This window comes from Pseudomonas sp. ASL4, assembly GCF_056680395.1.
This window is the reverse complement of the sequence record NZ_CM155280.1, coordinates 3,085,172-3,200,514: the sequence shown is the minus strand read 5'-3', so window position 1 is coordinate 3,200,514 and position 115,343 is coordinate 3,085,172. Positions and strand designations below refer to the sequence as shown.

The window sequence follows — 115,343 nt, the reverse complement described above, 5'->3', positions numbered from 1 at the left end:
TCCAGCGTAGAGGCACCGGCCACGGTCAACGCGCCGCTGCTCAAAGCGTTCGCGTTGCCGACAGTCAGGCCACCCGCGTTCAACGTGGTGCCACCGAGGAAGGTGTTGGCGCCATTGAGAATCAGGTTGGCCGCGCCGTTTTTGGTCAGGCCGCCGCTGCCGCCCACCACGCCGCCGAGGGTCAGGTCGGCAGTGCCGCCGATATTCAGGTTGCCGGTGGCGTTCACTGCATTGATCAGGGTCACCCCGGTGCTGGCATCCAGCGTGGTGCCGTCAGCCGTGTTCAACGTGCCGCCAACGCCAAGCGCGGTGTTGGAGCCGACAATCAGCGAGCCTGCGTTGAGCGAGGTGTTGCCGGTGTAGGTGTTGACACCGCCGAGGGTCAGCGCCGCCGTACCGTTCTTGATGATCCCGGCGGCGCCGTTGATCACGCCCGTCAGGCCAAGTGCCTGGGTGCCGCCAATGGTCAAATCGGCAGCCATAAACACCGAGTTGTTCAGGGTCACGGCCGTGGTGGCATCCAAGGTGGTGCTGGCTGCGGTATTCAGCGCGCCAGTGCCCAGCGCATTGTTGTTGCCCACCAGCAGCGTGCCAGCATTGAGCGTGGTTGGCCCGCTCTGGCTGTTGTTACCGGTCACCGTCAGGGTCGACGCGCCGTTCTTGGTGATCCCGCCCACACCCGATATCGCCCCGGCAAGGGTCAGGTTATTGGTGCCGACGTTAGTCAGGTTGGCGTTGAGGATTACAGCGTTGTTCAGGGTGACATTGGTGCTGCTATCGAGGTTTGCGCCGCCATTGACGTTCATGACGCCCGTGCCCAGCGCATTGCTGTTGCCCAGCACCAGGGTGCCGGTATTCAGGTTGATGGGGCCACTGAAGGCGGTGTTGTTGCCGTTGATAGTCAGAGTGCCGCTGCCGCTCTTGCTGAGCCCACCCGCACCGTTGATCACGCCGCCCAGGGTTAGGGAGCCGGCGCCGGTGGCGGTCATGGCGCCGTTAATGGTGATGAGGTTGTTCAGGTTGATCGTGCCCGGCGCAGACAGCGACGCCGACCCGGCGAACGTCACGCTGCCGCTGCTGAAGGCCTGGTTATTGAGTACCTGAACAGAGCCACCATTGATGGTGGTGTTGCCGGTGTAGGTGTTGGTGCCACTGATACTCAACTGCCCGGTGCCGGCCTTGGTCAAACCGCCCGTTCCGGAAATCACCCCGCCCAGGGTCATACCGTTGCTGCCCTGAACGGTGAGGCCACCGCTGCCCAGGGTGACCAGGTTATTGAGGGTCAAACCGGCGTTGCTGGCCTGGATCGTCCCGCCATTGGAGGTCAGCACCCCGGTGCCAAACGACTGGGCGTTGTTGAACGACGCGACGCCACCGTTGAGGGTGGCGCTGCCGCTGACGAGCGGACCTTGCAGGACCCAGGTGCCGCTGTTGACCGTCAGGTTATTGAAGTTGACGTAGTTGGCGCTGGACGCCGTGCCGGCGCCGCTGGTGCCACCGCCGACACCGATGGTGTTTTGCAGGATCAACGAGTTGTTGCCCCCGGCCCCGCCATCGATTTGCCCGGTGGGTGCGAAGGTCAGGTTAACGCCGATCAATCCGCCGAGGCTGAGCCCCGCGCCGCCACCGTTGGTGATGGTCGAACCGGTGACCGCGGTAAAGGTGTTGTTGCTGGCGACGCCCATCGACACGCCGCCGCTGATGGCCCCGGTGTTGATGAAGGTGTTGCCGGTGGACGAGGTTTCGAACGCTACTCGCCCGGTTAACGTGCCATTGTTGACCATGTTGATCTGCGATCCGCCCTGCACGGCCACGATCGGCGTGTCGGCGGCGAACAGCGTCAGGTTCAGCAACGCGGTGGAGCCGAGGGTGCCGTTGTTGGTGATGTTGGTGACGCCGCCAGCGCCGTTGACCACGTCCATCGCCATGCCGGCGATAGTCGTCAGGTTCACGCCCAGCAAGTCGCCGGTGCCGCGCATGATCCCGGTCAACGTGTTGTTGATATTCACTGTCGAGGCGCTGCCGTTGCCTATCATCAAGGCGGTACCCAGACCAGTCACCGCCCCCAGCAAAGCCGGGTCGATCGTCCCGGAGTTGTTGAAGGTGAGGTTGTTACCGGTGAGGTTGAGCGACTGTCCGCCCAGCGTCGCGTTCATCTGCGCGCCCGAGTTGACGTTGACCGTCAGGTTGTTCACCGCACTGGCAAATGTGTTGAGGAACAGCGGCAACGACGGCACACCGGTACAGGTCACCGTGGCGCCCGCTGTCGGGCTGGCCGGCGAACAGGCCGCCAACGCTTGTGGGCTGACGAGGCCGACAACCGCACCGACGATAGCGAGACGAACAGCGTGAGAAAGAGGGGAAACACGCAAAATCGGGGCGATAACGGAGCTCAAGTCCACGGGCAATTCCTTTACGTGGTTAACCATTCTTCCTTGAAGGGCGTGCTACAGCGGCCACCCTGGCCGTGAATCCAACGACACGCGAATCAAGACTGCGACGGTGTAAAAAACCGTTTCATTCCCGACACAAGCTAGTCGACGCACAGCGATGGGGCACATCTCTACGCGGGTTAATTAGCATTAATACTTTGGTGCACGAGTTCATTGTGGGAGCGGGCTTGCTCGCGAATGCGGCATAACATTCAGCACATCGGTTGACTGGTAGACCGCCTTCGCGAGCAAGCCCGCTCCCACAAGGGATTTGTGTTGGATGGCGCTTTGAATACTTGATCGAAAGGACAGTAAAACCGGCTATTTCTTCGGTTTTTCATGCAATTGAAACAATTGGTATGGGTTGTGCAAACGTTTGCGAGTCGCCGATAACGGCTTTTTCGCAACCTAACCGCGCAAGCCCGAAAAATCGGGCCTTCGATCTGCACGAAAAGGGACTTTTAATGCACCGCACGTCCAGCCGCGTGACTTGCTCGCGCACATTTGCTGTTTCTTTGGCGCTGGCCAGCGTTACAGGACTACTCAGCAGCACTGTTTTGGCGCAACCCGCCCTCCCCGAAGAATCCGCTCAGGGCGAAACCCTCAGCACCGAGGCCAGCCCGCCAAAAAAAGGCGCGTACCTGTCGGACTGGTTCAACCAGGACTTGACCGTCATCGGCAGCAAGGACATCAGCTTCGGCCCGCAACCGTCTGACGATGTGTATCTGGAATACGAGTATTTCGGGCGCAAGGGGCCGTTCGAGTTGTACGGCTACGTCGATATCCCGAAAATCTTCGACATCGGCAACAGCCATGACAAAGGCGCGTGGGACCACGGCTCGCCGCTGTTCATGGAGCACGAACCGCGAATCTCCATCGACTACCTGGCCGGCCGCAGCCTGGCCGTCGGGCCGTTCAAGGAATGGTATGTGGCGTTCGACTGGATCTACGACCACGGCAGCAGCACCGCCAACCGCGCCAACACCTTGTACAGCGGCCTGGGCACCGACATCGACACCCACTCGCGGGTCAACCTGTCGGCCAACTTCTACGGTCGCTATCAATGGGAAAACTACGGCGCCAGCAACGAGTATTCCTGGGACGGCTACCGCGCCCAGCTGAAATACATCGTGCCCATCGATAGCTACAGCAATGGCGCGTCGCTGACCTACATTGGTTTCACCAACTTCGACTTCGGCTCCGACTTGCACAAAGACAACCCGGCCCGCACCACCAACGCCACCGTGGCCACCAACGTCTTGCTCTACTCGTTTACCCACCTGCGCTTCACCCTGGTCGGCCGTTACTTCCACAACGGTGGCAACTGGGAGGATGGCAGCGTGTTGAATTTCGGTGATGGCGACTTCCGTGCCCGTTCCAACGGCTGGGGTTACTACGCTGGCATCGGTTATCAGTTTTAAGAATCTGGAGGTTGTATGAAAGCAATGACGCGTCTTTCCCTGTCCGTGGCGCTGGCCTGCGGCACCCTGCTCGCTTCCACCGCGTGGGCAAATGAAGCACCGATCCAGCCAAAAGTGATGCTAATCACCATGTTCGCCCCCGAGGCACAGAACTGGATCGAGCGCCTGGAACTCAAGCAGGAAGTTCGCGTACCGGGCCTGTCCGCCGAGTACCCGAGTATTCGCTGCAACACCCAGCAGGTGTGCCTGATGGTCACCGGCATGGGGCAAACCAACGCCGCCGCGTCGACCCTGGCCCTGGCGCTGTCGCCGAAGTTCGACCTGCGTAAAAGCTACTTCCTGATCGCCGGGATTGCCGGCATCAGCCCGAAACACGGGACCATCGGCACCGCTGCCTGGGCGCATTACCTGGTGGAATTCGGAACCCAGTGGGAAATCGATTCTAGGGATGTACCGAAAGACTGGCCGACCGGTTACATCGGCATCAACACCAAAGGCCCGAACGAAAAACCGCCGCTGGACTACAAGACCGAAGTCTTCGAGCTCAACCCGAAGTTGCAGGCCAAGGCGTTTGCCCTGTCGCATAAAGTCGAGCTGAGCGAGAGCAAGGAATCGGCTGCGTGGCGTTTGAAATACCCGTCGGCCCCGGCCAATCAGGCGCCCGTGGTGACCAAGTGCGATACGGCGGCGGGCAATACCTGGTTTTCCGGGACGCGTTTGAGCGAGCGGGCCGAAGTCTGGACCAAGTTGCTCACGGATAATAAAGGCGAGTACTGCACGACCCAACAGGAAGACAACTCCACCTACGAAGCGCTGCTGCGGGCCAGCCGTGAAGGTTTGGTGGATGTGCAGCGTCTGGCAGTGGTGCGCGCCGGTTCCGACTTCGACCGGCCGGCGCCGGGGCAGAGCGAGGTGGATAACCTGCTCAAATATGCAGATCAGGGCGGGTTTGTGCCGGCGCTTGAGAATCTGTACCGCACCGGAAATCCGCTGGTGCAGGAGATTTTGAAGAACTGGTCGGCTTGGGAGAAAGGTGTTCCCGAAGCCTGAGTCCGGCTCAACGACGCGATCGCGAGCAAGCTCGCTCCCACAGGTGATTTGCATTGTTCACGTTATATGTGATCGACACAGAACCCTGTGGGAGCGAGCCTGCTCGCGATGGGGTCAGGACATACAACATCGATATCGGTTATGGCAACAAAATCACTTTGTCACCACTGCCTTGATTCACCTCGGCATAGCGCTCCAGCCCTTGCGCCAACGGCGACTCAACCAACCCTTCCGGCAACGGCAACAACCCCTGATCGAAGAACGTGCCGAACTGATCCAGCATCGCCGCACACGCCTGCACGCCGTAGAGCAGCGAGTTGATCCCGACCACCGAACCACCCTTGCGATACAACGCCAGCGCCGGCAATTGCACGTGACCGTCGACCGGCGCGGCAATGATCGCGATGCGACCGAACGCCGCCAGCGCCGGGACTGAAGCCGGTAGCCAGAAACCCGTGGTGTCGAAGATCACGTCCGCGCCACCGGCGTACACCGCATTCACCTGAGCGCCGAGGTCTTCGGGCTTGTCCAGTTGCAGGGTCTGATAACCCTGAGCCTGCAATTCCTTGACCTGCTCTACCCGCCGCGCCGCCGCCAACACCTTGGCACCACGGACTTTGGCCAACGCCAGCGCCGCGCTGCCGACCGCCCCGCCACCAATCACCAACAAACGCGTACCCGCGGTTACCAGACTGCGCTCCAGCGCATCCCACGCCGTGGTGTACGGCACACCGAGGCTGGCGGCTTGGGAGAAGCTCAAGTGAGTCGGTTTCAGCGCCACGCCATTGGCCGGCAATTTGACGAATTGCGCGTGGGAACCGTCGGCGAAAAAGCCCAGTTCACGACCGGTGCCCCAGACTTCCTGACCGATCAGCGCCTGCGGGCCTTCCACCACGACGCCTGCGAAATCCCGACCGGGAATCCGTGGCAACGTGGTGTAGGGAAAACGCCCCAGCACGTTCTTCACGTCGCTGGGGTTGAGGCCGGCGGCCTTGATCTGCACCAGCACTTCATCGGCGCCGGCCACCGGGGTTGGGACTTCAACATAGCGCAGGGCCGAGAGGTCGCCGGTTTTGTCGAATTGCAAAGCTTTCATGAGGAGCTTCCGTTAAAGGGGTTAAGGGTTTTCAGGAGATCCAGCCAGCCAGCAATTGCCGACCCATGGGCCACAACTTCTCGCCGGCGAGCATGCCCAACAGCCCCACCAGCGCAATGGCTGGCGGTGCCGGGGAGCGAAAATCCAGCGCGCCGTAAAGCAGACCAACGCCCAGGCCGATGCCCAGCGAGATGAAGTAGTTCATGACAGACTCCGTGGCATAAGGGGGATGCGCAGAGTCTAGAGAACGGCGACGAAACCCGTCGGCCAAGTGCTTCTGAATATCGGCCAAAGACCAGCCAAACACCGCAACTCCCCTGTGGGAGCGAGCCTGCTCGCGAAGAGGCCGTGTCAGTCGAAAGCCCTGTTGGCTGACACACCGCTTTCGCGAGCAGGCTCGCTCCCACAGGGACGGAGTCCGGCTTCAGCGACTCGCCATGAATTGCGATGGCGCAACACCGAGTTCGCGGCGAAACATGTCGCTGAAGCTGCTCGGCGAATACCCCAACTCCCGGGCGATGACACTGACCGGCACACCCTGGATCAACTCCGCCACCGCCGTCGCCAGTTGCACCTGTCGCCGCCATTCGGCGAAGCCCATGCCCAAGCCGTCCTTGAACAGCCGCGCCAGGGTGCGCACGCTGGCCCCGGCGTTTTCGGCGTGCTGCTCGAACGCAATGTCCAGGGACGGCGCGGCCATGACGGCCTGACACAGGTTCAGTAAACGCCGGTCGGAATCATCCGGCAGCGGGATTTTCAGCATCGAGCGTTTGGCCCGTTTGAGCTCCAGCAACGCCAGACCGACCAGCGCCTCGTAATACTCCGGCGCACCGTCGTCGCCCTGCTCCACCAGCCCGACGATCAATTCCCGCAGCAGCCCCCCAACCTCGATGACCTGAACACTGTCATCCAGGGTTGCCGCCAACGCCGGTCGCAGGTAGATATTGCGCATTTGCAAGTCCGACACCACGCGAATCCCATGGGGCACGCCCGGCGGCAACCACACCGCCCGTTGCGGCGGAACGACTAGAGCCTCGTGCGGTGTTTCAACCCACATCACGCCGCTCATGGCATACAACAACTGACCCCAGACATGCTCGTGCGGCTCGATAAACAAGCCGCGCGGGTAAGTGCGCGCCAGAGGTTGCACCGGCACGTCGGTATCAGTCAGGTCGGGCGGTGCGGCGAGGGCCATGGGCTAGGATCATAGGGATTCGAGGAATCGTCATGGTAACGAGGCGCCCGGTTTGTCGCCAGTAAGCGGCACCGTCTGCCAATTCGACTGAATTTTTATCGGCGCCAACGATCCTTGTATTACCACAGGGAGGAATACGGGCTTTATGAACAGCGCAAAACTTTTCGTCATTGAATACACCCTTCATGGCGCCCCCAAGTCTTTCATTATCCGCCTGGACAAAATGGACAACGCGGAGGCCTGGCACTGGGCGAGTTGCGATGCCGGCGTGGGACGCATCCCGCGCTTTGGCCGTGAGAAGGTGCAGAAGACCAGCAAACCGCTGGCAGAGAAATTCGGCGTCGAGAACGTTACTTGGCGACCGGCGCACTAAATGTCATAAGGACAGGGAATGTCAGAAACAAAAAGTGGAGCCCCGGTGGCTCCACTTTTTTTGAACTGCGATCAGCTTTTGGCGCATTTGCAGCCTTTGCTGGTACACGCTTCACCGTGTTCATGATGCTTGGCGCAGCCTTCGCAGCAATAGTGCTTACCGTGGCGCGCGATCGGATGATCGCCTAGCTTGCAGGAGCATTTGGGGCAGTCGCAGGTACTTTCACTGTTGATCATGAGCCTGACTCCATTTTTATGGTCGTCCGGTGCGACGGATGCGCACCCGTTTCACAAGTGTAGGAGCTGCCGAGTGAAACGAGGCTGCGATCTTTTGATCTTGATCTTGAAAATCAACATCAAAAGATCGCAGCCTCGTTTCACTCGGCAGCTCCTACAATGGACCGCGTTATGCGCTTCGGGTGCTGCTGCGATACATAAACACCAGCGCCAGCGCCAGGCACACCATCGCCAGCATCCGGCTCCCGGACAACTCGATCGCCGGGTTGCCGAGCCAGCCGAAGTTATCGATCAACATGCCCATGCCCAGTTGCCCGACGATCACCGCCACCGTCGCCACCGCCGTGCCAACCCGCGGCACTGCGCCCACCATGACCATCATGTACACCACGCCAAACAGCGCCCCGCTGAGCTGCCATTTCGGCACGTCCAGCAAGCTAACGGCATGCGCAGGTTCGAAAAACAGGATGAGCAACCCGGTAACCACCGCGCCGACCGCAAAGGTCAGCAAACTGCTGCGCAACACACCGACCGTTTCCCCCAGGCGCCCGTTGATCGCTGCCTGAACACTCAGCACCGCACCAGCCGCCACCACCACCGCCAACAAAATAACCAGATTCATCATCAACCCCGAGCGATCAAAACAAGTGCCGCGACAATCAGCAGCAACGCCAGCCAACGTTCGCCGTTGACCTTTTTACGCGTGGCGCCGAACCAGCCGAAGTGGTCGATCAACACGCTCTTGCCGACCTGCCCGGAGAGGATCGCAATCATCGTCATGGCAATGCCGATGTGCGGTGTGGCCAGGGTCAGCACCACCACATAGATCGGGCCGAGAAAACCGCCGATCAACTGCCACTGCGGCAACGTGTTCAGCGCCGGCCCCTGTTGCGGGCCGCTGAACAGCAGCAACAGGAACAGAATCGCCGAGCCGACGCCGAAGATGCTCAACGTCGCCCACAAGTGCCCGACCTGAACGCCGAGCGGCCCGAGTAACCCGGCCTCCACGGACAGGCCCATGCCGGCCAGGATGACCAGCGGCAATAGCAATAGGCGTAGTCCGGGTTTGGTAGTTGGTGTTGCGACAACAGCAGCGTTGTCGATTGAAGGAGATTGCATAGAGAGAACCTACCAATTAGTTAGGGCGCGCATCCTGCGAGAGTGGATTCGACCTGAACCTGTGGCGAGGGAGCTTGCTCCCGCTGGGCTGCGCAGCGGCCCCACATTTCTGTGAGCGCTGCGCACTCAAGCGGGAGCAAGCTCCCTCGCCACAAAAGCCCACTCTCAGGATTTTCAGTGGCGCGCATTATCGGCTGGCGATCCTTTGCGATAAATGGGAGCATCCTGACAACACTTTTGCGCAACTCGCACAGCAGGACTCACCATGCACGGCCTCAACGAGCTGGGATTCAAGGCACTTCGGCTATTCGTCGCGGTGCTCGACCACGGCAGCTTTTCCGAAGTCGCCCGCCGTGAGGGCTTGGCGCCCTCTTCGATTTCTCGGCAAATCCAGTTGATGGAACACGCCCTGAACCAGCAATTGCTTTACCGCCACACCCGCGCCGTCACGCCGACCGAAGCCGGGCGCATGCTCGGGCATCACGCGCGGCTGGTGCTTGTGCAACTGGAAGAAGCCGAACAAGCCCTGCAAGAACAGCAAAGCGAACCCAGCGGCCTGGTGCGGATCAACGCCCCGGTGGTGTTTGGCCAGCGGCACCTGACGCCGTGGCTGGGGCAACTCTGCGAGCGCTACCCGAAGCTGCAACTGGATATCCAGCAGACTGACAGCTACGTCGACCCGTTGCAGGAAGGCGCCGACCTGTTGTTCCGTATCGGCCCGCTGCACGATTCAAGCATGCAAGCGCGGATTCTGGCGCCGCATCGGTTTCAAGTCGCAGCGAGCCCGGCGTACTTAAAACGCCACGGCGTCCCGCAACACCCGGAAGACCTCGCCGCCCATCATTGCCTGGCCTACAAAGGCGTGGCCGGCTTGCAACGCTGGTTTTTCCGGCGGGATCAGCAGGATTGGACGCCCTACTCGGTCAAAGGACCGATCACCGGCAACCACGCCGACACCCTGACCCAAGCCGCCGAACAGGGGCTGGGGCTGGTGATGTTTCCGTCATGGCTGATCGGCGAAGCCGTGCGCGCGGGGACGCTGGTGCCGGTGCTTGAGGAGTATCAAGTATCCAACAGCCTTGAACCGCAACAGATTGCGGTGTTGTGGCCAGGTAGCCGAAGGCTATCGGTGAAGGTCAGGACGGTGATTGATTTCTATGTGGAGTGTTTCGGGGCTGTGCCGTATTGGGACAGGCCCTGAAATGCCCGAGTTGTCACTGATAAATGCAATCCCTGTAGGAGCGAGGCTTGCCCGCGAAGGCGTCGGCACAGCCAGCATTGATGTCGCCTGACACTCCGCAATCGCGAGCAAGCTCGCTCCCACAGGTTTCTCAGTGCCAGATATGGCCTGCGCCCCAGGAACGTGATTAATCCGGCATGGATCGGATGATGTCAGCCAAATCGTCCTTGGTAATTCCATTGGCCTTTATGGCAGCAGCGACGTCTTCCTTGGATAGAGGAAAGCGCTTAAACATCTTCTTTAGTGCATCTGCATCAACATTTGACATCCAAAGAGGCGAAACAAAGCTCCCCTTGTACTCTGGCTTCATCGGGACCTCTTCATGAGCGATTACACCCTTATGATTGAAGTAGACAATGTAGCGATCATGTCCTTCAGGGAAGCTCTTGTCGTAGTAAAGAGTTACACCGGTCGGTAGCACGTAGTAGTTTTCATCACCTTCAGGACCTTCAATCAGCATCGGTTCTTTAGTTTTGATCATTTTCATACTTTGAGCCCTCGATGAATCATTAAACAAAACGCATGCCAAAAAAACCACATTAAGCAGCAGTACTGCAACTAGCCAAAGGCCCGTTCTATTACTAATAGACATTTTTCTTGTCATAGCGCGCCTCCGTGTTCCCCTCTAGCATCGCTTGAACATCCATAGGCATGAAAATTCCGTCCGCAGTCCTCGCTTGAGTTTTGGATGCTATTTTCTTTTCCCATGAAAGCCCTCTCAATTCCATATACTTGGAAGGTTCCGATACGATCTTCTTTCCTGTGACCTTTGCCCCTTCCAGTGAAACAGTCGTGCAATTGTTAGTTGTTGGAAGATAAGAACCGGGTAGCAAATACCGTACGTAGTTATCGGTTGTTTTTTGATCTTTACTTTTGTTGACACCAACTGATCATAGTGAGCAATTACGGCTTCTGCCTTTGAATTCTCCAAAAAATAGACGAAACCTGTAGTTGTTCGACCAAGGCTCTTCTCTGAAGCCACATAAGCCTTGAAGTTTGACCACACGTTTAAAACAGCCTCGCCTTCACTATCAAAAGGCCCCCAAACATCTCCGTACCGGCCAAAGTCATATGTGATATTTTTGTTGCCCACCACAACATGAATGGCCGCATGTCCGAAGGGTTGATCAACTCCATTATGGGTATATGGACCGCCGATCAGTATCTCCATATAGGCGCCAGACACTACTAATGTATTAGTTTTTGTGGTTTTGCCTGAAGCTCCCGTGTCTTTTGCTGCCTGTTTTGTACTTGACGTTTTAGTAGGCTGAACCATTAAAGATGTTCCGTATCTTCAAGTTTTGGGAATTTTATGCTGCAACTTCCCCTGGGGACGTTCGCTACGTGCACAAACCCGTTGCCATCAAGAACGCCAGTGATGACGGCGCCGTCAGGAAGTGTCAGTACATATTCCTCGTTGGCAATTGGTTCCTCTCTCTCGTTGAGCAGTTGAAACTCAACGAAGGTTTTTTCTTTCAAGAATTGAGAGAAAAAGCTGCTAGCACCGCTTGAACCAGAATTACCCACAAATGTATCGGGGGAACCGGCTGTGATGGTGGCCCCACAAGCGGTTAGCGATCCAACGTGCGCCACATCCTTACCGAGCCCAAAAACGTGAGGGGCTCCCGTCGTTATCGGATTGCTGCCATGAATGGGACAGGAGTAGACGTCCCCTACCAGGGCCACCGGAAGAGTATTAATAAAAATAGGGCTTGAGCCAGTCGTGATGTTTCCGCCGTGACTGCCTGGGTCTCCAAGTCACGCTACTGGCTTTCCTGCCATGATTTCTCTCCTTTAAACATCAAGAATCGCGAATGGTACATGATCCTCGCATCAGATCTCGCATTGTTGTCAGTTCGGAACATACCTACAAGCACAGTCCGGGTTTCAGACTTTTCGCCGGTTGACTGCCCTGCCCTCACTCCCTATCCTCGCGCCTGTCACGACTCATTCGTGATCGGGTTTGACGGCTCGGCTGTTTTAAGGTGCGCATTGTCTTCCAACTTTGCTCGTGTACTCGTGTGCTCGACACAAAGCTTAATGGTGACTGTGCGCGGGGCACTTTCGAGTGCGCCGGGTACCTTAGACCGGTCCGTCAACCTGCGCACAGTTGCCACCCATTCGTTTGACGGCGATCTAGTGGCAGCTCTTGATGACTAGGGAGCTACACCGATGACCAACGCAACCACAAACTCTACCCCTTTCGCCCCGTGCGACCACGTCGACCACCACCTCTTCGCCGTACAACCCGATATCCCGCTAATCGATGCACTCGAACACGCTACGGTCTACCTCAACTGCGCCGAAGCCCTCGCCCATCAAGCCCCCACCGCCACCCGCCCGGAACACAGCGCCTCGTTGCGCTGGGCCAGCCAGCAAATGCTCGTTACCGCGCGGTCATTGGTGCAGGCCTCGGTCGACGGTTTGCATGCGGCGCAAGCAGGAGATGAAGCATGAACCCGCATATTCCGATGACCAACAATGATTCCGACATTCCGGTGTTGATGATTGCTACGCAGGCGCCGCTGGATGTGTTGCACAGCAGTGCCGCGACACGGTTTTTGGCGGTGACGCAGATGATGGAGAGTTTGGCCAGCCTCGACATTACGCGGGCCAAAGGTGCGGATGTGCAACAACTGGCGCATGCGGCGGCGATGTTGTTACGCGACGGGTGTGATGTGATGGATGTGTTGGGGCGGCAGATTCGGGCTGCTGTGGTTTAGCAGCTTTTCTGTAGAAGCCAGGCTTGCCGGCGATAGCGTTCTTGAGACCGCTATCGCGAGCAAGCCCGCTCCCACAGGTTTAGTGTCTGCCCGACATCTTGAGTGAACAGCTCAGATCCGGAACTGACCAACCAATTTACCGAGACGCTGCCCCAGATCCGCCAGGCTCCGAGAAGTCTGCGCACCCAGCTGAGTTTCATCCGCCACGCTGTCCACCGCCACCGCAATTTGATGCACGCTGCGGTTGATCTCTTCCGCCACCGCCGTCTGTTCTTCAGCGGCGCTGGCGATCTGGGCGTTCATCGAGTTGATGGTGCCGATCAACTGGGCCATGGTGTCCAGCGAAGCACCGGCCTCGTTGGCCTGGGCCGAGGTGCCGTCGCCGGCCTCGCTGGAACGGCGCATCGCTTCCACCGCCGACTGGGTGCCGGCCTGCAAGCGGTCGATCATGCCCTGGATTTCCTGGGTGCTGATTTGCGTACGACTGGCCAGCGCCCGCACTTCGTCCGCCACCACCGCAAAGCCACGACCGGCCTCACCGGCGCGGGCGGCTTCGATGGCGGCGTTGAGGGCCAGCAGGTTGGTCTGTTCGGCAATCGAGCGGATTACTCCGAGCACGCTGACAATCGACGACACGTCTTTTTGCAGGCTGTCGAGGGACACGCCACTGCTGCGGATGTCATCCACCAATGCATGAATTTTCACGATGCTGCCGGCCACGACCCGCTTGGCGGCCTGGCCTTCGGCGTCGGTCTGCTGGGCGGCGACCGCCGCGTTTTGTGCACTTTTCGCCACTTCTTGCGCGGCAGCGGACATTTCGTTGATTGCCGTCGCGACTTGGTCAGTCTCGTGACGCTGACGCTCCATAGCCTGATCCGAGCGCTGGGCCTGATCGGAGACCTGATTCACCAGCCCGGTCAGTTGCGAGGTCATTTCGGTGATCTGACGCACCAGGCTGTGGATTTTGTCGACGAAACGGTTGAACGAGCCGGCCAGTTGACCGAGTTCGTCGTCGCTGGTGATGGTCAGGCGGCGAGTCAGGTCGCCCTCACCCGCCGCGATGTCATCGAGGTTGGCTTTCATCAGGTTCAGTGGGCGCAGAATCGCGTTGGCCAACAACATCCCGGCAGCAGCGATGACCAACAGCACGATGACCGCAATCCCGACGATGCTCAGCACCACGCCTTCCATTCGTTCGGTAACTTTAGCCTGGACCAGTGCAACCTGGGCTTCGATGCCGTCCAGGTTAACCGAGGTGCCGACCGCCATGTCCCACTTGGGCAGGTATTCGGTGTAGCCAAGTTTGGGCACCAGCACCTGGCTGTTGCCGGGCAGCGGCGAACTGTATTCGAGGTAGTGGGTGCCGTCCTTCGCGACCTTCACCAGGTCGCGGTTGACGTAGACGCCGTTCGGGTCGCGGTTGTCCTTGAAGCTCTGGCCCACGCCTTCAGAGCTGTTGGCCTTGAACAGGCGCACGGTGTTGGAGTCGTAGCCAAAGAAGTAGCCTTCCTTGCCGTAGCTGATGCTCGACAGCAATTTGACCACCTGGGCTCGCGCCGCGTCATCGCCGGGGGCCGCAGCGTCGTAAAGCGGTTTGATCGCGGTCATGGCCACGGCCACGTAACTTTGCAGGGTGGCTTTGGCGTCGTTGAGCAGGCTTTGGCGAGTCTCCTCGACTTCCTTGCGCGCCTGTTCCTGAAGAATGAACAGCGTGGTCAGGCTGATGACCAATGCAAAGAGCAATACCGGGAGAACGGCAAGGGACAGGACTTTAGCCTTCAGGCTCATGCGCATGACGGTTCGCTCTTTTGATTTTATTGGCGTGGTTAAAGGCTTTAACGGCACACCGGAGCAAAAGTTGAGTGAAGCACACGCCGATCAATGTGGGAGCGGGCTTGCTCGCGAAGGCGGCGGCACATCCAACATCAATGTGACTGATAGATCGCCTTCGCGAGCAAGCCCGCTCCCACATTTGATCTCGGGGGTTACAGAACCATCGCCGCCACCCAGCCAAACGCCAGCAACGGCAGGTTGTAATGCAGGAACGTCGGGACCACGGTGTCCCAGATGTGGTGATGCTGGCCGTCGATGTTCAAACCGGAGGTCGGGCCCAACGTCGAGTCCGAGGCCGGCGAACCGGTGTCGCCCAAGGCGCCGGCAGTGCCGACGATGCAAACGATCGCCATCGGGCTGAAGCCCAATTGCACGCACAGCGGCACGAAGATCGCCGCCAGGATAGGCACGGTGGAGAACGACGAACCGATGCCGATGGTGACCATCAACCCCACCAACAGCATCAGCAACGCACCGATGGCCTTGCTGTGGTCGATCCACGCCGCCGCGCTTTCCACTAGCGTGCGCACTTGCCCCGTGGCCTTGAGCACTTCGGCAAACCCTGAGGCGGCGATCATGATGAAGCCGATCATCGCCATCATCTTCATGCCTTCGGTGAACAGGTCGTCGGTTTCACGCCACTTTACAATCCCCGACGCCGAGAAAATCAGAAACCCTGCCAGTGCGCCGATGATCATCGAATCCAGCAGCAACTGAATGATGAACGCTGCGGCAATCGCCAGCCCCGCGATGCCCAGGGTCATCGGGTTGTACGCGACGGTTACCTGCTCGACCTGCTCGATCTTCGCCAGGTCGTAGACGCGTTTTTTGCGGTAGCTGAAAAACACCGCCACCAACAGGCCGAAGACCATGCCCATCGCCGGGATCGCCATGGCGTGCATGACGTTGATCTGGCTGATGTCGACGCCACTTTTGCTGACGTTGGCCAGCAGAATCTGGTTCAGGAAGATATTGCCGAAACCCACCGGAAACACCATGTATGGCGTGATCAGGCCGAAGGTCATGACGCAGGCGATCAAGCGGCGGTCCAGTTGCAGTTTGGTCAGCACATATAAAAGCGGCGGCACCAGCAACGGAATAAAGGCGATATGTATCGGCAGAATGTTTTGGGAAGCAATGGCCACCACCCACAGCAAGCCGATCAGCAGCCACTTGACCTGCCGGCCACCGCTGGCGTGCTGGCGGTCGACCATCAGCAAGGCCTTGTCCGCCAGCGCATGAGCCAGGCCGGACTTGGCAATCGCCACCGCGAACGCGCCGAGCAAGGCGTAAGACAAGGCCACCGTCGCCCCATTGCCCAGGCCACTGTTGAACGCTTTAAGTGTCGCGTCGATGCCCAGACCACCGGTCAAACCACCCACCAGTGCGCCGACGATCAGCGCGATCACTACGTGCACGCGGGACAGGCTGAGCACCAGCATGACGCCAACCGCGGCAATTACAGCATTAATCATCGTTACCTCAAGGCAAGCGGAATGAGCTCAGCCGGCAGTCTGCGAAGAGCCGCCAGCGGAGTAAGGGATGGGTTTTATTAGAGGGCGCGCACTGTGCCGCAGAGTGGCGTCGGTGTCAAAGCGCGGGGCAAGCCGATGTGTAAGGTCTTGTGATGACCTCTGTGGCGAGGGAGCTTGCTCCCGCTCGGCTGCGCAGCAGACGCAAAACCTGCTGACACGGTTTGTCTGAAGGAATGCTGGGGGCCGCTTCGCGACCCAACGGGGGCAAGCCCCCTCGCCACAGGGAAGAGTTACTGCCACAAAAAGGCTTAAGTCAGCGAGATTGGAAATTCGGAAACCGCCATAAAGAAAGCCAATCCGCGGCCGTTACAGTGCAAAGTCTCAGATAAATATCGAATAAAAGGACGTTCCCATGTCGCTCAGACAACTCTCCATCCAATGGAAAATCACCCTGCTGGCCGGGTTGTGCCTGGCCGGCGTCGTGACCCTGTTGGTGGGTCTTTCGCTGTATCGCATGGAGCACAGCACTGCGCTGGTGAAAGCGTCGAGCATGGAGATGCTCACCGAATCCGCCCAGGCGCGGATCGAGTCCCAGGGTGAAAACCAGGCGCTGAACATTCGTCAGCAGTTCATGGACGCCTATCAATACGGCCACGGTTTTTCGCGCCAAGTGCTGTTCCTGCGCGAGCAGGCCGAGAAGCGCTTTCTCGATGCCTTCGACCTGCGCGAAGACCTGACCCGCCAGGTCAAATCGGCACTGCAAGCCAACCCGGAACTGCTCGGCCTATCCCTGGTATTCGAAGCCAATGCGCTGGACGGTAAGGACGAACTGTTCGCCGGCCAAGCTGAGTTGGGCAGTAACGACAAGGGCCGTTTTGCCCTGTACTGGTCGCAACCGACGCCAGGCAAGCTGACGTCGATGTCGCTGCCCGAAAGCGACATGGCCGACACCAGCACCGGCCCCAGCGGCGAGGCGGCCAACGCTTGGTTCACCTGCCCGCGCACCACGCTCAAGCCGTGCGTGATCGAACCCTACTTCTATGTGATCGACGGCCAGAACGTGCTGATGACCAGCATCGTTTTCCCGCTGATGGTCAACGGCAAAGTCATCGCCTCGTTGTCGGTGGACATCAACCTTAATAGCCTGCAAGCGATCAGCCTGGGCGCGAGTAAAAAGCTCTATGACGGCCAGACCAGCGTCAGCATCCTCAGCCCTGTCGGTTTGCTCGCCGGCTACAGCCCTGACGCCAGCAAACTCAGCCAACGCCTGGACGCCGTCGACAAGACCAACGGCGCCGAGCTGATTCGCCTGCTGGGCACCAGCAACAAAACCACCAGCCTGCACAGCAATGAGCAACTGAAAGTGCTGTCGCCGTTCCTGCCGATTCCCGGCGGTAAACCGTGGGGCGTGTTGCTCGACGTGCCGGAGAAAGTCTTGGTGGGCCCGGCCGAGGCGCTGAAAAAACAACTCGATGAAAGCAACACGCGCGGCACGCTGGTCGAACTCAGCCTCGGCGTACTGGCCGCGCTGATCGGTCTGTTGCTGGTGTGGTTGATGGCCCGCAGCGTAACCAAGCCGATCCTCGGCGTGGCTCATATGCTCGAAGACATCGCTAGCGGCGAAGGTGATTTGACCCGGCGCCTGGCCTACGACAAGAAGGATGAACTGGGGCAGTTGGCTGGTTGGTTCAACCGCTTCCTCGACAAGCTGCAACCCATCATCGCCGAAGTGAAACGCTCGGTGCAGGACGCGCGCAGCACGGCGGATCAATCGTCTGCCATCGCTACCCAGACCAGCGCCGGCATGGAGCAGCAATACCGCCAGGTCGATCAGGTGGCGACCGCCTCTCACGAAATGAGCGCCACCGCCCAGGACGTTGCCCGCAGCGCCGCCCAGGCCGCTCACGCAGCACGCGATGCCGATCAGGCAACCCGTCAGGGCTTGACCGTGATCGACCGCACCACCACCAGCATCGATAACCTTGCCGCTGACATGAGCACGGCGATGGTGCAAGTCGAAGGCCTGGCGGCGAACAGCGAGAAAATCGGTTCGGTGCTGGAAGTGATTCGTGCCATCGCCGAGCAAACCAACCTGCTGGCCCTCAACGCCGCGATCGAAGCGGCCCGTGCCGGTGAAGCCGGACGCGGCTTTGCCGTGGTGGCCGATGAAGTGCGCAACCTGGCGCGGCGCACTCAGGAATCGGTCGAGGAAACCCGTCAGGTGATCGAGCAATTGCAGAGCGGCACCCAGGACGTGGTGGGCTCGATGAACAACAGTCATCGCCAGGCTCAGAGCAGCGTCGAGCAAGTCAGCCAGGCGGTGACCGCGCTGCGCCAGATTGGCGACGCGGTGACGGTGATTACCGACATGAACCTGCAAATCGCCAGCGCGGCGGAAGAACAGAGCGCGGTGGCCGAGGAGATCAACAACAACGTGGCGACCATTCGTGACGTGACCGAGTCGTTGTCGGGGCAGGCGAATGAATCGGCGCGGGTGAGTCAGTCACTCAATAGCCTGGCGAACCAGCAGCAGAGCTTGATGGATCAGTTTCGCGTCTGACGCGAATTCTGCATCCACCGGAAATCAAAATGTGGGAGCGGGCTTGCTCCCACATTAGATCTTCAGCAGGCTTTAGAGCGGTGTCAGCGTTTAGGGAGTTCGATGGCGACCTTCAACCCGCCCCACTCACTCTCCTGCAACAGCAACTTCCCGCCCCAGGTGTCGACGATGTCGCGCACAATCCCCAACCCCAAGCCATGCCCGTCAGTCTGTTCATCCAGCCGCATCCCGCGACTGAACACCTGAGCGCGCTGGTCTTCGGGAATCCCCGGCCCATCGTCTTCCACGCTCAGCTCAAACCCTTCAGCCGTCTCGACCACGCTCAAGCGAACCTCGGCATCCGCCCATTTGCAGGCGTTATCCAATAGATTGCCAAGCAGTTCCAGCAAGTCTTCACGATCCCACGGCAACTGCAAACCGGCCGGTGCCCGGTAGCTCAGGTCGAGGTGTTCGCCGTGAATCATGTTCAACGTGGCCAATAACCCCGGCAACTCGGCATCGCAATCAAACAACGCCCCCGGTAGCGCATCGCCGGACAATCGAGCGCGGTTGAGTTCGCGATTCAAGCGTTGCTGGACCTGCTCAAGCTGTTGCTGGAAGACCTTGCGCAGTTCCGGATGGTCGTCGAGTTTTTCGCTGGAGGCCAGGCTGAGCAACACCGCCAACGGGGTTTTCAAGGCGTGGCCGAGGTTGCCCAGAGCATTACGCGAGCGCTTGAGGCTGTCTTCGGTATGGGCCAGTAGATGGTTGATCTGCGCCACCAGCGGCTCCAGCTCTACCGGCACCTGATCATCGAGTTGCGAGCGCTGGCCCTGTTGCAACTGGGCGATTTGTTCGCGGGCCTTTTCCAGTGGACGCAAGGCGCGGCGCACAGTGATCCGTTGCAGCAGCAAAATCAGCAGCAACCCCGCCAACCCGAGCCCGAGCCCGACCTGTTGCATGCGCAAAAAGCTCTCGCGCACCGGCGTGTAATCCTGCGCGACGCTGATGGAAATCGACAGACCCAACCGCCGATAGTCCGAGCGCAGCACCAGCAACTGCTGCCCCTCCGGGCCCAATTGCAGGTTACTTTCCAGCCCGGGACTCTCCAGGCGAGGCAGTTCCTGATCCCACAATGAGCGGGAGCGCCAATGGCTGTCGGCGAAATCGATACGGAAGTAATGCCCGGAAAAAGGCCGCTGGTAGGCCGGCGCCAGGTGTCGCTCATCCAGTTGCAGCCCCTGAGGGCCGCGCACCAACGCGGCCAACAGGTTTTCACTGTCGTTGCGCAGCCCGGCTTCGAGGTAGCTCTGCAAGCCCAGTTCGAAACACCACAAACTGGTTTGCGCCAGCACCAGGCCGACGATCACCATTACGCTGATCAGCCCCAGGCTCAAGCGGCGCTGGATCGACCTCACTGGGCTTGCCCGCCGAACAGATAACCCTGGCCGCGACGGGTTTCGATCACGCTGCGCCCAAGCTTGCGCCGCAGGTGGTTGACGTGGACTTCGAGCACATTGGAGTCGCGCTCGGTTTCACCGTCGTAGAGGTGTTCGGCGAGGTGGCTTTTGGAAAGGATCTGCTCCGGGTGCAGCATGAAATAGCGCAGCAGTCGGAATTCAGCGGCGGTGAGCTGAATGTCGGCGCCGTCGCGGGTTACGCACTGGCGACCTTCATCCAGGTGCAGCCCGGCAGCCTTGAGTGTCGGCTGGTTGGCCTGGCCGTGGGAACGCCGCAGCAAGGCCTGGACTCGCAGGTGCAGCTCTTCCGGGTGAAAGGGTTTGCTCAGGTAATCGTCGGCACCAGCCTTGAGGCCTTCAATCCGCTCGGCCCAGGAATCGCGTGCGGTGAGGATCAGCACTGGCGTCGACAAGCTGCCGGCCCGCCATTGGCTCAGCACTTCAAGCCCGGGCATCCCCGGCAGGCCGAGGTCAAGAATGATCAGGTCATAGGGTTCGCTGCTGCCCTGGTAGACCGCGTCGCGTCCGTCGGCCAGCCAGTCGACGGCGTAACCCTGGCGGTTGAGGCCGGCCATCAATTCGTCGGCCAGGGGCACGTGATCTTCCACCAGGAGCAAACGCATCGATCAATCTTCCTTGTCTTTCAGTAAACGGCCTGTGGCGGCCTCGATGTCCAGCTCGCGAACCACGCCGTCGGCGGTCAGCAACTCGACTTCATAAATGTAGACGTCGTGTTTTTCTTCCAGCTCGGCTTCCAGCAGTCTGGAACCGGGATAGCGGTCCAGCGCCTGCTGCAGCAGTTGCTCCAGCGGCAGGATCACGCCCTGCTGACGCAAGCGCAGGGCTTCGTCCTGATCCAGGTCGCGGGCCATGACGACCGAGCAAAACGCCAGAAGCAGCAGCGCCATGCATGAAAATGAAAGCACCTTCATTACGTATCCTGATGATCCTTGAGAACCTGCCCGCTGACAGCGTCTAATTCCAGGTCCCACTCAATGCCCTGCGGGTCGCGCAGCTCCACTTGGTAGACGTACTTGCCGTACTCTTCTTCCAGCTCGGTTTGGGTGATGGTGGAACCCGGGTGTTTGGTCAGTGCGGTGGCGTTGAGCTTCTCGAAAGACACAATGGTACCAGCGTCGCGCAGCCTCAGGGCTTCGTCGGGACCGAGGTCACGGGCGTGAGCGAGGCTGGCGGTCATGCCGATGATGGATGCGATGGACAGGGCAGTCAGGGTTTTCATGGGTGTCTCCGTATTTTTTTATGTGTTGCCTACGGGGCGCACCTTAGCGGGGTGAACTTAACTGAAACTGAATTGCCATCATTGGTCATGACAACGCGACACCAGTGCCTTGCACAAAACCTGTGGGAGCGGGCTTGCTCGCGAATGCGGTGTGTCAGCCACATAAACACCGACTGATACACCGCATTCGCGAGCAAGCCCGCTCCCACAATGACTGTGCATGTCTATAATTCTTGGCTTGCCCGATATCGAGACCGGTATGACCGCTATCCACATCAAGTTCCCCTCCCTGACCCTCAAGGCCGGCCCGCGGGCCTTTGCACGCATTCGTGAAAACGGGTTGAGCGCCGCCGACGTGGGCACGTTGCCGGGGGCGGCCGGTGGTCCCAAGGCATTGGGGATTCAAGGTCTGGACCTGGCGTTGTTCGGCGAATGGCTACCGGCGGCACCGCGAGAGCGTTCGCTGATCGGTGCCTCGGTGGGTTCCTGGCGGTTCGCCAGCGCCTGTCTGCCAGACGCCGCCGAAGGCATTCGGCGTCTCGGTCAACTGTACACCGAGCAGAATTTCGACAAGGGCGTGACCATGGCGCAGATCAGCCAGAGCTCGCGGCGCATGCTCGATGACCTGTTGGATGGTCGCGATGCCGCGATTCTGGACAACACCCATTACCGACTGAACATCATGGTGGTCAAAAGCCACGGCCTGCTCGCCCACGATCATCGTGGCCGCCTGGGGCTGGGGCTGTCGTCGGTGATCGCCGACAACTTACGGGGTCGCGCGCGGTTGTCGCGGCATTTCGAACGGCTGATCATCCACGACCCGCGCCTCGCACCGCCGGTCAATGCGCTGACTGATTTCCCGTCGCGCTTCGTCGCGCTGAATGCCGGCAACCTGCGCCAGGCTTTGCTCGCGTCGGGCTCGATACCGATGGTCATGGAAGGCGTGCGCGACTTGCCGGGTGCCGGCGCCGGAACCTTCCGCGACGGCGGTCTGCTGGACTATCACCTCGACCTGCCCTACAGCGGCAACGACATCGTGCTTTATCCGCACTTCACTGATCGGGTCATTCCCGGTTGGTTCGACAAGACCCTGCCGTGGCGCCGTGGCTGCTCGTTGCGCTTGCAAGATGTTCTGCTGCTGGCGCCATCGAAGGATTACCTGGCGCGCTTGCCTTACGGCAAACTGCCGGACCGCAATGACTTCAAGCGCTTCATGGGCGATGCCCCGAGCCGGCAGAAATACTGGCGTGCAGCAATGGATGAAAGCCGCCGGATGGGCGATGAGTTCCTGGAGTTGGCCGCCAGCGGTCGCCTTGGCGAGCGCTTGCTGACCCTTTAGTCAGTTAGTCAGTGTTTTGCCCAGAGCTCTGGTAAACTCGCCGCCTGCCCACATCGCCGCGGCGATCGCCACCTGACAGAGCTGAAAATCACTGTGGAAATCTTCAAAGAGTTTACTTTCGAATCCGCCCACCGCCTGCCCCACGTGCCGGACGGCCACAAGTGCGGTCGCCTGCACGGTCACTCATTCAAAGTGGCGATCCACTTGAGCGGCGACCTCGATCCGCACACTGGCTGGATCCGCGACTTCTCGGAAATCAAGGCGATCTTCAAGCCGCTCTACGAGCGCCTGGATCACAACTACCTGAACGATATTCCCGGTCTGGAAAACCCGACCAGTGAAGTGCTGGCCAAGTGGATCTGGACTGAGTTGAAGCCACTGCTGCCGGAACTCAGCGCGATTCGCATCCACGAGACGTGCACCAGCGGTTGCATCTATCACGGCGAGTAAAAACAGCTGATTCAGAAGAACCACCGGCGACGGTGGTTTTTTTATGCCTGTCGTTTCACCCTCACGCCGAGTACAGTCATGCCCCATCCTTGGCCCAAAGGAACCCGTCTCATGTCACCGCTTATTCGTCCTGCAACGCTTGAGGACATCGCGCAGATCGAGGCCATCGTCGAGGCGGCTTATTCGCCTTACATCGAGCGCATCGGCCGCAAACCCGCGCCGATGCTGGATGACTACGCCAGCCAGGTGCTGGCCCGGCGCGTTCACGTACTCGCCCACGAACAGACACTCAGCGGCTTTGTGGTGCTGATCGACACCGAAGAATACTTGCTGCTGGACAACATCGCGGTCAGCCCGACGGTCAAGGGCCAAGGCTTTGGTCGCCAATTGCTGGAATTCGCCGAACGCCACGCACTCGAGGCGGGCTACCCGTCGATCCGGCTGTACACCAACGAAGCGATGAGCGAAAACATTGCGCTGTACACCCGCCGAGGGTTCGTCGAAACCCATCGTGTCGAAGAAAACGGCCTGCGCCGGGTTCACATGAGCAAGAAGCTGGGCTGAAGCCCACAGTGGAATGCGTTTCGTCAGTTGCTGCATAAGCCACCTTCAGAGGTGGTTTTTTATGCCTATGCTTTTTGGCTTGTTACCGCCAAGAGGACACTGGCATGGCTGACTGGTCGCTGGCTCAGACCTATCGCTTCAACAGGCACTCCGTTCGATACGCCGTACGGGGTGACGGCCCGCCGTTGGTGTTCGTGCATGGCACGCCCTTCTCCTCTTACGTGTGGCACCGGATCGCGCCGCACTTCATCGCCACGCATCGGGTGTATTACTTTGATCTGTTGGGCTACGGGCAATCCGAACAGCCTGACAGCGACGTGTCTCTCGGCGTGCAAAACGAGCTATTGGCGCAATTGCTCGCGCATTGGGGCCTGGATAGCCCGGACGTGGTGGCCCACGATTTCGGTGGCGCCACGGCCCTGCGCGCCCATCTGCTCAACGGCAAAAACTACCGCAGCCTGACCCTGATCGACCCGGTGGCGCTGACGCCATGGGGTTCGCCGTTTGTGCAGCATGTGCGTCAGCATGAGGCGGCATTCAGCGGGCTGCCTGATTACATCCAGCGAGCCATCGTGCCGACTTACATTCGTGGGGCGATCAAGCGCGAGATTCCCGACCATGAACTGGCGCCGTATGTGCAGCCATGGCTTGGGGAACCGGGGCAAGCGGCGTTCTACCGGCAGATTGCGCAGATGGACGAGCATTACACCCGTGAGGCTGAAGGGCTGTACCCGACGATTCGGTGCCCGGTACAGATTTTGTGGGGTGAGGATGATCAGTGGATTCCCATTGAGCGCGGGCGGGCGTTGCACCGGATGATTCCGGGGGCACGGTTTCAGGCGATTCCAAATGCAGGGCATTTGGTGCAAGAAGATGCGCCGGAAGCGATCGTCGCGGCGCTGCTGCGGTTTTTGCCTCTACACGATTCCCCCTGAGTAAACCGAATCCCCTGTGGGAGCGGGCTTGCTCGCGAAGAGGCTCGCACATTCAACATCAATGTTGACTGACACGCCGCTTTCGCGAGCAAGCCCGCTCCCACATGGGTCTTGTGTTCCGTCAGGCGCACCGCTTTCGCGCCCGCAACGGGCCAATTGCGCAACCTCGTCTATACATAACAACGCCATCCCCCGCTTGGCACGACCACTGCAACCCGCTGCGCGTCTCTCTCATTCAGCAAGGAACGCCACATGACGCAGAACGATCCGGGTAACGATTACCCCCTCAGCGAAGTCCCGATGCACGCCCGCAAAGGCTTCGCCTCCACGGCGATGGTGTTGCTGGGTTTCACCTTTTTCACCGCGACCATGTTTGCCGGCGGCAAGCTCGGCGTGGCGTTCAGTTTCGGCGAGATGATGGCGGTGATTGTCGTCGGCAATCTGTTGCTGGGGATCTACGCCGCCGGCCTCGGCTACATCGCCTTCAAGAGCGGCCTCAACTCGGCACTGATGGGGCGTTTCTGCTTCGGCGAAGTCGGCAGCAAGCTCAGCGATCTGATTCTCGGGTTCACCCAGATCGGCTGGTACGCCTGGGGTACGGCCACTGCCGCGGTGGTGCTGGGCAAATATTTCGAACTGGACCAAGGCACGGTGCTCGGGCTGATGGTGCTGTTCGGCTTGCTGTTCTGCGCCACGGCCTATGTCGGTTATCGCGGGCTGGAGATTCTGTCGTATATCGCGGTGCCGGCGATGATGTTGCTGCTGATGCTTTCAATGTGGGTCGCCACGCTGAAGGTCGGTGGGCTAGACGGTTTACTCGCCGTGGTGCCGACCGAAACGCTGGACTGGTCGACGGCCATTACGCTGGTGTTCGGCACCTTTGTCAGTGGCGCCACCCAAGCGACGAACTGGACGCGGTTCTCGCGCTCAGCCCGGGTCGCGGTGCTGGCAAGCCTGATCGGTTTCTTCGTTGGCAACGGCTTGATGGTGCTGATCGGCGCCTACGGGGCGATCGTCTATCAGCAACCGGACGTGGTCGAAGTGCTGTTGCTGCAAGGTTTCGCCATGGCGGCGATGGCGATGTTGCTGCTCAATATCTGGAGCACCCAGGACAACACCATCTACAACTTCGCCGTCGCCGGGTGCAATTTGCTGCGCACCGGTCGGCGCAAAACCGTAACCCTGGCCGGCGCGGTGATCGGCACACTGCTCGCGCTGCTGGGCATGTACGACATGCTGGTGCCTTACCTGATTCTGCTGGGCACTGTGATTCCACCGATTGGCGGGGTGATCATGGCGGACTTTTTCTTCCGTTATCGCGGCCAGTATCCACGGCTGGCCGACGCCCGGCTGCCGGCGTTCAACTGGCCCGGACTGAGCGCTTATGCGGTCGGGACGGTGGCCGCGTTCAGCTCGCCGTGGGTCGCACCGCTGGTAGGCATTGCCGCTGGCGCGCTAACGTATGTGATATTGACCGGCGTGCTGGGTGTCCGCACTGCCGATGCACCACTCCAAGATCTCTAAAAGGATTTGCCTGATGCACATCATCAACGCCCGCCTGCGCAACCAAGAAGGCCTGCATGAATTGCACCTGGAAAACGGCCTGATCAGCAACATCGCCCGTCAGACCGAAGCCCCGACCCTGGGGCCCGGCGACCTCGACGCCGGTGGCAACCTGGTGGTGCCGCCCTTCGTCGAGCCACACATTCACCTCGACGCGACCCTAACCGCCGGCGAGCCGCGCTGGAACATGAGCGGCACGCTGTTCGAAGGCATCGAGTGCTGGGGCGAGCGCAAAGCCACCATCACCCTGGAAGACACCAAGACCCGCGCCAAGAAAACCATCCAGACCCTGGCCGCCCACGGCATCCAGCATGTGCGCACCCACGTCGATGTCACCGACCCGACCTTGACCGCGCTCAAGGCGATGCTCGAAGTGCGTGAGGAAAGCCGTCACCTGATCGACCTGCAAATCGTTGCGTTCCCCCAGGAAGGCATCGAGTCGTACCGCAACGGCCGGGAGCTGATGGAAGAAGCCATCCGCATGGGCGCCGATGTGGTCGGCGGCATTCCGCATTTCGAGTACACCCGGGACCAGGGCGTCAGTTCGGTGAAGTTTCTGATGGACCTGGCCGAGCGCACCGGTTGCCTGGTGGACGTGCATTGCGATGAAACCGACGACCCGCACTCACGCTTCCTCGAAGTGCTGGCCGAAGAAGCCCGCAGTCGCGACATGGGTTCGCGGGTTACCGCCAGTCACACCACGGCGATGGGCTCTTACGACAACGCTTACTGCGCCAAGCTGTTCCGCTTGCTCGGCCACTCGGGGATCAGTTTCGTGTCGTGCCCCACTGAAAGCATTCACCTGCAAGGACGCTTCGACAACTTCCCGAAACGCCGTGGCGTGACCCGAGTGAATGAGTTGCTCGAAGCGGGGATGAACGTGTGTTTCGGTCAGGATTCGATCGTTGACCCGTGGTATCCGCTGGGCAATGGCAACATCCTGCGGGTGCTCGAAGCGGGACTGCACATTTGCCATATGCTCGGTTATCGCAATCTGCAAAGTGCGCTGGACCTGGTGACTGATAACAGTGCCAAGGCCATGGCCCTGGGCGATCGTTATGGACTGGAGGCTGGGCGGCCGGCGAATTTGTTGATTCTGTCAGCGGACAGTGATTACGAGGTTATTCGTAGCCAGGGCTTGCCGCTGTATTCGATTCGCGGGGGTGAGGTGTTGATGAAGCGGCAGATGCCGGTGGTGGAATGGCCACAACAGGTCTGAATTCTCGCTGACTTGGCGGGCCTCTTCGCGGGCAAGCCTCGCTCCTACAGGTCATGTTTTGTACCGAAATCCTGTAGGAGCGAGGCTTGCCCGCGAAGGCAATCTAACAATCACCCCATCAACCGCGCCGTGCCAAACAACCTCACCCGACTCAACTCGCCCTGCTCTTCTTCCAACAAAATCGGCGCCGTCCCGCCGGGCATGACCACTTTCACCGCTCCCGCCTTCACCCAGCCAGCCCGCCAACCCGCGCAAGCCACCGCGCTGGCGCTGGTCCCCGACGACGCCGTCGGCCCTTCCCCGCGCTCAAACACCCGCGCCACGATTCGCCCCTCGGACTCCAACATCGCCCATTGCAGGTTCACTCCCGCCGCACAAGGCTGCCCGGCCCCGGTCGGCATGGCATAAGCAATACGCGTCAGCCCTTCGGACAACCCCGGTTCGCGCATCCGTTCATTGCTCGGCAAGGCATCGGCGTCAGTCACCAACGTCACGCAATGGGGATTGCCGATCCGTACAAACTGGCTCCGGCCCCACGCAGAATTGAGCGCCGATAACGGCTGCACATGGCTGACGTCGCGACCGTTTAGCATCACTTTTTCAACGCCTTGCGCGCCCACCGCCGCTGGTCCAAACAAGGGTTTGCCCAAGTCCAGCCAGAAGCCTTGCACGCCATCGATTTCGGCTGGTTTCACCGACGTTTCCACGGGCGACAACGTATCGGTCTTGTCGTGATGAACCCTGAGCAAGCAGGCTTCCTCGCTCGGCAGCAGCCCTTGCTCACTGAGCGCCTGAGAGAAAATCGTCAGCCCGTTGCCACTGCGCTCGGCCAGTGTGCCGTCGGTGTTGACGATCAACAGGTCAAACGGTGGCGCGGCTTGAAACGGACCAACCAGCAGGCCATCGCAGCGATGCTCTTTGGCACCGATTGGACGTGTACCCTGCGGCCACTCACAAAACCCATCCACGGCTGCTCGACTCCAGAGGTCTCGGGCGAGCGCCGACGCCTGGGCCGTCGCCGGCAAATGGATGCCCGCGCTGCGCACCGCCTCGGGCGCAACCACTGCATAAATATTGCCCCGAGCGTCGTAGAACTGCGCCATGAACCTGCCCCGTCAACCCGCTGAAAAATGAAGACCACTGTAGTCGCCCCGACGGTTTCAAGGCAAAAAGTGATAGCACTTCGCCAAGACACATCTTGCATCAAAACTGACGAGCGTAGACGGGCAGCGGCTCTAAGCCTATGTGCGCAACTTCTTGCGCAACTTTTAACCTTTATCATCCAGCGCAATTCTGGATCTCGCACTCTGAGCAGTGCGCGGATCAGCAATTTATGGAGCACCCGCGACACCTCAAGGAGCCAGAGATGTTCAGCCCAGCCAACCAGACCCATTTCAGCCTGACCATCGAAGGGCTTGAGCACGACCTGCAAGTGCTGTCGTTCAGCGGCACCGAAGGCATCAGCCAACCCTATGCCTTCGATGTGGAACTGGTCAGCGAAAACCCTGACCTGGATCTGGAAACCCTGCTGCACAAACAGGCATTTTTGGCGCTGGACACCAACGGCAGCGGCATCCACGGGCAGATCCATCGCATCGCCCAGGGTGACTCCGGAAAACGCCTGACTCGCTACAGCCTGACGATGGTGCCGCAGTTGAGCTACTTGAAGCACCGCATCAACCAGCGCATCTACCAGCAGATGTCGGTGCCAAAAATCATCGCGCTGATCCTCGACGAGCACGGCATCCAGAGCAATGCCTACAGCTTCCAGCTCAGCCAGCCGTGCCCGGACCGCGATTACTGCGTGCAGTACGACGAAACCGACCTGCACTTTATCCAGCGCCTGTGCGAGGAAGAAGGCATTCACTACCACTTCCAGCACAGCGAAAAAGCCCATCTGCTGGTGTTCGGCGACGACCAGACCGTGTTCCCGAAACTCGGCCAGCCAACTGCTTACGTGCAAGGCAGCGGAATGGTTGCGGATGAACCGGTAATCAAAGGCTTCAAAATGCGCCTGGAAACCCGCACCAGCCGCACCACCCGTCGCGACTACGACTTTGAAAAGCCGCGCCTGCAACTCGAAGCCGCCTACAAACCTGAAGGCGAAAGCACCGAGCCGGATCTGGAAGACTACGACTATCCGGGTCGTTTCATTGACCGCGCGCGGGGCAAATTTCTTAGCCAGAGAGCGTTGGAACGTCATCGCGCGGATTATCAACAAGCCGAAGGCTGGGGCGACCAAACCACGCTCAACAGCGGCCACTTCCTGGAAATCTCCGACCACCCGCGCACCGCGTGGAACGACCTCTGGCTGCTCACCGAAATCTTCCACGAAGGCAAACAACCGCAAGTCCTCGAAGAGTCAGTGACCAGCGACACCACCGACAACAAAGATGACTTCCACCAGGGCTACCGCAACCGCTTCCTGGCAACGCCATGGAACGTGTTCTACCGCCCAGCCCTTGAACACCCGAAACCCCGCGTCCTCGGCAGTCAGACCGCCATGGTCACCGGCCCCAAAGGTGAAGAAATCCACTGCGACCAATACGGCCGCATCAAAGTCCAATTCCACTGGGACCGCGAAGGTCTGGCGGACGACAAAACCAGCTGCTGGATGCGCGTCTCAAGCTCCTGGGCCGGCGACCGCTACGGTGCCATCGCCATTCCGCGCATCGGCATGGAAGTGCTGGTGACCTTCCTCGAAGGCGATCCTGACCAGCCACTGGTGACCGGTTGTCTGTACCACAAGGAAAACCAGGTTCCCTACGACCTGCCGGCGAACAAAACCCGCACCGTATTCAAAACCCTCAGCTCACCGGGTGGCGGCGGGTACAACGAACTGCGGATCGAAGACAAGAAAGGCGCGGAACAGATCTACCTCCATGCCCAGCGGGATTGGGATGAAAACATTGAGCATGATCAGAAAATTCGAGTGGGTAACGAACGCCACGACACCGTCGAAAAGAACACCTACACCGAGCTGAAGTCCGAGGAACATCGCACCACGATTGCGGATCGCAAGGTCGAAGTGAAAGCTGACGACCACTTGACCGTCGGCCAGAACCAGCACATCAAACTCGGCACCGCGCAGTTGATGGCCGCAGGCAAAGAGATCCACCTCAAGGCCGGGCAAAAGATGGTTATCGAAGCAGGCATGGAACTCACCGTGAAAGCCGGCGGTAGCTTCATCAAGCTGGATGCGGGAGGCATCACCGTAGTGGGGCCGGTCATCAAGCTGAATGCCGGAGGTGCAGCGGGTGTCGGGACCGGAAATGCCGCGCTCCTGCCGCTGGTGCCCCTACCCGCCGCCTCTGACAAGGCCGGTGAAGTCCCTGAGCGTGGCGAGTCGCAACCAGCACCGGAAGTCATTCACAAACTCAGCGCAACCATCAGTGCGGTGCCCGGTCATCCCGGTTACGAAGATGAACCCTATACGCTGTTCGCCGATGGCGCCGTGATTCAGGAAGGCCTGACCGGCGAAGACGGCGTGATCAAGTTTGATCACGTCCCAGGCACCCAGACTTATGCAGTTGAACTGGTGAACGGTCATCGCTTCGAGATTGAGCCTAAGGAAGTCAGCGGCGAAGCAGGCTCACAAAATCAGCAATTGGCGCGCCAGGGGTATCGCGACTACCACGCGCAAGCCGATCAACTTGAGCCTTTGGGCTCAACGGATGATTATCGCGGCGCCGCCCTGAACCCGGCAAACAAGCCGACGAGCCTTTGAGTGCAGGAAGCAATCGAATGACGACTGATTACAGCAAAGAAGTGATCCAGCTGACGCCGAAAGAGCACAAGTCCACCGCCTTGACCATGGACTGGTTTGCGGCCAAAGCGATGTACCCACCGAGAGCCGGCATCAAGGTCACTCCGCTGATCAACGGTGACAAGGCGTTTGGTGCTGTCTACGATGCCATTCAGGCCGCGACAAAGAGTGTCGAAATCATCAGCTGGGGATTCGACCCGGCGATGCGTTTCAAGCCCGGCAGTGATCGAATCGGTGAGCTACTGGATGTTCGAGGTCGCAATGGCGTAAAGACCCGTGTGCTGATCTGGAAGAACCCGCTGGCCAACTTTGTTGAAAACACTATCATTGGCGATGGTCTGGCGGGCTCGGGAGGTACTGCTGCGGGGTCGGGTATGGTTAGAGGGAGCGCAGCGTCTGATAGCTCTGTGGAGGCTCGCCAGCAGCTCGAATACCGTAGAACTGTTAACCAGCATGAATTGGCCAAATTGCGTTCGGGTCAATTGCCTGCTTACGGCACGGGATATCGCTATCAGCAACGCGAAAGTGAGTTGCAGAGCATTCTTGCCGACATCGAAGCACAACTGAACGGCCAAGGTGGCTACAACAAACTCAAAGGATCTGGTGCGCCCAAATATTCCCCCAAAGATGAGGAATACACGCGGGAGTGGTTCAGCCGCATCCACGATGGGCGAATGCAGAACGTCGAGTTTCGTACCCGAGACTTCTCCACGGAAATTCCGCTGAATGCCGCCATACGCGGGCCACAGATGCGCAATGAAAAAGGACGTCTGGCGACCCTTTATCGATTGATGAAAGGGGAAGCACCCGATACCAACTTTGCGCATATGTTGCTGTTGACCCTGTTTGCCAGCCACCACCAGAAGATGGTGTTAGTGGACTATGAAGACACTGCGAACGCGGTTGGCTTCGTCATGGGTCACAACATGCATCGCAATTACTGGGATACCAGCGCGCACCTGTATGACGACAAAGCCGCGCGGCGTAGCCCAGGCTTCGGTCCTTGGCAGGACTTGTCGATGAAAGTGCAAGGTCCTGCTCTGCATGACCTGAACCACAACTTCAGCACCGCTTGGGATCGGGAAACCTTTTGGGTCAAAAAATGGTTTGTCGATGGCCTGCGCGATCAGCGCCAGGCCATCAAGCCGGACAATTTCAAAGCCGCCGGCTCAACCATGGCGCAGATTTGCCGCACACAACCGCAAGAAGGTGCCGAGACCTCTATTCTGGAGCTGTACCACAAGGCTTTAGGCAACGTGCGCAACTACGCCTATTTTGAAAACCAGTATTTCCGCTACCCGCCGTTTGCAAAACAGTTACGTGAACTGGCGGCTGCTTATATCGCAAAGGGTAGAGACAAGGAGTTGTACTTGTTCGTCGTCACCAACAACCCGAACGACAAGGGCTTTTCCAGCACCACCTATGCCACCTTGCAGGAACTGGGGCAGGAGCAACTGATGCCTCAGGCTCAGCGCAGCCTAGTCGAAGAAACGCTCCGAAAGCGCAGCCAGGTGGCGTATCTGGACGCAAATCCACAGAACGATCCCTACGTGCAGCGGGCTCAGCTCAACCGAGCCGAGGTACTGAAGCGCGAGATTACCGAGTTGGAAAAAAAAGGCGTCACCCCTGAAGTAGAAGAGCGTCTGGGCGGTCTCAAACCAAAAGATATTCCTGAACTCAGCAAGCCGAAATCGGATGACAGTGAAGATCCAAAACCTTACACCCTCAAGGATTTACCGGGACTCAAGGTCGTCATTGCGACGCTAACGGCGTGTAGCCCCGAGCCGGGCAGCATGTTGTCCGAAGGGGAGCAGGCGTTTTTCCGTGGGATCTACGTACACTCAAAACTGTTGGTGGTGGACGATGTCTTTAGTCTGCTCAGTTCGGCGAATATCAACACCCGCAGTCTGCATACCGACTCTGAATTAGGACTGGCTGCACCGGATGCTGAGCTGGCCAAGCATTGGCGGGAAGAGTTGTGGAAGTTGCATGTCGGTGAGTCACTTAACGATGACAAGGGACGCTGTGATGGGTTAGAGAATTTCGCTAAATGGAATGATGTGATGGATAAGAATTGGGAAAACAAAGGCAGAAATAAACCATTAATTGCCCATTTAACTCGTTTTTGGGATGTGGAGACGCCTTATGCCAAAGCCATTGACTAAAACCATTTCTATTTGTGCCCTCATTCTTTCATTTTTGCTGAGTGGAGCCCCGGCCATGGCCTATCCAACCTTTACCTGTGCCTACGAAAAAGACCACAACCCACCACTGGATGCGGAAGCCGAGCGCTGGTTTCAACAGGCCCGCGCCTTGGAGAAGGTCCGAGGTGTCAAAGACTGGAAAACCATCGTCGGGCTCTACGAAAAAGCCATCGCCAAAGATCATTGGAAGGCGATGCACAACCTGGCGGGACTCTATCGCACGGGCTGGCCAGGGCAACCCGGCGTTGAACAAGACACCAGCAAGATGCTCGACCTCTATGAACGCATGGTGAAACTCAAAGTCCCGCTGGGTTATTACAACTGGGCCGTGGTTGCCGAAAATGGACGAGGGGTTTTGAAGTCGGACCGGATGGCCAGTTCTTATATGTTCCAGGCAGCGCAATTAGGCAGTCCATTGGCCCAGGTTCAAATCGGCCAATACTTCGCTTTTGCTCTCCCCAGGGATAAGCAGGACGATGACATGGCTGAGCGCTATTACCGATGTGCGGGGGCTCAGGACAATCCCGACGCCATAGAGAAAACCGCAAGTTTTTATGATACAGCTAAAGAAAACAAACCTAGGGCTCTATTCTATTATCAGCGCGCCGCATCGCTGGGTAGTTCCACGGGATTTAGTTATCTCAGTGGAGTATTTGAGTCTGAACCTGAACCCATATATAACTTTGGGTATCAGCCAGACCCTAAGATTCATGAGCTTTATTCCGGTCTTTGGAAACAGCTCCGGGCTGACCGTAATCTACGCTTCCCTAATCTCATGAAAGACCACCCCCTCCCTCCCCACCCCAAACAAGGCTTTGACGCCGAACACCCGGACCAACGCCCAGAGCTATAGCCGGAATACCCAAGGAAGATTCATTCAATAAAGGAGCAACACCATGCGTAAAACCCTCGCCATTCTCGCCGCCATACTGCTGGCGATTTCCCTCTTCAGCGCATTGATCGGATTAGGTGGTGTAGCCGGCGCGGCGTCTGGAGGAGGACGGGTTTCCGGTGAAGTTGATGTCGCGTTCATGGCCGCCAAGGTGTTGTTTTTCTTGAGCCTGGCCGGTGGGGTCATTGCGATTTGCTGGCCGAAAGCTAACGCCGAGTAAGCCCTTCAAGGCCCGGTGAAATACCGCCCCGGCGTCACCCCAAACGAGCGCCGAAACATCGCAATAAACGCGCTGACATTGTCATACCCCAACTCCAGCGCAATCGTTGTCACAGCCTCCCCCGCCGCCAGCAACTCCAGCGCCCGCAACAATCGCGCGCGTTGGCGCCATTGGCTGAAGGTGAAGCCGGTTTCGCTGACGAAACGCCGGGCCAGGGTTCGTACCGACACACCGCCCCACTGCGCCCATTGCACCAGCGAACGGTTGTCGGCGAGGTCATCGACCAGCGCCTGGGTGATCCGCCGCACTCGCGGATCCTGGGGCAGCGGCAGGCCGAAGGGTTCGGCGGGCAATGCGGCGATTTCGTCGAGGATGAGTTGGGCGATCCGATCCTGGCGCTGATCCCGTGCGCCCCCGTCCCAAGTCGCCGCTCGATCAACGGCCTCTCGCAGCAGACCCGAGGTGGCGATGATGCACGGCTGCTGCGGCAACCCGACACACGCGGCCGCCGCCACATAGACGCTCCAGCCATGGAACGGACCGTGAGAGCGCAAGCCGTGCGGGCAATCCGGTGGAATCCACACCGTATGAGTCGCCGGCACCACCCAATGATGATCCGCCGCGTCCACCGACAACAACCCGCGCCGCGCCCCGAGCAATTGACCGCGGGCATGCTGGTGCAGAGCACTTTGGCGCTCAACCGGGCTGTCCAGCGTAACGGCAAGCACCGATGCAGCGGTGGACGACTGCGCCAGCTCTGTGGATATCAGCGGTTTAACCATTGGCAGTTTCACGTTATCGAATGACTTGGATGAGGCAGTTTAGCCACGAACAACGCTTTAGGCTGGACTCTCATTCAACCGGAGACACCGTTATGCGCGCCGAAGACCTGCTTCCCGACCCTCTCGACCAAGGCCAATTCAACGGCATGACTGTGCGCAAAGGCACGGTCGGGGCTTTTCTGATCAATGCGCGAATGCTGGCCGACCCAGGCGCCAGCGACGAGCAGCGGCGTGTGGCCGAGCAGGACATCGTCGAGGCCTTGCCGGCACTGAGGGCGTTGGGTTTGTTCGAGATCCTGCAAGTGCGTGACCAACACTTGCGCATTTTGTGCGAACGCCACTGACGCTCGCGATGGAGGGTCAGGCTGTGCAAGGATGTCACCCTGCCTGACCGTGAACCGCAGCGGACGCTGATCGAACCTCACTGGTGAGTCACTGTCCCTTGGGTACGCGACGTTTTTTGCCAAGGATCGATATGACCAACCTCAACGCCCAATTCTCATTTGTTCCCGGACGCCTGGAACAGATGTCCACCCGTGTCGCTTTTTTCATCGCCGGTCTCGGCATCGCTGCGTGGGCGCCGCTGGTGCCTTACGCCAAGGCTCGTGCCGGGATGGATGAAGGGACGCTCGGTTTGCTGCTGTTGTGCCTGGGGGTAGGGTCGATCCTGGCGATGCCGATAGCGGGGATGCTGGCCACGCGTTTCGGCTGCCGCCGCGTGGTAAGCGCCGGGGTGTTGCTGATCTGCGCGGCGCTGCCGCTGTTGGCGACGGTGTCGTCGATTCCAGCGTTGATTGCCACGCTGTTCATGTTTGGCGCGGGGTTGGGCACGGTGGACTCGACGGTGAACCTGCAAGCGGTGATCGTCGAGCGGGCCAGCGGCAAGAACATGATGTCGGGTTTCCATGGCCTGTTCAGCCTGGGTGGGATTGTCGGGGCGGCGGGCGTCAGCGCCCTGCTTGGCCTCGGGATTTCGCCATTGGGCGCGACGCTGGTGGTGATCGCGGTGCTGATCGCGGCGTTGCTTAAAGCCGCGCCGCATCTGCTGCCTTACGGCAGTGAAAGCTCCGGCCCGGCGTTTGCAGTGCCTCATGGCATCGTGCTGTTTATCGGCATGATGTGCTTCATCGTGTTCCTCACCGAAGGCGCGGTGCTCGACTGGAGCGCGGTCTTCCTGACCTCCGAGCGCGCAATCGACACGGCGTACGCCGGGCTGGGTTATGCGGCGTTTGCACTGACCATGACCGCCGGGCGGTTGACAGGGGATGCGATTGTCCGGCGTTTGGGCGCGACAAAAGTGATTGTGTTTGGTGGGCTGACGGCTGCGGTGGGCCTGTCGCTGGCGACATTCGCACCGACCTGGGAGGCGGCGCTGGTGGGTTATGCGCTGGTCGGCGCGGGTTGTTCGAACATTGTGCCGGTGCTGTACACCGCAGTGGGCAAACAGACCGTCATGCCGCAAAGCATTGCTGTGCCAGCCATCACCACCCTCGGTTATGCAGGGATACTCGCCGGCCCGGCAGTGATCGGGTTCGTCGCCCATGGCAGCAGTTTGAGCTTTGCCTTTGGGTTGATGGCGGTATTGCTGGTGGCGGTGGCCATTGGCGGAAAAGTGCTGAAGGTCTGAAAAGCATCGCGAGCAGGCTCGCTCCCACAGGGGATCTTTGCCGGGCACAATTTATGTGTACGGCGCAGATCAATGTAGGAGCAAGGCTTGCCCGCGATGAAGCCGCCGCGGTCTATCAGAACCCGACGCTGGCCTGCACGAAGAACGTGCGCGGTGCCCCGACGTAGATCCCCGAGTTGTTGTCGCTGGAACGGGTGAAGTACTGGTGATCGAACACGTTTTTCACCCCGGCGCCGAGTTTCAGGTTCGACAGTTGCGAGCCGAAGTCATAGCCGCCGCGCACGTTCCAGGTCACGTAACCCGGCATGTCGCCGTACTGCCCGTCAGCGCTGCCGTCGGTGATGTAGTTGCCGGTGAAGCTGCCATCCGCATTCACGCCAGTACCCGGCGAGCGCTGCTTGGACTGGGCGAAACCGTCGATGTTGTAGGTCCAGCGATTCACGTCGTAACGCAAGCCAACCGTGGCCACCTGACGTGAATAGAATGGCAAATCACGGCCCTTGAAGCCCGGAATCTCGCCTTCGTAGGTGGCACGGGTGTAGGTGAAACCGGCGTTGGCAGTCAGGCCGTCGAGCCGTGGGTCGAGCGCGGACAGGTCGTAATGCACCGACGCTTCAAGGCCTTGGTGCTTGGTCGCGCCAAGGTTGGTCCAGCCCACGTCGTTGCTGATGTATTGCAGTTCGTCATCGAAGTCGATGTAGAACAGCGTCACTTCCCCGCCCCACACGTCATCGTTGTAGCGCGTGCCGAGCTCGTAAGTCTTGGCCTTCTCCGGGTTCAGGCCGTTGGCCGTGCTGTCACCCGAACCGCCCTGGCCGAGCTGGAAATATTGCAGGCTGCCGAACGACGTCTCGTAGTTGGCAAACAGCTTCCAGGCGTCGGACAGGTGATACATCACGCTCAGCGCTGGCAGCGGTTCGTTGCTTTCGATGCTGCGGTTTTTCTCCGGAACGCGTTTGCCAGCGGTGTCGAGGACGGCGCGGTCGTGCCAGTCAGTGCTGATGTGTTCGAAGCGAACGCCCGGGGTCACGGTCCAGTTGCCGACGTCGATTTTGTTATCGATGTACACCGAGTTGGCTTCAGTGCCGCCGGTACGGTCCTGGAACACATGGCCGTCGGACGTCGGGGTGATCACCGGTTGGTTGTTCACCAGCGCCACGCGGCTCGACTGCTCGTGCATCGCTTCCTTGAGGTAGCGATAACCGACGCTGACTTCCTGAGTGGTCGGGCCTACATCAAACACATGCGACACCCGCGGCTCGATGCCCAAGGTGTAGTAGGACCGCGGATAAGAGCTGAGGGTTTGCTGATCACGAGCGGCGATGTTGCTGCCACGAAAGCTGTCGGTGTAGTAGGTCAGCACTTCAGCCTGAGTACGGTCGTCGATCTGCCGCGCCCACTTGAACGAGACATCCTTGCGCCGCCCGGTGAAGTTGTCGTAGTCGCGCACGGACTGGAACGGGCTGGCGTCGTACTGCTTCTGCGTCAGGCCGCCGGGCATGTCGGCGCTGGCGTCGTAGTAGTGGAAATTCAGGCTGAAATCGTCAACATCGGTCGGCGCCCAGTGGGTCTTGAGGATCACGTCGTCGATGTCGTTGCCGTTGTTGCTTTCGCGGTAACCGTTGCCGTTCACCCCGGTGTACAACAGCGCGACGCCCATGCCGTTGTCCGCTGTACCACCGACAAACGCGGTGTCGACGTGCTTCCAGCCACCGTGCTCGGAGGTTTCGAGGGTGGTGCCGATTTCACCGGTGGCTTTCTCCGGGATCGCGCGGGTGACAAAGTTGATTACGCCGCCGACGTTCTGCGGCCCGTAACGTACGGAACCAGCGCCGCGCACTACGTCGATGCTGTCGAGGTTGCCGGCGGAAATCGGTGCCATCGACAGTTGCGGCTGGCCATACGGAGCGAACGCGGCCGGTACGCCATCGATCAACACGGTGGAGCGCGGCGACAAGCGCGAGGTCAGGCCACGCACGCCGACGTTCAGGGCGATATCACTGCCGCCGGTGCCGTTGGCATCTTGCACTTGCACACCCGGCACGCGACGCAGCACGTCGCCGACATTCATGGCACCCTGCTCGACCATCGCTTCGCGGCGGATCACGGTCCGGGCGCCAGGGTGGTTCTGCACCACGGCGGCATCGGCGTCACCGAGCCAGTCGCCAACCACTTTGATGTCGGTCACGCCCAGTTCCAGCGGTCCGTTGGTGGCGGCAGTTGGCGCTGGTGTCAGGGTCACCGAGCCTTCATCAATCTGATATTCCAGACCGCTGCCTTGCAGCAATTGGCGCAGGGCCTGTTCCGGGGACAGGTTGCCGTCCACCGCCGGGGCCTGTTTGCCGGCGACCAGTGCCGGGCTGAAAAAAACCTGCAACGACGTTTGCTGGCCCAACTGGCTCAAGGCCTGACCCAGCGGCTGCGCCTGAATATGAATGGCGTCGGCGGCAAACGCCTGAGGCAGCGCGGCACTGACGGCCAACGCGAGGGCGAGTCGCAGCCAAGTGGATTTTTTGTTGTTAGCGGTGGTTTTCTTCACGTCGAACAATGTCCTGTGGATCGCAAGAGTATGCGTCTGTTAATGCAAACCAGTTGCAGTTGGACAAGAAGACGAAGAACTCGAAAAAAACCTGAATCTATCGCGAAATTATTTCCTGACTGCCGTCAGACAACGTGCGCACCGCCACCGGCAAGATGCTCGGCAAGGCCTTGAGCAACGCGTCAGTGTTGTCGGATTTGAACACGCTGGTCAGGCGCAGATTGCCCACTTTGTCGTTGCCAACCGTCAGCGGCTTCTCGCGATAGCGGGACACTTCGGCAGCGACTTCAGCCAGGCTGGCGTTGTTGAACACCAGTTTGCCGCTGCGCCAGGCCGTCAGTTCGTGCGGGTTGACCGCGTAGGCGGCGGCCACCTTGCCCTGGGCATCAATGTGCGTGCCGAGGCCGGCGGTGAGGCTGATGAAATCGGCGCCCTGCCCTTGAACCTTGACCGTGCCCTGCTCCACCGCGACCCTGGTTTGCGTCAGGTCCCGGCGCACATCGAACCGGGTGCCGGTGACCGTGACCTGGCCATTGCCGGTCTCGACCACAAACGGTCGACGGGTGTCGTGCTCAACGCTGAACATCGCCTCGCCTTCCTTCAGCTCGATGCCGCGACGATCCTTTTCAAACCGCACCTGCACCCGGCTGCGGCTGTTCAGGTCGATGATCGAACCGTCCGGCAACGCTACATGCTGACGCTCGCCCAGGGCCGTGGAAAATTCAGCGGTATAGGTCGCCGGGTGATTCAAGCCACTGAACAAGCCCAAGCCGAGCGCCACCGTCAACACGCTGGCGGCCACCGCGTAACGCCCCAGTGGACGACGCTTGCGCCGCTGCGGCGGGGTTTCGCACAAGGCTTGCAGGCGTTTGGCGGGCAACAGATCGGCCGCCGTCCACAGGCCCTGAAGCAATTGAAACTCATCGACATGCTGAGGGTGTTCAGCCAGCCAGGCCTCAAAGCGTCGATGTTCCAAGGCGTCCACGGCAGGCTCCTGCAAACGCACAAACCAGCGTGCCGCCTCGTCGCGAACCGCTGTTTGCCCGCACGCACAATCACGAGTATCCATCATGGAAATTCCTGTTTGGCCGGGGTTGGAAATAGGACGTCACGACACGTCTCCCTGTAGGAGCTGCCGAAGGCTGCGATCTTTCCCGGGGCACCGAGAATCATGACTGCGCCCCATCCAGGCGATCGCGCAGATGCCGCAGGGTGCGGATCATATACTTTTCCACCATGTTCTTGGACAGCCCCAACCGCTCGGCGATTTCCGCCTGGGTCAGGCCTTCGATCTTCTGCCAGACAAACACCTTGCGGCAGTTGATCGGCAACTCCGTCAGGGCCTGTTCGATGGAATCCGCCAACTGGATCGCATGCATGAAATGCTCCGGGTCGCCGGACGACGACACACTGTGATCAACCGCCTCGGATTCCATGGCGCCCCGCCGATCCTCACGCCGATAGCCATCCACCGCAATGTTGCGCGCGGTCTGGTGCAAATACGCCCGAGGCTGCTCCACCGCCGCCGAATCGGACTCAAGCACCCGCACGAAGGTGTCATGGGCCAGATCCTCGGCCTGCTGACGATTTCTCAGGCGACGGGTCCAGGTGCCGATCAACTCTTCGTAATGCTCGAAAAAGCCGTGGGTGCGAGGCAGCTTGGGGGTCATTGCAGTGTGCTGTGGGGAGGAGGCGCGAATAGTAATGCTTCCTATTAACTCGAAGCAATGTATTCCACTTCACCGGCTGTTTTCGATGAAGCTCTGGGCGTTGTGCGGCACAACATGGCAAAAAGCAGCAGTTTCGTTGACTCGTTTCGTCATAGATCAACGCTGTTCGGGCGCTTAGAGTGCCCACGCATCGACAAGCTCGATGCGCTGGACAACCACATGAACACGCAGCGGGCCGACCTGCTGCTGGCTCTGCCCCGCAATTCCCTGCCATGAAACACAAGCGGCGTTGACCGCCCTGTTCAATCGCAGTGCAGAAAAGAACTCACCAATAGGAAAGACGTGATGAACACTCCAGAAGTTTTTGTTGTCAGCGCCGCACGCACGGCCATCGGGACCTTCGGTGGTTCGCTCAAGGACGTCCCACTGGCCGATCTGGCGACCACGGCGGTCAAGGCAGCCTTGCAACGCTCCGGTGTGGACCCGGCGCAGATCGGTCATCTGGTGATGGGCAACGTGATCCCGACCGAAACCCGCGATGCGTACATTTCCAGGGTCGCGGCGATGAACGCCGGCCTTGCGAAAGAGACGCCCGCTTACAACGTCAATCGCCTCTGCGGCTCCGGCCTGCAAGCCATTATCAGTGCGGCCCAGACCTTGTTGCTGGGCGACGCCGAAATCGCCATCGGCGCCGGTGCCGAGTCCATGAGCCGCGGACCGTACCTGATGCCTTCCGCACGCTGGGGCGCACGCATGGGCAACGTCCAGGCCATCGACTACATGCTCGGCATCCTGCATGACCCGTTCCACGGTATCCACATGGGCATCACCGCCGAGAACGTCGCCGAGCGCAACGGCATTACCCGCCAGATGCAGGACGCGCTCGCACTGGAAGATCAAAAACGCGCGGCGTTCGCGATTGCCAATGGCTACTTCAGCGAGCAAATCGCCGCCGTCGAAGTTCGTGATCGCAAGGAAACCAGGCTGTTTAGCGTCGACGAGCATCCTCGCACTACCTCCCTCGAACAGCTGTCGCAGATGAAGCCCGCGTTCAAGAAGGACGGCTCGGTGACTGCCGGCAATGCTTCAGGCCTGAACGATGGTGCCGCTGCGCTGGTCATGGCCACCGGCAGCGCGGTTCGAGCCAACAACCTGCGGCCTCTGGCGCGCCTGGTCAGCTATGCCCACGCAGGTGTTGAACCGGAGCTGATGGGCCTGGGACCGATTCCAGCCACGCGCCTGGCACTCAAACGCGCGGGTTTGACCGTGGCGGATCTGGACGTGATCGAAGCAAACATCGCCTTCGCCGCTCAAGCGTGTGCGGTCAGTCAGGAACTGGAACTGGACCCGGCCAAAGTCAACCCGAACGGCTCGGGCATTTCCCTCGGGCACCCGGTGGGCGCGACAGGGGCAATCATTGCGACCAAAGCCATCCATGAACTTCACCGCATCAACGGCCGTTACGCACTGGTGACCATGTGCATTGGTGGCGGTCAGGGAATTGCGGCGATATTCGAACGGGTTTAAATCATTGAGCAATGCCCGGTGGATCACCGGGCATCGTGGCTGCTTGATGATTTCCTTCGGCAACTGGTCGCAATCCATCAATCCCCACCCTCCCTCGCCCCCTAAATTAGCTCCCAGAACAAGCCGCCGTGCCGTGCGGCCAGCCACTGTGGAGAACGTCCCATGCAAAATTTCCAGACCCGCAAACAGCAAAGCCCCGTAGAGGGTTGGGATCATCAGGATCCGGAAGAAGCCTTCACGCTGCCCTCGCGTTATTTTTTCGACGAGACGCTGTTCAAGGCTGAGCGCGACAACATTTTCATGCACGCCTGGCACGTGGCCGGGCATGTCAGCGAATTCGCCGAGCCGGGTCAGTATGTGGTGAAGAGGCTTTCTGTGGCGAGGGAGCTTGTCGGAATGCCGCACCACCCCGTTCGGCTGCGAAGCAGTCGTAGATTCAAACAACTCGGTCTGTCTGAAAGGACGCAGAGGGGCCGCTTCGCAGCCCAGCGCGAGCAAGCCACAGAAAGCCCACTCGCCACAGCTTTTTTTGCACCCACCATAAAAACAACACCACCACACCCCAAACCGCTGCCGATGTTTACCTTCGAGGAGTTGACCCCATGAAAGCCTTGCTCTTGCTTGCAACCCTTACCCTGCCGTTGATGGTGCACGCAGCGGAACCTGAATCCTGCGCCACAGTGCGGTTTTCCGACGTCGGCTGGACCGATATCACCGTCACCACCGCCATCACCAGCGAAGTACTGGAGTCCCTCGGCTACACCACCAAAACCACCCTGCTGTCGATCCCGGTAACCTACCGCGCCCTGGCCGCGGGCAAGGACCTGGACGTGCTCCTCGGCAACTGGATGCCCACCACCGAAAACGACATCAAACCCTTCCGTGACGCCGGCACCGTAGAAACCGTTCGTGCCAACCTGCACGGCGCCAAATACACCCTGGCCGTGCCAGATTACGTGTACGACGCCGGGCTGCATGATTTTGCCGACATCGCCAAATTCAAGGACAAACTCAACGGCCAGATCTATGGCATCGAACCGGGCAACGACGGCAATCGCCTGATCCAGAGCATGATCGACAAGGACGCCTTCGGCCTCAAGGACTTCAAAGTTGTCGAATCCAGCGAAGCGGCCATGCTCTCGCAACTCAAGCGCGCTACCCGCAAAAACGAATGGATGGTGTTCCTCGGCTGGGAACCGCACCCGATGAACACCCGCAACAAGATGAAGTACCTCAGCGGTGGCGATGAGTACTTCGGGCCGAATTTTGGTCAGGCAACGGTCTACACCAACGTGCGCAAGGACTACCTCACGCAATGCAGCAATGTCGGCAAGTTGCTGCAGAACATGGAGTTCAGTCTGGCCATGGAGAACCAGTTGATGGACGCGGTGTTGAATCAGAACCAGAAGCCGCGGGAGGCGGCGAAGGCGTGGTTGAAGGCCAATCCGCAAGTGCTGGAATCGTGGTTGGTGGGGGTGAGTAGTCGGGATGGGCGCGATGGGGTGAAAGTGGCGAGTGACCGGTTGGCCGCTCAATAACGCGGAACGGGAACCCCTTCAGGAGCACGGTTTGCTGGCGATGGCGTCCTTGAAAAAGCCATTGCCAGCCAGCGCCTGCAGAGACCGTCACCCGTTGACGGCCGCTTCATTCCCGAGCATTTACAAAGCTAACTAAATATTCATCTGGAAATCGTCTGCTTTTGGTCGCTTTGCGCGTTGTGCCAGCCACGGAGGTCTATTCTGCTTTGAGCAGAGCCGGGGCACTGAAGTCATGACGCGCCCTAACGCACGCACCAGTGCGGCCATCGTGTTTCGTATCCAGTCGCCGACCGGGCTCACTCAAGTCTCCATGGACAGGCAGTCGATCCAGCGGTCGCGTCCAGGCCTGCGTCGGGTTTGCTGCCGGGTCCACAGCCCGGATAACTGCAATGCATGCACTTGTACGTATCGCGCTGGGAAGGCCCTATACCTTTGTCGTGCTGGCAATCCTGATCCTGATCGCCGGTCCGTTGGCGGCATTGCGCACACCCACGGACATCTTTCCCGAGATCCGCATCCCGGTCATTGCCGTCATCTGGCAGTTCACCGGTTTGTCACCGGACCAGATGGCCGGGCGGATCACCTCGCCGTTCCAGCGGGTACTGACCACCACGGTCAACGACATACGGCACATCGAGGCACAGTCGTTGAATGGCTACGGGATCGTGAAGATTTTCTTTCAGCCCAACGTCAATATCACCAACGCCAACGCGCAAGTGACCTCGGTGTCGCAAGCGATTTTGCGTCAATTGCCACCGGCCACGACGCCGCCACTGATCCTCAACTACAGCGCCTCGACGGTGCCGATCATTCAACTGGCCTTGTCCGGCAAAGGCTTGAGCGAGCAAAAACTCGGAGACATCGGACTCAACACCGTGCGCCTGATGCTGACGACCGTCGCCGGGGCGGCCATCCCCTACCCGTTCGGCGGTAAATCCCGGCAGATTCAGATCGATCTCGACTCGGCGGCGTTGCAGGCCCGTGGGCTCTCGGGTCAGGACGTGGCGAATGCGCTGGCCACACAGAATCTGATCACCCCGATCGGCACCGAAAAAATCGGCGACTACGAATACCCGCTACTGCTGAACAACGCGCCGACGGACTTCAAGGACCTCGAAGACCTGCCGATCAAGACCGCCAATGGCACCACGGTGCTGATGCGCGATGTGGCGACAGTGCGCGATGGCAACCCGCCGCAAACCAACATCGTGCACGTCAATGGCAGCCGTTCACTGTTGCTGACCATCCTGAAGACCGGCTCGGCCTCGACCCTGGGCGTGATCACCGGGATCCGCGACAAACTCGCCGACTCCAAGGCTGCCCTGCCCGACAACCTGCAAATCGAGTTTATTGAAGACCAATCGGTGTTTGTCCGGGCCGCGATCAGCAGCGTGGCCAAGGAAGGGATCATCGCTGCCGCGCTGACCAGCCTGATGATTCTGCTGTTTCTTGGCAGCTGGCGCTCGACGGTGATCATTGCCGTGTCCATTCCGCTGTCGATCCTGGCCTCCATAGCCACCCTCGCCGCCCTCGGCGAAACCCTAAACATCATGACGCTTGGCGGCCTGGCGCTGGCGGTGGGGATTCTGGTGGACGAGGCGACCGTCACCATCGAGAACATCAACTGGCACCTGGAACAAGGCAAAGAGGTAAAAACCGCGATCCTCGACGGTGCCGCGCAGATCGTCACCCCGGCGTTTGTCTCTCTGCTGTGTATTTGCATCGTGTTCGTGCCAATGTTTTTCCTCGAAGGCATCGCCCGGTTTTTGTTCGTGCCGATGGCCGAGGCCGTGGTGTTCGCCATGATCGCCTCGTTCCTGCTGTCGCGGACGCTGGTGCCGACCATGGCCAATTACCTGCTCAAACCCCACACCAAGGACGAAGAAACCGAGCACAACAAACGCTCGGGCAATCCGCTGGTGCGTTTTCAACGGGGCTTCGAAAAGCGTTTCGAAGCCGCCCGCGACCGTTATCACGCGCTGCTCGAAACCACCCTGCATCACCGGGGGATTTTCGTGGTGTGCTTTTTCGGCTTTGTCCTGCTGTCGTTCACCCTCGTGCCATTTCTGGGACGCAACTTTTTTCCGGCCGTCGATGCCGGGCAGATCCTATTGCACGTGCGCGCACCGGTCGGCACGCGGGTAGAGAAGACCGCCGAATTCATTTTCAACGTCGAAGACTCGATCCGCCGCATCATCCCGCCGGCGGACCTCGGCTCAGTGGTCGATAACATCGGCCTGTCGATCAGCGGCATCAATATCACCTACAACAACACCGGGACCGTGGGCTCCCAGGACAGTGACATCCATATCAAGCTCAACGACGGCCATCGCCCCAGCGCCGAATACATGCGGCAAATGCGCGAACAACTGCCGCGACAATTTCCCAGCCTGGTGTTTTCATTTCCACCGGCGGACATCGTCGGGCAGATTCTGAATTTCGGCGCTTCAGCACCGATTGACCTGCAAATCCAGGGGAGCAACCAGACCGCCAATTTCACCTATGCCAACACCTTGCTGCGCGAAATCCGTCGCGTGCCGGGGGTCGCCGATGCGCGGATCCAGCAGTCCCAACAACTGCCGACCTTCAAGGTCAACGTCGACCGCACCCGTGCGCAACTGGTCGGTATAACCGAACGCGATGTCACCAATAGTCTGGTGGTCAACCTCGCGGGGTCCAGTCAGGTGGCGCCGACTTACTGGCTGAACAATACCAATGGCATCTCCTACCCGATCGTGATGCAGACGCCGCAGTACAACCTCGACTCCCTGTCCGCCTTAAACAACTTGCCGCTCAGCCCGACCGGCGCGGGCAACGACGAACAGATTCTCGGCGGCCTGGCGACCCTTGAACGGACCAACAGCCACTCGGTGTTCAGCCAGTCGGAGCTGCAGCCGGTGGTGGAGATTTACGCTTCTACCCAGGACCGCGACCTCGGCGCCGTGGCTGCGGACATTCAGGACATCATCAACGCCCACGCCAAGGACGTGCCCAAGGGCTCGAAAGTGGCGTTGCTCGGTCAGGTGCAAACCATGAACAGTGCGTTCAACGGCATGCTGTTCGGCTTGCTCGGGGCCGTGGTGCTGATCTATCTGGTGATCGTGGTCAACTTCCAGTCGTGGCTGGACCCGTTTGTCATTCTCATGGCCCTGCCCGCGGCGTTGGCGGGTATCGTCTGGATGTTGTTCCTCACTCACACGCCATTGTCGGTGCCGGCGCTGACCGGCGCGATCATGTGTATCGGCGTGGCGACGGCCAACGCGATTCTGGTGGTCAGTTTCTGCCGTGAACGCCTGGACGCCCACGGCGACTCCATTGCCTCGGCGCTGGAGGCCGGTTTTACCCGGTTCCGCCCAGTGCTGATGACCGCACTGGCAATGATCATCGGCATGACGCCCATGGCCCTGAGCCTGGGTGAAGGCGCCGAGCAGAATGCCCCGCTGGGCCGAGCGGTGATCGGCGGGTTGGCCTTTGCCACAGTGGCGACGCTGTTTCTGGTGCCGGTGATTTTCAGCATCGTCCACGCCCGCGACGACAGCGAGTCTGTCCCGGCCACCGCGACTCAAGAGGCCTGACATGTCCGACGACAAGACCCAAGCCAGCACGGCACACCACAGGACCAGCCATTGGCGAATCATGCTGGCCGTGTTGATGCTGGTGCTGATCGTGATCGCGTGCGTCATCTGGCGCGTGAGTGAGTCACGCACCCTCAAGGACTGGACCGACAAACAGGCGCTGCCCAACGTGGTGCTGATTTCCCCGAGCGTGGCCCCGCAAGGTCCGGTGCTTAATTTGCCGGGGCGGTTGGAGGCCTATTCCAGAGCCTCGATCTTCGCCCGCGTCAGCGGCTATCTGAAGTCTTGGAAATTCGACATCGGCGCACCGGTCAAGGCCGGGCAGTTGCTCGCTGAAATCGACGCTCCCGAACTCGATCAGCAACTGCTTCAGGCTCGCGCCGACCTGGCCAGCGCCCAGGCAAACGAGTCACTGGCGTCCACCACTGCGAAACGCTGGCAAGCGATGCTGGCTTCCGATTCCGTATCGCGCCAGGACGTCGACCAGCGCACCGGTGACCTGAGCGCCAAACAGGCGCAGGTGATGGCGGCCAAAGCCAATGTCGATCGGCTGGTGGCGACCAAGGGCTTCCAGCGCCTGGTCGCGCCGTTCGATGGCGTGGTGACGGCGCGCGAGACCGATGTCGGGGCATTGATCAATGCCGGCAGCGGCGCGAACGGGCCGGAGTTGTTCGTCGTGTCAGACGTCAGCCGCCTGCGGGTTTACGTGCAGGTGCCACAGACGTTTTCGCCGCTGGTGCGAGCCGGCACCAGTGCCAGCCTGACGGTGCCCGAGTATCAGAAGGAGCAGTTTGCCGCGCGGGTCATCGCCACCGCTGACTCGGTCAACGCCACGTCGGGCACCACACTGGTTCAACTGCTCGTCGATAACCCTGGCGGGCGCCTGATACCGGGCGGGTTCACCAATGTCGAGTTCAAGTTACCGGTACAGGTCAACGCCTTGCGGTTACCGGCCAGCGCGTTGATCTTCGACGAACATGGCCTGCGGGTGGCGACCCTCGATGCGAACGATAAGGTGCGCTTCAAAACCATCACCATTGCCCGTGAGCTGGGTGATTCGGTGGAAGTCGGCTCGGGGTTGTCGGCCAGTGACCGGGTGATCGACACGCCACCTGACGGCCTCGCCGATGATGACAGCGTGCAAGTCGTGCAGCCCGACAAGGGAGCCAAAGGCAATGGCTGACCGGAAGACGTTTTGCGCATTGGGCGCGTTGTTGGGGCTCAGCGCCTGCTCGCTTGCCCCCGCTTACCATGTGCCGACAACCCCCGTGGCCGCGCAGTTTCGCAGCGTCGCACCCTGGACCACGGCGCAGCCGTCGGACCAGTTGAGTCGCGATGGCTGGTGGCAGATGTATAACGATCCGCAACTCGACGCGCTGCAACAGCAATTGCGGCACAACAACCCGGACCTGAGCGCCGCACTGGCGCACTACGCCCAGGCTCAGGCGTTCGTCAGGCAAGTGGCGTCGGGATTGTTCCCCACGATCACCGGCAACGCCAACCCGCAACGCATTCGTCAGTCGGACAATAAACCGCTGCGCTCCGGCGGGCCCGACGAGTACAACTCGGTCACCTTGGGCGCCGAGGTCGATTACGAAGTGGATTTGTGGGGCCGCGTGCGCGATACGGTCGCCGCGGGCAAGGACGAGGCCCAGGCGCAGAAAGCCGACCTGGCCTCGGCGCGCCTGAGCCTGCAAACGCAACTGGCCGACACCTACATTCGCCTGCGAGGCCTGGATCAGCAGACCCGGCTGCTGACGGCGACTGGGGCGGCGTTCGAGAAAGCGTTGAACCTGACGCAGGGCCTGCATGACGGCGGCATTGTCTCGGGGCTGGACGTGGCGCGTGCTCGCACGCAGCTGTCTTCGACCAAGTCGCAGTTGACCCAGAACATCGCGCAACGTGCCCTGCTGGAACATGCCATTGCAGCGCTGGTGGGGGCGTCGGCCTCGGACTTTTCCATCGCTCAAAGCACCCGCGTCGTGACCCTGCCTGTGGTACCCGTCGGGTTGCCATCGACCCTGTTGCAGCGCCGCCCCGACATCGCTGCCGCCGAACGCCGGACCGCCGAAGCCAACGCAAAAATCGGCGTCGCCCGCGCGGCGTTTTATCCCAGCCTGACCCTGAGTGCCCAGGCCGGTTTTCAAAGCGCCGAGTACGCCAAATTGCTCTCGGCACCCAATCTGTTCTGGGTCATCGGACCGTCACTGCTGGGGACCATTTTTGACGGAGGCGCGCATCAAGCCGAACTGGACGCCGCCAGAGCCGCCACCGAAGAGGCCGGCGCGCACTATCGCAGCGTGGTGCTCGCGGCGTTTGCCCAGGTCGAAGACAACCTGTCGCTGGTGTCCGGATTGGGTTCCGCCCTCAAGGACCAGCGCGACGCAGCGGACGCCGCACAACAATCGGAGAACCTGGCCATGGACCAATACCGCCAGGGTGCGATCGGTTACCTGGATGTCGTGACTGCGCAGACCACGGCGTTACAGGCACAAAGCAGCGTTCTGGATTTACAGACCCGCCAGTTGAGCGCCAATGTGGGGTTGATCAAAGCGTTGGGTGGTGGGTGGTCGAGCGAGGAATTGGCGAGCATTTCGGCGCAGAAGAACTGAGCCAGACTCCCGGCTGATAGCGATTTAAATGTGGGAGCAGGCTTGCTCGCGATGGCGGTGTGTCAGGCAACTGTGTTGTCGACTGGACGACCGCTTTCGCGAGCAAGCCCGCTCCCACAGGGGGACGTGGTGCTTAGATGTTTTTCTCGTCAATCCCGGCCTGCAGCGACTGGCTGTCGTAATGGCCGCCAATGGTTACAGGACCTAGTTTGACGCTGTGTTCACCCGCAGCCGAAACCTCAGGTTTGCTGCCCTCGGCTTTCGGTTTCTCAGGCAGATCGAGACCTGCGTTGATGCCGTAGTCGCGGTTGCTCAGGTCCGTGGTGCTGACTTTCGAGCCGCCCAGATCCACCCGGGCTTCGGTCGAGGCAATCCGTGCGCCGGTCAGTTGCGTGGCGCCGCCAACCTTCAGATCCACACCTTGTGTGCCGCTGATACCCGAGGCCTGGCCGACGCTGTCCTTGTGCGCATAACCGCCGTCGGCTTTCAGGGTCGGTTTGTAGTCAGTGCCGCCGAGTTTGGCATTGTCGGCGACTTTATCCTTCTCGGCTGGTTTTGCTTTTGTCGCGGTCAGGCCCAAGTCAACGTCGACCTTAGCGCTGGTCTGGCTGTCCTGACGGCTTTCCACGGTCAGATCACCGCCCACCTTGCCGCTGACGGTCCCGGCATCGATCCGCGCACCGGCCAGATGCACATCCCCGGAAGAATTGACGATGACGCTGTCAGCCTTGATCTGACTGTTCTGCTGCGTCGTGCCTTTCAGGTGATCAACCCCAACCTTGGCCCCGGCATTGAAGCCGTGGTCACTGCTGGCAACGTTCTTTTCATCCACAACAACCGGTGTGCTGTTGCTCAGGTTGCCGCCCGCATTCAGCGCGACATTCCAGTTAGTGCGGTTCTGCGTGGACTGGGCCGATTCCTGATTGATCCCACCCTGCTGCGCATCAAGGCTGACGCTCGGGGCGCTGACCTGGGTGCCTTGCAGGTGGATAGCCTCACCGCTGAGAGCGATGTTGCCCTGACTGTTGAGCTGGCCACCGGTCAAGGTTTGGGTGTTTTCGTTGACCCGACCGATGTTGAAATTGCCGCTCAAATTGCCGCCCTGATCAGCGCTTTTCTCAGTACTGGTTTTACTACCACCCACCTTCAGACCACCGCCAAGGTTGCTGCCCGAGGCGCTGTGCGTGTCGGTCGCCGCTTGCAGATCGAGTTTGCCGTCAGCCTTCAAGTCGATGCCGCCTGCCGTATCAACCTTCGTCCCTTGGAGGATTTGATCGCCACCACTGCTCAACACCACTGGGCCTTTGCCCTGAATACTCGCGACCTGAGCCTGGCTGTCTTGCGTCTGTTTGCCGGTGTGATCGAGCTGGAAGCCGGCGCCCAGATCAACATTGGTGCCGTTAGTGCCTGGCGCCGTGCCGACGTTCAGCGAGCCATTGCCGCGCAGACTGGAGGTGTCACTGCTCTGACGGTCGTTGGCCTGATTCAGCGCCAGCTCACCGCCGGTCTTGATCGAAACCCCGCCCTGCCCGCCATCGAAATGGCTGCCTTCAAACTGACCCTTTTCGCGCAGGTTGATGTTCACCCCGTCGCTGCCGGCATAGTTGCCAGCCACCGCGGTGGAGCTGTCTTTGCGCGTCTGGCTGCTGCCGCCCGCACCGCTGCCGGCAACGTTCACGTCTTCACCGGTTTTGGTGTAGACCCGCACGTCAGCCTTGGCGTCCAGCGCCTGATCGGTGCGGCTGTGGGTGTTGCTCGCGGCGCTCGCCACCAACGCGTCGGCGCTGATGTTCACCTTGCCCGAACTCGCCTGGTATTGGGTACCCTGGTCCTGCAAGGTACCGGCGACCTTGACGTCCACGGTGCCGCCCTTGAACTGGCTGACCACGGCGTTGCCGGTTTGCTCGGTATGGCTGGCATCCTGGTGACCGATAGCCACGTCGATGCCGACATTCGGCTGACCGAGATTGGCCAACGCGTCCTTGTCCGGCACCTTGCCGTTCAACACGTCCTTGACTGCCCCGGCGATGGGTCGGGCGATGTCTTTGTATTCGACGTTGGCGCCAATATCCGCCGACCAGTTGCTCTCGTGATGAGTGCTGCTGTCGGTGTTGCTTGCAGCGCGATTGTCGACCTCGTCCGCCGCGACATCCAGACCTTTGCCGGCATCAAGATGCGCGCCTTCGGTGGTGAGCTTTCCGGTATTGATGTTCAGGTTGCCGCTGCTTTGGACGCTGGTGGTTTGCGCCGTGGTTTTGCTGGCGGTGTCTTGCGAGGTGTTGTGGGCGAAATCGACACCACTTCCGGCGCGGTCGAGGCCGCCGGTGTAGTAGAAACCGCCGCTGGTGCTGGTTTTATCGGTCGAAGTGCTGTGGCTATCCTGCTCGGCCAGCAGCGAGACGTTTTTGCCGGTCAGGGTCGCGTCACCGTTGGTGGCTTTGACCTCGGCGCCCTTGAGCATCAGGTCGCCGCCCGCCGCCAGTTGCACGTTGCCGCCGCTGAGGCTGGAGCCCTGCTGCTTGACGTCGTTGCTGGTCACGGTTTGTTGCTTGTCTTCGTAATGCACACCGGCGCGGTACTGGCCGGCGTCCGGGGCGTTTTCCTTGGCGTAGGCGTCGAAGCCACGGGTCTCGGTGGTTTTGCTGCTGTCGCTGGTGTTTTGCGCAGAATGTACGTTCACATCCCCCGCCGCATCAACGCTCAGGGTGCCATCGGCCTTGACCGTCGCGCCGGCCACTTCAATGTCCTTGGCGCTCTTGAGCTTGAGGTTGCTGTCGGAGGTCAGCTCGCTGCGCACCGTGGTGCTGTCCTTGGCGTTCTGCCGGGTTTCGTCCTTGGTGATGCCGAAGAACTTGCTGTCCTTGTCGTGGCTGTTGGCGTGGGAGGTGTCCTGCACGCCATCGATGATCAGCGAACCCTTGTCGCTGACAACACTGGCCTCAGTGCCGCCGCGCACCTGGCTACCGCTGATGCGCACGTCGTCAGCCTTGACGATCAGTTTGCCGGTAGCGTTGACCTTGCTGCCCTGGTTTTGGGTTTTGCCTTGATCGGCGTCGCCGGTCTTGCCGAAGAAACCGCCACCGACCAAATCGCCCGAGTAGCTGTTGTCGCTCTTGCGCTGGGTGCGGCTGGCGCTGGTGATTTCGACCTGTTTGCCGGCGAGGTTGATGTCGCCCTTGCTAGACAATTGCGCACCTTCGGAACGCAGCAATGCCGCCGTGGCCAGGGCGATATTTCCGCCCTTCAACTGACTGGTGATGCTGCGTTGTTCTTCGCTGCTGGTGTCCCAGTTGGCTTTCCACAGGTGTTTGCGGTGGTTGCCCTGGTCGGTTTGGGTGTGGCTTTCGGTGGCGGCGGTCAGGCGCAGGTCGCCGCCGCTTTGGAGGTTCAAATTGTTTGCCGCATCGACTTTGGCCGCCTTGAGTTCGGTGTCGCCACCGGAGGAAAGCTGCGCGTCACGGCTGGCAAGAATCTGGCTGCCGTGCTGGCGCGAGTCGCTGTCGGTCTGGGTCCGGTCGTAGGTTTCCCAGGTGATGCCGATGGTGCTGTTGTTCCAGTTTTCGCGAGTCTGCTGGAGCTTGCGGCTTTCGACGGTGGTCAGGGTCAGGTTGCGTTTGGCGTCGAGTTTGACGTCGCGGCCACTCACGTCGGCAGCGGCCAGGGTCAAGTCTTTGCCGCTGTGCAGGCCGACATCACCCTGGTTGCTGCGCACGCCGGCACGGGTGACGTCGAGGCTGTCGGCAACGGCTTGACCGCTGATGCTCAGGTCGCCAGCGGAACGAATCTGCACGCCATCGCGGCCCGCCACTTGCACCGGGCCAACCCGCACGCCCGCGCCTTCGGCAGTGCTGACGATGTTGATGCGCCCAGCCTGCATCGCGCCGAACAGGCTGGCATCGATGCGTTGGTCGGTGGTGTTCCCCGCCGGATCGACGGCTTTCACCTGGCCGCTGGCGTAGTCCACCTGATTGCGGCCGACCGTGAGGTTCAGTTGATCCCGCGCACTGAGGCTGCCCTGGCTATCGATACGCGGTGCGATCAGGTTGATCGAGCCTTCGCGGTTTTGCAGGCCCGCGCCTTGAATCTGCAAGCTGCCCTTGGCGTCACGGGTGCTCAGGGCTTGCAGCTTGCCGTCGTTCAATTCGGGGCGACCGACCACTAGGTTGGCGTTCGGCGTGTTGATGAAACTGCCGCCGTTCACCGAGATACCGTTGGGGTTGGCCAACACGTAATCGGCGGATTTGCCGAAGATTTCCTGGGCGCCGTTGAGGGTCGAGGCGTTGCGGCTGATCACTTCGTTGAGGATCACGCTCGCGGCGTGGCCCTGGAACTGCGGGTTGGCCGCCAGTTGCCCGGCGAGCTGGGATTGCCCGGCCTGCAAGGCGTTGTTCAGCACCAAGCCCTGGCGGTCGACGTTGTAGTCCAGAAACTGGTTATGCGACAGGCCGGAACCATTGGGCGCAACGATGTTGACGATGGGCACGCCGCCCTGGGTTTGCAGTTGTGCGGTGCCGCCGGGCCCCGGCGCGACCACCACACCACCCGCGAAGGCGCTGGGCAGATGGGCAATCAGGAACAGGCTGGCAATCGCCCAGCGCAGTTTGCCCCGTGGGGAAAGATGGAACGCAAATGTCTGTGCAGGCATAAAAACCTCTCAATTAAAGTGCGGCATCACGTTGCGCGCCGAGTTGTTGGCCGTGGCTGTGGCGCTCAGGTCCGACGGCTGTTGTTGGGTGTTCATAGCGTTAGCCCCACGCGCATCAGCCAGGTTTCTGGCTCCTGATGAAAACCGCTGGGAGTGTCGAGGCTGCGTTGGTAATCGATGTCCACTTGCAGTTTTTTCCAGCTCAGGTTGACCCCGGCGCTGGCCCCGCTCAGGCGTTGGCCCTGGGCGCCGTGGTCGGCCTTGATCCAGCCGTTGTCCAGACCCAGGCGCGGGGTGACTTGCATTGGCAAATTGCTTTTTAAAGGCAGGCGCAGGGTATTGCGCCAGATCGCTCCGCTGGCGCCGGAGGCACTGTTGACCCGGTAACCGCGCACGGCGGAATCGTCGGTGCCCAGCAGTTGTTCGACGGCCGGCAGCGGATCGGGGCTGTATTGCACGTTGAACTGGCTCTGCCATTGCCAGGCCTGCTGGCCAAATTGACCGTTGCGCCACTGGCTGAGGCCGGCGCGGTATTTGCGGAACTGCGCTTTCGGCTGGTTGCTGACCTGGCGATTGGCATCGTCATCGGCGCCGAGCCAGCGCAGGCCCTGGGCATAATTGATGTCCAGGTTCCAGACCGCGCTGTTGAGCCAGAACAGGTTCAGCCCGGCTTCGGCCACGGTCAGCGTCGGGCTCTGGATACCGAGGCGAACGTTCTCCAGGTAGCTGTCGACGTCCTTGTGCGCCAGTTGCAGATTGGCGCTGAGCTGATGACTTTGATCGCGCCACAGCACGCGGTCGGCACGCAAGCTGAGCTGGTCGGTGATACCGGTACTGTGAAACGTCACGCTGGGGAGTTTGAACGGCGCACGGTATTCGGCATGACTGGCGAAGACGCTGTAGGTCCAGTAGCCGTAAGGAATCGCGTAATAAAGGCTGGCGTTGCGGCTGTAGCGATCGCCGTGATTGAGGGTGTCGCTGGCGCTGAGATTGAGTGAGTCGTTGAGCTCCAGCGGGCTGTCGAGACTCAGGCTCAGGGTGTCGCGATCCCGTCCGGTGCTAGCGCTGCCGAGGTTGTCCGCGCCCAGGCCCAACGCCCAACGCGACTGACCGCTGGTGCGCGAACGCAGAATGATCCGCGAGGCGCCGGGCTCGGTGCCGGGGGAGACGTCAGCGGTCAAGTCCACCGAACGCAGACGGTTCAACTGGTCCAGGCCTTGTTCGAGATCGCGCAGGTTCAGCGGCTTGCCAAGCATCCCGGGAAACGCACCGCCGAGGGACACCGGCAGGCTCTGGTCGGCCAGTTCGATGGACTCGACATAACCTTCATCGACCACGATATCCAGCGACTGCCCCGCCGCTGGTGCGCTGCTGAGGTACGGCCGACTGGCGATGTAACCGGCGTCCACGTACAGCGCGGTGATGGTCGCCAGCAGATGGTTGATCTGGCCGACGCCCATGCACGCCGACAGCTGCGGCTTGATTCGCTCGTTGAGTTTTTGGCTGTTGATCAGAGTAACGCCGCCGATGCGCGTACCGCTCAGCGGCCAGCAGCGTTCATCCGGGGTGACTTGGGCGGGCAACGCGGGCGTGACCGGCGGCGCACCGAAACTGCCGCGTTCCAGTTGCCGACGACGTTCTTCCAGTTGCAGTTGTTGCAGGTCGCGCTGTTGCTGTTGCTGCTGGCGCAGTACTTCCTGGCCTGGAGCGGAAGGGTCAGCGGCCTGAAGGGATGAAACACTCAGGCTCAACAACAAAACCAACAACAGCGTGCGAGGTGTGGGACTGCGACGAGGAACAGCGCGAAGCGAATACGGCACTCAACATCCTTGCGATCATCAAATGGCTCAATGCCATCCCATCAATTTTCGTGATAGTCAGATCGTTCCAACGCAAATGCAAGACGCGTCCTACAACGCTTACATTTCTTAAACAATTGGTCAGCTTTCATTTTCTCAATCACCCATCTGACGACCGGCAGTAAAAATCAATTGTCAGAATATATTACCTACGTCATATTACATCCGTAATAAACAGCCGTTTCCCACAGGTATTTCCCATGACCAGCATGCCCAACGTTGAACCCGACCTGGCTGTCCCGGTAGCCGCCCACAAGCCGCCCGTGCTCAAACGTCTGCTTCTGCTGGCTGTGGCCATCGCGGCGTTAGTGGGCATTGGTCTGTACGGCGCCCATTGGTGGACCGCCGGGCGTTTCCTCGAAGAAACCGACGATGCCTACATTGGCGGCGACGTCACGGTGATCGGGCCGAAAGTCGCGGGTTATATCGAAGAAGTGCTGGTGACCGACAACCAGAAGGTCAAGGCCGGCGATGTGCTGGTTCGGCTTGATTCGCGCGACTACCGCGCCAACCTGGCCAAGGCTGAAGGCGCGGTCGCCGCAGAAGAAGCCCTGCTCGCCAACCTCGACGCCACCGAACAACTGCAACACGCGGTGATCGGCCAGGCCCGCGCCGGGATCGATGCCGCTGGTGCCGAAACCTCCCGCTCACGGGATGACGATGCGCGCTACAAAAAACTGGTCGGCAGCAACGCTGTCTCGGTGGAAAGCGCCCAACGCGCCAACGCCACCTTCAAGACTGCGCAGGCAATCAGTGCCCGGGCTCAGGCCGAACTGCTGGCCACCCAACGTCAACTCGATGTGATCGAAACCCAGAAACAACAAGCCCGCGCGGCGTTGATGCAAGCCAAAGCCGAGCGTGACCTGGCGCAATTGAACGTCGGCTACACCGAACTGAAAGCCCCGGTGGACGGTGTGGTCGGCAATCGTCGGGCGCGGGTTGGCGCTTATGCGCAGGCCGGTTCGCAACTGCTGTCGGTGGTGCCATCCAGCGGGTTGTGGGTCGATGCCAATTTCAAGGAAGACCAACTGGCGCGGATGACGTCGGGCCAGCGTGTCGTCATCCGCGCTGATGTGCTTTCGGGTCAGGTGTTCCATGGTCATCTGGACAGCCTTGCCCCGGCCAGCGGCGCTCAGTTCAGCGTGTTGCCGCCGGAGAACGCCACCGGCAACTTCACCAAAATCGTCCAGCGGGTGCCGGTACGGATCGTCCTCGACCCGGCCGACGGCGTGCTCGGTCATTTGCGCCCCGGCCTGTCGGTGACCGCTGAAGTCGACACCCGCGCCGAGGAGAAAACCCCAGCCGTGGCCAGCGCGCCATGAGCCGCGCCCTCGCCGCTCCGGCGCAACCATTCAATGCCGCGGACATGGCGACGGCGACCAAGGTCTTCGCCTTCGCCAGCATGTGCATCGGCATGTTCATTGCGCTGCTGGATATCCAGATCGTCTCCGCCTCCTTGCGCGACATCGGCGGCGGACTCTCGGCCGGCACCGACGAAACCGCGTGGGTGCAAACCAGTTACCTGATTGCTGAAATCATCGTGATCCCGTTGTCCGGCTGGTTGTCCCGGGTGTTCTCGACCCGTTGGTTGTTTTGCGCCTCGGCGGTTGGTTTCACCCTGGCCAGCCTGCTCTGCGGCGCGGCCTGGAATATCCAGAGCATGATCGCCTTTCGTGCCCTGCAAGGTTTTCTCGGCGGTTCGATGATTCCGCTGGTGTTCACCACGGCGTTCTTTTTCTTCACCGGCAAACAACGGGTGATCGCTGCCGCGACCATTGGCGCGGTAGCCTCGCTTGCACCGACGCTGGGCCCGGTTATCGGTGGCTGGATCACCGACATTTCATCTTGGCACTGGCTGTTCTACATCAACCTGGTGCCGGGGATTTTCGTCGCCGTGGCGGTGCCGATGCTGGTGAAGATCGATCAGCCAGAGTTATCGCTGCTCAAGGGTGCCGACTACCTCAGCATGGTGTTTATGGCGCTGTTTCTCGGCTGCCTGGAATACACCCTCGAAGAAGGCCCGCGCTGGAATTGGTTCAGCGACAGCACGATTCTGATCACTGCATGGATCAGCGGACTCGCCGGACTCGCATTCATCGGCCGCAGCCTGCACGTGGCCAATCCGATCGTTGATTTGCGCGCTTTGAAGGACCGCAACTTTGCCCTCGGCTGCTTCTTTTCCTTCGTCACCGGGATTGGCCTGTTCGCCACCATTTACCTGACGCCGCTGTTTCTCGGCCGGGTCCGTGGCTACAGCGCGCTGGACATTGGCCTGGCGATTTTTTCCACCGGGGTGTTCCAGATCATGGCGATTCCGCTGTACGCCTTTCTGGCCAACCGCGTCGACCTGCGCTGGATCATGATGACCGGCCTTGGGCTGTTCGCGTTGTCGATGTGGGATTTCAGCCCGATCACCCATGACTGGGGCGCGAGAGAATTGATGCTGCCGCAAGCCTTGCGCGGGATTGCCCAGCAACTGGCAGTGCCACCGGCAGTGACCCTGACCTTGGGTGGCCTGGCCCCGTCGCGACTCAAACATGCTTCCGGGTTGTTCAACCTGATGCGCAACCTGGGCGGCGCCATCGGTATCGCCGCTTGCGCGACCATCCTCAACGACCGTACCAACCTGCATTTCACACGTTTGGCTGAACACTTGAACAGCACCAACGAAGCACTCAACCAGTGGCTGTCCCAGGTAGGCAACAACTTCGCCGCCCTCGGCCAAAGCGGTGACGCGGGTGTCACCGCCAGCCTGCACCAACTGTGGCTGCTGACTTACCGCGAAGCACAGACGCAAACCTATGGCGACGCGTTTTTGATGATCATGGTCTGCTTCATTATCGCCACGGCGATGGTGCCCTTGATGCGCAAGGTAAAACCACCGGCCGCGCCGTCAGCAGACGCTCATTGATCAGGCTTGAGGCATTTTGCGGAAACCAATCGCCAGGCGATTCCAGGCGTTAATGGTGGTGATCGCCACAGTCAGATCGACCATTTCCTTGGGGCTGAACTCGGAGACCGCCAGTTCATAGTCTTCGTCCGAGGCGTGGGTCTGGCTCACCAGGGTCAGGGACTCGGTCCAGGCCAGCGCCGCACGTTCACGCGGGGTGAAGAACGGCGTTTCGCGCCAGGCCGACAATGTGTACAGACGACGCTCGTCTTCACCGCCCTTGCGGGCATCGGCGCTGTGCATATCGAGGCAGAAGGCGCAGCCGTTGATTTGCGAGGTTCGCAGCTTGACCAGTTCGATCAGGTTCTTTTCCAGCGGCAGTTTCGAGACGGCGGTTTCCAGGGCGATCATAGCCTTGAGGGCGTCTGGGGAAGCAGTGTAGAAATCGATGCGAGGTTTCATGGTAGGGCTCCGTCACAAGTGGGGGTGGAGCTAAGTTAATCCCGCCCGCGCCGGTGACAAATAGCCAATATTCGAGAAGACGAGGAGGCCATTGGCGGAACGGCCTGAAACGGCTGCCGTCAATCATCAGCGGCTGGGGCTAATACACGATTCAACCCTTCCATTGGAAGTCGAAACGGCCCATATAAATACGCACTCACAAAACAATCCAAATCGGATCCAAACTTTCATTCACTCACAAACCGGCCATTGCGTTAATACTCAATTACTTTTTAAATACCCTCCAACACCTGCATCAAAACAATGTATTCACTCACATCCAAATAATATTTATAAAGAGAATTAGTCATGGGCACACCTATAACCGGCCTCTTTAACCTTGCGCCAACTTCCGATGCCAAGTCTGTTGCCATACAACTGCTTGAAATCGTTTATCGACAACGTCGTCTGATACACGACAACGACAACTGCCTTCACTCGCCCTGCACACTTTGTCTGAAAATGCACTCCGACAAAATCGACACCATGGTCGCCCAGGGCGCCCCGATCACCTTTATCCTGCCAGCATTCCCCGCCAAGTCGCCGAACCTGTCGAAAGTCCTGGGGACTTGTCCCGACCTGGGCGAACAGCTCAGCCTGCGGCAACTCAACGACTTGTGCCTGAAAATAGGCGAGCTGCATGCGCCAGGCGCCCGAATCATTATCTGTTCCGACGGCCGTGCGTTTTCTGATTGTGTTGGCGTAACCGACGAAGAAGTTTCGAACTATGGGCAAGAAATAAAAAACCTTCTGGTCACGCTCGAACTCCAAAACATAGACATTTTCAACCTCGAAGACTATTTCAAAGAGGGCGATTTCGACAACATACGACAAAGACTTGTCAAACAATATGGCCGTAGCCTTGAAGAACTAAAATCGACAATAAAAACCGAAGAACAGACAATGAACATGTTTAACGGCATTCATCGCTTCATGTACACCGATCTGAAATTCCGCAAACCGGAGGCTTCAAGTAACCAATTAAAAGAAGAATCAAAGCACCTCGCCTACCAGGTCATCATTCGAAGTAATGCCTGGAGTGCATTGGTTCAGGAAGTGTTTCCCGAAGCCATCAGGCTGTCCATTCACCCGCAACATCCACACAGCGAAAAAATTGGTATCAAGCTGATGGACTGCGACAACATCTGGCGCACACCCTGGCACGGGGCGGTGCTGGATGATGGGCAAAACTATCGGCTGATGGCGCGCAGCGACATTGAGAAAATGCCGGTCAACCTGGTCTACGAAAATGGTCGCCCGTCCTACTACGTGTTGCGCCGATACGATAGCCGCGAGGCCTCATAACCCCCAGGCCGGGTGATGCGTTATGTTCGACTGCGCAACCATTGCAGGAAGCCTTTTTTCTCCACCACTGTCGGCACTTCCCGGGTCAGCGCCTGTGCGGTGTGCAGACGATAATCGAGCAGCGCCTTCATCGCTTCGCTGATGTCATGCCGAGCATCGAGGCACGGCTTGAGGTATTCCTTCTCGATGCGATACAACGCGCAAAAGGTCTTGGCCGAAAAGTCCGCCGGTACGGATTCGTCCGAAAGGATCCCGGCCTCGCCGATCACCTCCCCCGGCCCCATGCGCCCGGCCTCGAACTTGACCCCGGCGCGGCTCAGGGCCACCGAGACCACGCCGGATTCGATGATGAACAGGTGATCGCTGACCTCGCCGCCCGCCAGGATCATTTCCCCGGCGCGGAAGGTTTGCAGTGTCATGTTCTGGCTGAAGGTTTCTTTCTCTTCCTGGCGCAGGGTGGAGAAAATGCTCGAGCTTTCCAGCAGTGCCCGTGGCCGCGACAGGCTGGCGGGCGCGTTGGGTTCGACGCTCGACAACAGGCTGACGCCCGAGGCCTGCAGGTGCCGGAACGCCAGGTCGAACAGTTGATTGCGGACCATGCGTTTCTGGTCCATGGACACCACAAAACCGCTGATTTCATACTCCACGCCGCTGCTGCTGGAGCTTTTCAACGCCACGCATGGCGCCGGCTTATTGAGCAGAAAGCGACAGCCCTGCATGGCTCGCTCCAGCGCTTCGATCACCGTGTGCGGCCGGGCGTGGGGGCTCAGTTGCAGGCTGATAGACACGCCAAAAATATCGCTCGGGCGGCTGAAGTTGATGATCTTGGCCTTGGCCGCCAGCGAGTTGGGAATCACCGCCATGCTGCCCTGGGAAGTTTGCATCCGCGTGGCGCGCCAGTCGATGTCGGTGACCTTGCCTTCGGTGCCGTCGATGGAAATCCAGTCATCGATTTGATAAGGCTTGGTGGTGTTCAGCACGATGCCGGAGAACACATCGCTGAGGGTGCTTTGCAGCGCCAGGCCGACGATGATCGCCACCGCGCCGGAGGTGGCCAGTACGCCTTTGACCGGCAGGTCGAGCACGTAGGCCATGGCCGCGATGATCGCGATCAGGAAAATCACCGCGCCGAGCAGATCCTGAAGCAAACGCCCGGTGTGCCCGACCCGTTGCATCATCACCGCACCGATCAGCACCGTCAGGGTTCGCGCACCGAACAGCCACCAGCCGATCTGCAAACCGGTGGCGGCCAGGTGCAGCGCTACGTTGTCGGCCCAGGGCGCCGGCTCCATCGGGTTCAGGCCTTCGTTGAACAACAAAACGCTGAACAACGAGAAAATCACCAGGCGCACGACCAGTTTCCAGTTGCTGCCGTTGGTGCTGATCAAACGCCATAGACCCAGATCAATCAGGATCAGGACCAATGCGATGAGCAACGGGTGATCGGTGAGCAGTGACAGCATCAAGCAACTCCAGCAAGGGCCAATGACGTGAAGATCGCACGGATTGGGCACAGTGTAGGAGCAATTGTTGCTGTGAGAACAACGCAAAAACCAATGTGGGAGCGGGACTGTGGCGAGGGGGCTTGCCCCCGTTCGGCTGCGAAGCAGTCGTAAACCCATTGCATGCGGTTGAATTTAGAAGTGCCGGGGCCGCTTCGCGACCCAACGGGGGCAAGCCCCCTCGCCACAGTCCCGCTCCCACAGGGGTGTTGCGTTGTTGCCGAACTCAGCCGCTCATCCGCCCGAACCGGCCCGACTGGTAATCGGCAAAGGCCTGATGAATCTCCTGTTCGCTGTTCATCACAAACGGGCCATGGCCAACGATCGGCTCGTCGATGGGCTCGCCGCTGAGCAACAACACCACCGCGTCATTATTGGCTTCCAGGCTGAGCTGAGCACCGTCGCGTTCGAAGAGTGCCAATTGCCCTTCGCGCACCCATTCCAGGCCATTGACCTGCACCGTGCCGCGCAGCACCACCAGCGCGGTGTTGCGACCCTCATGCAAATCCAGGGTCAGCAACTTGCCGCCATTGAGGCGCAGGTCCCAGACATCGATTGGCGTAAAAGTGCGTGACGGGCCGGTGTGGCCGTCGAACTCACCGGCGATCAAGCGCAGGCTGCCGGCGTTGTCCTTGAGCGGGATGCTCGGGATGTCGCTATCGAGAATCGTCTGGTAACCGGCATCGGCCATTTTGTCCTTGGCCGGCAAGTTAACCCACAGCTGAACCATTTCCAGGGTGCCGCCGCTTTTGGCGAAACCTTCGGAATGGAACTCCTCATGGATAATCCCCGAAGCGGCGGTCATCCATTGCACGTCGCCAGCGCCGATTTTACCGCCGCCGCCGCTGGAGTCGCGGTGTTCCAGCTCGCCGTTATAGACAATGGTCACGGTTTCAAAACCGCGGTGCGGGTGCTGGCCGACGCCACGACGCTCGGTAGTCGGGGTGAATTCAGCCGGACCTGCGTGATCAAGCAGCAGAAACGGGCTGATGTGCTTGCCCAGGGTGTCGTAGGAAAACAGCGTACGCACCGGAAAACCGTCGCCGACCCAATGCGCCCGCGGGCTGGTGTAGATACCGATGATGTTTTTCATGGTGCCTCCGAAAAAGGGTGGGTGAAGCCATGCACCCAGCTTAAATCTGATACCAATCGCGCACTAGACGGCAAAAATCAGCTTTAGCGTTCTATCAGCAGGACGACAGTGGAATTGTCCTGACAGAACAGGGGTAGCATGATTTTTATTTCGGACATAATATCCAACAAAATTACAGCCATAATATCCGACCGAGGTATTCGTGATGCAAAGCCCAACCCGTGAAGCCACTCTCGCCCAATGGATCGCTCAGGAGCAAGCCATGCGCGATCGCCTCGCCGGCCCTGGCAGCCTGTCGATGGCCGAAGTCAGCGCGCTCTCCCCCGCCGAATTCTTTGAAGGCATCGGCAACGGTGAACTGCCCTCGCCGCCCATTGGCACGTTGATGGATTTCATTCCAATCGAATGGTCGGCCGGGCTGTTTGTCTTTCAGGGCACGCCGGATTCGCGTCATTACAACCCGCTGGGCAGCGTACATGGCGGCTATGCGGCGACCTTGCTGGATTCGTGCATGGGCTGCGCGATTCACACGCAATTGAAAAAAGGCCAGGGCTACACGACGCTCGATTTGCGCATCAGTTATGTCCGGGCGTTGACCGGCGCCAGTGGACCGGTGCGAGCCGAAGGCAAGATTGTGCATCTGGGGCGTTCGACGGCGTTGGCCGAGGGGCGGATTTATGATGTGGACGGGCGGTTGTATGCGACGGGGTCGACGACTTGCATGATTCTTGAGGCGCGGAGGTAATAAAGCAAAGATCAAAAGATCGCAGCCTTCGGCAGCTCCTACATGGCATCGGTGTAGGAGCTGCCGAAGGCTGCGATCTTTTGATTTTGATTCTCGATTCATGACTTGCGGTAAACATTGCTTTGTCTCATCAGCGGTTTTTCTCAAGGACATCGGCGCGGATACTCGTGCTCATTCCCACTGCAACCCTGGAGTCATCAATGTCTGTTCCCGCATTCGGTCTTGGTACCTTTCGCCTGCAAGGTCAGGTGGTCATCGATTCGGTGAGCACCGGTCTTGAACTGGGCTACCGGGTCGTCGATACCGCGCAGATCTACGAAAACGAAGCCGACGTCGGCCAAGCCATCGCCGACAGCGGCATCCCGCGTCATGAGTTGTTCATCACCAGCAAGATCTGGGTCGCCAACTTCGCCAAGGATCGACTGATCGACAGCCTCAAACAAAGCCTGCGTAACTTGCAGACTGATTACCTGGACCTGACGCTGATTCACTGGCCATCGCCGGAAAACCAGGTGCCGGTGGCAGAATTCATGGGCGCACTGCTCGAAGCCAAGAAGCTGGGCCTGACCCGCCAGATCGGTGTGTCCAACTTCACTGTGGATCTGATGAAGCAGGCCATCGCGGCGGTCGGCGCTGAAAACATCGCCACCAACCAGATCGAGCTGCACCCGTACCTGCAAAACCGCAAGGTCGTCGAATTCGCCCAAAGCCAAGGCATCCAGATCACTTCCTACATGACCCTGGCCTACGGCGAAGTGCTCAAGGACCCGGTGATCCAGCAGATCGCCGAGCGCCTGCAAGCCACACCGGCACAGGTCACCCTGGCCTGGGCCATGCAATTGGGCTACGCGGTGATCCCGTCGTCGACCAAACGCGCCAACCTGGAAAGCAACCTGCAAGCCTGCGCACTGACCCTGAGTGAGGCCGACATGGCGCTGATCGCCGGCCTCGATCGCGGCCATCGATTGACCAGCCCCAAAGGCATTGCCCCGCACTGGGATTGATCTCCAGCGCTAACGAAAACTTTTGTCCAGGCGCGCCATCGTCTGCTGCAAGCGTTCGACGGCTTCGTCGATCATTGCCGCACGACCTTCAGCGCAAGCCTGTTCCAATTGCTCGCAACACTCGATCAGTTGCAACGCCCGGACCATGCGCGCACTGCCCTTGATGCGGTGTGCCAGATCTCGCAGTTCCTGGCGATTATCGGCTGCGTGGGCCTGAAGCAGGTGCTCGCGATCCTCGCGGTTGGTTTGCGCCAGATCGTGTACCAGGCGATTGATCAACGTGCGGTCACTGCCGACATATTGCTCAAGGCCACTCAAATCGATCTCTGAAACCGGTTGTTCTTCGACAGATATTTTTGATTCCCCCACAAACCTGGTCGCCAGCCATCCACTCAAATCGTCCAGACGGATCGGTTTGAACAGGCAATCATCCATGCCTGCTTCCAGGCAACGCAGTTTTTCCTCGGGCTGGGCGTTGGCGGTAAACCCCAGGATCAACGTCGCCGGCAAGCCTTGAGCCTGTTCTTCATCACGAATTGCCATTGTCAGTTCATAACCACTGAGCACCGGCATGTTGCAGTCAGTGATCAGTACGTCGGGCGCTTGCTTGCGCCATAGTTCCAGCCCTTGCCCACCATCCTCGGCCTCGAGCACCCGGTGGCCCAGGTAATTCAGTTGACGCGACAGCAACAGTCGATTGGCCGGGTAATCGTCGACCACCAGAATCGTCAATGAACGTGTCGGCAGTGGTACCGCGTTCTGTGACACCTCGCTGGATGGCAACGGTCGCAGGGCGGGCAAATCCAGAGTGACCTCAACCTGTGTGCCCCAACCTAAGTCGCTTTGAAGTCGCAACCGGCCGCCCATCATTTCGCACAACGAGCGGCTGATCACCAACCCCAGTCCCGAACCGCTGCGGCCGGATTGCGGGCTGTTGCTCGCCTGGATGAACGGACTGAACAGCCGCTGCTGATCGGCGGCGCTGATACCGATGCCGCTGTCTTCAATCGCCACGCTCACCGTCAGATAACCGGATCGCCCAGGCGTCACGCGCAGGGTCAGGCTCACCTCGCCCTCATCGGTGAACTTAATGGCGTTGCTCAACAGATTGGACAGCACTTGTTTGAAGCGCAGAGGGTCGATCAACACATCCTGGTCGCTGTGCTCATCCAGTTCGACCCGCCAATCCAGCGCTTTCTGCAACGCCAGGCCTTCGAAAACCCGGCACACCGATTCCGCCAGCCCACGTAAATTGGCCCGCTCCGGTGCCAGAGACAAATGCCCGGACTCGATGCGGGCGATGTCGAGGATATCGCCGATCAACACCAGTAATTGCTGCGCGGAACTGGACGCCACCTCAATGGCAAAACGGTCGGTGACGCCCTCTTCGGAGCGTTTGAGCGCGAGTTCGAGCATGCCGATCAGGGCGTTCATCGGCGTGCGGATTTCATGGCTCATGGTCGCCAGAAACGTGGTTTTTGCCCGATTGGCATCGTCGGCGGCGTCCTTGGCCTCCTGTAATTGCTGCAACCACAACTGGCGTTGGCGAATCTGCCAACGTTGCCAGCCGATCCAGGCCAGCGCCAGTAACAGCAAGGCACCGGCGGCGGCAAAGCCTTGAAGCAGGGCTTGGCGATGACGCAGCCAATAGCTGTCATCCACTACCTCGTTGTTGCTCCAGCGGGCGACTAATTCGTCCATCTCCTGGGGCGAGATGCTCAGCAGGGCCTTGTTCAGGATCGACTGCAATTCCAGCCCGCCGCGTTCGGTGGCCAGGGTGATCCGCGCCGGTTCACTGCCTACCGTACTGTTGATTCGCAGACGGTCGCGGTAATGCCGGGCAATCAGGTAACGGGTCAAGATCAAAGAGCTGAGTGCCGCATCGACCTGCCCATTGATCACTGCCTCCAGGCCGTCGGCCGGGCTTTGTACGTCCACCAACCGAATGCCCGGCACTCGCGCTTCGATGAACCCGCGCAATGGATGACTGTGATAGATCGCCAAGCGTTTACCGGCCAGATCATCCAGGGTCTTGGGGCTGCCCGGGGTAGTGGCGCTGACCAACACAAACGGGGTGCTCAGATAAGCGCGGGTGAAGCGCAACTCGTCCTCCTGTTCGCGGCCGGGAATGATCGCCGGCACCAGGTCAATCTCACTCGTCTTGAGTTGCTGGATCTGCTGGTCCAGCGAACGGCTGCGTTGCACCTTGAAGGTCAAGCCGCTGCGCTGGCTGATCAAGGTCAGTAACTGCGCGGTCAACCCGCTGAAGCGGCCCTGAGCATCGAAAAAAGTCAGTGGCGCAAAATCCTCGACAACGCCCACGGTCAACACCGGATGCTGAGCCAGCCAACGTTGTTCGCTGGGGCTCAACCGGACACTTTGCTGACCTGAAACATTGCCCTGGCCGGCACTCCAGCGCCGCTCGATCGCCTCGCGCTGATCCATGGGAATCGTCGCCAGTGCCTGATCGACAATGCCTGTAAGACGCGAATTGCTGCGCGCTAGCGCGAAGCCGAACGGGTTGGCATCCAGAGCGGATGGCCCGGCCAGGTGAACGTTGTTGAGGTAGTTGTTGTTGATCAGGTAATTGGCGCTGATGAAGTCGCCCAGGTACACGTCATCTTGACCGAACGCGACGGCCCCGATTGCCTCGAGCGTCGAGGCATACAGGTGCAGGCTCGCCTCGGGATACAACGCCTCGACACTCGAAGCCGGCAGATAATCATCGACCATGGCAATGCGCATACCCGCCAGGTTGCCAGGCAATTGTTCGTCCTCGCGGGTGACCAGCATCGGCTGATCGTCAGCGTAGGCGCGGGACCTCGTCAGCTCGGGGTCGGCCGCCTCGAAGTTGTTCGACGTCCCGAGCAGGTCCAGCTCATCGCGTTTGAGCGCCTGCATGGCCGCCTCGCGGGTACCGTAGCGCAACACCTCGACCTTGACGTGCAGCAGTTGCGCCAGCAGATCGGCATAGTCGGCGGTAATGCCTTCCAGTTCATCGTGGTTACGCGTCACCTCGAACGGCGGGTAGTCCGGGCCCGTGACACCGAGGCGCAACACCCGCTTGCTGCGCAGCCATTGCCAGTCCTGGTCATCGAGGCGAACTTCGTAGCCCTCCACCGTCGAGCGTCCCAGCAGATGCAGGACCAAAGGCTCTTCAGCCTGCACCGCCCCGGCTTGCACAAGGGTGAACAGCAACAAGACAAACAGACAGGCACGCACGGTCTGGCTCGTTCAAATCAGATGATTGCGCTTGGCGAAATCCCGGCAGTGAACCGCCGAGGTCAACCCGAGCTTTTCGTTGCAGCGTGTCTTGTAAGTACTGACGGTCTTGTGACTCAAGTGCATGGCCTCGGCGATGGCCTTGTTGCTCAGTCCCCGTGCCAGATGCTGAAAAATCATCAGTTCACGATCAGAAAGCTTGTCGATCAGTTCCTTTTCGCTGCTTTGCAGGTTATTAAGCGCCACCGAGCCTGAAGCGAGCTGAATAAAATAAGTGTAACCGGCCATCAGGGCGTGCACCGCTTTGTGCAAATGGCTCAAATCATTGGTCTTGGCCACATACGCCATGGCGCCGGCCCGCATGCAGCGTTCTTGATAAAACTGCGGCTCCTGGGAGGTGAAGACCAGTACTCTGGAGGGCACGTTAGCAATCTTCAGCCGCCCCAGCACATCCAGCCCATCGAGTGAAGGCATCACCAAATCCAGCACCACCAAATCAGGTGAATGCTCACGGACCATTGCCATGACCTCACTCCCGATAGCCACCTCGTAAATCCGTTTGAACCCCTCTTGCTCAAGTACGATTTTGACTGCGGCGCGTACAACCGGATGATCGTCCACAATCAGCGCTGACTTCATAGCAACTCCCTATGCAAAAACATGACGATTGCGCCGCGAATACTCGCGGGCCTGACCCGGCGTAGACGCAACGGCTGCGCAACGACTTTTGCATGGCAGGCAAGGCAAAACTACCTGTCAGATCTGACAGTAGCGACGAATGGTCAACCCAGTTTTTGCTTGTATGACGGGGTGAACCAGGGTTGATCGTCCTCTTGCACAGGAGGATCAATGATCGACATCAGCCGCGTGAGGGTGCTCAGATCGGGCAGCGCCACATGGCTGACCTGGATCTTTTGCTGCGTACAGGCCGGGATCGGCGGCAACTGCGCCCGCTCGCCGTTGTAGATCAAGGCGTAACGCATCTGAGGGTTATCGCGCAGGAACCCCAGCAGATCCAGCGCCCCGGACGCCAGCGCAGCATTGATCACCACCAGGTCAAACGGCTCGCAACCGTATTCCACCAGGGTCAGCAATTCTTCAAGGTTTTGTACCGGCGCCACTCGGTAGTAATCGAGCTGATTGAACAGCCGTTCGACTTTCATCCGATGGAAATGCTGCTCATCGGCGATCAGGATTCGTAAGGCTTTGTTCGGCATCGTGGCCCCCATGAGAGTGAAAATCGTGAGGGCGCAAGGCTACGGAACACTGACGGATGTATCTGTAGGACTTTTCCTAAAGATCACTTTTCGCCTTAAATCATTGAGTGGCTCAAAGATCAAAAGATCGCAGCCTTCGGCAGCTCCTTGTATCTCGACTATTGCTCCGTCAGGAGCGATAGTTCTCGACTGATCATCGAGGGAGGGACCTGGAAGCCGTGCAGCTCCTTAGGCTTTTTGCCTGTGACGTAGATCGTGCTCCAACCCTCCGCACTCACTCGTATAGTTCGAACGGTATCTTGGGCCCGCCTCTGGCTAGAGCCCGCATTCGCAAGGTCGGACAGAGTGCAGTGATGATCGCAATTGATCTGATTGGGAGAGTGTTATGTCCAGTTTCGTCGGCGTCGATGTCGCTAAAAACACCTTTGATATCGCTACACATCTGCCAAATGGCAAGCATAAAACCAAGGCCAAACTGGCTAACAATTCCAAGGGTTTCAAAGAGTTTGAAGTTTGGTTGCAGAAGCAGGCCGAGCCTTCGACCCTGATCGTGATGGAAGCGACCAGTGTCTATCATCTGGAGCTCGCCGAGTTCGTCTACAACAAGGGTTATCGGGTCTGCGTGGTGAATCCGGCCACGACTCACGCGTATGCGGGCAGCGAGTTACGTCGGATCAAAACCGACAAGAGTGATGCCAAGCTGATCGCCGACTTCGCTAAAGAAAAAAATGAAAAGCTCAAGCTTTGGGCTCCGGAACCGCTGAAGTTCCGCCAACTGAAGGCCATGGTTCGTCGCCTGGATGACCTTCAAGAGATGGAGCAAATGGAGCGTAATCGTCTGGACGTGTCCGACGAAAAGGTCAAAGAGTCGATCAACTCGGTGATTGGCCACATCGAAAAAGAAATCGTTGAAACCCACAAGGCGATCAAAAAACATATCGATGACGACCCCGACATGCGCCAGATGCGCGACTTGGTCGTGACCATCGACGGCATTGGCGAGAAAACGCTTGAGCGGTTGCTGGCTGAGCTGGGCGACCTGCGCAAGTACGACGACCCTCGAAAACTTGTCGCGGCTGCTGGCCTGAATCCAGAACTCCAGGAATCAGGGCTCCTCAAGGGCCGCAGCCCGATCTCGAAGATCGGCTCAGCGCGCTTGCGCGCAGGCCTATACATGCCGGGCTTGGTCGCGTTGCAACACAACAAAGCAATAATCGCCATGAAAGATCGCCTGAAGGCCAACGGCAAGGCCCCCAAGCAGATCATCTGTGCTGCCATGCGCAAGCTGCTGCATTACGTTTACGCAGTGCTCAAATCGGGCCAGCCATATGACCCTGAATTTGCGCTTGCTCGGTGAGATTCAAGACGGTATCTACAGGGTGTACGCCGTCCCTATGTGGAGCTGCCGAAGGCTGCGATCTTTTGATGTTAGCTTTATTGCCAGCCAAACCGGCGGATATAGAAGCCCTTCACCGCCTGGGTCAGGCCCATGTACGCCAGCAAAATCACCGGCAGGAACACGAAGTACAGCGACGGCAGTGCCTGCAGTTTGAAGTAGTGTGCCAGCGGCCCCATCGGCAGGAAGATCCCGACCGCCATGATGATCCCGGTCATGACCATCAACGGCGTAGCCGCACGGCTTTGCAGGAACGGGATCTTCGGCGTACGGATCATGTGCACGATCAGCGTCTGGGTCAGCAACCCCACCACGAACCAGCCGGACTGGAACAGCGTCTGGTGGTCCGGGGTATTGGCGTCGAACACGTACCACATCAAAGCAAACGTGGTGATGTCGAAGATCGAACTGATCGGGCCGAAGAACAGCATGAAGCGCCCGACATCGGCCGGCTGCCAGCGCTGGGGCTTTTTCAGCATCTCGGCATCGACGTTATCGAACGGGATGGCGATCTGCGAAATGTCATAGAGCAGGTTCTGCACCAGCAGGTGCATCGGCAGCATCGGCAGGAACGGGATAAACGCACTGGCCACCAGCACCGAGAACACGTTGCCGAAGTTCGAACTGGCGGTCATTTTGATGTACTTGAGCATGTTGGCGAAGGTCCTGCGTCCTTCCAGCACACCCTCCTCCAGCACCATCAGGCTCTTTTCCAGCAGGATGATGTCGGCCGCCTCCTTGGCAATGTCCACCGCGCTGTCCACCGAAATACCAATGTCGGCCGCCCGCAGCGCCGGGGCGTCGTTGATGCCGTCGCCCATGAAACCGACCACGTGGCCGTTGCCTTTGAGCAAGCGGACGATGCGTTCCTTGTGTGACGGCGTCAGTTTGGCAAAGACGTTGGTGGTCTCCACGGCCAGCGCCAGTTCGGCGTCGCTCATGCGCTCGACGTCGCTGCCCATCAACAGGCCTTGCTGCTCCAGGCCGACTTCGCGGCAGATCTTGGCGGTCACCAGCTCGTTGTCGCCGGTCAGCACTTTTACCGCAATGCCGTGTTCGGCCAATGCGCGCAGGGCCGGCGCGGTGCTTTCCTTGGGCGGATCGAGGAATGCGACGTAGCCGATCAGGGTCATTTGCTGCTCGTCGGCGAGGCTGTAAACCGACTGTTCCTTGGGCGTGTGCCGCGCCGCCACGGCCACCACGCGCAGACCTTCCTCGTTGAAGGAGGCGGTCACTTCGCGAATCCGCGTCAGCAGTTCTTCAGTCAGCGGTTCGTCGTTTTCACCATGACGAACCCGGGTGCACACCGCGAGGATTTCCTCCACGGCGCCTTTGCACACCAGCAAGTGATGCTGTTGATCATGCTCGGCGACCACCACCGACATGCGTCGGCGGTTGAAGTCGAACGGCACTTCATCGACCTTGGCGAACGCGGTGGCCACTTCCAGTTCACGGTGAACCTCGACGTGTTGCAGCACCGCAACGTCCAGCAGGTTTTTCAGGCCGGTCTGGTAGTAGCTGTTGAGGTAGGCCATTTCCAGCACGTCATCGGACTCTTCGCCCCAGACGTCCACATGCCGGGCGAGGAAGATTTTGTCCTGGGTCAGGGTGCCGGTCTTGTCGGTGCACAGCACGTCCATCGCGCCGAAGTTCTGGATCGCATCCAGGCGCTTGACGATGACTTTCTTGCGCGAGAGGAACACCGCACCCTTGGCCAGGGTCGAGGTGACAATCATCGGCAGCATTTCAGGGGTCAGGCCCACGGCGATGGACAGCGCGAACAGCAGCGCCTGCATCCAGTCACCCTTGGTGAAACCGTTGATAAACAGCACCAGCGGCGCCATCACGAACATGAAGCGAATCAGCAGCCAACTGACCTTGTTGACCCCGGTTTGAAACGAGGTCGGCGTGCGGTCAGTGGCGCTGACCCGCTGCGCCAAGGCACCGAAATAGGTGCTGTTACCGGTGGTCAGGATCACCGCGATGGCCGCACCCGAGACCACATTGGTGCCCATGAACAGGATGTTGTCCAGGTCCAGCGGGTTACTGGTGTCGCTGTCTTGCTGACGGGGGAATTTTTCCACCGGCATCGATTCGCCGGTCATGGCAGCCTGGCTGACGAACAGGTCCTTGGCGCTGAGTACCCGGCAATCGGCCGGAATCATGTCGCCGGCCGAGAGCACGATCAGGTCGCCAGGCACCAGTTGCTTGATCGGCAGTTCGATGCGCTGCGCCCCCTGGCGCATGACCGTCGCGGTGTTGCTCACCATCGCCTTTAGCGCGTCAGCGGCCTGGTTGGACTTGGCTTCCTGCCAGAACCGCAGCAAGGTCGAGAGCACCACCATGGAGAAAATCACCACGGCGGCTTTCACGTCCTCGGTCAGCCAGGAGATAAACGCCAACAAGGTCAGCAACAGGTTGAACGGGTTTTTGTAGCAGTGCCACAAGTGAACCCACCACGGCAGCGGCTGCTCGTGCTCGACCTCGTTAAGGCCGTATTGCTCGCGCAGGGCCTCGGCTTCAAGCTCGCTCAAACCATCGGTGTGGCTGCCGAGTTTGTCCAGCAATGGACCGGTGTCACTGTTGGCGGCAGACACCAGGGTTTGCGCCAGGGTGGGCGGTACTTCACGGCTGACCGTGGTGTCTGTGAAGCTTTCCAGCAAGGCCAGGCGACGAAAGTGCCGGGCGATGTGGCGGGTGCGCAGGAATCCGGCGAAGAATTCCTTGAGCAAGGTCAGGTTCATGGCAGTTGCCCCCCAGGGTCGGCCAGGAAACCGTCGAGCAGGCGTGTCGAGTCGCCGCGATGACGACGGGCACGTCGAACATCACACGATTCAGTGTCGATGAGAGGACATCAGGACGGGCCAGCACTGGCCGCGATAGAGAATGCCGCTACTCGCTTTTCAGCAAGAAAACGGCACAAAAAGACTGCGCGTTATCTTGCCGAGAAAATGCCGGTTACTGAAACCGGCCGACTACTGTCACTCGAACAAGTACCCACTGTGGGTCTCCGCTATTGAAGAAATCGCGCGAAGCTTACGCGCCGATGTAAGGAGAGTAAACGACGCTGGGGCGTGTGCCGGGGGAATCTCGGGGTTCTTCAGGAAGGGTTCAGGATTGAAGATTTGCGGTGTTCTTTTTGGCCCCTTCGCGAGCAAGCCCGCTCCCACATTTGTCCTGCGAACACAGGTCCATTGTGGGAGCGGGCTTGCTCGCGAAGGCGGCCTGACAGCCGCCACAAATCTTAACTGGCAGTGGCCAGCAACAAGTCCATCACCGAACGGCTGTGCCCACGGCTTTTGCCATGGTCATACAGGGAGCCGGCAATCTCATCAGCCCGAATCGGCAGGATCGACAGCAAGGTGTCGCTCAAGCCGTGGCTGGCCTGGCAGAAGCCCTGCATGTAGATGCCAGCCTTGCAGCGCTCGTCGGTGATCAGTTTGTAGTTGCGATCGACTTCGAAATCACCGAGGTACTGTTCCAGCGGCGCCAGCAGTTTGCGGTGCATCTGACGCTCGTAACCGGTGGCGAGTACCACGGCGTCGTAATGACGAACCGTGACTTCACCGGTGGCGTTGTTGCGCACGATCAGTTCGATACCGTGCTCGGTGGCGGCGGCTTTTTCGATGGTGGTCAGGGTGCGGAACGCATGACGGGCAACCCCCGAAACCTTCTGGCGATAGAAGATGCCGTAGATGCGTTCGATCAGGTCGATGTCCACCACCGAGTAATTGGTGTTGTGGTACTCGTTGACCAGACGCTCGCGCTCGCTGCTCGCTTGCTGGAACACCAGGTCGGTGAACTCCGGCGAAAACACTTCGTTGACGAACGGGCTGTCATCCGCCGGTTTCAGGGCCGAGCCGCGCAGGATCATGTCCACTTGCACCGACGGGAAGCTGTCGTTCAAATCGATAAAGGCTTCCGCCGCGCTCTGCCCGCCGCCGATGATCGCGATGCTCATCGGTTGATTGTTCACGCACGGCTGCTGGGCCATTTGCGCCAGGTATTGGGAATGGTGGAAGACTCGGCTGTCGTCCTTCAGCGCTTTGAACGCTTCAGGAATACGCGGTGTACCGCCGGCGCTGACGACCACCGAGCGAGTGGTGCGGACGTGCTGATGACCCTGTGTATCTCGGGAAATCACCCGCAACGCCTCGATCTGCTGCTGGTGCAGCACCGGCTCGATAGTCAGCACTTCTTCGCCGTAACGGCTCTGTTCGGTGAACTGCCCGGCGACCCAGCGCAGGTAGTCGTTGTACTCCATGCGGCACGGATAGAACGTGCCCAGGTTGATGAAGTCCACCAGGCGGCCGTGATGCTTGAGGTAATTGACGAACGAGTACGGGCTGGTCGGGTTGCGCAGGGTCACCAGGTCCTTGAGGAAGGAAATCTGCAACTCGCTCTGGGTCACCAAGGTATTGCCGTGCCAGCGGTAGTCGGCCTGCTTGTCGAGAAACAGTACATCCAGCTCACCCTGATTCGCCGAGCGCTCTTGCAGAGCGATGGCCAGCGCCAGGTTCGACGGGCCGAAACCAATGCCGATCAGGTCGTGAACGATGGGCGATGCAATTGCCTGTGTCATTTCCAGTGTCCTCTGGATGAACCCCTCAACCGTGGGGATAAAGCCTGGGTGACCTGACCGGCCTTAGGCAGGACAGCAGATCGTCTGTTGAGTAGGAACGAGGACAATGAAAAAAAATTTAATCGGATGGGATCAATGGGCGTCCCACTGCTTGATTCGCACCCGGCAGTGTTTCATGGCATTGACGATGTGCTTCTCCACCAGCGCCCGGGAAATGCCCAGCCGTTCGGCGATTTCAGGATGCGACAGACCATCGATCTTGCGCAGCAGGAAGCTCTCACGGCACAACCGTGGCAGTTCGGCCAAGGCACGCTGGAGCATTTCCAGGCGCTGGCCGTGGTCAAGGCAATTGTGTGGCGAGGGGATGAAGTAGCGTTCTTCGGTATCGAGCACTTCCAGGGATTCGACCTGACGCAGGGCATTGCGCCGATGGTCGTCGATCACCAGATTGAGTGCAGTGCGATAGAGAAACGCCCGGGGCTGCTCGATCGGCGTGTCGCTGGAACGCTCCAGTACCCGCACATAGGCGTCATGCACCACATCTTCGGCCACCTGACGGTTGCCCAGCTTGGCGTTCAGGAAACACACCAGCTCGCGATAGTAGTTTTCCAACATGACTCCCGACCGCAGGGAGTGCGGCTTCTGTCCTTGAGCCAGATCCGCGACCGCCGAATGGGCAATGGCACGATGATGGCGATTTGAGCCGCGTAATTTATAGTAATTCTCATATAGATTTAAAGTACTGATTCGGTTTGCCCGACAAATAGTGCGGCGCTATACCTGTAACTCTGTGTGTCCGCGCTTAAATTCCGCCCTTATCTCCTCGTTTACAGGACAGCTCCCCGTGTCTGTCGCTCTGCGACAGCGTTCGGCTGTCGCCCAGATGGGCGCGCCGCCTGAACGACGGGCCGATTTCCTTTGGCCGGAACCCTGCATGAAACGTCCCCGACACACCCGACGCGCCCTGCTTGTAGCCCTGTGTCTGATCCCCGTTATCGCCGTCGCCGCCTGGCAAATCATCCCGCCCGGCCGCGATCAGCTCGCTACGGTTCAAGTCAGTCGCGGCGACATTGAAAGCAGCGTCACCGCCCTGGGCACCCTGCAACCGCGGCGTTACGTCGACGTCGGCGCCCAAGCGTCGGGGCAGATCCACAAGATTCATGTGGAGGTTGGCGACGTGGTCAAGGAAGGCGATCTGCTGGTGGAGATCGACCCGTCGACCCAGCAAGCCAAACTCGACGCCGGGCGTTTTTCCATCGACAACCTCAAGGCCCAGCTCCAGGAGCAACGAGCGCAGCACGAACTGGCCCGGCAGAAATTCCAGCGCCAACAACATCTGGCTGCCGGCGGCGCCACCCGCGACGAAGACGTGCAAACCGCTCAAGCCGAACTGCGCGCCACCCAAGCTCGCGTTGATATGTTCCAGGCGCAGATCCGCCAAGCCCAAGCCAGCCTGCGCAGTGATCAGGCAGAACTCGGCTACACGCGAATTTATGCACCAATGAACGGAACGGTCGTAGCCCTCGACGCCCGGGAAGGCCAAACGCTCAACGCTCAGCAGCAGACACCGTTGATTTTGCGCATTGCCAAACTGTCGCCGATGACGGTTTGGGCCGAGGTCTCGGAAGCCGACATCGGCCATGTCAAACCCGGCATGAACGCCTGGTTCACCACCCTCAGTGGCGGCAACCGCCGCTGGAACAGCACGGTGCGGCAGATCCTGCCGATCCCGCCCAAACCGCTGGACCAGACCAGCCAGGGCGGCGGCAGCCCCGCCAGTTCGAGTAAAAGCGGCACCGGTCGCGTGGTGCTCTACACCGTATTGCTCGACGTCGACAACGCCGACAACGCCTTGATGGCGGAAATGACCACCCAGGTTTTCTTCGTCTCCAACCAGGCGAAAAACGTCCTCACCGCACCGATTGCCGCATTGCAGGGCGGCTCGCAGCCCGACAGCCAGACCGCCCGGGTCGTCGCCAAGAACGGTGACATCCAGCGACGGACCGTGCTCACCGGCATCAGTGATCGCCTCAAAGTGCAGATCCTCGATGGCCTCGACGAAGGCGATCACCTGTTGATCGGCCCGGCTGACGGGAGTGGCGGCTAAATGCTGACGCCTCTGATCGACCTGCAAGACATCCGCAAGGCCTATGGCGGCGGCGACGCTCCGGAAGTTCACGTGTTGCGCGGCATCGACCTGTCGATTCATGCCGGCGAGTTCGTCGCGATTGTCGGCGCTTCCGGTTCCGGCAAATCGACGCTGATGAACATTCTCGGCTGCCTCGACCGACCGACCTCGGGCGAATACCGCTTCGCCGGGGAAAACGTCGCCGGGCTCGACAGCGATGAACTGGCCTGGCTGCGCCGCGAGGCGTTTGGCTTTGTGTTCCAGGGTTATCACCTGATCCCGTCCGGCTCGGCCCAGGAAAACGTCGAGATGCCGGCAATCTACGCCGGCATCCCGGCGGCCGAACGCCACGCCCGCGCCGCCGCCCTGCTCGACCGCCTCGGATTGGCCTCGCGAACCGGCAACCGTCCGCATCAGCTCTCCGGCGGCCAGCAGCAACGGGTGTCGATTGCTCGCGCCTTGATGAACGGCGGCCACATCATCCTCGCCGACGAACCCACCGGCGCCCTCGACAGCCATAGCGGCGCCGAGGTCATGACCTTGCTCGACGAACTGGCGAGCCAGGGCCACGTGGTGATCCTCATTACCCACGACCGCGAAGTCGCGGCGCGGGCCAAGCGCATCATCGAAATCCGCGATGGCCTGATCATCAGCGACAGCGCCCACGACGACCCGACGGTGCAAACCTCGGCCAACCCCGGCGCGTTGCAAGCGGTGGATTTGCGCAAGCGCCTCAGCGAAGGCGCCGAGGCCACCGGGGCCTGGAAAGGCGAGCTGGTGGATGCGGTGCACGCGGCATGGCGGGTGATGTGGATCAACCGTTTCCGCACCGCCCTGACGTTGCTCGGGATCATCATCGGCGTGGCATCGGTGGTGGTGATGTTGGCGGTCGGCGAAGGCAGCAAGCGCCAGGTCATGGCGCAAATGGGCGCTTTCGGCTCGAACATCATTTACCTCAGCGGCTCGGCGCCGAACCCGCGCACCCCGCCCGGAGTCGTCACCCTGGCGGACGTCGCCGCGCTGGCCAGCCTGCCGCAAGTGAAGCGGATCATGCCGGTCAACGGCGCCGAGGCCGGCGTGCGTTACGGCAACGTCGACCACATGAGTTACGTCGGCGGCAATGACACCAATTTCCCGGCGATCTTCAACTGGCCGGTGGTTCAGGGCAGCTACTTCACCGAGGCCGATGAAAGAAACGCCGCGGCAGTTGCAGTGATCGGGCACAAGGTTCGGAGCAAATTGCTCAAGGACGTGCCCAACCCCATCGGCCAATACATCCTGATCGAAAACGTACCGTTCCAAGTGATCGGCGTGCTCGCCGAAAAAGGCGCCAGTTCCGGCGACTCCGACAGCGACAACCGGATCGCCATTCCGTATTCGGCGGCCAGTGTCCGGCTGTTCGGCACCCACAACCCTGAATACGTGGCCATCGCCACGGCCGACGCGCGCAAGGTCAAGGAAGCGGAAATCGCCATCCGCGAGTTGATGCTGCGCCTGCACGACGGCAAGCAGGATTTCGAACTGACCAACAACGCGGCGATGATCCAGGCCGAAGCCCGGACCCAGAACACCCTGTCGCTGATGCTTGGCTCGATTGCCGCGATCTCGCTGCTGGTGGGCGGCATCGGCGTGATGAACATCATGCTCATGACCGTGCGCGAGCGGACCCGCGAGATCGGTATTCGCATGGCCACTGGCGCCCGTCAGCGCGACATCCTGCGCCAGTTCCTCACCGAAGCGGTGATGCTCTCGGTGGTCGGCGGTATTGCCGGGATTGGTCTGGCGCTGCTCGTCGGCGGCGTGCTGGTGCTCAGCGAAGTGGCCGTCGCGTTTTCCTTGATGGCGGTGCTCGGCGCTTTCGGCTGCGCCCTCGTTACCGGTGTTGTCTTCGGCTTCATGCCGGCCCGCAAAGCTGCCCGGCTCGACCCGGTCACGGCCCTTACCAGTGAATGATCGATCTATGAAGCCGCAATTGAGTCTGTTGACCCTCTGCCTGCTGCTCGGTGCGTGCGGCAGCCCTGCCCCGCGCCCGGACAGCGGCCTGACAACCCCCGCCACCTGGCAATCACTCCACAGCGAAAGCGCCGTGCACAGCAATGCACAATGGTGGACCCGGTTTGGCAGCCCGCCACTGGATCGTTTGATCGAACAGGCGCGGGTCGGCAGTTTCGACCTCGCGGCCGCTGTCGCTCGCGTGCGTCAGGCCCAGGCCGGCACGGTGATTGCCGGCGGCTCGTTGCTGCCGGAGGTGACGGCCGGAGCGAACGCCAATCGTCAGAAACTGATACGCGGCAAGGGCTACAGTCAGCTCGATGCCGACAGCAGCAACAACGCGGTGGATTACTTCGACGCCAATCTCAGCGCCACCTATGAAATCGACTTCTGGGGCGGTAAACGCGCGTCCCGCGACAGCGCGCAGTTCGGGCTAAAGGCCAGCGAGTTCGACCAAGCCACGGTGGAACTGACCTTGCTCAGCAGCGTGGCCAACAGCTACGCGCAAACCCTATCGCTGCGGGAACAAGGGCGAATTGCCGAACTCAACCTGGCCAATGCCCAGAGCGTTTTGAAACTGGTGCAAACGCGCTTCGATTCAGGTTCTGCCACTGCTCTGGAACTGGCCCAGCAGAAAAGCCTGGTCGCGGCGCAGCAACGGCAATTGCCGGCGGTGCAGCAACAAGCCCAGGACGCGCAGATCAGCCTCGCCGCCCTCCTCGGCCAGCCGATTCAGCAACTGACACCCATCGACGAATCCTTCGATCACTTGCAGTGGCCGGTCATCGGCACCGGCGTGCCCAGTGAGTTGCTGACCCGCCGTCCGGACATTGCCCGCGCCGAAGCGCAACTGGCCGCCGCCCAGGCCGACGTCACTGTCGCCCGCGCCGCCATGCTGCCGGCTGTAACCCTGAGCGCCAGCCTCGGTTCGGGCGCCAACAGTGCCGGCGATATCATGCGCAGCCCGTTTTACAACCTCACAGCTGGCCTGCTGGCGCCGATCTTCAACAACGGCCGCCTCGGCGCCGAACGCGACAAAGCCACGGCGCGCCAGCAAGAACTGTTGGAGATCTATCGTGGGGCAATCATCAACGGCTTTGCCGACACCGAAAAAGCCCTGAACAACATTCGCGGGTTGGATGAACAACGCCAGTGGCAAAGCGAAGAACTGAGCCAGGCCCAGACCGCGTTCAGCATTGCCCAAAGCCGTTATCAGGCGGGTGCCGAGGACTTGCTGACGGTGCTGGAGACCCAGCGCACGTTGTATGCGGCGCAGGATCTGAATGTGCAACTGAAACTGGCGCGGGTGCAGGCCAGTGTGGCGTTGTACAAGGCGTTGGGTGGCGGCTGGCAGGCGATGTGAGGCGGTGAATGTTCGGACGCCTTCGCGAGCAAGCCCGCTCCCACAGTTGATCTCCGGTATTCACAAATTATGTGTTTGCCTTAGATCCAGTGTGGGAGCGGGCTTGCTCGCGAATGAAGGGTAACGCGGTGTCAGGCCTGGTTTTCTTTGGCCTTCAAATTCCGCGCATACCACGGTCGTTTCGGCACGCGGCGGAACAGGTCGGCGAGTTTCTTTTCGTCGCTGCCGAAGGTAATGCGCAGCGCCAGTTTCATGGTTTCCGGGTCCATTTCCACTGACTTGCCGACCTGCAATCCCGGCGTGGTGCTGCAACCGTGGGTCACCGGACCGAGCCAAGGGTCATCGACTTCAACCCAGCGCCCCGGGGCAAACCAATGCACGCCGTTGACTTCCAACCGGCTGACTTCACCCGGATGGAAACGCTCGTGCGCACGGAACCAGTCTTCAATCCGATCATCGATCCAGCCATGGAAATGCCAGAACACCGGATTCACGTGGGACGAAAACGGATCACCCAAGAAATCGTTTTCCGGGGCAAACCAGCGCGCCGCAAAGTCGTCCAGGTCGCGGGCGAGCGGCACTGGTTGACCGTTCGAAGGGTCGCGCGGCACTGACGCCCAGCGCATGTGCAACCAGTCGTGCAGCCCCAGCTCCACTTCGGAACCGAATTGGCCAAGGGTCAGCTTCGACAGGTATTGCGGATCGCGGTACTGCGATTCCCAGACCTGGAAATTGCTCTGGTACGTCTCGGCCGTCTTGAGGTCGGCGACCCATTGCGTGTATTCGTCATCGCCTTCGGCCAGCCAGGTCGGCGGCAGCGATGTACCGTCGTGGTTGTCGAAGTACCGGGCGAAACCGGGGCGATCACGCAGCAGTTCTGGCTGCGGTAACGGAAAGTATTGCCAGGACGGCAAGTCCTGCATCGAGCGCGCAGTGCCGAGCATGTGCCGGTGCATGAAAAAGAAGTCGACCCCGGAACCGTTGCGATCCTTGCGCGCGCCGCGAGCATCGCGTTCGTTATCCCGAGGGCCGGGCTGCCAGCCGATGCCGCGCAGGGCATCGCGCTTGTCGTCGGACAGTGTGTGCCATTTGTCCCGGGACGCATGCCAGAGCTGGTGAAACAACCGATGCTCCGGCGACACCAGCCAGGCCAATAACGTCGGGTTCAACCCCGTTCGCTCGCGGGCTTCGGGGAAAATTCGTTTGACCGCGAGGAAGCGATTGTCCTGCATCGGCAGGGCCAACGGACGATCCAGTCGCAACACCCGGCCACTGAGGCTACCGCTGCCGGCATTACCAAACGCGGCCCAGACTTCATCGAGGTCCATGTTGAATTCGTAATCGGTGGTGCCATTGGCGCCGACCAGTCGCCAGCTCAACTGCGAGGCATTGGCGTCGGCCAGGTCGCCGACAATCCGATAACGCGGCACCTCACTGCTGCGCAAACGCTCGGCAGTGTCAAGAAAACCGCTGACTCCGCGCCCCTTGTGGCCAATGTCGATCAACACTTCGAGCCCGTCCCGTGGCACGCCGTCGAGGCCGGCATCGCGACCGTCGAAACGAATCGTCCAGACCCCGCGCAAGGAGTCGGCCAGGCGCTGACCGGCGACGTCCGCCACATCGAACGACGCCTCACCGGGGGTGATCGTCGGGTCCGGCCTCGTCCATTCGCGATGCCCATAAAAAGCTGCAGGCACGGCTGCGCCGGTCAGCGCCAGGCCCGCCATGAACCATCGTCGAGAAATCGTCATTGCCCTACCTGTGTCAGCCATGGAAGCAGGCTTTATCCAAGCTAGAACGTTCATCCCCCCGAAAAATTTAAGAGCATCGCGAGCAAGCTCGCTCCCACATTTGATTTGTGTTCACCGCGGTCCAATGTGGGAGCGAGCTTGCTCGCGATGAGGCCCGAACAAATACCTAAATTCTTGCGTTAGCCACTCGTTCTTCCCAGATAGCAAAGGCCCCTGCGCCTGCACCGGGGCGGCGAACCTGACTGAGATGGCAATGACAACACCACGTTCGAAAAAGGCTCTTTACATCGGCCTGCCGCTGGCCCTGGCGATCAGCGCCGGTGCAGGTTTTGCGGTTTGGGATCACTGGTTCAAAGACAACCCCGGATACCCGCTCAAGGTGCTTCAGCAGGCCGATGAGTTGCACGAACGGATGCTCTCGTTCGACAGCCACATCACCGTGCCCCAGGAGTTCGGGACCACTGGCAACGAAATCGACAAGGACGGCAGCGGCCAGTTCGACCTGGTCAAGGCCAATCGCGGACGCCTGTCCGGTGCAGCCCTGACGATTTTCGGCTGGCCGGAACTGTGGAACGGCCCCAACGCGCCGCACAAACCCACCGCCGGGTTCGTCGCCGAAGCGCGTAACCAGCAAGAAGTCCGCTACAAAATCATCTCCGGCATGGTTCGCGACTTCCCCAATCAAGTCGCCATCGCCTACACCCCGGCCGACTTCCGGCGCCTGCACGGCGAAGGCAAGTTTGCGATTTTCATCAGCATGCTCAACGCCTATCCGCTGGGACATGACCTGAACCTGCTGGACTTGTGGGCCGCTCGCGGCATGCGCATGTTCGGCTTCAGTTACGTAGGCAACAACGACTGGGCCGACTCCTCGCGCCCGCTGCCGTTCTTCAATGATTCGCCGGATGCCCTGGACGGTTTGTCAGACATTGGCAAGCAAGCTGTGCAGCGCTTGAATGACCTCGGCGTGATCATCGACGTGTCGCAGATGTCGACCAAAGCCTTGGAGCAAGTCGCGCAATTGAGCCGCACACCACTGGTGGCCTCACACTCGGCGCCACGGGCGATGGTCGATATTCCGCGCAACCTCAGCGACAAGGAATTGCAGCTGATCAAGAACAGCGGCGGCGTGGTGCAAATCGTCGGCTTCTCCCAGTACCTGCGACCGCTGAGCCAACCGACCCAGGACAAACTCAACGCCCTGCGCGCCCGCTTCGATCTGCCGCCGCTGCCTAACATGGCCTACGCCTTGATGCCGGGCGACCCGATTATTGCCGCGTGGTCCGAGCAGAAGTTCGGCGAGTACGCCGGTCAGCTCTACGCGATCCTCGACGAAGAACCGAAAGCCAGCCTCAAGGACCTGGGCGACGCCATCGAATACACCGTGCGCAAGATCGGCATCGATCACGTCGGCATCAGCTCCGACTTCAACGAAGGCGGCGGCGTCAAAGGCTGGGAGAACGTCGGCGAAATCCGCAACGTCACCGCCGAGCTGCTGTCGCGCGGTTACTCCGAGGCCGACATCGCCAAGCTCTGGGGCGGCAACTTTCTGCGGGTCTGGGATCAGGTGGAAAAAGCCGCCAAACCCGCCCTGATTTCTGCTCGGGAAGCCAGCAAGCCATGAGTAATCGTCGAGACTTTCTCAAACAGGCCGGGATCCTCGCCGCCGCGCTGCCATTGGGCGCCGGCCTGCAAAATGTCGCCAGCGCCGCCACCCTCGCGCCGCTACCTCGGGACAAATGGGCGCAGTTGCGCCAGTTGTTCAACCAGGACCCGAACTACCTGCACTTCTCCAATTTCCTGATCACCACCCACCCAAAACCGGTGCGTGAGGCGATCGAGATGCACCGCGCCGCGCTGGATAAAAATCCGGGGCTGGCAATGGATTGGGATCTGGGCGTTATCGAACAGCGCGAAGAAGACGTGCGGGTCTGGGCCGGCAAATACCTGCAAGCCGATGCCAGGCAAATCGCCCTGACCGGCAGCACCACCGAAGGCCTGGCGATGATTTACGGCGGCGTGCACGTGCGCCTGGATCAGGAAATCCTCACCACCGTCCACGAACACTACGCGACCCACACCATCCTCCAATTGCGCACGCAACGAGACGGCACCAAGGTGCGCAAGATCGCGCTGTTCAAGGACCCGCAAACCGTCACCCAGGAAGAAATCCTCGCCTCCATAGACCGCAGCATCAAACCCGAAACCCGGGTGCTCGGCATGACCTGGGTGCAATCCGGCAGCGGCGTGAAAACCCCGATCAGCGAGATCGGCGCCCTGGTGGACAAGCACAACCGCCATCGCAAGGACGAGGATCGGATCATCTACCTGGTCGACGGCGTGCACGGTTTTGGCGTCGATGACCTGAGCTTCCCGGCGATGAACTGCGACTTCTTTATTGCCGGCACCCACAAATGGATGTTTGGCCCCCGTGGCACCGGCATCGTGTGCAGCCGCAGCACCGAGGTCAAGTACGTCACGCCGATCATCCCGACCTTCTCCGAAGCCGAGCATTTCTCCACCACCATGACCCCCGGTGGGTATCACGCCTTCGAGCATCGCTGGGCACTGAGCGAAGCCTTCAAGTTGCACCTGCAACTCGGCAAGGCCGAGGTTCAGGCGCGCATCCATGAACTGAACAGCTACCTGAAAAAACGCCTGCAAGAACGCCCGCAGATCGAACTGGTCACGCCGCTCAGTCCCGAACTGTCCGCCGGTTTCACCTTCTTCCGGGTCAAGGGCAAGGACAGTGGCAAAGTCGCCGCCTACCTGATGGCCAACCGCGTGGTCTCGGACGCCGTCGAACGCGACGTCGGGCCGGTGATTCGCACCGCACCGGGCCTGCTCAACACCGAAGCGCAAATCGACCAGATGCTGGCCGTGCTCGACAAAACCCTTTAACCCCAGACGCTGCCTTTTACCCTTTATCGAGATCAATGATGAACAGTGACCTGCGTAGTTTTTCCTTGAAGGCACTCCCGGCCCTGCTGTTGGCCGCTTTGGCCGCTTTGGCCGCCAGCCTGATGCCGGGCGCGGCCCAGGCCGCCGCCCCGGCGCAACCGGGCAAGGTGTTCAAGGATTGCAAGGACTGCCCGGAAATGGTCGTGCTGCCCACCGGCACTTTCACCATGGGCACCCCGGAAGATGAAGTCGGTCGCGAACCCGATGAAGGCCCGCTGCACCCGGTGACCTTCGCCACGCCGGTGGCGATCAGCCGCTTCCAGGTATTGAAAGGCGAATGGGACGCCTACATCCACGACAGCGGTTACGTGATGCCCGACGGCGACACCCGCCCGGGCCGTGAATGCAAGGCTGGCATCCCGCGCTACGAATACACCGCCAAACACCCGGCCGTGTGCATGGACTTCCCCGAGGCCAACGCCTACGTGGCGTGGCTGTCGAAGAAAACCGGGCAGAATTATCGACTGGTCAGCGAGTCCCTGCGCGAGTACGCGGCCCGTGGCGGCACCAGCGGTCCGTTCCCCTTCCCGTTCGATGAAGGCAAGGAATACAGCATCGCCAAACACGCCAATACCTACGGCGCGGCAGACGGCTACAACTTCACCTCGCCGGCCGGCAGCTTCCCGCCCAACGCCTTTGGCGTGTACGACATGCACGGCAACGTCTACGAATGGACCGCCGATTGCTTCAACGATGACTACGTCGGCGCCCCGAGCGACGGCAGTGCCTGGCTGACCGGCAAGTGCGAATACCGGCGCATGCGCGGCAACGACTGGAGCGAAGCCCCGGTGTTCTCGCGCTCCGGCAACCGCAACGCCACCTCCCCGGATGACCGTGGCGACTGGCTAGGCTTTCGCGTAGCCCGAGACCTGTAAGGTCTAAATGTGGGAGCGAGCTTGCTCGCGATAGCGGTGGGTCAGGCGAGATTTTTTTCGCAGGAAGACCGCTTTCGCGAGCAAGCCCGCTCCCACAGGGGATCTGTGTCGTGCGCAAATTCTGCGACCACTGGAGATCTAATATGGGAGCGGGCTTGCTCGCGAAGGCGGATGGTCAGCCAACAGGATGCGGACTGACACACCCACTTCGCGAGCAGGCTCGTCCCCACCCATCGCCAGACCTGTAAGAAACCCGTGCGCGGCTAAATCGCCGCTCACGGGTTTCGTCTTTTAAGCAGCCAAACTCTTGAACCATTGCCCTTAGCGGCACCAGAAGCGGAAACCTCCATGACCTCAAATTCCCGCGGAGCCATCAGTGAAGTCCTCGGCCTGCTCAAGCCATTCCGGGTCATCGTTGTGGTGTCGATCGCGCTCGGCATGCTCGGCGGCCTCAGCATCACCGCGTTGCTGGCGACCATCAATGACGCCTTGAACGCCGACGGCAGCCCGACACCCCGGGTACTGCTGACGTTTGTCGGCCTGTGCGTGGTGGCGTTGCTGACGTCGATCCTGTCGGACATCGGCACCAACCACGTCGGGCAGAACATCATTGCCGGGCTGCGCAAAAACCTGGGCGAAAAAGTCCTGCGCGCGCCGATTGAACAGATCGAACGCTTTCGCAGCTATCGGCTGATTCCGGTGCTGACCCACGACGTCGATACCGTCAGTGATTTCGCGTTTTCCTTTGCGCCGCTGGCGATTGCGATCACCGTCACCCTCGGTTGCCTGGGCTACCTGGCCTGGCTGTCGCTGCCGATGTTCGCCTTGCTGATGGTGGCGCTGGTGATCGGCACACTGGTTCAACTGGTTGCACGGACCAAGGGCATTCAGGGTTTCGAGGCCGCTCGCGCCGCCGAAGACGAACTGCAAAAACACTACAGCGCGATTGCCGATGGTGCCAAAGAACTGCGCATCCATCGTCCGCGCCGCCAGCGCATGTTCAGCCAACGCATCGAAGCCACGGCCGACTACATCTGCAACACGCACATCCGCGCAGTGAACACCTTTGTGGTGGCCAAGACCCTCGGCTCAATGTTGTTTTTCGTGGTGATTGGCCTGGCGCTGGTGCTGCAATCGTTCTGGCTGGGCACCGATAAAGCCGTGCTCAGTGGCTTCGTGCTGGTGCTGCTGTACATGAAAGGCCCGCTGGAATACCTGGTGACCACCCTGCCCGTCGTGAGCCGCGCCAACGTCGCGTTCAAGCGCATCGCCGATCTGGCGGAACAGTTTTCCTCGCCGGAGCCACACCTGCTGCTCAGCGACAAAGCCGCGCCGAAACCGCTGGTCGAACACCTGGAGTTGCGCGACGTGCACTACGCCTTCCCAGCCGTCGACGGCAGCAAGCCCTTTGCCCTCGGCCCGGTCAACCTGTCAATCGCACAAGGCGAAATCGTCTTTATCGTCGGCGAAAATGGCGGCGGCAAGACCACACTGATCAAGTTGCTGCTGGGGCTCTACGCGCCACAGGGTGGCGAAATCATCCTCAACGGCGCGCCGGTCATGGCCGAAAATCGTGACGACTATCGCCAGTTGTTCACCACGATTTTTGCCGACTACTACCTGTTCGATGAACTGGTGCAGGGCGATCAGGAAATTCCGGAAGACGCCAACCGCTACCTGGAACGCCTGGAAATCGCCCACAAAGTCACGATCCGCGACGGCGCCTTCAGCACCACCGACCTGTCCACCGGCCAGCGCAAACGCTTGGCCCTGCTGAACGCCTGGCTGGAAGAGCGCCCGGTACTGGTGTTCGACGAATGGGCCGCCGACCAGGACCCGGCCTTCCGCCGCATCTTCTACACCGAACTGCTGCCGGAACTGAAATACCTGGGCAAGACCATCATCGTTATTTCCCACGACGACCGTTACTTCGATGTCGCAGACCAATTGGTGCGGATGGAAGCGGGTCGGGTCATCAGCGAAAAAGCGCCGGTCGCGACCGCCTGAGCCCTTTGCGAGAACCTTCATGAACGAATTGCTTGATGATGATCTGCTGGCGCTGCTGATGTCCGATGCCGCAGACGATGAACCCTGCGCGATGACGCAGCGACTGGACCGGGCGCCGCTGTCGTTTGCCCAGCAACGCCTGTGGCTGGAGCAACAACGGGCGCCGGACAGCTCCGCCTATAACTTGCCTCGCGCGTTGCGCCTGACTGGCGAACTGAATATCGAAGCGTTGGAAGTGGCGCTGAATCGCGTGATTGATCGGCATGACATTCTGCGCACAGCTTTCACTGAGCTTGATGGCGTGCCGACGCAAGTGGTCGAGCGTCAGGCTCGGCTGACGTTGCATCGTCAGGACCTCACGGCGCTCGATATTCAGGCCCGTGCCGATGAACTGGCGCAGCGTATCCAGAGCCAGGCCACGCAAGCCTTCGACCTGAGCCAGGCACCGCTGATTCGCGCGACGCTGCTCAAGACCGACACGCGTGAATATGTGCTGCTGCTGAACATGCATCACATCGTTTCCGACGCCTGGTCCAACGGGATTCTCATGCAGGACCTGTCCCGCGCTTACGCCCAGGCCTGCGTCGGCGATGATTCAACCCTGCCGCCGCTGACAATGCAGTACGCCGACCACGCCGATTGGCAGCGTGGCGAATACCTCGACAGTGCCGCGTGCACCCGCAGCGGCGAGTATTGGCGTGAGTACCTGGGCAGCGAATTGCCGGTGCTCGAATTGCCTCAAGACATCGCCCGCGCCACCGGTCAGCAGCATTTGGCCGGCCGTTTTCAATGGACGCTAGAGCCGGCCCTGAGCCAGGCCTTCAACGCCTTCTGCCAGCGACAAGGTTTGACCCCGTTTGTGGTGGCGCTGGGTGTCTGGCAGTTGTTGCTCGGGCGCTACAGTAATCAAAACGACTTCACCGTCGGCGTGCCCAACGCCAACCGCAATCGTGGCGAAACCCAGGAACTGGTCGGGTTTTTCGTCAGCAGCCAGGTCTACCGCGCGCGCCTCGATTCGACTCAACCGGTTGCTGATTTACTCCAGGACCTGCGCGGGCAATCCCTCGCAGCGCTGGAGCATGCCGATTACCCGCTGGAGCTGATGCTCGATCAACTGCAACGACCGGGCGGCCAGAGCGCCAATCCGTTGTTCCAGGTGCTGTTCAACTGGCGCACCGGCGGCACCGAGACGCAGCCCGTTGAATGGGACGGCTTGGCGCTGGAGTTTCTCGACGCCGGTGAGAACCAGGCGAAATTCGACCTGTCGCTGGACATCGACTATTCGCACCAAGGCCTGACCGGGACCTTCGAATTCAGCCGCGACCTCTACCATCCGGCGACCATCGAACGGATGGCCGGGCATTGGCAGAACCTGTTGCGCGGGATCATCCAGGCACCGGAGCGTAGCCTCGGCGAACTGCAACTGCTGAGCGCGGACGAACAGCAACTGACCTTGGCTGACTGGAATCGCCAGCCAACCGTGCTGCCGCGCGAACAGTGCCTACATCAGTTGATCGAGGCCCACGCCGAGCACTCCGGTGATGCCATCGCCCTGAGCTTCGGCGAGCAACACATGAGTTACGCCGAGCTCAATCGCCAGGCTAATCGACTGGCGCATCAACTGATCGGCGAAGGCGTCGGCCCGGATGTGCTGGTCGGCATCGCCGTGGAGCGCACGCCGCAAATGATCGTCGGCCTGCTGGCGATCCTCAAGGCTGGCGGCGCCTACGTGCCGCTGGACCCGGCCTACCCCGCCGACCGTTTGGCCTACATGATCGAGGACAGCGGCGTCGCACTCGTCCTGACCCAGACGCACCTGCGCGAACAGTTGACGCTGCCGGCCGACGTTCGCTGCCTGCTGCTTGAGCCATCGTCCACCGGCCCCGAGCACAACCCCGACGTCACAGTGCACCCGGACAACCTCGCCTATGTGATTTACACCTCGGGCTCCACCGGCAAACCGAAAGGCGCGCTGCTGCCCCATCACAACGTGGTGCGGCTGTTCCAGGCCACCGCCGGTTGGTTTGATTTCAATCACCGCGACGTCTGGAGCCTGTTCCACTCCTACGCCTTCGATTTCTCGGTGTGGGAGATTTTCGGCGCGCTGCTGCACGGCGGCCGGTTGGTCATCGTGCCGCACGCGGTCAGCCGCTCTCCGCAAGAGGTGTATGCGCTGCTGTGCGCGGAAAAAGTCAGCGTACTCAACCAGACGCCGTCAGCTTTCAAGCAGTTGATGCAGATCGCCTGCGAGCCGGGGCAACCGCTGACCCAACACCTGCGCTATGTGATTTTTGGCGGCGAAGCGATTGACGTGCAGAGCCTGCGCCCGTGGTTCGAACGCTTCGGTGATCGCGCGCCGCAACTGATCAACATGTACGGCATCACCGAAACCACCGTGCACGTGACCTACCGACCATTGTCGTTGAATGACCTGGATTCGAACGCCGCCAGCCCGTTGGGCGTGCCGATTGTCGACCTGTCGTGGTACGTGCTCGACCCGCACCTGAACCCGGTGCCCAAGGGTTGTGTCGGCGAGTTGTACGTTGGCCGCGCCGGTCTGGCGCGGGGTTACCTCAAACGCACCGACCTGACCGCGACCCGCTTCATTCCCGATCCGTTCGACCCGCTGCCCGGTGGGCGTCTGTACCGCACCGGCGACCTCGCCCGTTATGGCGCCGACGGCAGCATTGAGTACATGGGCCGCATCGATCATCAGGTGAAGATTCGCGGTTTCCGCATCGAGCTGGGGGAAATCCAGGCGCGCCTGCAAAGTTTACCGGCGGTGCAAGACTGCGTGGTGCTGACCCACGAAGGCCCGAGTGGTCTGCAACCGGTCGGCTATGTGATCGCCATTGAAGAGGCCAACTCAGAATTGCGCGAAGAGTTGTTGGACGCACTGAAGTTGAAGTTGCCGGACTATATGGTCCCGGCGCACTTGCTGTTCATCGAGCACTTCCCGCTCAACGCCAACGGCAAACTCGACCGCAAGGCATTGCCCGAACCAGACGCCAGTTTGTGGCAGCAAAACTACGTGGCGCCGAGCAATCATCTGGAAGAAGCGCTAGCCGGGTTGTGGCAGCAAACCCTGGGACTGGAACGGGTCGGCGTCACCGACAACTTCTTTGAACTGGGCGGCCATTCGATTCTGGCGATTCAATTCATCTCGACCCTCAAGTCCCGGCTCAATATCGAACTGCGCCTGCAAGAACTGCTGGCCCAGCCGAGCATTGGCGAGTTGGCGGCGTTCATTTCGCGCAAGCACCATGATCAGACTCAGTGCGTGGTCGAACTCAACAGCGCACCGGCCGGCGCACCGACGTTGTTCTGCGTGCACCCGAGCGGCGGCATCGTGTTTTGTTACCAACCACTGGCGAAAAAACTCAAGGCGCATGCCGGGGTTAGCGGTGTGATGCACCGTGGATTCGGTAAGCAGCACAACGACCGGCAAACCTGGGACGAGATGATTGACGACTACAGTCGCGAAATCATCAAGGCCCAACCTCAGGGGCCTTACCACTTGATGGGTTGGTCCCTGGGCGGCGCGATTGCGCTGGACATCACCGCGACCCTCGAAGGTCTGGGGCACGAAGTGCGCTTCCTCGGACTGGTCGACAGCACCATCCCGGAACACGCCTACCCCGCCGACATGCCGCGTTATCGACAACTGAACCCGCACGAAACCAGCGATGAAGCGTCGGAAGAATTCCTCGACGCCATTCACTACTTCGACCTGCTGTTCCCTACGCTCTCGGACCGCACCGCGGCTTACCTGAAAGACTCACCACAGAGTTCAGCCAAGGATTTTTATGACTGGGCGGCGGGTCAGATCGAACCGGGTCAGGGGGATTTGTTGGCGATTGTGCAAAACGTCAAAAACGAAATCATGAACGCCCAAGCGTTCTCGGTGCACGATCGATTGGTGGAGGCGTTTGCGGCGTTTACCTTCAAGCCAATCAACGTCAAACCGAGTTGCTGGTGGGCACTGCCGGAAAAAACCGAGCAGGAGCAGGCGCTCAGCGAAGCGTTGATCAAGGGCTACAGCCGCTCGGGGGAATTGAACTGTTCGGTTTACTCGCCGCTGCTGCACCGCAGCATGATCTTCGAAGATGAAATGATCGACTCGTTGATCGAGACCTTCCTGGCCAGCACCCTCCTGCGCTGACCTGCCTCGCGTGATTGCAACCCGCCGCAGCGCTACGGCGGGTTGCCCTTTCATTCACGCACCTGGCGGCTATCCAGGCTTGTGGTTATCCAGTACCCGATTGACCGCCATCTCACCCATCAGGAGCGAACGATGCAACACCAGCATCGTATGGCGTCGCGGTCCGTCCGTCAGCTCGACGAGATCGTTGACCATCTTGCGGGCCGTTGATAACGATTCGTAGACCTCGACCAGCAACGTTTCGTCATCCACCGCTGCGTCGATGGTGAAGAAGGTGCAGGAACTGCGGGGCGGTATCTGCGTTTTCGTCGCCCCGGGTTTGAGGTAATAGCTGAGCGCGCGGTCGGCCGCTTCTTTCATTTTCTTGGGATCAAGTTCAAAAGCGGCGTCGCAGGGTACTGGACCCGTATTCGGGGGATTGGGTGTGACTTTGAACATAGATGAAACTCCATCGCAAATTTTAAGGAGCCATCACCTTCGCTACCAAACGAATAGGTGGCGGCCATGCATGGGTTGGTAGACCGGTCGCGATAGAAAACCCGGCGCTCACAAAGGAGCCCCACGCATGACCACCATATAGAGCATGTCCCAACAACAGGGCTGCATAAGGTGTTGCCATACGACTATCACGACGGGCTACCAAACCCGATCACTGTTTTGCAGTGACCAGCAAACGATATAGCCCACCCCACAGCCGCACAAGCCGGCGGATTCTGGCGTACGCGTAGGCAACGGCGCAAGGCGTTGTAGCCGTTTATGACGTAACACTGAGTGTCTTTAAACACGCGCCATTCAACGCGTGAACCCACATCAAGAATTTCAGGAATTCTCTGACAGCATTCAGGGAAAAACCCACTTGCCTAACCCGCGACATTTGGCGCTATCATTGCGTCAAATGTCGTATTGGAGGGCATCGGTATGTCCGCAGCGAATCAGGTAGAAGAACGAGCAGCTAAATACATAGGAGCGAGCACAAAAAAGGTCAGCCGAAAGCCGACTGAGGTGCTGTTACATGGCCGCAGAGGTGACACGCTTATGTTGATCATCCAATACACGCAGGAGGGCTTTGACCTGAGTGATGTCCAGGACATGCTTTCCACGTCAACGCTGTACATGGAGCACAACCTTGTTCAGCGCATCACCGGCAAGTCCATCAGGACTGTCCAACGCCTGGTGAAAGAAACCAAGCCGGTGCGTCTGAACCAGCAGCAGAGCACGGTTGCCTTTCAGTATGCGCAAACCCTGGAGCACGCAACCAACGTATTTGGCGACCAGCAGTTGGCTGAGGACTGGCTGAAGAAACCCTGTAAGTACCTGGACGATCATGTCCCGCTGGAGCTGATCGACAACTCGCTCGGTTTCCAGGTGGTAGAGGATTACCTGACCCGGATTGAACACGGGGTCTATCAATGAATCCTTTACCCTGGGACGGGAAGTGGCACGCTTGGCGTCTGGATCGCGAGGTTTACAAGGACACATGGGACAGTGGTGTTGGTGCACAAAGAACCGGTGGTCGATGGAACCCTCCCGGCCGCCGGGTTATTTACGCCTCGGCCGATCCCTCGACTGCCATTCTGGAAGTCTCAGTCCATGCGGGCTTCGATACCCTTGACAGGGTGCCTCACGTACTGACGTGCTTCGAAGTGCTGGACCCGAACATCATCAAGATTGTTCAGCCCGACGATGTACCGAACCCGAACTGGCTGGTCCCGTCCCTGCCCTCGCCCAATCAGCAGCAATTTGCTGATGAGTTACTGGCCGAGCATCCTTTTGTGCTGATCCCTTCCGCGGTGACCCGCCATTCATGGAATTTGCTGGTGAGCTGCGACTTGGCCGGGGATCAATTCAAGCTTGTCTCGCAGGAGCGCTTTGGGTTGGATACGCGGTTGGTCAAGTAAGCGATCAGGCTATGGGCCCGTTAAAAATAGCGCGCTGCGAACGCAGACCTTGTGGCGAGGGAGCTTGCTCCCGTTGGGTCGCGAAGCGGCCCCCTGCATTCTTCCAGGCACACCGAGTCGCCTGGATTTACGACTGCTTCGCAGCCGAACGGGAGCAAGCGCCCTCGCCACAGGTCAGCGTCACGCCTGAATGAGTGACATTGGGCGACATTTTTTTCAGGCCATAAAAAACCCGACCCACAATCTGCGGGTCGGGCTCGTTACCACTTACACAGCGCTTATCAGAACTGCGGCTTGTACGTCACGCTGAACATCATGTTGCGCGGGTCGCCGTAGTAGTTGTTGGCGCCGATCTGGCTGTAGGACGGGATGAAGTACTTCTTGTCGAAGATGTTGTTGAAGTTCACCGCCAGGTTCACTTCGTCGTTCAGGTCGTAGCCGACGCGGGAGGCCCAAATGGCGAAGCCCGGTTGGTTGAAGTTGCGGTCGAAGCTGATGGTGCTGGTCTGAGCGTTGACGCCGCCACCGACGCTGACTTTGTGGAAGTCACCCGGCAAGCGGTAGTCGGCCCACAGGCGCGCCATGTGTTTCGGGGTCCAGGTGCTGAAGACTTTGCCTTTGAGGTCGGTGTCTTCCAGGAACTTGGTGGTGTTGTAGGTGTAGCTGCCAGACAGTTGCAAGCCTGGCGCCACTTCACCGCCGACTTCCGCTTCGAAGCCCTCGCTGCGGACCTTGCCCGATGCCTTGGAGCAGTACCAGCCGCCGCAGGCTTCGCTGCTTTCGATGTCGGTGCTCAGGTCGGTGACCGCGCGGTTTTTCTGCTCGGCACGGAAGATCGCGAACGAGGTGTTGAGCTGGCCATCCATCAACTCGCCTTTGAGGCCGAGTTCATAGTTGTGGCCTTCGATCGGCTTGAGTACCACGTGTTGCTTGTCCATATCCGTTTGCGGGATGTAGACGTCGGCGTAGCTGCCGTAGGCCGACCACTGTTCGTTCAGCGCATACACCAGGCCGGCGTATGGGGTGATCTTGCCGTTGTGCCGGGTGGTGCTGTTGACCGCGGCGGTCGGGTCCACGACGCGGGCAAAGGAGTTTTCGGCGTCGTACTCGTATTGATACCAGGTCGACCGCGCGCCCAGCGTCAGGGTCAGCGGGTCGGCCAGTTTGACGCGCCAGGTGCCGTAGAGGCCTTTCTGGCGCACGTCATAGGTACTGGTCGTCAGGTTCGCGACGTCGGCAATCGAGTTGAAGCTTTGTTGCGGCCGATGGTGGTCGATGTCGTCGATATCAACGCCCGGCGTAAAGGCACGCGCGTATTGGTCGTCGGAGGTGTACTTGGAATAGTTGCCACCGAACATCACACTTTGCTTGAACGACAGCGCTTCGAAGTCGCCATTCACGTACACGTCAAAACCACGGTTCTTGTTGTAGAAGTCAGTGGAGTAATCGGCGTACTGCGGGCCGGTGGAGGTGCCCGGCGTCACGGCACCAGTGATGAACTGGTAGGTCGATTCGTTCGACTCGTTCATGGCCAGGGCGGTGGCCTTGATTTTCCAGTTGTCGTTGAAGTGATGCTCCAGGTCCAGGTAAACGGAGGTCTGGTTATTGAAGCCACGGTTCCAGCTCGAGCCGCCGTAGGCAGAACGCCCCAGGTTCAGCGCGGTGCCGTCAGCGTAGCGTGGCAGGCCGATCAGGTAAGGCGTGGAATGGCTGGTCTTGTTGCTGAAGCCGACGCCGAGCACGGTGTCCGGGCTCAAGTCGAAATCGAGGGCGCCGTAGACGGTTTGTTCCCAGTTCGACACGTAGTCGGTGAACGATTTACCGGTTTCGTAGTTGACCACCGCACGACCGCGGATGGTGCCTTCATCGTTCAACGGGCCGCCGACATCGGCCTGGGACGCGTAACGGTCCCAGCTACCGGCCTTGGCGCTCAGGGTCACGGTCGGCACGTCTTGCGGACGCTTGCGCACCATGTTGATCGCGCCGCCAGGGCTGTTCGCGCCTTGCAGCAGGGCCGACGAACCACGGAGGATTTCCATGCGGTCGTAGATCGCCATGTTCTCGGTGATGTAGCTGCCCAGCGAGTACATGTTGCGCGGCACGGGCACGCCGTCGTACTGCAACGACTCGATATCAAAACCGCGGGCATAGATGAACATGCCCGGCCCCGGAGTCTTGATCGAACTCATGCCCGGCGTGGCTTCCAGCGCCTGGGTCAAGGTGGTGATGTTCTGGTCGTCCATGCGCTTGCGGGTCAGGACGCTGACCGACTGCGGGATGTCCTTGAGTTTCTGCTCACCTTTGCCAATGGTCACGGCGCCGGTGGTGTAGGAATTGGTGCCTTCGGTGGTGGTGCCCAACTGTTGCGCGTTGATGGTCGTCGCGCCCAGTTCCAGACCCTCGGTCGAACTGCCGCGCACCAGCATCAGCGTGTTGCCTTCAAAGCTGTAGCGCACGCCCGTGCCCTTCAGCAGTTGGGTAATCGCCGCTTCGCTACTCAATTTGCCGCTGACACGGGTGCTGCGCAGGCCGGCCATATCGTCGGCGTTGTAGATCACCTGTTGATTGGTCTGCGCGCCAAACGCCTGCAGGGCCTGAGGCAAAGGCTGGGCCGCAATATTGAGGGTGAATTCTTCAGCGCACACCTGCGCGCTGAGCGGCAGCAGACAGGCCATGCTCAAACCGGCCAACGAGCGACGCGAGCGCAGGGTTCGGGCAATGACCAAGGCCTTGAACAGAGGTTTCAACTCATGAATTGCTGACATCGTGCTCTCTATTATTGGTTGAAGTGGATAAGACCAATGGGCCACCGAGTGCCCTGACGCTGCCTGGACCTGTGAACCGCTTCGCTCCCGCAAAAGTCGGTGACCGGCCCCTCCCCGGGCTCGATCGTTGGTCCGGGCAGCGGTAAAAATTCTTCTACATCAAGGAAAAACCGAACCCAGTGGCTACCCTGCCCGGCTCTATTTGCCTGCTTACGTTAGTAAGACGCAGCACCGGACCAAAACCGGAATGAGTTTATTTATCATTAACGCGAAATCTCAAAAAAAAGGCCGACGCTTTGGACATCGGCCTTTTTTCCGCGAATAACTTGAAAACGGTACAAATCCCCTGTGGGAGCGGGCTTACATCGCGAAAGCGGTGTGTCAGGCAACAATGATTTGTCTGACACTCCCTCTTCGCGAGCAAGCCCGCTCCCACAGGACTAAACGGGTGTCAGCCGTTTTGTGCAGCCTTGGCGTTTTGCAGTTGCCGGGCCTTTTCGGTGAGCAAGGCTTTTTCTTCGGGGCTCATGTTGTCCAGGCGTAACCGCGCCTGAGCGATTCTCTCCAGTTGACCGGGACTGCTTTCCCCGGCTCGCAACGCCGCCGCCAGACCCGCCACGGTCGGGTGATCAAACACCACGCCCGGCTGGATTTCGCACTGCAACAGCTTGCGAATCCCGGCCACCAGTTTGATCACCAGCAAGGAATGGCCACCGGCAGCGAAAAAGTCGCGGTCGATACCCAGCCGTTCAACGCCGAGCAATTGCGCCATGCGTGCAGCCAGCAATTGCTCAAGGGCATCGCGGGGTGCCATGCCCTCGTCGTCAGCCTTGGCTGCCGCGAGTTGCTGCAAGGCTTTGCGGTCGACTTTGCCGTTGGCCAGTCGCGGGAAGCTGTCGAGCCATTGCAGGTGCTGCGGCAGCATCACGCTGGGCAGGCGTAAGGCCAGTTCGTCGCGAATCTCGTCGAGCACAGTGGCCGAAGGTGTTTGATGCGGGACGATGAACGCCAGCATCCCCTCTTGACCCGGCAATACCAGTGCCTGAGCAACTTGAGGCAAACGCAGCAATTCAGCCTCGACCTCGGCCAGTTCGATGCGGAAACCGCGCACCTTGATTTGCTGATCCCGACGACCGTGCAGTTGAATCGCCAGATCCGGACGATAGCGGGCCAGGTCGCCGGTTCGGTACAGCCGCTCTTCAGGGTTGAACGGGCTCTGGATAAACACCTGAGAATCGGCTTCGACATTGACGTAGCCACGGCACACCTGCGCGCCACCGAGGTACAACTCGCCCAGCACGCCGACCGGCGCCAGTTGCAGGTTGTCGTCGAGGACAAACACCTGATTGTTGCCCAGCACCTGGCTCAGAACGGCGGCATCCGGCACCTCGGCATTCAGCGACAACGGATGAACCAGCACGCCCACCGTAGCCTCGGTCGGGCCGTAGTGGTTGAACACTCGGCAATCGCTGCGCAGGCGAGCGATGCGTTGTACCAGCGCCGGAGCAATCGGTTCGCCACCGAGAATCAACGTGCGCGGCAGTTGCGCGCGCTCGCTTTCGAGCAACGCAGCGAGGTGCGACGGGACGATCTTCAGGCAATCGATCGCCTGCTGTTGCACGAAGTCGGCAAACAAATTGCCGTCCTGCATCTGTTCATCGCTGGCCACGTGCAATGTCGCGCCGTTGAACAGTGCGCCAAACAACGCGGTGTTGCCCAAATCCGCCGCCACCGTGGAGGTGAAGCCGAACTGTTTGCACTGTTCCAGCGCCAACGCCTGGCTGACGTGGGCGGTGTAGTTGAGCAATTGGCGGTGCTCGATCACTACGCCTTTCGGCACACCGGTCGAACCGGAGGTGAACAGCACGTAGGCGGCGTCTCCACCCTGCGTAGCGAGTTCGATGGCCAACCCGGCAGCCGGGGCCGATTGCAGCACTCGCTCCACCGTCGCCAAGGGCAACGGATGATCGTGCCATTGAGCGATGTTCCGGGCGTCGACCAGCAGCAACGCGGCGCCGGCCTGTTCCAGCATCAACGCCTGACGTGCCTGCGGCCATTGCGCATCCAGCGGAAGATACGCCGCACCGATCCGCCAGGCTGCCAGCATGGCGACCACCAGGTCCGCGGAACGCGGCAAGGCCAGCGCGACAACCGCGCCTGCGGCCAGGCCTTGGGCTTTCAGTGCCTGGGCCAACGCCTCGACGTTCGCCTGCAACTGCCCGTAGCTCAGGCGTTGATCGCCGTCGGTCAGGGCGATGGCATCCGGCGTGGTCCGGGCCCAATCGGCGATCCGTTGCGGCAGGAACCGGCCATCGACCAATGCTTGCGCTGGCGGGTTGATTGCCAGCAGACGCTGCTGTTCTGCGGCACCCAGCAAGCTCAATTGGCCGAGTTCGGCGTGAGGATTGGCGACGATGTTTTCGAGCAAGACGCGCAACTGCGCCAGCAACCCTTCAATCGCCTGAACTGAGTAACGGGACGCTGCGTAGTGCAGATGGAACGCCTGCGGGTTGCCCGATTCGTCCGTTTCCAGTTCAAGCATCAGCTCAAACAGCGCTTCCCGCGCCAGCGGACGCGCAACCGGCGTCCATTGCAGATTCGCGGATGTCTCGACCTGCGTCGCCCGGCGGACGGCAAAACCGTAGGCCGGGCGAGCGGCCGCCGGAGCCAGTTCAGGCGACCAGTATTCCTGCCAGGTACGGTGTTCATCCAGACGCGCCGTCAGCTCAACCACCCACGAACTGAACGTGGCATTCGCCGGCAGCGAAAGGTTCAGCGGCAGGGTTTTCTCGAACACGCCCAAGGCGTCGCCGAAGTATTCGTAATCGTCGCGGCTGTCATGCCGCACGCCGACCAGCACCTGCTCGTGCCCGCTCAGTCGCCCAAGCAGCAACCACCAGGCGGCTTGCAGCACTACGCTCGGCGGTTGTTCCAGAGCACTGGCCAACCGCTGCAAACCGGGTTCGACGCAAACCGTCAGCGAGGCCGTGGCCGACGACGCAGGATTCGCGTTGCGATAAACCAGCCACGGCGTGCTCAGCTCAGCCTCAGCCCCTTGCAGATGTTGCTGCCAGTAGGCGCGAGCGCTGGCCGCGTCTTCGTCGAGCACCACTTCACTGCGCCATTCCAGGTACTGGGTGAATTCACCGGGCTCTTCATCGTCCGCCGTCGCCTGCAGCTCGTAGGCGCTCGGTAATTGCTGAAACAGCAACCGCACGGCGCTTTCGTCGAGGCTGTGCCGGGCCAGGCCCAACACCAGTTTCCAGCGCTCGTCGGCCAGGCGATAAAGCACCGCTTGCGCGCCCTCGGACTCAGCGATATCGAAAGAACGTTCCGCCCATTCGGTGAGTTGCGCCTGAATATCGGCCGGCGTTTCGACCCGAGTCTGCACGGTCAGCGGGAAGCGCTCGGCGCCCCCGACGAACTGTCGAAGGCCATGAAAACCCGCCGCCTTACCGAGTCGCGCCACCAGCATCGGCTGCTGCGCCAGCAAGGTATCGAGCGCCAGTTGCACCCGCTGCGGATCGAGGGCGCCGCTGATCTCGACCTCGAGAAAACGCAGCGCATCCGCGCAGGCCGGGGCCTTGGGCAGTTGTTCAATCAACAACTGCTGCTCGGGCGTCAAGGCGTAACCCAGGTCCTGCTGGTCCATCGATACCTCGTTCATGCTCCGGTTTCCTCGGTGTTCAGTGCGCGTTCAAGTGCACTGCGGTCGAACATGTCACCCATTGCCACGACAATCTTGCGTGGGCCTTCGAACGGATCACGGGCGTGGGCCACCAGCATGTTGTCCAGCAGGATGGCGTCGCCTTTTTGCCAGTCGAAGCGCACCGCGCATTCTTCGTACAAGTCGCCGATGCGTTGCATCACCTCGTCTTCGATCGGGGTGCCGTCGCCGTAAAACACATGGCGCGGCATGCGGTCCAGGCCAAACATCGACAGCAGGTCTTCGCGCACATCCGGCTCCAGCCAGTAGATGTGGTGCAGTTGCACTTGGTTGAAGAACGATTTGGCGCCGGTCACCGGGTGACGAATGATCGCCGGCCCTGGGGTGCGGGTTTGCAATTCGTTGTTGTCGAGCCAGCGCCATTCGATACCACCGGCGCGGCAACGGGCCTCGACTTCGGCGCGGTCTTTGGTCTTGAAGAAGTGCTGCCACGACACGTCGAGGTTGTCGGTGAAGGTGCGCACGTAGAGCAGGCCCTTTTCTTCGAACTTGTCACGCAGGTCCGCCGGCAGTTTTTCGTACATCAACCGGCAATCCACCACCGGCGTTGCCCCGCCGACCGGCGCGGCTTGCTCGCAATAGAACATCTGCTTGCGCGGCCAGCGGTCCTGATGGGAGCTCTCGTTGTGGAACAGGATCATCTTGCGTTCCGGGTACGGCGTGGAGCGGTAGGTGTTCTTGCCGCCCTCCTTCTTCGGCAGATCGCCGTACTGGCCGTAAAGTCCCGACTGGATCGCTTCGGCGAAGGCCTCGAAACCCTGAATGCCGTCGAGCTCGAAACCGCGGAATAGAATCCCGGCATGGGTCGCCAGTTTTGCTTCGATCAGCGGCCGGTTGTGGTTGATCCACTCGATCAAGTCCAAGTGCGGCTCGTTCGGTTCCAGCAGCAGCGGGAACGGCTGTGGCGCGGCGATCAACGACTCGCGCATCGGCGCTGGCCGGGCCTTGGCCGCCGAGGCCACACCGCGTTTGAGGAACTTGCCGAGTTTGTCGGCCTTCGGTCCGGGGACGGCAGGCTTGGTGGCCACCGCTAAATTGTCGACTGGCATGCTGATAGCTCCCAATTGAATGTCCTGATCAGCGACGATCTGTTCCAACAGGGCTATCCAGGCCTTGACCAGGTGCTGAATGCGCTCGTGTCCGAACACGCTTGTCGCGAATTGCCAATTACCCAGCAATTGCCCTTCTTCATCGTCAACGAACAACGCCATGTCGAATTTAGAATGGGTGTCCAGCGCCGGCAGCGATTCGACGCTCAAACCGCCCATGGCCTGGGTGCGTCCCGGCAGGTTGTTCATCACGAACAACACTTGCACCAACGGGTTCATACCCTTGTGGCGCGGCACGCCCGAGGCGTCGACGATCATGTCGAACGGCAGGTCCTGATGCTCCATGGCACTGAGCAAGGTTTCCTGGGTCTGGGCGAGGAATTTGGCGAACGGCGTGCCGGCATCAAACTGCGAACGTAGCGGCAAGACGTTTACGAAGAAGCCGATCAAGCGCTCCAGTTCCGGCTGCTCACGCCCGGCTACGTCGGCACCGACCAGCACATCCGCACCGCCACTGACCTGATGCAACAACACCTGGAATGACGCCAGCAGCGTGCTGTACAGCGTGACGCCGGCGTCCCTGGACAGTTGACGCAACGCAGCGCTCAGCGTCGTGTCGAGCTGGAATTGCACCGCATCGCCCTCATAGGACGGCGTCAGGCCTCGTGGCTTATCCAACGGCAACGACAACTGCCCGTTGTAGCCGGCCAATCGCGTTTTCCAGTACTCGGCCTGGCGTGCCAGAACCCCTTGTTGCTCCAGTTCCTGCTGCCAAATCGCGAAGTCGGAATACTGCACCTCCAGCGCTGGCAGCGGGGTCAAATCACCGACCTTGCTGCGGTCGTAAATCTGCACCAGTTCGTTGACCAAAACGCCCATCGACCAGCCGTCGGAAATGATGTGGTGCATGGCGTAAAGCATCACGTGCTCGGTCGGCCCCAGGTGCAGGATCCGGCCACGCAACAGCGGCGCGTGTTCCATATCAATCGGCGTCCGGGCGTTCTCCAGCGCCGCTTGCGCCACCCATTCTTCCTGGGCGCTGCGTGACAGGCCGGACAAATCGATCACCGGGAAATCCAGTTCGACCTGTTCGGCGATCATGGCAATCGGATCGCCTTCATCGTCCTGGGTATACGCGGTGCGCAGCACTTCGTGGCGGCGGACCACCTCGGCGAAGCTGCTGATCAAGCGCTCGACCGACAACTCACCGCGCAAACGCAGGGCCATCGGCATGCCATAAGCCGCCGTGCCGCCGGACAATTGCTCGGCGATCCACAAGCGCCGTTGCACCAGCGACAACGGTGCGCTGTGCCGCGTGCCGTGGGCCTTGAGCACCACGCCATGGCCGCCAGACGCCGCTGTGCCTTGCTGCTGCGTCATCCATGCCGCCAGGTCCTTGAGGCGCGGATGGCTGAACAGATCACGCAGGCTCAGGGTGCACGCCGTGAGTTTGCGCAGACGCGAAACCACTTGAGTCGCGAGCAGCGAATGCCCGCCCAATTCGAAGAAGTGATCGTCGCGGCCGACTTGATCCAGCTCCAGCACGTCCTGCCAGACCGCTGCAATTTGCTGTTCGAGTTCACCTTCAGGCGCGACAAAATCCAGCGCCGCGAGGCTAACATCGATGCTCGGCAAAGCCTTGCGATCGATCTTGCCGTTCGGGCTCAGCGGCAGGCGTTCGAGGAACATCACCTGGGTTGGCACCATGTAATCCGGCAGGCTCGCTTTCAGGCGCGCCTTGATGTCATCGCGCAGCGCCGCCAGTGTCGAGGCATCGGCGCGGGCTTGCGCCGGATCGTCGAACACCACGTAGGCGACCAATTGCTGACCGATGGCGCCCGGTTGCGCGACCACCAGGGCCTGACGCACCGCAGGAATCTGCAACAGATGGGTTTCGATCTCACCGAGTTCGATGCGGAAACCGCGAATCTTCACTTGATGATCCAGACGCCCGACGTACTCGATCACCCCGTCGGCGCGGTAGCGCGCCAGGTCGCCGGTGCGGTACACGCGGCCACCGCCCAGTGGATCGAACGGATCAGGAATGAAGCGCTCGGCGGTCAATTCCGGACGCTGGAAGTAACCGCGAGCCAGCAGCTCACCGCCAATCACCAGTTCACCGACCACCCCGACCGGCGCCGGTTGACCCTGGGTGTCGAGCACATGAATCGACCGGCCGCCCAACGCCTGGCCAATCGGCATGGTCACCGGCAACGCCCTGCGCCCCGACACGTAGTCGCTGCAATCGAGCACCGTGACGCTGACCGTGGTTTCGGTCGGGCCGTAGGTGTTGAGCAAACGCACATGAGCCAGGCCAGCCTTGCCCCACGCGGCGACGCCTTCCGGCGGCATGGCTTCGCCACCGACGATCACCTGGCGCAACACGCCGTAGTCGCGATTGCCAGCGGCAGCAAAGTCCTTGGCCAACATGTTCCAGTAGGCGGTGGTCAGGTCGCTGACGCTGAATTGCTTGTCGAGCAATTCGCGATACCACGTCTCGCTGTCCCAGATGTCCGGCCCGCGCAGCACCACCGAGGCACCGCAAATCAGCGCCGGGTAAAGCTGCTCGACAAAAGCATCGAAGTTGAACGTGGCAAATTGCAGCGAACGGTCCTGCGGTGTGAGACCGAGGAATTCCAGCGCAACCTGGGCGTGACGGGTCAGCGCCGAGTGGGTGATGCCGACGCCTTTCGGGCGCCCGGTGGAGCCCGAGGTGAACATCACATACGCAAGGTTCTGCGGGCCGCTGCGCTCGGGCAGGTTGTCGGTCTGAGTCGGGTAATCCAGCTGATCCAGGCTCAGGACAGTCACGCCCGCTGCTGTTGGCAATGCTGCCGCCAGATGGCTTTGGGTCAACAACACCCGCAGGCCACTGTCTTCGATCATCGCGCCGAGGCGCTCGGCCGGGTATTCCGGGTCCAGCGGCACGTAGGCGCCGCCAGCCTTGAGCACCGCCAGCAGGCTGATGATCATCTGCGTCGAACGCTCGACCGCGATGCCGACCAAGACCTCCGGGCCGACGCCGTGTTGCAACAGCACGCGAGCCAATTGGTTGGCCTGGGCATTGAGCTGCGCGTAGCTGAGGCGTTGCTCGTTGAAGATCAGCGCCAAGGCGTGCGGCGTGCGCTCGGCTTGCCGTTCAAACAAGCGCTGCACGCACACCTCATCCACCGGCAGCACCAGCGGCTCGCGAACCGCTTTTGCGACCAACGCCAGATCGCCGACGCAACTGGCGGCCGGTGCCTCGACCATTTGCAACAGCAGGTGCGCAAGATGCGCGGCCAGTTGTTCAATCGCAGCAAAATCGAACTGCTGACGGTCGTAACTCAGTTGCAGCGATAGCTCTTCACCCAGGTTGACCGCCAGGGTCAGCGGGTAGTTGGTCTGTTCGAAGTTGCCGACTTCACCGAAACGCAGCTCTTGGGTTGCGCCCTGTTGCAGGGCTTCGGAGATCGGGTAGTTCTCGAACACCAGGATGTTGTCGAACAGCGCTTCACCGCCCTGCCCGGCCCAACGCTGGATGTCGAACAGCGGCGTATGTTCCTGCTCGCGCAGTGCCAGGTTTTGCGCCTGCACTTGCTGCAACCACTGCGACAGCGGCTGCTCGGCACGCGGGCTGGCGATTACCGGCAAGGTGTTGATGAACAAACCGATCTGTTGCTCGACGCCCGCCAACTGCGCCGGACGCCCGGACACCGTGGCGCCGAAGCTGACCGTGTCGAGCCCGGTGTAGCGTTGCAACAGCAGCAGCCACGCGGCTTGCACCAGCGTGTTGAGGGTGACTTTCTGTTCCCGCGCAAACCCATTGAGCCCGGCGGTCTGCGCCAGATCCAGCTCAAGGAAGTGTTCGCCCTGAGTCGCGTTGCTTGCTTCGCTGCCGGTCCAGACCAGCGCTTTGGCCAGCCTTGTCGGTTCCTCAAAGGACGCCAATTGGCCTTTCCAGAAACCTTCGGTGACCTGCGCGTCCTGCTTCGCCAGCCACTCGATGTAGTCGCGATAACGCCCCGCCGTGTTCGCCGGCACCTCGCCGCTGTAGCGTTGCAGCACTTCGCCCAACAGCTGCGAGTTGCTCCAGCCGTCCATCAAAATGTGATGGCTGGTGTAGATCAGGTGATAACGCTCGGCGGCAATTTGCACCACGGTCAGGTTCAGCAACGGTGCGTTGGCAAGGTCAAAGCCCTGTTGGCGCTGGGTGGTCGCCAGTTCATTGAGCGCTTGGGCGACATCGCTGTGAGAGCGCCAATCGTGGAAAGTGAACGGCACGTTCAGTTGCTTGTGGATCACCTGCAACGGACGCTTGAATTCACCGTCCCAGACAAAACTGCTGCGCAGCACATCGTGGGCGTCCATCGCCGCTTGCCAGGCCTCGCGGAAGCGCTCGACATTGAGGCCTTCGATGTCCACGCACATCTGGTTGATGTAGTCGCCGCCCTGCTGCTCGTAGAGCGAATGGAACAGCATGCCTTGCTGCATCGGCGACAGCGGGTAGATGTCGGCAATCTGCTGCGGCGCCACCGGCACGCTGTCGAGTTGTACTTGAGTCAGGCCGGCCAGCGGGAAGTCCGACGGCGTCAGGCCCTGGACGCCCGGCGTCACGCAATGAGCGATCAGCGCTGCCAGTTCTTTGGCGTAATCCTCGGCCAGGCGTTCAATGGTCGCGGTGTCGAAACGTTCGCTGCTGAAGGTCCAGCCGATCGTCAGTTGACCGCCATAAACCTGGCCATTGAGGGAAAGCCAGTTGCCCATCGGTGCATCGGGGCTTTGGTCCAGGCCGGAGCTCTCTGACGCAGGAGCAAACAGCGCCGCGTCGTCCTTGTCGAAGCTACCGTCGAACTGGCCGAGGTAGTTGAAGGTGATCCGTGGGCTTGGCAAGACGCGCAACGATTGCTGCGCTTGCTCATCGCCCAGATAACGCAAGGCGCCGAAGCCGATGCCTTTGTGCGGGATCGAACGCAGTTGTTCCTTGACCTGTTTGATCGAGTCGCTCAGTGCATCGGCCGGAGTCAGCCGGACCGGGAACAGGCTGGTGAACCAACCGACGGTGCGGGTCAGGTCAACGCCGTCGAACAGCTCTTCGCGGCCATGGCCTTCGAGTTGAATCAGCGTCGAGGCCAGGCCGGTCCAACGGCCAATCACCCGCGCCAACGCGGTCAGCAACAGGTCGTTGACCTGAGTGCGATAGGCCGTCGGGGCTTCTTGCAGCAATTGCCGGGTCAGTTCCTGATTGAGCTGAGTGTGAACGTTGAGCGCCAGACGATTCTGCTGCCCGGCGTCCACGCGTTTGCACGGCAGATCGGTGCTGACATCGCTCAAACAGGCTTGCCAGTACGCCAGTTCCTGCTGCAACGCCGGGCTGTGGGCGTAACGCTGCAAGTGCTCGCTCCAGTCCTTGAAGGCACTGGTCTTGGCCGGCAGGCTCAGGGCTTTGCCGTCCTGCAACTGTTGATAAGTGTTTTGCAGGTCTTCCAGCAGAATCCGCCACGACACGCCATCCACCGCTAGGTGATGGATCACCAGCAGCAAGCGCTGACTGCCATCGTTCATCGTCGCCAGCACACCGCGCAGCAGCGGGCCGTCTTGCAGGTTCAGGCTGCGTTGGGCCTGATTGGCCAGGACTTCCAGTGCCTCGGCGTCGGCCACGTCGGTGGTCCAGAGCAGGCTGTTTTGCGCCAGGACATCGCGGTGATTGGCCTGCCAACCTTCCGAAGTTTCGGAAAAGGACAAACGCAATGCATCGTGATGCAGCACCAACGCCTGCAACGCCTGTTCAACCAGTGCCGGTTGCATCGGGCGGGCCGCTTTCAGCAGCACCGATTGGTTGTAGTGATGACGCTCGGGGATCGCATCGGTGAAGAACGCTTGCTGGATCGGCAACAACAGCGCCGGGCCTTGAACCGGGGTTTGGTCGATGATCAGCCCTTCGCCGCCGACTTGGGCCACGGTCGCCAATGCCTGGACGGTCTGGTGCTGGAACAGATCTTTCGGGCTGAATCGAATCCCGGCCTGCCGCGCGCGGCTGACCACCTGGATGGAGATGATCGAGTCGCCGCCCAGCTCGAAGAAGTTGTCGGTCAGGCCCACGCGCTCCAGTTTCAGCACGTCCTGCCAGATTGCGGCGATCTGTTGTTCCAGTTCGCTTTGCGGGGCGACGTAGTCTTGCTGCACTTGGCTTACGTCGGGTTGCGGCAGGGCCTTGCGGTCGAGTTTTCCGTTGGCGGTCAGTGGCCAATGGTCGAGGAACAGCAGGTGCGTTGGCACCATGTAATCCGGCAGGTCGGCCTTGAGTTGGGTCTTGAGGTTGTCGCGCAGGGTCGCTTCGTTGTCGGTGGTTTGATGCGTGATCACGTAGCCGACCAGTTGCTGGCCGCTCGGGCCTTCCTGGGCCAGCACCACGGCTTCGCGCACGGCATCCAACATATTCAGTCGTGCTTCGATTTCGCCGAGTTCGATGCGGAAACCACGGATTTTCACTTGGTGGTCGATACGGCCGACGTATTCGATCACGCCGTCGTTGCGGTACTGCGCCAGGTCGCCGGTGCGGTACAACCGCGCCCCGCTCTCGCCGAACGGATCGGGGATAAAGCGCAGCGCGGTCAGGTCGCCGCGATTGAGGTAACCGCGAGCCAGGCCGGCGCGGCCGACGTATAACTCGCCGATGCAGCCTTTCGGTACCGGGTTCAGGTCGCCGTCGAGCAAGTACCAGGACAGGTCGGTAATGGGCTCGCCGATTGGGCTGCTGGCTTCCAGTTCCAGATCGACCAGGGACAACGGACGGTAAGTCACGTGCACCGTGGTTTCGGTGATGCCGTACATGTTGATCAGTTGCGGGGCGTGATCGCCGAAACGCTCGAACCATGGGCGCAGGGATTTCACGTCCAGCGCTTCACCGCCGAACACCACGTAGCGCAATGCGTTGGCGCGTTGATCGGCGCAAGCGACGTGCATCAATTGCTTGAACGCCGACGGCGTCTGGTTCAACACCGTGACCCCGGCGTCGCACAGCAGCGCGTGGAAATCCTGCGGGGAACGGCTGACGTCGTGCGGCACGATCAGCAGTTCGCCGCCGTGCAGCAACGCACCGAAAATCTCCCACACGGAGAAGTCGAACGCGTAGGAATGGAACAGGCTCCAGACATCTGAAGGGCCAAACCCGAACCATGGTTCGGTGGCTTCGAACAGGCGCAGGATGTTGTGGTGCGGCAGCAACGTGCCTTTCGGTTTGCCGGTGGAACCGGAGGTGTAGATCACGTAGGCCAGGTTCGACGAGTGCATCGACACGTGCGGATCGCTGTCGGCGTAGGTGCTGACATCGGCCTCCAACATCAAGGCTTGCACGCCTTCCGGCACCGGTAGTTGGCTCAACAACGACGCTTGGGTCAGCAGCAATTGGATGCCGCTGTCCTCGATCATATAGGCCAGACGATCCTGCGGATAGGTCGGGTCCAGCGGCACATAAGCGCCGCCAGCCTTGAGGATCGCCAGCAGGCCGACCACCATTTCCAGACCACGCTCGGCGGCCAAACCGACCAGCACATCCGGACCAACGCCCTGCTCGATCAACTGATGAGCCAACCGGTTGGCACGGCTGTTGAGCTGCGCGTAAGTGAGGGTTTGCTGGTTGAACCGCACGGCAACTGCATCAGGACTACGGCGCGCCTGCTCGGCAATCAACTGATGCGCGCACGCCTCGTTCGGGAACGCCTGAGTCGACGGATTCCAGTCTTTGAGAATCGCCTGCTGCTCAGCCGAGTCGAGCAACGGCAATTCGCCGATGCGCTGTTGCGGGTTGGCGACGATGCCTTGCAGCAGGTTCAGCCAATGCGCAGCCATGCGCTGCACGGTAGAGGCGTCAAACAGGTCGGTGGCATAAGTCAGTGCAGCAGTGATTTCACCGTCGGCTTCCAGAGTGTCCAGCGTCAGATCGAACTGCGCGGTGTGGCTGTCCCAATCCTGCGTTTCGATGGTCAGTCCGGACAATGACGGCACAGCCTGACGCCCGGCGTTCTGGTGGTTGTACAACACCTGGAACAGCGGGCTATGACTCAAGTTACGCTCAGGGCGCAGCGCTTCGACCAGTTGTTCAAACGGCAGATCCTGGTGCGCCTCGGCGCCCAAGGCTGCGTGTTTGACCTCAGCCAGCAACTCGCTGAAGCGCTGCTGCGGATTGACCTCGGCCTTGAGCACCTGAGTGTTGACGAAGAAGCCAATCAACCCTTCAGTCTCGACCCGGTTACGGTTGGCAATCGGCACGCCAACGCGAATGTCCGACTGACCACTGTAGCGATGCAGCAAGGTCTGGAACGACGCCAGCAGCAGCATGAACAACGTGCCGCCTTCGCGTTGGGCCAGTTGCAGCAACTGTTTGCCCAGCGCCGACGGCAGGTCGATGGCCAGGCGTGCGCCGGCAAAACTTTGTTGAGCTGGACGTGGGCGGTCGGTCGGTAATTCGAGCAGCGGCTGGTCACCGCCGAGCACACCGGTCCAGTACGCCAGTTGCCGCTCGCGCTCGCCGGCCTCCATCCACTGACGCTGCCACACGGCGTAGTCGGCGTATTGAATGGGCAACGCCGCCAGCTCAACCTCACGACCCTCGCTGTAATCGGCATAACGCTGAATCAGTTCCTGCACCAGCAACTGCATCGACCAGCCATCGGAAACGATGTGGTGCTGAGTCAGCACCAGCACATGTTCGTCAGCGGCGATGCGCAGCAGGCCAACCCGCAGCAGTGGGCCATTTTTCAGGTCGAACGGCTGTTGCAGTTGCCGTTCAACGAACGCGCGGACCTGGGCGTTATTGTTGCCGGTCGCCTCGGGCAAAATCTCGGGCACCACGGTCGGCGCCAGATCCGCATGAATCACCTGGAACGCCCGATCATCGATCTGGACGAAGGTGGTGCGCAGGCTTTCATGGCGCTGCACCAGCGCGCTGAAACTGCGTTGCAGGGCTGCAAGGTCGAGGGCGCCGTGAATCCGCAGCGCCGCCGGAATGTGATACGCCGCGTTCAAAGGCTCCATCTGCCAGAGGAACCACTGGCGTTGCTGGGCGTACGACAAAGCCAACGGCTCATCGCGAGACACCCGCGCAATGGCGACTGGGCGGCTGACCTGGGTTTGCTCCAGCGCCGCAACGCAGGCCTTGAGGCTGGCGTTTTCGAACAACTGACGCAATTGCAGGTTCAGGCCGAGGGTCTGGCGAATGCGCGAGACCATTTGCGTGGCCAGCAGCGAATGGCCGCCGAGTTCGAAGAAGTTGTCGGTCAGGCCCACGCGTTCCAGTTTCAACACGTCTTGCCAGATCGTGGCGATCTGTTGTTCCAGTTCGCTGTGCGGGGCGACGTAGTCTTGCTGCACTTGGCTTGCGTCGGGTTGCGGCAGGGCTTTGCGGTCGAGCTTGCCGTTGGCGGTCAGCGGCCATTGGTCGAGGAACAGCAGGTGCGTTGGCACCATGTAATCCGGCAGGTCAGCTTTGAGTTGGGTCTTGAGGTTGTCGCGCAGATTGGCTTCGTTGTCGCTGGTTTGATGCGCGATTACGTAGCCGACCAGTTGCTGGCCGCTTGGGCCTTCCTGAGCCAGCACCACCGCTTCGCGCACGGCGTCCAACGCATTCAGTCGAGCTTCGATTTCGCCGAGTTCAATGCGGAAACCACGGATTTTTACCTGGTGGTCGATACGGCCGACGTATTCGATCACGCCGTCGTTGCGGTACTGCGCCAGGTCGCCGGTGCGGTACAAACGTGCGCCGCTGTCGCCGAATGGATCGGGGATAAAGCGCAGCGCGGTCAGGTCGCCGCGATTGAGGTAACCGCGAGCCAGGCCGGCGCGGCCGACGTATAACTCGCCGATGCAGCCTTTCGGTACCGGGTTCAGGTCGCCGTCGAGCAAGTACCAGGACAGGTCGGTAATGGGCTCGCCGATTGGGCTGCTGGCTTCCAGCTCCAGATCGACCAGGGACATCGGACGGTAAGTCACGTGCACCGTGGTTTCGGTGATGCCGTACATGTTGATCAGTTGCGGGGCGTGGTCGCCGAAACGCTCGAACCATGGGCACAGGGATTTCACGTCCAACGCTTCACCGCCGAACACCACGTAGCGCAGGGCGTTGGCGCGTTGATCGGCGCAGGCTACATGCATCAATTGCTTGAACGCCGACGGCGTCTGGTTCAACACCGTGACCCCGGCGTCGCACAGCAACGCGTGGAAATCCTGCGGAGAACGGCTGACGTCGTACGGCACGATCAGCAACTCGCCGCCGTGCAGCAACGCGCCGAAAATCTCCCACACGGAGAAGTCGAAAGCGTAGGAATGGAACAGGCTCCAGACGTCTTGCGGGCCGAACCCGAACCATGGCTCGGTGGCTTCGAACAGACGCAGGATGTTGTGGTGCGGCAGCAACGTGCCTTTCGGTTTACCGGTGGAACCGGAGGTGTAGATCACGTAAGCGAGGTTCGACGAGTGCATCGCCACGTGCGGATCGCTGTCGGCGTAACCGCTGACATCGGTCTCCAGCATCAACGCTTGAACACTCGACGGCACCGGCAGTTGGCTCAACAACGACGCCTGAGTCAGCAGCAGTTGAATACCGCTGTCCTCGATCATGTAGGCCAGTCGATCCTGCGGATAAGTCGGGTCCAGCGGCACATAGGCGCCGCCCGCCTTGAGGATCGCCAACAGGCCGACCACCATTTCCAGACCACGCTCGGCGGCCAGACCCACCAGCACATCCGGACCAACGCCCTGCTCGATCAACTGATGAGCCAACCGGTTGGCACGGCTGTTGAGCTGCGCGTAAGTGAGGGTTTGCTGGTTGAAACGCACGGCAATCGCATCAGGATGCAAACGTGCCTGCTCGGCAATCAGTTGATGCGCGCACGCCTCGTTCGGGAAGGCCTGAGTCGATGGATTCCAGTCCTTGAGGATCGCTTGCTGCTCAGCCGCATCCAGCAACGGCAATTCACCGATACGCTGTTGCGGGTTGGCGACGATGCCTTGCAGCAGGTTCAGCCAGTGGCCGGCCATACGCTGCACGGTGGTCGCATCGAACAAATCGGTAGCGTAAGTCAGCGTTGCCGTCAGTTCGCCGTCAGCTTCATGCGTGTCCAACGTCAAATCGAACTGCGCCGTATGCGAGCTCCAATCCAGGCTTTCAACCCGCAACCCCGGCAGTTGCAGCGCCTGCGCCGCGCCGCCGTTCTGGTGGTTGAACATCACCTGAAACAGTGGACTGTGGCTCAGGTGCCGCTCTGGAGCCAGGGCCTGCACCAGTTGCTCGAAAGGCAAATCCTGATGCGCCTGGGCGCCGAGCGAAGCCTGTTTGACCTGGGCCAGTAACTCGGTAAACGGCGTGGTTCCGTGAATCTGGGCGTCGAGCACCTGAGTGTTGACGAAGAAGCCGATCAAGCCTTCGGTTTCGGTGCGGTTGCGGTTGGCCACCGGCACGCCAACGCGAATGTCCGACTGGCCGCTGTAGCGATGCAGCAAAGCCTGGAACGAGGCGAGCAAGACCATAAACAGCGTCAGGCCTTCGCGTTGGGCCAGTTGCTTGAGCCGTTCGCTGAGGTCAGCGGGTACGCTCAGGTCCAACCGCGCACCGCGATGGCTCTGCACCGCCGGGCGCGCGCGATCAGTCGGCAATGGCAACACCGAACCGCCATCGCCCAGGCGACCGGTCCAGTAGGCCAGTTGCCGCGACAACTCGCCGGCCTCCATCCACTGGCGCTGCCAGATCGAATAGTCGGCGTACTGGATCGGCAGTGGCGTCAGGTTTGTCGCCTGACCGGAGGTGAAGCCGGCATACAGTTTGACCAGGTCACCGACCATGATCTGCGCCGACGCGCCATCGGAAATGATGTGGTGCTGGGTCAGCACCAACACGTGATCGTCCGGCGCCAGTTGCAGCAGTTTGATCCGCAGCAACGGCCCGCGCTGCAAATCAAAAAGTTGAGCGATTTCGGCGTCGATCAGCGCTTTGAGCGCACTGTCGTCCGGGGTTTCATCCAGCACCAGCGGCGTGATCGGCAGGCTCAGGCGCGCTTGCGCCACTTGCAACGGACCGTCCGTGCCTTCGACAAACACGGTGCGCAACACTTCATGGCGTTCCAGCAGCGCATCGAAACTGCGCTGCAAGGCCGGCAAATCAAGGGTGCCGTGCAAGCGCAAAGCAGTCGGCACATGGTACGCCGCGCTGTCCGGGTCCAGTTGCCAGAGAAACCATTGGCGCTCTTGGGCATAGGACAGGCCAATGGTTTCGAAC

At 60.3% G+C, this 115,343-nt stretch carries 76 protein-coding genes and 5 pseudogenes (2 of these 81 running past the window's edge); 43 read left to right on the top strand and 38 right to left on the bottom strand.

Annotated elements, in window-relative coordinates; all coding sequences use genetic code 11:
• A protein-coding gene (locus AC1MEW_RS14360) for an autotransporter-associated beta strand repeat-containing protein (RefSeq protein WP_480426706.1) crosses the window boundary here: on the bottom strand, positions 1-2,429 show its 5' portion. It extends 8,122 nt beyond the left edge of the window; 2,429 of the gene's 10,551 nt are visible here — the first part of the coding sequence; the start codon lies at positions 2,427-2,429; the stop codon falls past the left edge of the window.
• Between the two features lie 467 nt (positions 2,430-2,896).
• Between AC1MEW_RS14360 and AC1MEW_RS14355 the strand changes: the two genes are divergently transcribed.
• Together AC1MEW_RS14355 and AC1MEW_RS14350 are read left to right on the top strand one after the other, a co-directional pair.
• Positions 2,897-3,853: a nucleoside-specific channel-forming protein Tsx gene (locus AC1MEW_RS14355; RefSeq protein ID WP_480426705.1), complete on the top strand. Its 957-nt coding sequence runs from the start codon at positions 2,897-2,899 to the stop codon at positions 3,851-3,853.
• Between the two features lie 15 nt (positions 3,854-3,868).
• Positions 3,869-4,903 carry a purine-nucleoside phosphorylase gene (locus tag AC1MEW_RS14350; RefSeq protein ID WP_480426704.1) on the top strand — a complete coding sequence of 345 codons (1,035 nt, stop codon included), beginning with the start codon at positions 3,869-3,871 and terminating at the stop codon, positions 4,901-4,903.
• A gap of 139 nt (positions 4,904-5,042) precedes the next feature.
• On the opposite strand, the gene AC1MEW_RS14345 is transcribed toward AC1MEW_RS14350, so the two are convergent.
• The 3 genes from AC1MEW_RS14345 to AC1MEW_RS14335 form a co-directional block, all read right to left on the bottom strand.
• Positions 5,043-5,999 carry a quinone oxidoreductase family protein gene (locus AC1MEW_RS14345; RefSeq protein WP_201256183.1) on the bottom strand — a complete coding sequence of 319 codons (957 nt, stop codon included), beginning with the start codon at positions 5,997-5,999 and terminating at the stop codon, positions 5,043-5,045.
• Between the two features lie 31 nt (positions 6,000-6,030).
• Positions 6,031-6,204 carry a DUF1427 family protein gene (locus AC1MEW_RS14340; protein WP_322269133.1) on the bottom strand — a complete coding sequence of 58 codons (174 nt, stop codon included), beginning with the start codon at positions 6,202-6,204 and terminating at the stop codon, positions 6,031-6,033.
• A gap of 219 nt (positions 6,205-6,423) precedes the next feature.
• The gene (locus AC1MEW_RS14335) at positions 6,424-7,194 is read right to left on the bottom strand and encodes an AraC family transcriptional regulator (protein WP_201204816.1); all 771 of its coding nucleotides are present in this window, start codon (positions 7,192-7,194) and stop codon (positions 6,424-6,426) included.
• Positions 7,195-7,339: 145 nt separating this feature from the next.
• Here AC1MEW_RS14335 and AC1MEW_RS14330 point away from each other — a divergent pair, with 145 nt between their 5' ends.
• On the top strand, positions 7,340-7,567 hold the full coding sequence (locus tag AC1MEW_RS14330) for a DUF6555 family protein (RefSeq protein WP_322269134.1): 228 nt from the start codon (positions 7,340-7,342) through the stop codon (positions 7,565-7,567).
• 71 nt (positions 7,568-7,638) lie between these two features.
• Here AC1MEW_RS14330 and AC1MEW_RS14325 read toward each other — a convergent pair whose 3' ends face one another.
• The 3 genes from AC1MEW_RS14325 to AC1MEW_RS14315 form a co-directional block, all read right to left on the bottom strand.
• The gene (locus tag AC1MEW_RS14325) at positions 7,639-7,803 is read right to left on the bottom strand and encodes a metallothionein (RefSeq protein ID WP_322269135.1); all 165 of its coding nucleotides are present in this window, start codon (positions 7,801-7,803) and stop codon (positions 7,639-7,641) included.
• Between the two features lie 169 nt (positions 7,804-7,972).
• The gene (locus AC1MEW_RS14320; RefSeq protein WP_322269136.1) at positions 7,973-8,428 is read right to left on the bottom strand and encodes a DMT family transporter; all 456 of its coding nucleotides are present in this window, start codon (positions 8,426-8,428) and stop codon (positions 7,973-7,975) included.
• Complete coding sequence (locus AC1MEW_RS14315; protein WP_201204821.1) at positions 8,428-8,922, bottom strand: DMT family transporter; 495 nt, start codon at positions 8,920-8,922, stop codon at positions 8,428-8,430. Before AC1MEW_RS14315 ends, AC1MEW_RS14320 begins: the two co-directional genes overlap by 1 nt.
• Positions 8,923-9,187: 265 nt before the next feature.
• Here AC1MEW_RS14315 and AC1MEW_RS14310 point away from each other — a divergent pair, with 265 nt between their 5' ends.
• On the top strand, positions 9,188-10,123 hold the full coding sequence (locus AC1MEW_RS14310; protein ID WP_322269137.1) for a LysR family transcriptional regulator: 936 nt from the start codon (positions 9,188-9,190) through the stop codon (positions 10,121-10,123).
• A 166-nt stretch (positions 10,124-10,289) separates the two neighbouring features.
• On the opposite strand, the gene AC1MEW_RS14305 is transcribed toward AC1MEW_RS14310, so the two are convergent.
• Together AC1MEW_RS14305 and AC1MEW_RS14300 are read right to left on the bottom strand one after the other, a co-directional pair.
• Positions 10,290-10,649: a hypothetical protein gene (locus AC1MEW_RS14305; RefSeq protein ID WP_480426703.1), complete on the bottom strand. Its 360-nt coding sequence runs from the start codon at positions 10,647-10,649 to the stop codon at positions 10,290-10,292.
• A gap of 231 nt (positions 10,650-10,880) precedes the next feature.
• Positions 10,881-11,438, bottom strand: a complete 558-nt coding sequence (locus AC1MEW_RS14300; RefSeq protein WP_480426702.1) for a hypothetical protein — start codon at positions 11,436-11,438, stop codon at positions 10,881-10,883.
• A 5-nt stretch (positions 11,439-11,443) separates the two neighbouring features.
• On the opposite strand from AC1MEW_RS14300, the gene AC1MEW_RS14295 reads away from it, so the two are divergent.
• Positions 11,444-11,674, top strand: coding sequence for a hypothetical protein (locus tag AC1MEW_RS14295; RefSeq protein WP_323570051.1), 231 nt, complete (start codon positions 11,444-11,446; stop codon positions 11,672-11,674).
• 96 nt (positions 11,675-11,770) lie between these two features.
• Here the strand turns inward: AC1MEW_RS14295 and AC1MEW_RS14290 are convergent.
• Positions 11,771-11,863, bottom strand: a pseudogene (locus AC1MEW_RS14290) (PAAR domain-containing protein); the annotation flags it as partial.
• Positions 11,864-12,334: 471 nt separating this feature from the next.
• On the opposite strand from AC1MEW_RS14290, the gene AC1MEW_RS14285 reads away from it, so the two are divergent.
• Together AC1MEW_RS14285 and AC1MEW_RS14280 are read left to right on the top strand one after the other, a co-directional pair.
• Positions 12,335-12,619 carry a DUF3077 domain-containing protein gene (locus AC1MEW_RS14285; RefSeq protein WP_322269141.1) on the top strand — a complete coding sequence of 95 codons (285 nt, stop codon included), beginning with the start codon at positions 12,335-12,337 and terminating at the stop codon, positions 12,617-12,619.
• The gene (locus AC1MEW_RS14280; protein ID WP_322269142.1) at positions 12,616-12,885 is read left to right on the top strand and encodes a short-chain dehydrogenase; all 270 of its coding nucleotides are present in this window, start codon (positions 12,616-12,618) and stop codon (positions 12,883-12,885) included. The genes AC1MEW_RS14285 and AC1MEW_RS14280 overlap by 4 nt, the downstream gene beginning before the upstream one ends.
• A 111-nt stretch (positions 12,886-12,996) precedes the next feature.
• Here AC1MEW_RS14280 and AC1MEW_RS14275 read toward each other — a convergent pair.
• The 3 genes and pseudogenes from AC1MEW_RS14275 to AC1MEW_RS14265 all read right to left on the bottom strand — a co-directional run.
• Positions 12,997-13,494 (bottom strand): annotated as a pseudogene (locus tag AC1MEW_RS14275) (methyl-accepting chemotaxis protein); the annotation flags it as partial.
• Positions 13,495-13,902: 408 nt separating this feature from the next.
• Positions 13,903-14,673: pseudogene (locus tag AC1MEW_RS14270) on the bottom strand (cache domain-containing protein); the annotation flags it as partial.
• A 197-nt stretch (positions 14,674-14,870) separates the two neighbouring features.
• Positions 14,871-16,190, bottom strand: coding sequence for a Na+/H+ antiporter family protein (locus AC1MEW_RS14265; protein ID WP_201204824.1), 1,320 nt, complete (start codon positions 16,188-16,190; stop codon positions 14,871-14,873).
• A gap of 415 nt (positions 16,191-16,605) precedes the next feature.
• Between AC1MEW_RS14265 and AC1MEW_RS14260 the strand changes: the two are divergent.
• Positions 16,606-17,847 (top strand): annotated as a pseudogene (locus AC1MEW_RS14260) (PDC sensor domain-containing protein); the annotation flags it as partial.
• A 150-nt stretch (positions 17,848-17,997) separates the two neighbouring features.
• Positions 17,998-18,753 (top strand): methyl-accepting chemotaxis protein, encoded by a 756-nt coding sequence (locus AC1MEW_RS14255; protein ID WP_480427238.1) that lies wholly within the window; start codon positions 17,998-18,000, stop codon positions 18,751-18,753.
• 83 nt (positions 18,754-18,836) lie between these two features.
• Here the strand turns inward: AC1MEW_RS14255 and AC1MEW_RS14250 are convergent, their stop codons facing one another.
• The 4 genes from AC1MEW_RS14250 to AC1MEW_RS14235 are packed head-to-tail and all read right to left on the bottom strand — an operon-like array spanning position 18,837 to position 21,432.
• Positions 18,837-20,150 (bottom strand): sensor histidine kinase, encoded by a 1,314-nt coding sequence (locus AC1MEW_RS14250; protein ID WP_480426701.1) that lies wholly within the window; start codon positions 20,148-20,150, stop codon positions 18,837-18,839.
• On the bottom strand, positions 20,147-20,815 hold the full coding sequence (locus tag AC1MEW_RS14245; protein WP_322269145.1) for a response regulator transcription factor: 669 nt from the start codon (positions 20,813-20,815) through the stop codon (positions 20,147-20,149). The genes AC1MEW_RS14250 and AC1MEW_RS14245 overlap by 4 nt, the downstream gene beginning before the upstream one ends.
• A 3-nt stretch (positions 20,816-20,818) precedes the next feature.
• A complete protein-coding gene (locus tag AC1MEW_RS14240) occupies positions 20,819-21,124 on the bottom strand; it encodes a PepSY domain-containing protein (protein WP_201204833.1) in 306 nt (101 codons plus the stop codon).
• The gene (locus AC1MEW_RS14235; RefSeq protein ID WP_201204835.1) at positions 21,124-21,432 is read right to left on the bottom strand and encodes a PepSY domain-containing protein; all 309 of its coding nucleotides are present in this window, start codon (positions 21,430-21,432) and stop codon (positions 21,124-21,126) included. The genes AC1MEW_RS14240 and AC1MEW_RS14235 overlap by 1 nt, the downstream gene beginning before the upstream one ends.
• Positions 21,433-21,691: 259 nt before the next feature.
• Between AC1MEW_RS14235 and AC1MEW_RS14230 the strand changes: the two genes are divergently transcribed.
• The 6 genes from AC1MEW_RS14230 (at position 21,692) to codA (ending at position 27,502) form a co-directional block, all read left to right on the top strand.
• Complete coding sequence (locus AC1MEW_RS14230; RefSeq protein WP_201205321.1) at positions 21,692-22,771, top strand: patatin-like phospholipase domain-containing protein; 1,080 nt, start codon at positions 21,692-21,694, stop codon at positions 22,769-22,771.
• Between the two features lie 93 nt (positions 22,772-22,864).
• Positions 22,865-23,221 (top strand): 6-carboxytetrahydropterin synthase QueD, encoded by a 357-nt coding sequence (queD, locus tag AC1MEW_RS14225; RefSeq protein ID WP_201190933.1) that lies wholly within the window; start codon positions 22,865-22,867, stop codon positions 23,219-23,221.
• Between the two features lie 111 nt (positions 23,222-23,332).
• Complete coding sequence (locus AC1MEW_RS14220) at positions 23,333-23,785, top strand: GNAT family N-acetyltransferase (protein ID WP_322269146.1); 453 nt, start codon at positions 23,333-23,335, stop codon at positions 23,783-23,785.
• A 104-nt stretch (positions 23,786-23,889) separates the two neighbouring features.
• A complete protein-coding gene (locus tag AC1MEW_RS14215; protein ID WP_322269147.1) occupies positions 23,890-24,720 on the top strand; it encodes an alpha/beta fold hydrolase in 831 nt (276 codons plus the stop codon).
• 252 nt (positions 24,721-24,972) lie between these two features.
• Complete coding sequence (gene codB / locus AC1MEW_RS14210) at positions 24,973-26,244, top strand: cytosine permease (protein WP_323570050.1); 1,272 nt, start codon at positions 24,973-24,975, stop codon at positions 26,242-26,244.
• Positions 26,245-26,257: 13 nt separating this feature from the next.
• Complete coding sequence (codA, locus tag AC1MEW_RS14205) at positions 26,258-27,502, top strand: cytosine deaminase (RefSeq protein ID WP_322269148.1); 1,245 nt, start codon at positions 26,258-26,260, stop codon at positions 27,500-27,502.
• Positions 27,503-27,612: 110 nt separating this feature from the next.
• Here codA and AC1MEW_RS14200 read toward each other — a convergent pair whose 3' ends face one another.
• The gene (locus AC1MEW_RS14200; RefSeq protein WP_480426699.1) at positions 27,613-28,605 is read right to left on the bottom strand and encodes a diaminopimelate epimerase; all 993 of its coding nucleotides are present in this window, start codon (positions 28,603-28,605) and stop codon (positions 27,613-27,615) included.
• 263 nt (positions 28,606-28,868) lie between these two features.
• On the opposite strand from AC1MEW_RS14200, the gene AC1MEW_RS14195 reads away from it, so the two are divergent.
• From AC1MEW_RS14195 to AC1MEW_RS14180, 4 genes are read left to right on the top strand one after another with little or no spacing between them, the layout of a single operon-like run.
• Entirely contained in the window at positions 28,869-31,229 is a 2,361-nt protein-coding gene (locus tag AC1MEW_RS14195; RefSeq protein WP_480426698.1) for a type VI secretion system Vgr family protein, read from the top strand.
• 17 nt (positions 31,230-31,246) lie between these two features.
• Entirely contained in the window at positions 31,247-33,433 is a 2,187-nt protein-coding gene (locus tag AC1MEW_RS14190; RefSeq protein WP_480426697.1) for a phospholipase D-like domain-containing protein, read from the top strand.
• Positions 33,414-34,325: a tetratricopeptide repeat protein gene (locus tag AC1MEW_RS14185; RefSeq protein WP_480426696.1), complete on the top strand. Its 912-nt coding sequence runs from the start codon at positions 33,414-33,416 to the stop codon at positions 34,323-34,325. The genes AC1MEW_RS14190 and AC1MEW_RS14185 overlap by 20 nt, the downstream gene beginning before the upstream one ends.
• Positions 34,326-34,368: 43 nt before the next feature.
• Positions 34,369-34,584 carry a hypothetical protein gene (locus tag AC1MEW_RS14180; protein ID WP_322269153.1) on the top strand — a complete coding sequence of 72 codons (216 nt, stop codon included), beginning with the start codon at positions 34,369-34,371 and terminating at the stop codon, positions 34,582-34,584.
• A gap of 5 nt (positions 34,585-34,589) precedes the next feature.
• Here AC1MEW_RS14180 and AC1MEW_RS14175 read toward each other — a convergent pair whose 3' ends face one another.
• Positions 34,590-35,366 (bottom strand): AraC family transcriptional regulator, encoded by a 777-nt coding sequence (locus AC1MEW_RS14175; protein WP_322270932.1) that lies wholly within the window; start codon positions 35,364-35,366, stop codon positions 34,590-34,592.
• Positions 35,367-35,458: 92 nt separating this feature from the next.
• Between AC1MEW_RS14175 and AC1MEW_RS14170 the strand changes: the two genes are divergently transcribed.
• On the top strand, positions 35,459-35,710 hold the full coding sequence (locus tag AC1MEW_RS14170) for a hypothetical protein (protein WP_322269154.1): 252 nt from the start codon (positions 35,459-35,461) through the stop codon (positions 35,708-35,710).
• A gap of 131 nt (positions 35,711-35,841) precedes the next feature.
• Positions 35,842-36,993, top strand: coding sequence for an MFS transporter (locus AC1MEW_RS14165; RefSeq protein ID WP_201204847.1), 1,152 nt, complete (start codon positions 35,842-35,844; stop codon positions 36,991-36,993).
• A gap of 115 nt (positions 36,994-37,108) precedes the next feature.
• Here the strand turns inward: AC1MEW_RS14165 and AC1MEW_RS14160 are convergent, their stop codons facing one another.
• The 3 genes from AC1MEW_RS14160 to AC1MEW_RS14150 form a co-directional block, all read right to left on the bottom strand.
• Positions 37,109-39,532 carry a TonB-dependent siderophore receptor gene (locus tag AC1MEW_RS14160; protein ID WP_480426694.1) on the bottom strand — a complete coding sequence of 808 codons (2,424 nt, stop codon included), beginning with the start codon at positions 39,530-39,532 and terminating at the stop codon, positions 37,109-37,111.
• Positions 39,533-39,629: 97 nt separating this feature from the next.
• Positions 39,630-40,604, bottom strand: a complete 975-nt coding sequence (locus AC1MEW_RS14155) for a FecR family protein (protein ID WP_322269157.1) — start codon at positions 40,602-40,604, stop codon at positions 39,630-39,632.
• 97 nt (positions 40,605-40,701) lie between these two features.
• The gene (locus AC1MEW_RS14150) at positions 40,702-41,202 is read right to left on the bottom strand and encodes a sigma-70 family RNA polymerase sigma factor (protein WP_201204853.1); all 501 of its coding nucleotides are present in this window, start codon (positions 41,200-41,202) and stop codon (positions 40,702-40,704) included.
• A gap of 345 nt (positions 41,203-41,547) precedes the next feature.
• Between AC1MEW_RS14150 and AC1MEW_RS14145 the strand changes: the two genes are divergently transcribed.
• From AC1MEW_RS14145 to AC1MEW_RS14120, 6 genes and pseudogenes are all read left to right on the top strand, one after another.
• Positions 41,548-42,729 (top strand): acetyl-CoA C-acyltransferase family protein, encoded by a 1,182-nt coding sequence (locus AC1MEW_RS14145; protein WP_322269159.1) that lies wholly within the window; start codon positions 41,548-41,550, stop codon positions 42,727-42,729.
• Positions 42,730-42,891: 162 nt separating this feature from the next.
• A pseudogene (locus AC1MEW_RS14140) lies at positions 42,892-43,101 on the top strand (aromatic ring-hydroxylating oxygenase subunit alpha); the annotation flags it as partial.
• Between the two features lie 230 nt (positions 43,102-43,331).
• Positions 43,332-44,267 carry a choline ABC transporter substrate-binding protein gene (locus AC1MEW_RS14135; protein WP_480426692.1) on the top strand — a complete coding sequence of 312 codons (936 nt, stop codon included), beginning with the start codon at positions 43,332-43,334 and terminating at the stop codon, positions 44,265-44,267.
• A 389-nt stretch (positions 44,268-44,656) separates the two neighbouring features.
• Positions 44,657-47,842 (top strand): efflux RND transporter permease subunit, encoded by a 3,186-nt coding sequence (locus tag AC1MEW_RS14130; protein WP_480426691.1) that lies wholly within the window; start codon positions 44,657-44,659, stop codon positions 47,840-47,842.
• Positions 47,843-47,903: 61 nt separating this feature from the next.
• Positions 47,904-49,025 carry an efflux RND transporter periplasmic adaptor subunit gene (locus tag AC1MEW_RS14125; RefSeq protein WP_322270933.1) on the top strand — a complete coding sequence of 374 codons (1,122 nt, stop codon included), beginning with the start codon at positions 47,904-47,906 and terminating at the stop codon, positions 49,023-49,025.
• Positions 49,018-50,454, top strand: a complete 1,437-nt coding sequence (locus AC1MEW_RS14120) for an efflux transporter outer membrane subunit (protein ID WP_480426689.1) — start codon at positions 49,018-49,020, stop codon at positions 50,452-50,454. Before AC1MEW_RS14125 ends, AC1MEW_RS14120 begins: the two co-directional genes overlap by 8 nt.
• A gap of 133 nt (positions 50,455-50,587) precedes the next feature.
• Here the strand turns inward: AC1MEW_RS14120 and AC1MEW_RS14115 are convergent, their stop codons facing one another.
• Together AC1MEW_RS14115 and AC1MEW_RS14110 are read right to left on the bottom strand one after the other, a co-directional pair.
• Positions 50,588-55,099 carry a hemagglutinin repeat-containing protein gene (locus AC1MEW_RS14115; protein ID WP_480426688.1) on the bottom strand — a complete coding sequence of 1,504 codons (4,512 nt, stop codon included), beginning with the start codon at positions 55,097-55,099 and terminating at the stop codon, positions 50,588-50,590.
• Positions 55,100-55,191: 92 nt separating this feature from the next.
• Entirely contained in the window at positions 55,192-56,919 is a 1,728-nt protein-coding gene (locus tag AC1MEW_RS14110) for a ShlB/FhaC/HecB family hemolysin secretion/activation protein (protein WP_480426687.1), read from the bottom strand.
• Positions 56,920-57,158: 239 nt separating this feature from the next.
• Here AC1MEW_RS14110 and AC1MEW_RS14105 point away from each other — a divergent pair, with 239 nt between their 5' ends.
• Positions 57,159-58,280, top strand: coding sequence for an HlyD family secretion protein (locus tag AC1MEW_RS14105; RefSeq protein ID WP_480426686.1), 1,122 nt, complete (start codon positions 57,159-57,161; stop codon positions 58,278-58,280).
• Positions 58,277-59,869 carry a DHA2 family efflux MFS transporter permease subunit gene (locus AC1MEW_RS14100; protein ID WP_201256802.1) on the top strand — a complete coding sequence of 531 codons (1,593 nt, stop codon included), beginning with the start codon at positions 58,277-58,279 and terminating at the stop codon, positions 59,867-59,869. The genes AC1MEW_RS14105 and AC1MEW_RS14100 overlap by 4 nt, the downstream gene beginning before the upstream one ends.
• Here AC1MEW_RS14100 and AC1MEW_RS14095 read toward each other — a convergent pair whose 3' ends face one another.
• Positions 59,870-60,310: a carboxymuconolactone decarboxylase family protein gene (locus AC1MEW_RS14095; RefSeq protein WP_201204864.1), complete on the bottom strand. Its 441-nt coding sequence runs from the start codon at positions 60,308-60,310 to the stop codon at positions 59,870-59,872.
• 348 nt (positions 60,311-60,658) lie between these two features.
• Between AC1MEW_RS14095 and AC1MEW_RS14090 the strand changes: the two genes are divergently transcribed.
• Positions 60,659-61,654: an L-tyrosine/L-tryptophan isonitrile synthase family protein gene (locus tag AC1MEW_RS14090; RefSeq protein WP_201256801.1), complete on the top strand. Its 996-nt coding sequence runs from the start codon at positions 60,659-60,661 to the stop codon at positions 61,652-61,654.
• A gap of 20 nt (positions 61,655-61,674) precedes the next feature.
• Here AC1MEW_RS14090 and AC1MEW_RS14085 read toward each other — a convergent pair whose 3' ends face one another.
• Positions 61,675-63,117, bottom strand: coding sequence for a mechanosensitive ion channel family protein (locus tag AC1MEW_RS14085; protein ID WP_201256800.1), 1,443 nt, complete (start codon positions 63,115-63,117; stop codon positions 61,675-61,677).
• Between the two features lie 265 nt (positions 63,118-63,382).
• Positions 63,383-64,249 carry a pirin family protein gene (locus tag AC1MEW_RS14080; protein WP_480426684.1) on the bottom strand — a complete coding sequence of 289 codons (867 nt, stop codon included), beginning with the start codon at positions 64,247-64,249 and terminating at the stop codon, positions 63,383-63,385.
• A 205-nt stretch (positions 64,250-64,454) separates the two neighbouring features.
• Here AC1MEW_RS14080 and AC1MEW_RS14075 point away from each other — a divergent pair, with 205 nt between their 5' ends.
• Positions 64,455-64,994: a PaaI family thioesterase gene (locus tag AC1MEW_RS14075; RefSeq protein WP_323570041.1), complete on the top strand. Its 540-nt coding sequence runs from the start codon at positions 64,455-64,457 to the stop codon at positions 64,992-64,994.
• A gap of 200 nt (positions 64,995-65,194) precedes the next feature.
• A complete protein-coding gene (dkgB, locus tag AC1MEW_RS14070; protein WP_480426683.1) occupies positions 65,195-65,998 on the top strand; it encodes a 2,5-didehydrogluconate reductase DkgB in 804 nt (267 codons plus the stop codon).
• Between the two features lie 9 nt (positions 65,999-66,007).
• On the opposite strand, the gene AC1MEW_RS14065 is transcribed toward dkgB, so the two are convergent.
• The 3 genes from AC1MEW_RS14065 to AC1MEW_RS14055 all read right to left on the bottom strand — a co-directional run bounded on the left by AC1MEW_RS14065 (position 66,008) and on the right by AC1MEW_RS14055 (position 70,437).
• Complete coding sequence (locus AC1MEW_RS14065) at positions 66,008-69,220, bottom strand: transporter substrate-binding domain-containing protein (protein ID WP_480426682.1); 3,213 nt, start codon at positions 69,218-69,220, stop codon at positions 66,008-66,010.
• A 12-nt stretch (positions 69,221-69,232) separates the two neighbouring features.
• A complete protein-coding gene (locus AC1MEW_RS14060) occupies positions 69,233-69,859 on the bottom strand; it encodes a response regulator transcription factor (RefSeq protein WP_201256797.1) in 627 nt (208 codons plus the stop codon).
• 143 nt (positions 69,860-70,002) lie between these two features.
• Positions 70,003-70,437, bottom strand: a complete 435-nt coding sequence (locus AC1MEW_RS14055) for a PleD family two-component system response regulator (RefSeq protein WP_201256796.1) — start codon at positions 70,435-70,437, stop codon at positions 70,003-70,005.
• A gap of 385 nt (positions 70,438-70,822) precedes the next feature.
• Between AC1MEW_RS14055 and AC1MEW_RS14050 the strand changes: the two genes are divergently transcribed.
• On the top strand, positions 70,823-71,794 hold the full coding sequence (locus AC1MEW_RS14050; protein WP_480423023.1) for an IS110 family RNA-guided transposase: 972 nt from the start codon (positions 70,823-70,825) through the stop codon (positions 71,792-71,794).
• A gap of 77 nt (positions 71,795-71,871) precedes the next feature.
• Here the strand turns inward: AC1MEW_RS14050 and mgtA are convergent, their stop codons facing one another.
• The 3 genes from mgtA to AC1MEW_RS14035 all read right to left on the bottom strand — a co-directional run bounded on the left by mgtA (position 71,872) and on the right by AC1MEW_RS14035 (position 77,030).
• Positions 71,872-74,577, bottom strand: a complete 2,706-nt coding sequence (gene mgtA, locus AC1MEW_RS14045) for a magnesium-translocating P-type ATPase (RefSeq protein WP_201202234.1) — start codon at positions 74,575-74,577, stop codon at positions 71,872-71,874.
• Positions 74,578-75,077: 500 nt separating this feature from the next.
• Positions 75,078-76,415 carry a lysine N(6)-hydroxylase/L-ornithine N(5)-oxygenase family protein gene (locus AC1MEW_RS14040; protein WP_480426680.1) on the bottom strand — a complete coding sequence of 446 codons (1,338 nt, stop codon included), beginning with the start codon at positions 76,413-76,415 and terminating at the stop codon, positions 75,078-75,080.
• A gap of 132 nt (positions 76,416-76,547) precedes the next feature.
• A complete protein-coding gene (locus AC1MEW_RS14035) occupies positions 76,548-77,030 on the bottom strand; it encodes a sigma-70 family RNA polymerase sigma factor (protein WP_480426679.1) in 483 nt (160 codons plus the stop codon).
• Between the two features lie 319 nt (positions 77,031-77,349).
• Between AC1MEW_RS14035 and AC1MEW_RS14030 the strand changes: the two genes are divergently transcribed.
• The 3 genes from AC1MEW_RS14030 to AC1MEW_RS14020 are packed head-to-tail and all read left to right on the top strand — an operon-like array spanning position 77,350 to position 81,898.
• Entirely contained in the window at positions 77,350-78,522 is a 1,173-nt protein-coding gene (locus tag AC1MEW_RS14030; RefSeq protein WP_480426678.1) for an efflux RND transporter periplasmic adaptor subunit, read from the top strand.
• Positions 78,523-80,496, top strand: a complete 1,974-nt coding sequence (locus tag AC1MEW_RS14025) for a MacB family efflux pump subunit (protein ID WP_323570039.1) — start codon at positions 78,523-78,525, stop codon at positions 80,494-80,496. It abuts the gene before it with no gap.
• A 7-nt stretch (positions 80,497-80,503) separates the two neighbouring features.
• Entirely contained in the window at positions 80,504-81,898 is a 1,395-nt protein-coding gene (locus AC1MEW_RS14020) for an efflux transporter outer membrane subunit (RefSeq protein WP_480426676.1), read from the top strand.
• Between the two features lie 131 nt (positions 81,899-82,029).
• On the opposite strand, the gene pvdP is transcribed toward AC1MEW_RS14020, so the two are convergent.
• Positions 82,030-83,649, bottom strand: a complete 1,620-nt coding sequence (pvdP, locus tag AC1MEW_RS14015; protein ID WP_480426675.1) for a pyoverdine maturation tyrosinase PvdP — start codon at positions 83,647-83,649, stop codon at positions 82,030-82,032.
• A gap of 253 nt (positions 83,650-83,902) precedes the next feature.
• Between pvdP and pvdM the strand changes: the two genes are divergently transcribed.
• The 5 genes from pvdM (at position 83,903) to AC1MEW_RS13990 (ending at position 93,654) form a co-directional block, all read left to right on the top strand.
• Complete coding sequence (pvdM, locus tag AC1MEW_RS14010; protein WP_480426674.1) at positions 83,903-85,273, top strand: pyoverdine-tailoring dipeptidase-like protein PvdM; 1,371 nt, start codon at positions 83,903-83,905, stop codon at positions 85,271-85,273.
• The gene (gene pvdN / locus AC1MEW_RS14005; protein ID WP_201255724.1) at positions 85,270-86,550 is read left to right on the top strand and encodes a pyoverdine-tailoring periplasmic protein PvdN; all 1,281 of its coding nucleotides are present in this window, start codon (positions 85,270-85,272) and stop codon (positions 86,548-86,550) included. Before pvdM ends, pvdN begins: the two co-directional genes overlap by 4 nt.
• Before the next feature lie 38 nt (positions 86,551-86,588).
• Positions 86,589-87,485, top strand: coding sequence for a dihydropyoverdine dehydrogenase (gene pvdO, locus AC1MEW_RS14000; RefSeq protein WP_480426673.1), 897 nt, complete (start codon positions 86,589-86,591; stop codon positions 87,483-87,485).
• A 348-nt stretch (positions 87,486-87,833) separates the two neighbouring features.
• On the top strand, positions 87,834-89,492 hold the full coding sequence (locus AC1MEW_RS13995) for a cyclic peptide export ABC transporter (RefSeq protein ID WP_201255722.1): 1,659 nt from the start codon (positions 87,834-87,836) through the stop codon (positions 89,490-89,492).
• A 19-nt stretch (positions 89,493-89,511) separates the two neighbouring features.
• Complete coding sequence (locus AC1MEW_RS13990) at positions 89,512-93,654, top strand: amino acid adenylation domain-containing protein (RefSeq protein WP_480426672.1); 4,143 nt, start codon at positions 89,512-89,514, stop codon at positions 93,652-93,654.
• A gap of 69 nt (positions 93,655-93,723) precedes the next feature.
• On the opposite strand, the gene AC1MEW_RS13985 is transcribed toward AC1MEW_RS13990, so the two are convergent.
• Positions 93,724-94,092, bottom strand: a complete 369-nt coding sequence (locus AC1MEW_RS13985) for a DUF6124 family protein (protein ID WP_480426671.1) — start codon at positions 94,090-94,092, stop codon at positions 93,724-93,726.
• Positions 94,093-94,572: 480 nt separating this feature from the next.
• Between AC1MEW_RS13985 and AC1MEW_RS13980 the strand changes: the two genes are divergently transcribed.
• Together AC1MEW_RS13980 and AC1MEW_RS13975 are read left to right on the top strand one after the other, a co-directional pair.
• Positions 94,573-95,067 (top strand): antitoxin Xre/MbcA/ParS toxin-binding domain-containing protein, encoded by a 495-nt coding sequence (locus AC1MEW_RS13980; RefSeq protein ID WP_201255719.1) that lies wholly within the window; start codon positions 94,573-94,575, stop codon positions 95,065-95,067.
• Positions 95,064-95,552 (top strand): RES family NAD+ phosphorylase, encoded by a 489-nt coding sequence (locus AC1MEW_RS13975; RefSeq protein ID WP_201255718.1) that lies wholly within the window; start codon positions 95,064-95,066, stop codon positions 95,550-95,552. The genes AC1MEW_RS13980 and AC1MEW_RS13975 overlap by 4 nt, the downstream gene beginning before the upstream one ends.
• A 281-nt stretch (positions 95,553-95,833) precedes the next feature.
• On the opposite strand, the gene AC1MEW_RS13970 is transcribed toward AC1MEW_RS13975, so the two are convergent.
• The 3 genes from AC1MEW_RS13970 to AC1MEW_RS13960 all read right to left on the bottom strand — a co-directional run.
• Positions 95,834-98,317 (bottom strand): TonB-dependent siderophore receptor, encoded by a 2,484-nt coding sequence (locus AC1MEW_RS13970; RefSeq protein WP_480426670.1) that lies wholly within the window; start codon positions 98,315-98,317, stop codon positions 95,834-95,836.
• Between the two features lie 451 nt (positions 98,318-98,768).
• The gene (locus tag AC1MEW_RS13965) at positions 98,769-101,984 is read right to left on the bottom strand and encodes a non-ribosomal peptide synthetase (protein ID WP_480426669.1); all 3,216 of its coding nucleotides are present in this window, start codon (positions 101,982-101,984) and stop codon (positions 98,769-98,771) included.
• Positions 101,981-115,343 carry the 3' portion of a non-ribosomal peptide synthase/polyketide synthase gene (locus AC1MEW_RS13960; RefSeq protein ID WP_480426668.1) on the bottom strand. Its footprint extends 137 nt past the window's final position, so the window shows 13,363 of its 13,500 coding nt (coding positions 138-13,500); the start codon falls outside the window, past its right edge; the stop codon is at positions 101,981-101,983. Before AC1MEW_RS13960 ends, AC1MEW_RS13965 begins: the two co-directional genes overlap by 4 nt.

Excerpts from the sequence above, each read along its gene's own strand:
- AC1MEW_RS14355 (WP_480426705.1), top strand. The coding sequence starts at position 2,897 with ATGCACCGCACGTCCAGCCGCGTGACTTGCTCGCGCACATTTGCTGTT.
- AC1MEW_RS14350 (WP_480426704.1), top strand. The coding sequence starts at position 3,869 with ATGAAAGCAATGACGCGTCTTTCCCTGTCCGTGGCGCTGGCCTGCGGC.
- AC1MEW_RS14345 (WP_201256183.1), bottom strand. The coding sequence starts at position 5,999 with ATGAAAGCTTTGCAATTCGACAAAACCGGCGACCTCTCGGCCCTGCGC.
- AC1MEW_RS14340 (WP_322269133.1), bottom strand. The coding sequence starts at position 6,204 with ATGAACTACTTCATCTCGCTGGGCATCGGCCTGGGCGTTGGTCTGCTT.
- AC1MEW_RS14335 (WP_201204816.1), bottom strand. The coding sequence starts at position 7,194 with ATGGCCCTCGCCGCACCGCCCGACCTGACTGATACCGACGTGCCGGTG.
- AC1MEW_RS14330 (WP_322269134.1), top strand. The coding sequence starts at position 7,340 with ATGAACAGCGCAAAACTTTTCGTCATTGAATACACCCTTCATGGCGCC.
- AC1MEW_RS14325 (WP_322269135.1), bottom strand. The coding sequence starts at position 7,803 with ATGATCAACAGTGAAAGTACCTGCGACTGCCCCAAATGCTCCTGCAAG.
- AC1MEW_RS14320 (WP_322269136.1), bottom strand. The coding sequence starts at position 8,428 with ATGATGAATCTGGTTATTTTGTTGGCGGTGGTGGTGGCGGCTGGTGCG.
- AC1MEW_RS14315 (WP_201204821.1), bottom strand. The coding sequence starts at position 8,922 with ATGCAATCTCCTTCAATCGACAACGCTGCTGTTGTCGCAACACCAACT.
- AC1MEW_RS14310 (WP_322269137.1), top strand. The coding sequence starts at position 9,188 with ATGCACGGCCTCAACGAGCTGGGATTCAAGGCACTTCGGCTATTCGTC.
- AC1MEW_RS14305 (WP_480426703.1), bottom strand. The coding sequence starts at position 10,649 with ATGAAAATGATCAAAACTAAAGAACCGATGCTGATTGAAGGTCCTGAA.
- AC1MEW_RS14300 (WP_480426702.1), bottom strand. The coding sequence starts at position 11,438 with ATGGTTCAGCCTACTAAAACGTCAAGTACAAAACAGGCAGCAAAAGAC.
- AC1MEW_RS14295 (WP_323570051.1), top strand. The coding sequence starts at position 11,444 with ATGTTCCGTATCTTCAAGTTTTGGGAATTTTATGCTGCAACTTCCCCT.
- AC1MEW_RS14285 (WP_322269141.1), top strand. The coding sequence starts at position 12,335 with ATGACCAACGCAACCACAAACTCTACCCCTTTCGCCCCGTGCGACCAC.
- AC1MEW_RS14280 (WP_322269142.1), top strand. The coding sequence starts at position 12,616 with ATGAACCCGCATATTCCGATGACCAACAATGATTCCGACATTCCGGTG.
- AC1MEW_RS14255 (WP_480427238.1), top strand. The coding sequence starts at position 17,998 with ATGGAGCAGCAATACCGCCAGGTCGATCAGGTGGCGACCGCCTCTCAC.
- AC1MEW_RS14245 (WP_322269145.1), bottom strand. The coding sequence starts at position 20,815 with ATGCGTTTGCTCCTGGTGGAAGATCACGTGCCCCTGGCCGACGAATTG.
- AC1MEW_RS14240 (WP_201204833.1), bottom strand. The coding sequence starts at position 21,124 with ATGAAGGTGCTTTCATTTTCATGCATGGCGCTGCTGCTTCTGGCGTTT.
- AC1MEW_RS14235 (WP_201204835.1), bottom strand. The coding sequence starts at position 21,432 with ATGAAAACCCTGACTGCCCTGTCCATCGCATCCATCATCGGCATGACC.
- AC1MEW_RS14230 (WP_201205321.1), top strand. The coding sequence starts at position 21,692 with ATGACCGCTATCCACATCAAGTTCCCCTCCCTGACCCTCAAGGCCGGC.
- AC1MEW_RS14220 (WP_322269146.1), top strand. The coding sequence starts at position 23,333 with ATGTCACCGCTTATTCGTCCTGCAACGCTTGAGGACATCGCGCAGATC.
- AC1MEW_RS14215 (WP_322269147.1), top strand. The coding sequence starts at position 23,890 with ATGGCTGACTGGTCGCTGGCTCAGACCTATCGCTTCAACAGGCACTCC.
- codB (WP_323570050.1), top strand. The coding sequence starts at position 24,973 with ATGACGCAGAACGATCCGGGTAACGATTACCCCCTCAGCGAAGTCCCG.
- codA (WP_322269148.1), top strand. The coding sequence starts at position 26,258 with ATGCACATCATCAACGCCCGCCTGCGCAACCAAGAAGGCCTGCATGAA.
- AC1MEW_RS14200 (WP_480426699.1), bottom strand. The coding sequence starts at position 28,605 with ATGGCGCAGTTCTACGACGCTCGGGGCAATATTTATGCAGTGGTTGCG.
- AC1MEW_RS14195 (WP_480426698.1), top strand. The coding sequence starts at position 28,869 with ATGTTCAGCCCAGCCAACCAGACCCATTTCAGCCTGACCATCGAAGGG.
- AC1MEW_RS14190 (WP_480426697.1), top strand. The coding sequence starts at position 31,247 with ATGACGACTGATTACAGCAAAGAAGTGATCCAGCTGACGCCGAAAGAG.
- AC1MEW_RS14185 (WP_480426696.1), top strand. The coding sequence starts at position 33,414 with ATGCCAAAGCCATTGACTAAAACCATTTCTATTTGTGCCCTCATTCTT.
- AC1MEW_RS14180 (WP_322269153.1), top strand. The coding sequence starts at position 34,369 with ATGCGTAAAACCCTCGCCATTCTCGCCGCCATACTGCTGGCGATTTCC.
- AC1MEW_RS14175 (WP_322270932.1), bottom strand. The coding sequence starts at position 35,366 with ATGGTTAAACCGCTGATATCCACAGAGCTGGCGCAGTCGTCCACCGCT.
- AC1MEW_RS14170 (WP_322269154.1), top strand. The coding sequence starts at position 35,459 with ATGCGCGCCGAAGACCTGCTTCCCGACCCTCTCGACCAAGGCCAATTC.
- AC1MEW_RS14165 (WP_201204847.1), top strand. The coding sequence starts at position 35,842 with ATGACCAACCTCAACGCCCAATTCTCATTTGTTCCCGGACGCCTGGAA.
- AC1MEW_RS14155 (WP_322269157.1), bottom strand. The coding sequence starts at position 40,604 with ATGATGGATACTCGTGATTGTGCGTGCGGGCAAACAGCGGTTCGCGAC.
- AC1MEW_RS14150 (WP_201204853.1), bottom strand. The coding sequence starts at position 41,202 with ATGACCCCCAAGCTGCCTCGCACCCACGGCTTTTTCGAGCATTACGAA.
- AC1MEW_RS14145 (WP_322269159.1), top strand. The coding sequence starts at position 41,548 with ATGAACACTCCAGAAGTTTTTGTTGTCAGCGCCGCACGCACGGCCATC.
- AC1MEW_RS14135 (WP_480426692.1), top strand. The coding sequence starts at position 43,332 with ATGAAAGCCTTGCTCTTGCTTGCAACCCTTACCCTGCCGTTGATGGTG.
- AC1MEW_RS14130 (WP_480426691.1), top strand. The coding sequence starts at position 44,657 with ATGCATGCACTTGTACGTATCGCGCTGGGAAGGCCCTATACCTTTGTC.
- AC1MEW_RS14125 (WP_322270933.1), top strand. The coding sequence starts at position 47,904 with ATGCTGGCCGTGTTGATGCTGGTGCTGATCGTGATCGCGTGCGTCATC.
- AC1MEW_RS14120 (WP_480426689.1), top strand. The coding sequence starts at position 49,018 with ATGGCTGACCGGAAGACGTTTTGCGCATTGGGCGCGTTGTTGGGGCTC.
- AC1MEW_RS14115 (WP_480426688.1), bottom strand. The coding sequence starts at position 55,099 with ATGCCTGCACAGACATTTGCGTTCCATCTTTCCCCACGGGGCAAACTG.
- AC1MEW_RS14105 (WP_480426686.1), top strand. The coding sequence starts at position 57,159 with ATGACCAGCATGCCCAACGTTGAACCCGACCTGGCTGTCCCGGTAGCC.
- AC1MEW_RS14100 (WP_201256802.1), top strand. The coding sequence starts at position 58,277 with ATGAGCCGCGCCCTCGCCGCTCCGGCGCAACCATTCAATGCCGCGGAC.
- AC1MEW_RS14095 (WP_201204864.1), bottom strand. The coding sequence starts at position 60,310 with ATGAAACCTCGCATCGATTTCTACACTGCTTCCCCAGACGCCCTCAAG.
- AC1MEW_RS14090 (WP_201256801.1), top strand. The coding sequence starts at position 60,659 with ATGGGCACACCTATAACCGGCCTCTTTAACCTTGCGCCAACTTCCGAT.
- AC1MEW_RS14085 (WP_201256800.1), bottom strand. The coding sequence starts at position 63,117 with ATGCTGTCACTGCTCACCGATCACCCGTTGCTCATCGCATTGGTCCTG.
- AC1MEW_RS14080 (WP_480426684.1), bottom strand. The coding sequence starts at position 64,249 with ATGAAAAACATCATCGGTATCTACACCAGCCCGCGGGCGCATTGGGTC.
- AC1MEW_RS14075 (WP_323570041.1), top strand. The coding sequence starts at position 64,455 with ATGCAAAGCCCAACCCGTGAAGCCACTCTCGCCCAATGGATCGCTCAG.
- dkgB (WP_480426683.1), top strand. The coding sequence starts at position 65,195 with ATGTCTGTTCCCGCATTCGGTCTTGGTACCTTTCGCCTGCAAGGTCAG.
- AC1MEW_RS14060 (WP_201256797.1), bottom strand. The coding sequence starts at position 69,859 with ATGAAGTCAGCGCTGATTGTGGACGATCATCCGGTTGTACGCGCCGCA.
- AC1MEW_RS14055 (WP_201256796.1), bottom strand. The coding sequence starts at position 70,437 with ATGCCGAACAAAGCCTTACGAATCCTGATCGCCGATGAGCAGCATTTC.
- AC1MEW_RS14050 (WP_480423023.1), top strand. The coding sequence starts at position 70,823 with ATGTCCAGTTTCGTCGGCGTCGATGTCGCTAAAAACACCTTTGATATC.
- mgtA (WP_201202234.1), bottom strand. The coding sequence starts at position 74,577 with ATGAACCTGACCTTGCTCAAGGAATTCTTCGCCGGATTCCTGCGCACC.
- AC1MEW_RS14040 (WP_480426680.1), bottom strand. The coding sequence starts at position 76,415 with ATGACACAGGCAATTGCATCGCCCATCGTTCACGACCTGATCGGCATT.
- AC1MEW_RS14035 (WP_480426679.1), bottom strand. The coding sequence starts at position 77,030 with ATGTTGGAAAACTACTATCGCGAGCTGGTGTGTTTCCTGAACGCCAAG.
- AC1MEW_RS14030 (WP_480426678.1), top strand. The coding sequence starts at position 77,350 with ATGAAACGTCCCCGACACACCCGACGCGCCCTGCTTGTAGCCCTGTGT.
- AC1MEW_RS14025 (WP_323570039.1), top strand. The coding sequence starts at position 78,523 with ATGCTGACGCCTCTGATCGACCTGCAAGACATCCGCAAGGCCTATGGC.
- AC1MEW_RS14020 (WP_480426676.1), top strand. The coding sequence starts at position 80,504 with ATGAAGCCGCAATTGAGTCTGTTGACCCTCTGCCTGCTGCTCGGTGCG.
- pvdP (WP_480426675.1), bottom strand. The coding sequence starts at position 83,649 with ATGACGATTTCTCGACGATGGTTCATGGCGGGCCTGGCGCTGACCGGC.
- pvdM (WP_480426674.1), top strand. The coding sequence starts at position 83,903 with ATGACAACACCACGTTCGAAAAAGGCTCTTTACATCGGCCTGCCGCTG.
- pvdN (WP_201255724.1), top strand. The coding sequence starts at position 85,270 with ATGAGTAATCGTCGAGACTTTCTCAAACAGGCCGGGATCCTCGCCGCC.
- pvdO (WP_480426673.1), top strand. The coding sequence starts at position 86,589 with ATGAACAGTGACCTGCGTAGTTTTTCCTTGAAGGCACTCCCGGCCCTG.
- AC1MEW_RS13995 (WP_201255722.1), top strand. The coding sequence starts at position 87,834 with ATGACCTCAAATTCCCGCGGAGCCATCAGTGAAGTCCTCGGCCTGCTC.
- AC1MEW_RS13990 (WP_480426672.1), top strand. The coding sequence starts at position 89,512 with ATGAACGAATTGCTTGATGATGATCTGCTGGCGCTGCTGATGTCCGAT.
- AC1MEW_RS13985 (WP_480426671.1), bottom strand. The coding sequence starts at position 94,092 with ATGTTCAAAGTCACACCCAATCCCCCGAATACGGGTCCAGTACCCTGC.
- AC1MEW_RS13980 (WP_201255719.1), top strand. The coding sequence starts at position 94,573 with ATGTCCGCAGCGAATCAGGTAGAAGAACGAGCAGCTAAATACATAGGA.
- AC1MEW_RS13975 (WP_201255718.1), top strand. The coding sequence starts at position 95,064 with ATGAATCCTTTACCCTGGGACGGGAAGTGGCACGCTTGGCGTCTGGAT.
- AC1MEW_RS13970 (WP_480426670.1), bottom strand. The coding sequence starts at position 98,317 with ATGTCAGCAATTCATGAGTTGAAACCTCTGTTCAAGGCCTTGGTCATT.
- AC1MEW_RS13965 (WP_480426669.1), bottom strand. The coding sequence starts at position 101,984 with ATGAACGAGGTATCGATGGACCAGCAGGACCTGGGTTACGCCTTGACG.